Here is a 115,343-nt window from a genome sequence, read left to right on the forward strand (position 1 = left end):
CGCGAAGGCGGTGTATCAGTCAGCATTATTGCTGAAAGTTAAACCGCCTTCGCGAGCAAGCCCGCTCCCACATTGGATCTGTGTTGTGAGTTGGAACCGGGTTACTGCTCCAGCTTCTGCGGCGTCTCCTGCCCCATGCAACGCACGGCTTTTTTCTTGCTGTCGACCAGCACACCGGTCAGGCCTTTCTGTTCCATGTCAAACAGCACCAGCACGCCATCGATGCACTGCGCCACTTGCGCCGCCGGTTCCAGGGAGACTTTGTAGTCTTCGCCCGGAATCGTCTTGAGCATGGTGAATTCGTTGAGCAGCAACGCATCCTCGGGTTTGGCGAAGTGCAGGTAGCCGTACCACCACAGGGCACCGACGGTGCCGAGGATGCTGCAGATACCGGTGATGATCAGCGGGATGGCGTTACGTTCTTCACTCATTGCGGACTCTCTGGTGGTTCATCTTCAGTATTCGGGGGTGCCGGGTAATTGGGGATTTCACCCAGGCGGCGCAGGCCGTTGAAATGCTGCGGGTCATCGAGATAGCGCAGCATGACGTTACGCCAGACCGGGTCGGCGAACGTCTGCACGTGACCGCCACGGGTCAGTTGCAACACCCGCGGGGGCGGCGCAGCTTGATACAGTCGGATGCCGTTGGAAAGAGGCACAATCGGATCGTCGATGCTGTGGTAGATCAGTTTCGGCACATCTTTAAGCTGCGCCATGGAGTTGATCGCGCTGTCGCCGTCCGGCACCAGCCACGACAACGGCACCTGGAACGTCCAGAACACCCATGAATTACTCAGCGCATACCGACCGACACTGCGATAACTGGCGGGCACGCCGTCGAGGACAAATGCCTTCAGTTGTTTCTGCCGTTGCGGGTGCTGGACCAGGTAATGCACGGCCATCGAGCCACCGAGACTCTGGCCGAGCAGGATCAGCGGCTTGCCTTGAACCTCCGGCGCCTTGTCCAGCCAGGCGAACGCCGCATCGATGTCCTGGTAGATCGCCGGCAGGCTGGGTTCGCCTTCGGACAGGCCGTAACCGCGATAGTCCACAAGCAACACCTGGTAACCATTTTTCGGCAACCAGAAACTGCCGCCAAGGTGCATGGGCAGGTTTCCGCCATTGCCATGCAGGTGCAGCACCGTGCCCTTGACCTCAACCCCCTGCTTCACCGGCAGCCACCAGGCATTGAGCTTGAGGCCATCGGCGGTGTTCAGGGTGACGGTGCGGTATTCAAGCCCGGCCTTTTCCGGGGTGAACAACTGGCCGGGTTCCGGATAGAACAGCAGCGAGCTGCAACCGCTCAAGGTCAGGAGAAGGCAGAGGATGCCGAGGATTCTCATCCGTTGAAACCTCGCAAGTATTGAGCTGGAACACATCACCTGTGGGAGCGAGCTTGCTCGCGATGGCGGTGTATCAGACAGCAGAAGTGTTGAATGTGAGACCGCTATCGCGAGCAAGCTCGCTCCCACAGGGGAATTCATTGTTCACAGGATATTCGAATAATCCGCCTCGATCCGGTCCAGGCTCAGGTGGTTGAGGAAGTTGGAGAAGCACATCCACGCCGACAACGCGTTCATGTCGCGGAACTGTTCCGGCAGGTACTTGGGCGGCACCACCAGGCCTTCGTCCACCAGCTGACGCAAGGTACGCATGTCTTCCAGGGTGGTCTTGCCGCAGAACAACAGCGGTATCTGCTCCAGCTTGCCTTTACGCACGGCCAGTTGAATGTAGTTGTAAATCATGATGAAGCCCTTGAGGTAGGACAAGTCTTTGGTAAATGGCAGACCTGTCGGCACCGAGCCGCGGAACACGCGACTGGCGTTGCTGTAGCTCTCGGGCATCTCGAAGCCTTGCTCACGGAAGAACTCGAACACCTGCAGGAAATCCGCGCCCTCCTCCACCATGTGTATCGCGCGGGTGCGGTTGGTCAGTTTGCGCAGACGGCTCGGGTAGGAGGCGAAGGTGATGATTTCCATCAGGATTGCCAGGCCTTCCTGGGTCACCGTCGACGAGGGCGGGCCTTTGGCGAGGAAGGTGCAAATCGGCTGGTTCAGGCCGTTGAGCGTGGTGCCGACGTGCACCAGCCCCTCGTGGACCTCCAGGGCGCGCACATCGCGCTGGTTGAACATCGCGTCGGAGCGGATCTTGATGTAGTCGGCGCCGGCCGCCGCATCGGCGACGATGCCGTCGGACTCGAACACCCGGATGGTTTCCTCGGCTTCGCCAAACACCTTGTTCAACCGGTGCTGCAACAAGTCGACCGCATCCTTGGCCGTCAGCGTCTTCGGCTCGTCCTTGAGGTCGCCACGGCCGTCGATGTTGTTCAGGTATTCGGACAGCATCATGCCCAGGTCGGACAGGGTCGGGTCGCCGGCATGGAATGCGTCGGACGCGGCGCCGTACAACTCCTGGGAAATCAGACCGAAATCCTCGGTGCCGCGCGCTTCGAGCATGCGCACCACCATGCGGTACTCCTTGCACATGCGCCGCATGATCTGGCCGACGGGGTTGAACTGGCCGAGCTGGCGGGTGATGTCGCGCTCGATGTTCTGGAACTCCAGCTTCACTTTGCTGGAGTCGAACGCCAGCGGCCGGTTGAGGTAGTAGTCGCGGTCCACCGCCGGCATTTCCTTGCCCTTGGCCTTGAGGAAGCCCTTGCGAATGTTGTCATCCCATTTGACCGCATCGAGTACGCGGATCGGCGTCTGTGCCAGCACGATGCGATCGGACAAAATGCGTATCGACTGTTGGTAATCGTCCACGCGAAACTCCTGTAGAAACCTGTGGGTGCTGCTTACTTGGCTTTGGCCTGGCGCTGATAGCGCACCGCTTCGACGAACACATCGGAATTGGCCGGGTCGTCGAGGTAGGCGGCGACTTGATCCATGTGGCTGTCGATCAATACGCCATCGCCATCGCGGGTCTGGAAGCTTTCACCGCTCAGGACTTTTTGCTTGATGGCCTGGTTGATCTGGTCGAGGTCGAGGTTGTAGACCACCAACTCATGTTTGTCGGTCAGTTCAAAACCGCCGAGGGTGAAATGCCCGCCGAACTGCGCCGGCACCTTCGCCGACAGGTACCAGCGGCTGCCATGACGCGACACCGTGAAAGGATAGGCCTCCCGCTCCCCGGGCCTGGCCCGGTAATAGCTGACGGCCTGATAGCGGTTGTCGCCGAGGCGGGTCAGTTCGAGGTTGAGCGCCTCGCCCCAGGCATTGGTGCTGGTCCATTTGCCGAGTAATCCTTTGGGCGCGGGGTCGCTTGCAGGCAGCGGTTCCTTGAAGGACACCAGACAGCCACTGAGCAGCAAGAACGACAAGGCGATCACAACGACACGCCAGGCTTTCATTCAATACTCCCTATGAATACACACCGCCCCAAGGTGGACACATTCCCCTGTGGGAGCGAGCTTGCTCGCGATGACGGTGTGTCAGACAACATTAATGTTGAATGGTAAACCGCTATCGCGAGCAAGCTCGCTCCCACAGGGGAAAGCACCAGCCGGGACTACTCCGACGCCAGCACCAGGTGCATGTAGCGCGTCAGGATGCCGAGCATTTCCTCTTCGGCGGCAGGCTCGTCTACGTTGAGCAGGCCCTGATATTCCATCCGGCCGATAATTGCCGTCAACACCTTGGCATCCTGATGCGGCTCCCGCGAGCCCAGCACCTGGAACAGTTGGCAAGAGCCCTGCAACAGGATTTGCTGATGCGAACGCACCAGTTCGGCCAGGCGCGGGTTGAGCAACGCTTCCTGGCGGAACGCCTGCTCGGCCATCAGGTGTTCGCGGCGATTGATCAGTTGCCGGTGAACGTAATCGGTCATCAGCCGTGCGATATCGTCCGCCAGTTTCGAGCGCGCCTGCGGGCTGCCATCGCCACTGGCGATCATGTCGCGCAGCAGGCCCTCGTTGTTCACCCACAGCTTGCCCATGTACGCGGCACTGCGTTCCACGTATTGGGCGAAGGTATCGGTGAGCAGGTCATCGATATCCTTGAAATAGTAAGTGGTCGCCGACAACGGCACTTGCGCCTCGGCGGCCACCGCACGGTGCCGTACGGCGCGCACGCCATCGCGCACGACAATGCGCATCGCGGCGTCGAGAATGTCCTGTCGACGCTGCTCACTGCCCTGTCGGCTGGCCTTGCGGCCCTGGTACTGAACACTTTCAGCGACCGCAGTGGCGATACCCGCTGCACCTTCTTGAGCCATTGCACGAATCACGACAGGTATTTCCTCTCAGATGAAACTAACAAGTTGATACGTTTGTACCAGACAGGCAATAAAAAACCGCCTGAAAAGGCGGTTTTTTAATTGAAACACTTACGCTTGCGGCCGCATGTGCGGGAACAGGATCACGTCGCGGATCGACGGGGAGTTGGTCAGCAGCATCACCAGACGGTCGATACCGATGCCTTCACCCGCCGTTGGCGGCATGCCGTACTCCAGCGCACGCACGAAGTCGGCGTCGTAGTGCATGGCTTCGTCGTCGCCGGCGTCCTTGTCGGCCACCTGGGCCATGAAACGCTCGGCCTGGTCTTCCGCGTCGTTCAGCTCGGAGTAGGCGTTGGCGATTTCACGACCACCGATGAACAGCTCGAATCGGTCGGTGACGTTCGGGTTGTCGTCGTTACGACGGGCCAGCGGCGACACTTCGAACGGGTACTGGGTAATGAAGTGCGGCTGTTCCAGCTTGTGCTCGACCAGCTCTTCGAAAATCATCACCTGCAGCTTGCCCAGGCCTTCGAAGCCCAGCACCTTGGCGCCGGCTTTCTTGGCGATGGCGCGAGCCTTGTCGATGTCGTTCAGGTCGTCAGCGGTCAGCTCGGGGTTGTACTTGAGGATCGAGTCGAACACCGACAGGCGCACGAACGGCTCGCCGAAGTGGAACACCTTGTCGCCGTACGGCACGTCGGTGCTGCCCAGAACCAGCTGCGCCAGTTCACGGAACAGTTCTTCGGTCAGGTCCATGTTGTCTTCGTAGTCGGCGTAGGCCTGGTAGAACTCCAACATGGTGAATTCAGGGTTGTGACGAGTCGAAACGCCTTCGTTACGGAAGTTGCGGTTGATCTCGAACACCTTCTCAAAGCCGCCGACAACCAGGCGCTTGAGGTACAACTCCGGCGCGATACGCAAGAACATTTCCATGTCCAGCGCGTTGTGGTGGGTTTCGAACGGCTTGGCTGCCGCGCCGCCCGGAATGGTCTGCAACATCGGCGTTTCCACTTCCAGGAAGTCACGCTTCATCAGGAAGCTGCGGATGTGGGCGATGACTTGCGAACGCACGCGGAAGGTCTGGCGCACGTCCTCGTTGACGATCAGGTCAACGTAGCGCTGGCGGTAGCGCTGTTCGGTGTCGGTCAGGCCGTGGTGCTTGTCCGGCAGCGGGCGCAGGGATTTGGTCAGCAGGCGCACGTTGGTCATTTCAACGTACAGGTCACCCTTGCCGGAGCGGGCCAGGGTGCCTTCGGCAGCAATGATGTCGCCCATGTCCCAGGTTTTCACCGCGGCCAGGGTTTCTTCGGACAGGGTCTTGCGGTTGACGTAGACCTGGATACGACCGGTCATGTCCTGGATCACCATGAACGAGCCACGGTTGAGCATGATACGACCGGCAACCTTGACCGGGATCGCAGCCTCTGCCAGCTCTTCCTTGGTCTTGTCCGCGTACTGTTTCTGCAGTGCATCGCAGTAGTTTTCGCGGCGGAAGTCGTTGGGGAAGGCATTGCCCTTGGCGCGCTCGGCAGCAAGCTTTTCCTTGCGCAGGGCGATCAGGGAGTTTTCTTCCTGTTGCAGGGCTTGCGGGTCGAGTTCTAGGTCGCTCATGTCTTTAAATATTCCATCTGGTTCGTTTTCCCCGGCCTGCGGCCGGGGATCGCCGGCAAGCCGGCTCCTACAGGGGATCGCGGTGTGTCAGAAACTTACAGCCCGGACTTCAGGCTCGCTTCCAGGTATTCGTCGATGTCGCCATCGAGCACCTTGTCACAGTCGCTGCGTTCGATGTTGGTGCGCAGATCCTTGATCCGCGAGGCATCGAGCACGTACGAACGGATCTGATGACCCCAGCCGATATCGGACTTGGTGTCTTCCAGCGCCTGGGACGCCGCGTTGCGCTTCTGCATTTCCTGCTCGTACAACTTGGCCCGCAGCATTTTCATGGCGGTGTCCTTGTTGGCGTGCTGGGAACGTTCGTTCTGGCAGCTGACCACGGTGTTGGTCGGTACGTGGGTGATACGTACGGCCGAGTCGGTGGTGTTTACGTGCTGACCACCGGCACCCGAGGAACGATAGGTGTCGATCCGCAAGTCTGCCGGGTTGATTTCGATTTCCACCTTGTCATCGATCTCGGGCGAGACGAACACCGCGGAGAACGAGGTGTGGCGACGGTTGCCGGAGTCGAACGGGCTCTTGCGCACCAGGCGGTGCACGCCGATCTCGGTGCGCAACCAGCCAAACGCGTATTCGCCCTTGATGTGCACGGTCGCGCCCTTGATCCCGGCGACTTCACCGGCGGACAATTCCATGATGGTCGCGTCGAAACCGCGTTTGTCGGCCCAGCGCAGGTACATGCGCAGCAGAATGTTGGCCCAGTCCTGGGCTTCGGTGCCGCCGGAACCGGCCTGGATGTCCAGATAGGCGTTGTTCGGGTCCATTTCGTGGCTGAACATGCGACGGAATTCCAGCTTGGCCAGACTTTCCTCGAGTCGGGCCAGCTCGGCGACGACATCGTCCACTGCGCCTTCGTCGTTTTCTTCGACGGCCATGTCCAGCAGGTCGCGGCAATCGGCCAGACCGGTGTTCAGTTCGTCCAGGGTATCGACGATCTGCGCCAGCGCAGCGCGCTCGCGGCCCAACTCCTGGGCGTATTCAGGTTTGTTCCAGACACTCGGATCTTCAAGCTCGCGATTGACTTCGGTCAGACGCTCATGCTTTTGATCGTAGTCAAAGATACCCCCGAATAGTTTCGGAGCGCTCGGACAGGTCCTTGATGGTGTTCAGGATCGGGTTGATTTCCATGACGGGCAGCACTCGTTGGCGAACTTTTGAAAGCCGGCGAGTATACCGGGAAACAGCCGAAAACGGCAGTCCGCTTGGCCGAAATGCCAAGTCCCTGTAGGAGCGAGCTTGCTCGCGAGAAACGCTCAGGCACCGCGTTTATTCAGATAGCCATCGTCATCGTTAACGACCATCGCGAGCAGGCTCGCTCCTACAGGGGCGTGGCGTTCACCCAATCCCCACCTGATTGCGCCCGTTGTTCTTCGCCGAATACAGCCCCTTGTCCGCCGCCAGGATCAGGTCGCGGCAGTTGCTGCCCGCTTTCGGGGTGATGGTCGACAGGCCGATGCTGATGGTCAGGCTCGACCCTTCGGCTGGCGAGTTATGCGGGATCTTCAGGGCTGCCACGGTCTGGCGCAGCTTCTCGGCGACAAGCCGCGCGCCGCCCTGGGAGGTGTTGGGCAGCACCAAGGCAAACTCTTCGCCACCGTAGCGGGCCGGCAGGTCCGAAGGCCGGGCACTGGCTTCTTTGATCGCCGTGGCGACCTTGCGCAGGGCTTCATCGCCTTCCAGGTGGCCGAAGCTGTCGTTGTAGGCCTTGAAGTAGTCGACATCGATCATCAGCAACGACAACTGGCTCTGCTCACGCAGCGAACGGCGCCACTCCAGCTCCATGTATTCATCGAAGTGCCGACGGTTCGACAACCCGGTCAGGCCATCGGAGTTCATCAGGCGTTGCAGGACCAGGTTGGTGTCGAGCAGTTGCTGCTGGCTGACCCGCAACGCGCGGTAGGCCGCGTCCCGTTGCAGCAGGGTCATGTAGGACCGCGAGTGATAGCGGATGCGCGCGACCAGTTCGATGGTGTCCGGCAGCTTGACCAGGTAATCGTTGGCCCCGGCCGCGAACGCCGCGCTCTTGATCAGCGGATCTTCCTTGGTCGACAGGACGATGATCGGAATGTCCCTGGTCGCCGGGTGATTGCGGTATTCGCGCACCAGGCTCAGGCCGTCAAGGCCGGGCATGACCAGATCCTGCAGGATGACCGTCGGCTTGATGCGCACCGCGTGGGCGATGGCCTGGTGTGGATCGGCGCAAAAGTGGAAATCGATGTTCTCTTCGTTCGCCAGGCCCCGGCGCACGGCTTCGCCGATCATGGCCTGATCGTCCACCAGCAACACCATGGCGGCGTTTTCATCGGTCTTGAAGTCGTCGAGCTGTAATTCATTCATGTGCGGTCACCTGAGTACTACTTGAGCCAGGAATGAGGAAAAAGGTGCTCATTTGGCGAAAATCTCCAGCAATCGTGGCGCTATCTTGTCCAGCGGGCGAATCTCCACGGCAGCGTCGATAGCTGCGGCCGCCTTCGGCATGCCGTACACCGCACTGCTGCCCTGGTCTTGTGCGATGGTCAGGTAGCCCTGTTGGCGCATGAGTTTAAGCCCCTGGGCGCCATCACGCCCCATGCCGGTGAGTAAAACCCCCACGGCGTCACCGTTCCAGTAACTGGCCACGCTCTCGAAGAACACATCGATGGAGGGCCGGTAGATTTCGTTGACCGGTTCGGCGGTGTAGGCCAGCGTGCCGTTTTTCAGCAAGCGAATATGGTGATTGGTGCCGGCCAGCAGTACCGTGCCGCTTTGCGGCGGCTCGCCTTCCTCGGCCAGGCGCACGTTGAGGCCGCTGGCGCTGCCGAGCCATTCAGCCATGCCGGCGGCAAACACCTGGTCAACGTGCTGCACCAGCACGATGGCCGGAGAGAAATCACGCGGCAGGCCCTTGAGCAAGACTTCCAGCGCCGCCGGCCCACCGGCGGATGAGCCAATGGCGATCAGGCTCTGGCGTGAGCCCGAGCTGCGCAACGGTGCCGGCGCCGGGCGCGGGCGGTTGCCCTTGTCGCCGATCAGCCAGCCGATGTTCATGATCTTGCGCAACAACGGCGCAGCCGCTTCCTGGGGATTGCCAGCGCCGACGGTCGGGGTGTCGACCACGTCCAGCGCACCGTGGCCCATGGCCTCGAACACCCGGTGCACGTTCTGCTGGCGATCCACGGTGACGATGACAATGGCGCACGGGGTCTCGGCCATGATCCGCCGCGTGGCCTCGACGCCATCCATCACCGGCATGATCAGGTCCATCAGGATCAGGTCCGGCGTGTCCTGCGCGCACAGGCGCACTGCTTCGGCGCCATTGCCGGCGACCCAGACCACCTCGTGTGTCGGCTCGAATGCCAGGGCGCGGCGCAGGGCCTCCACCGCCATGGGCATATCGTTGACGATTGCAATCCTCATGCACGCGCTCCTCCAATGAGCTCGACCACTGCATCGAGCAAGGCATCGTCATGAAAACTGGCCTTGGCTAGATAATAGTCGGCCCCGGCATCCAGTCCACGGCGCCGGTCCTCCTCACGATCCTTGTAGGACACCACCATCACCGGCAGCGATTGCAGGCGATTGTCCCGACGCAGCAACGTAACCAGTTCGATACCGTCCATGCGCGGCATATCAATGTCGGTGATCAGCAGATCGAAATCCTCCGAACGCAACGCGTTCCAGCCGTCCATGCCGTCTACCGCAACCGCCACGTCGTATCCGCGATTGAGCAACAGCTTGCGCTGCAACTCTCGCACGGTCAGGGAATCGTCCACCACCAGAATTCGCTTGCGGGCCGCCTCGACCACCTGATTGCTGTGGCGGGCGATGCGTTCCAGGCGTCCGGTGTTGAGCAGTTTTTCCACAGACCGCAGCATGTCTTCGACATCGACGATCAGCACCACCGAGCCGTCGTCGAGCAGGGCCCCGGCGGAAATGTCCTGCACCTTGCCCAGACGCTCATCCAGCGGCAGCACCACCAATGTCCGCTCCCCGATAAACCGCTCCACGGCCACGCCGTAGATCGCATCGCGCTCGCGAATCACCACGACTTTCAGGGTTTGCCCGCTGTTCTGGCTGGCCGGGCGATGCAGCAACTGGCTGGCCGCCACCAGCCCGACATGCCGGCCTTCGTACCAGAAATGCTGGCGACCTTCGACCTGCACAATATCCGCCGGCTCCAGATCACACATGCGCTCAATGTGCGCCAACGGAAAGGCATAGGCCTCGTCGCCGACTTCCACCACCAGGCTGCGCACCACCGACAGGGTCAACGGTACTTCAAGATGGAAACGACTGCCCTCGCCCGCCGTCTGCTCCAGCACCACCGCACCGCGCAACTGCCGGACCATGTGCTGCACCGCATCCAGGCCGACGCCACGACCGGACACCTCGGTGACCCTGTCGCGCAGGCTGAAACCAGGCAGGAACAGGAACGTCAGCAGCTCTTCTTCGCTCAACTGCGCGGCGGTTTGCGCAGGGGACAAATTTCGTTCAACGATACTGCGACGGACTTTTTCCAGATCCACGCCGTTACCGTCATCGCTCAATTCAAGCACCAGCAAACCGGCCTGATGCGAAGCGCGCAGGCGAATCAGACCCTCCGCCGGCTTGCCGGCCAGCAGGCGTTGTTCCGGGAGTTCGATGCCGTGGTCGACCGCGTTGCGCAACAGGTGGGTCAGCGGCGCTTCGAGCCTTTCCAGCACGTCGCGATCGACCTGGGTCTTCTCGCCTTCAATTTCCAGTCGCACCTGTTTGCCCAGGTCGCGCCCCAGATCACGGACCATGCGCACCTGCCCGGTCAACACATCGGCAAAGGGCCGCATGCGACAGGCCAGCGCCGTGTCGTACAACACCTGTGCCCGCTGGCTGGCATGCCAGGCGAACTCATCGAGTTCGGCGTTCTTTTCCATGAGCAATTGCTGGGATTGCGCCAGTAAGCGCCGCGCATCCTCAAGGGCTTCCTGGGCTTCCAGGCTCAAGGCGTGATCCTTGAGGTGAACGTTGAGATTCTCCAGCGCTCGCAGGCTGTTGCTCTGCATGCGCTTGAGTCGCTGCATGGTCGCCAGGTGCGGTTTGAGGCGCTGGGTTTCCACCAGGGATTTGCTCGACAGATCGAGCAGGCTGTTCAGGCGCTCGGCGGTGACGCGCAACACTCGTTCGCCGTTTTCGGTGGTGCGTTTGGTCTTGCGCAGGGCTGGTGTCGGAGGGGGTTCGACGACAGGCGCCGACGGCTCGACTTCGGGGGCAGGTGCTTCGAGCATGAGCTCGGAGATAATCCGTTCGGCCATGACCGGTTCGGCGGGCGCAACCAGCGGCGCCGCCGGATCCAGCAAGCGTGCCATCAAGGTTACGTAAGCCTCAATGTCCGCGGCCTGCGGGTTGTTGTCCGGCGTGGCGATGCGCATCAGCAGATCGGTGCCTTGCAGCAACGCATCGATGTGTTCGGGGCGCAGCAACAGGCGCCCTTCCTGGGCACTGACCAGGCAATCTTCCATGACGTGGGCAACGCTGACCCCGGCATCGACGCCCACGATCCGCGCCGCCCCCTTGAGCGAGTGCGCCGCACGCATGCACGATTCAAGCTGATCGGCCAGGGTCGGATCGCGCTCAAGCGCCAGCAGGCCGGCACTCAAGACCTGGGTCTGGGCTTCGGCCTCCAGGCTGAACAGCTCCAGCAAAGAGGCGTCGCGCATTTGCTCGGGGGTCATGTGAGGCTCCGGGTCACGGCGGACAACAGCTGTTCTTCATCCAGCCAACGCAGGCTGCGACCTTTGAATTGCAACACACCACGGGTGTATTTGGCGCTGGCCTGGGCCCCCGAGCGCGATGCGCTATCGAGGATATGCTCATCGATGGAGTGAATCCCGTCGACTTCGTCCACCGGCACCACCACCGGCCCGCCGTGGGCCGCGATGATCAGCATGCGCGGCATGACCCTCGCACCCGGTGCCACATTGCCGGTGCCGTCGAGCCCGAGCAGTTCCACCAGCGACAGGCAGGCGACCAGCGCGCCGCGCACATTCGCCACGCCGAGCAAGGCCCGGGAGCGCTGGTGCGGCAAAGAGTGAATCGCCTGCAACGGTGACACTTCCACCAGGCTGCGCGTGGCCAGGCCCAGCCACTCTTCTCCCAGACGGAACATCAACAACGAGCGGGTTTTCACCTCGCTCTCGAGCGCGACGGACACTGGCCCGCGCTCTTGCTGCTGCAAGGCATAACGATCGAGCAGACGCGTCGCGGCTGCCGAATACACCGCACAATTGCGGCAATGAATATGTTCGGCCAGCAACGGGCAGGACTTGTCGCCGTGGATACCGATGCGGTTCCAGCAATCGTCGATGGCCTGGGCATCCCGGGTGACGCTGAAGGTGTCGGAGGCGATCATCGTTTACGCTCACTGTCGGCGGCGCGTGCGCTGCGGGCGGCACGTTCCTGCAATCGTCTGGCCCCCGCCGCGTCACCCTGGGCCTGCAGCAAGGCGGCCAGGTGCATCAACGCTTCGGGATGTTGCGGTTCGAGGTACAACGCCTTGCGATAAAAGCCCTGGGCTTCCAGGACGTTTCCCGCGACATCACTGAGCAGTCCCAGCCAATAGAACACTTGGGCTACCGGTTCATGACTGCGCAAATAGCTTTCACACGCAGCCTTTGCCTCGGCGCTTTTGCCTTCGTTGGCCAGCCCGGCGATGTTCGCCAGCAGCACGGCCGTATCGGTGCCAGCGATTTTCGGCACGGGCGCCAGTGGCACGACACTGGCGAACGGACGACTGCGCACCGGCGCAACAGGTCGATTGCGCAGCGGTTGCGGCACAGGCAAGGGGGTTGGAACGAATGCCGGCAAGGATTCAGGCTCCGCAGTCCCTTGTCGACTGAAAGCGAAGGACTGCGCGATACCGATCGAGCGCATCCCCAAACGCCCCAGCAGACTGCCTTCGGCCGGGCCGATAAACAGCACGCCGTCGTCATGGGTCAGGCGCTTGAGCACTTCAAAGACTTGCTTCTGGGTCGGCTGGTCGAAATAGATCAGCAGGTTGCGACAAAATACGAAATCGAATGGCGGTTCACCGACCAGCAAGGCCGGGTCCAGCAGATTGCCGACCTGCAAGCGCACCTGTTCCTGCACGCGCGGCTCCAGGCGATAGCCGTCGCCTTCGGCTATGAAATGGCGGTCGCGAAACGCAATGTCGTCGCCCCGAAAGGAATTCTTGCCGTACAAGGCTCGCCTGGCTTTATCCACCGACAACGGGCTGACGTCCATGCCGTCGACCTTGAACTGGTGCGGCTTGAGTCCGGCATCGAGCAACGCCATGGCGATTGAATACGGTTCTTCACCGGTGGAACACGGCAGGCTGAGAATCCGCAGGGCGCGCAGGTTGTTGATTTCAGCCAGACGCTTGCTCGCCAGTTTCGCCAGGGTGGCGAAGGATTCCGGATACCGGAAGAACCAGGTTTCCGGAACGATCACCGCTTCGATCAATGCCTGTTGCTCGTCCCGTGAGCCCTGCAAGGTGCGCCAATACTCATCGGCCGAGGCTGCTTGCGCAGCCACGCTGCGCTGGCGCACCGCCCGCTCGATGATGGCCGGCCCCACCGAGGTCACGTCGAGTCCGATACGCTCCTTGAGGAAGTCGAAAAAACGCTGGTCGCTGCTCATGGCCGCACCTCCAGCAGCGCCGGATCCATTGGCGGCGAAGGAAACAACAAGGCGCGCACCTGATCGTTCAGCAGATCACTGACCCGTACCCACTGCAGCAAGCCTTGCTCGTCCTTGCGCACCGGCCCCAGGTAAGGCGCCTGGGGATTGTCCAGGCCGTAGGGCTGAAAATCCGCCGGATCACAGCGCAAGGTGTCGGTCGCCTGTTCCAGAATCAGCCCGAGCAGTTGTGTCTCGCCGGTTTCATCCGGGCGGTAGTTGACCAACACCAGCCGGGTGCTGGTACGGGCCTGCGCCGGCGCGCCAAACGTCAGTGCACTCAAGTCGATCACCGGCACCACGGCACCCCGATAGGCGAACACCCCGGCGACCCAGGCGGGGGCCTGGGCAATGGGCTTCAAGGGCAGGCGCGGCAGCACTTCAGCCACTTCGACAGCCTTCAAGGCATAGCGCTCGCTGCCGATGCGAAACACCAGAAACAATGCATGCAGCGCCTGCTTCACGGCAGAGCGCTTGGCCGTGATTTCGCTCATCAGACTTTGAATCGCGAAACGCCGCTGCGCAGCCCGACGGCCACCTGGCTCAGTTCATCGATGGCGAAACTGGCCTGGCGCAGAGACTCGACTGTCTGGCTGCTGGCATCACCCAACTGCACCAGCGCATGGTTGATCTGCTCGGCACCGGTAGCCTGGGCCTGCATCCCTTCGTTGACCATCAGCACCCGCGGCGCCAGCGCCTGGACCTGATGGATGATCTGCGACAATTGCTCGCCGACCTGCTGCACCTCGGACATGCCGCGACGCACTTCCTCGGAGAACTTGTCCATGCCCATGACCCCGGCCGATACCGCCGACTGGATCTCGCGCACCATTTGCTCGATGTCGTAGGTGGCCACCGCCGTCTGGTCCGCCAGGCGCCGTACTTCGGTGGCGACCACGGCAAAACCGCGCCCGTACTCACCGGCCTTCTCGGCCTCGATGGCGGCGTTGAGCGACAACAGGTTGGTCTGGTCGGCCACCTTGACGATGGTCACCACCACCTGATTGATGTTGCCGGCCTTCTCGTTGAGGATCGCCAGCTTGGCATTGACCAGATCGGCCGCGCCCATCACCGAGTGCATGGTTTCCTCCATGCGCGCCAGCCCCTGTTGCCCCGAGCCGGCGGCCACGGAAGCCTGATCGGCGGCGGTGGAGACCTCGGTCATGGTGCGCACCAGATCCCGGGAGGTGGCGGCGATTTCACGGGAGGTCGCGCCGATTTCCGTGGTGGTGGCGGCGGTTTCCGTGGCGGTCGCCTGTTGCTGCTTGGAGGTGGCGGCGATCTCGGTGACCGACGTGGTCACCTGCACCGATGAACGCTGTGCCTGGGACACCAGCGAGGTGAGCTCGGTCATCATGTCGTTGAAACCGGTCTCTACCGCGCCGAATTCGTCCTTGCGCTCCAGATTCAGGCGGCTGCTGAGGTCACCGGTGCGCATGATTTCGAGGATGCTCACGATGCGGTTCATCGGCGCCATGATGGCGCGCATCAATAGCAAACCGCACAGGCCGGCAGCCAGGACGGCCACCAGAAGGGAAATGCCCATGATGATTTTTGCCGTCAGCACCGCATCGTCGATGGCCGCGATGTCAGCGTCGGCTACCGCTTTGTTTTCGCGGATGATGTCGTTGAGCTTCATGCGCCCCGCGGTCCACGCCGGAGTCAATTGCTCGTTGAACAGGCGAATGGCTTCGGCGCTCTGATTGCGCTTGTGCAAGTCGAGCACGGTCGCCAGGACCTGATTGTAGTCGCCATGAAGTTTTTCGAAGGCAGCGTACTCGACCTTGTCCTCATCGGTGGCGATGGTGCCGCGATAGCTCTGCATATGCTCTTGCAGACGCGCCTCAAAGGTCTTGAAGTTCTCCGCCTGCTCGGCGCTGAACCCCTCCCCCTCCTTGAAGCCAAGAGTTTCCTGGGTCCGCAGGTAGCTGTCGACCCAGGCGCTGCGCACCATCGAACTGTAATACAGGCCCGGTAGCGCATCCTCACGAACGCTGGCTTCGCTGCTTTCGATCTTCAGAAGCCGCGAATACGAGACGACCACCATCAGCAGCATGATGGCGATAATTACCGCAAAGCTCGCCAAAATGCGTTGGCGTAACGTCCAGTTCTTCACAGTCAATCCTCGGGCCTGATTCGAAATGCGGGGAGTATAGCCGAGGGTGGTGTTTCATTTATAAGACGGATGCAACCCACTTCTCATCCCGTTGAAAAAAGGCGGGATGGGCTCTGGGTGGGACTGTCCGCCATTTGAGGGAATGGGTGTTAGGGGTGATTGGGTAGAATCGGGCGATGGATCGGCCATAGGGGATGCGGCGTGGCTGAAAACGCCTTCGCGAGCAGGCGCGCTCCCACAGTGGATCTGTATTCGCCAAACATTGTGGGAGCGAGCCTGCTCGCGAAGGCGGGCGGAAGGTTTACAGGGAAGCCTGGCGAACCTGCTTCTCCAGTTCAGCCTTCAACCCCGGCTCCAGCTTGAGTTGCCGCGCCAACTCATCCAGGTAGGACTTCTCCATGAAGTTCTCCTCGTCGACCATCATCACACTCGCGATGTACATCTCGGCGGCGGTTTCCGGCGTGCGCGCGGCACGGGCGACGTCGGCGGGGTCCAGCGGCTTGTTGAGTTCGGCGTGCAGCCAGTGTTGCAGCTCCTGGTCATTGTCGAGCTTGATGAACTCGCCCTCGATCAATGCGCGCTCACGCTCGTCGACATGCCCGTCAGCCTTGGCCGCGGCCACCAGCGCCTTGAGAATCGCCTGGCTGTGCTGCTCGACTTGCGCGGCAGGCAAGCGGTCGAGGGTTTGCGGTTCCGTTTCTGGCGCAGTGCCCTGCTGGGCCTGCCAGTTGCCGTAGGCCTTGTAGGCCAGCACGCCCAACGCGGCGAGGCCGCCATAGACCGCAACCTTGCCGCCGACCTTGCGGGCCTTCTTGCTGCCGAGCAGCAAGCCCATCGCACCTGCCGCCAATGCCCCGCCGCTTGCGCCGGAGAGCAAACTGCCAAGGCTGCCCGAGCCGCCGTTACCACCGAGCAATCCACCCGGCGCGCCTGCGGACGACTTGCTCTGCGCCCCGCCCGCCTTGTTCTGCAACATGTCCTGGCCGGACTTGAGGAGTTGATCGAGCAATCCACGGGTGTTCATTTTTTGCCTCCACTAAAAGGTTTATCCGAACCTTGAGGCCACCAGCCTAGTTCGAAAGTGCCCGATGATTCCTGGGGAGGAGTAATTCCAGATGTTGCTGCTAGTTGGCTTAAATACACCACAAACAAGCCAGCGCTTGAGCAACATAACAAATCGATATAACAAACTGTCATTTATAACAGTATCGAGACCGGGAATTTCTGTTTACTTTCCTGTTGCCGCAACTACTAAACTCAAGAGAACAAAACCATGTCCAAGTCAGCTGAAGAAATTGTAAGTGAGCATTTTAAGAATGATGAAAAAACGCCATTAAATGGGCATATAACGGTAAAAATTGGCACCCAGAAATTTACATTCAACAACATTAAATATATAACAGGATCCGGGTTCAATGGATTAATCGGCTCACTGGACACAGAAGCTGCAGTGATAACTTTCACAACTATTGTCCAAAACGGAACCTATCTACTGAACTATCCCTTTGAAATTAGGCATGCTAACTTCTGGCAAGTCGCCATAAAATCTGAAAGGTATGAAGCAGATACCGGCACACTACACATCGAAAAAACCGGTTATGCCCATTATAACGGAACGGCTGTTTTTAAAGCAAAAGACGGCAAAACCGTAACTATTGATTTCAACGTTAATCCTTAATTCCATCCTTTCTGCCATCGACCCTCCTACTTGCATTTGAGGGTCGCCTCTCCAGAGCGCGCCAGCCAACAGACTCCTGACAAGCTCGACCGTAGCAGATCTGGGGCAGATCAAGGTCACCAGGTAATTCTCCGAGCTGACTGGTTTATTCACCGCATCCGGCAAGGCGTACTTGCGAGTGAACATCCCATACACGGTGTCTCGACGATGGCCCCGTGGAAATGGATGGTGCCCCGTGCTATCGATTGGGACGCGAAACAGCTTCCACCCAAGCCTACCCATCAGAAAAAAAGATATACACTCGAGCAAATCTATAAAAACCACCCACCGGGTACGCTCATCCATGATGACCTTGCGTCAAATCCGCCATTTCATCGCTGTGGCCGAGACCGGTTCGATCTCCGCCGCCGCGCAAACCGCGTTCATTTCCCAGTCGACCCTGACCCTGGCCATCCAGCAACTGGAGGAGGAAATCGGCGTCAGCCTGTTCAGCCGCCACGCCAAGGGCATGACCCTGACCCACCAGGGTCATCAATTCCTGCGCCAGGCACACTTGATCCTGGCCACCGTGGATAACGCCAAGCGCAGCCTGCAACAGAGCACCGACCAGGTCGCCGGGCAATTGATCGTCGGCGTGACCAGCCTGGTGGCCGGTTATTACCTGGCGGATTTGCTCACCCGTTTCCAGCGCGCCTACCCCAACGTGGAAATCCGCGTGATGGAAGACGAGCGCCCGTACATCGAGCATTTGCTGGTCAGCGGCGAGATCGATGTCGGCGTGCTGATCCTCTCCAACCTCGAAGACCGTCACGCTCTGCAGACCGAAGTGCTGACCCACTCGCCGCACCGGCTATGGCTGCCGGCTCAGCACCCGCTGCTGGAACACGACAGCATCAACCTCGCCGATGTGGCCCGCGAGCCATTGATTCAACTGAACGTCGACGAAATGGACCGTAACGCCCAACGCATGTGGTCGGCAGCCTCGCTGCAACCGCGCATCACCCTGCGCACGGCCTCGACCGAAGCAGTGCGAAGCCTGGTGGCTGCCGGCTTGGGCGTGTCGATCCAGCCCGACATGACCTATCGCCCGTGGTCACTGGAGGGCGACATCATCGAAGCACGACCGATTGCCGACCTCAGCCAGACCCTGGATGTCGGCCTCGCCTGGCGTCGCGGCACGGCCCGGCCGGCGCTGGTGGACCCATTCCTGACGGTCGCCCGCGAACAACCCCATGGCGGGCGCAAGCCATCTATTTAATCGAACGCCACCTTCAGTATTTAGTATTTGTTGTCCTCGGGCCCGCGAACTAGTCTTGTTACATCTATATAAGACGGCCGGGTCCCAACCACTGGGAACACCATGGCCACACAAGAAAAGAGAACCCGAAAAATGGCCGGCGCGCAGACCCCGTTGTTCACCGCATTGTTGATCGATGGTGAATTAGTCGCCGGTCAAGGCTGTGTCGAGCCGATTCTCAACCCGGCCACTGGCGAAATCATCACGCAAATCGCCGAAGCCAGCACCGAGCAAGTCGAAGCCGCGATCCTCGCCGCCCACCGCGCCTTTGCCGGTTGGTCACGGACCACGCCACAGCAACGTTCGAACCTGTTGCTGGACATCGCCAACGCCATCGAAAAAAACGCCGACCTGCTGGCCCGCCTCGAGTCCATGAACTGCGGCAAGCCGTTGCACCTGGCCCGCCAGGATGACCTGAGCGCCACGGTCGACGTGTTCCGCTTCTTCGCCGGTGCCGTGCGTTGCCAGACCGGCCAGCTCAGCGGCGAATACCTGCCGGGCTACACCAGCATGGTGCGCCGCGATCCTATCGGGGTCGTGGCGTCGATCGCGCCGTGGAACTACCCGATCATGATGGCCGCGTGGAAAATCGCCCCGGCCCTCGCCGCCGGCAACACCCTGGTGTTCAAACCGTCGGAACACACGCCGCTGTCGATCCTGGCCCTGGCACCCGCGCTGGCCGAGATCCTGCCACGGGGTGTGATCAACATCGTTTGCGGGGGTGGCGAAGGCGTCGGCAGCCACCTGGTGAGCCACCCTAAAGTGCGCATGGTGTCGCTGACCGGCGATATCGTCACCGGGCAAAAAATCCTCCAGGCCGCATCGAAAACCCTCAAACGTACCCACCTGGAACTCGGCGGCAAGGCTCCGGTGATCGTCTGCAACGATGCCGACATTCAGGCCGTGGTCGAAGGTGTGCGCACCTATGGCTACTACAACGCCGGCCAGGATTGCACCGCCGCTTGCCGCATTTATGCCCAGGCCGGGATTCACGACCGTCTGGTGGCCGAGCTCGGCGCGGCCGTCAGCAGCCTGCGCTTCGCCGGCAAACGCGACGCCGACAACGAAATCGGCCCGCTGATCAGCACCCGCCAGCGCGACCGCGTGGCCAGTTTTGTCGAACGCGCCCTCGGCCAGCCGCACATCGAGCGGGTGACCGGCGCGGCCGTGCATTCCGGCGCTGGCTTCTATTACCAGCCGACCCTGCTGGCCGGCTGCAAGCAAAGCGATGAGATCGTCCAGCGCGAAGTGTTCGGACCGGTGGTCACCGTGACCCGTTTCGATGAATTGGAACAAGCGGTGGACTGGGCCAACGATTCGGAATACGGCCTGGCGTCGTCGGTCTGGACCCAGAACCTCGACAAGGCCATGCAGGTCGCGGCGCGCCTGCAGTACGGCTGCACCTGGATCAACAGCCATTTCATGCTGGTCAGCGAAATGCCCCATGGCGGCCTGAAGCGTTCGGGCTACGGCAAGGACCTGTCCAGCGATTCGCTTCAGGACTACAGCGTGGTGCGGCACATCATGGCCCGCCATGGCGAGCATCTCTGACTACGCTAATAACAAGCCACCAACGGCATGCTTCACCACGTTCAAAACACTGCCCCGACCATAATTAAAGAAGAGGGAATTCCCATGTTCGTGCACAAGACCGCACTGCTCAGTGCAATCACCACCGCGCTGCTGGCCAGTGCCAGCATCCAGGCCGCCGAGCCGCTCAAAGCTGTCGGGGCTGGCGAGGGCCAACTGGATATTGTGGCCTGGCCTGGCTACATCGAACGTGGCGAGAGCGACAAGGCCTACGACTGGGTGACCGGCTTCGAGAAGGAAACCGGCTGCAAGGTCAACGTCAAGACCGCGGCCACTTCCGATGAAATGGTCAGCCTGATGGCCAAGGGTGGCTACGATCTGGTGACGGCGTCGGGCGACGCCTCCCTGCGCCTGATCGTCGGCAAGCGTGTGCAGCCGATCAACACCGCGTTGATCCCGAACTGGAAAAACCTCGACCCGCGCCTCAAGGATGCACCCTGGTACGTGGTCAACAAGCAGACCTACGGCACCCCGTATCAGTGGGGCCCGAACGTGCTGATGTACAACACCAACGTGTTCAAGACCGCGCCGACCACCTGGGGCGTGCTGTTCAATGCCGAAAACCTGCCGGACGGCAAGCCGAACAAGGGCCGCGTGCAAGCCTATGACGGCCCGATCTACATCGCCGACGCGGCGCTGTACCTGAAGACTGCCAAACCGGAACTGGGCATCCAGAGCCCGTACGAACTGACCGAAGCCCAATACAAGGCCGTGCTCGACCTGCTGCGCGCCCAGCAGCCGTTGATCCACCGCTACTGGCACGACACCACCGTACAAATGAGTGACTTCAAGAACGAAGGCGTGGTCGCCTCCGGCGCGTGGCCGTATCAGGTCAACGGCCTGATGAACGAGAAACAGCCCATCGCCTCGACCATCCCGAAAGAAGGCGCCACCGGTTGGGCCGACACCACCATGATGCACACCGAGGCCAAGCACCCGAACTGCGCCTACAAGTGGATGGACTGGTCGCTGCAACCGAAAGTCCAGGGCGACGTAGCGGCGTGGTTCGGCTCGTTGCCAGCAGTCCCTGCGGCGTGCAAGGAGAGCGAACTGCTCGGCGCCGAAGGCTGCAAGACCAACGGTTTCGACCAGTTCGACAAGATCGCCTTCTGGAAAACCCCGCAGGCTGAAGGCGGCAAGTTCGTGCCGTACAGCCGCTGGACCCAGGACTACATCGCGATCATGGGCGGTAGATAACCCACCCTCCCCTGTGGGAGCGAGCTTGCTCGCGATGAGGGCATTCCAGTCAATATTGTTACTGACTGACACTCCGCCATCGCGAGCAAGCTCGCTCCCACAGTTGATCACCGTCGTTGCCGCTACCGCGCTCGGCCGACAGATAAAAGTTTTTGTTTTTTCAGAAGTCCAGGCAGGGCCGCTGCGACGGCCTTCGCCTTTTTGGAGCACCGCACCATGACGCTTGCAGTCCAGTTCACCAACGTTTCCCGTCAATTCGGCGAAGTGAAAGCCGTAGACCGGGTTTCCATCGACATCCAGGACGGCGAGTTCTTCTCCATGCTGGGGCCTTCCGGCTCGGGCAAGACCACCTGTTTGCGCCTGATCGCCGGTTTTGAACAACCGAGCGCAGGTTCCATCCGTATCCATGGCGAAGAGGCCGCCGGCCTGCCGCCGTACCAGCGCGACGTGAACACCGTGTTCCAGGATTACGCGCTGTTCCCGCACATGAACGTTCGCGACAACGTCGCCTACGGTTTGAAAGTCAAAGGCGTGGGCAAGGCCGAACGCCTGAAACGCGCCGAAGAAGCGCTCGATATGGTGGCCCTCGGCGGCTACGGCGACCGCAAGCCGGTGCAGCTCTCCGGCGGTCAGCGCCAGCGTGTGGCCCTGGCCCGCGCCCTGGTCAACCGTCCTCGCGTACTGTTGCTCGACGAGCCACTCGGCGCACTCGACCTGAAACTGCGCGAGCAAATGCAGAGCGAGCTGAAAAAACTGCAACGCCAGCTCGGCATCACTTTCATCTTCGTCACTCACGACCAGACCGAAGCACTGTCGATGTCCGACCGCGTGGCGGTATTCAACAAGGGCCGCATCGAACAAGTCGACAGCCCGCGCAACCTGTACATGAAACCGGCCACCACCTTCGTCGCCGAATTCGTCGGCACCTCCAACGTGATTCGCGGTGATCTGGCCAGGCAAATCAGTGGCAATCCGCAGCCGTTCTCGATTCGTCCGGAACACGTGCGTTTCGCCGAAGGCCCGCTGGCCAGCCACGAAATCGAAGTCACCGGCTTGCTCCACGATATCCAGTACCAGGGCAGCGCCACCCGCTATGAACTGAAACTGGAAAACGGCCAGACCCTGAACATCAGCCAGGCCAACAATCAGTGGCTGGACACCAGCGCACAACACCAGACCGGTCAGCGCATCAGCGCACGCTGGGCGCGTGAAGCCATGATCCCGTTGCACGACACCGTTGCAGGCGGGGTGTGAGATGAACACCGTAGCTATCCCCCAATCGCCGGCCAGCGGCTCGCTGCTGCGCAGGTTTTCCAATCTGCTGTATCGCCGGCCGAATTTTTACCTGTCGCTGCTGCTGGTACCGCCGCTGCTGTGGTTCGGCGCGATCTACCTGGGCTCGTTGCTGGTTCTGCTGTGGCAAGGTTTCTACACCTTCGATGACTTCACCATGGCGGTCACCCCCGACCTGACCCTGGCGAACTTCACCGCGCTGTTCCAGCCGTCGAACTTCGACATCATCCTGCGCACCCTGGGCATGGCGATTGCCGTGTCGATTGCCAGCGCCATCGTCGCGTTCCCGATTGCCTACTACATGGCGCGCTACACCACGGGCAAGACCAAGGCGTTTTTCTACATCGCGGTGATGATGCCGATGTGGGCCAGTTACATCGTCAAGGCCTACGCCTGGACCTTGCTGCTGGCCAAGGGCGGCGTGGCGCAGTGGTTCGTGCAGCACCTGGGGCTGGAACCGGTCCTGCAATTCGTACTGGGCATTCCCGGTGTCGGCGGCAGCACCTTGTCGACCTCGCACCTGGGGCGCTTCATGGTGTTCGTCTACATCTGGCTGCCGTTCATGATCCTGCCGATCCAGGCTTCGCTGGAACGCCTGCCGCCCTCGCTGCTGCAAGCCTCCGCCGACCTCGGGGCCAAGCCGCGCCAGACCTTCATGCAAGTGATCCTGCCGCTGTCGATCCCGGGCATTGCCGCTGGTTCGATCTTCACCTTCTCGCTGACCCTGGGCGACTTCATCGTGCCGCAACTGGTCGGCCCGCCCGGCTACTTCGTCGGCAGCATGGTCTACGCCCAGCAGGGCGCGATCGGCAACATGCCAATGGCTGCCGCGTTCACCCTGGTGCCGATCGTGCTGATCGCCATCTACCTGTCCATTGTCAAACGTCTGGGGGCCTTCGATGCACTCTGAAAAAGCCTCATTAGGCCTGCGCATTGCCGCCTGGGGCGGGTTGGTATTCCTGCACTTCCCGATCCTGATCATCTTCCTGTACGCCTTCAACACCGAAGACGCGGCGTTCAGCTTTCCGCCCAAGGGCTTCACCCTGAAGTGGATCGGCGTGGCGTTCTCACGGCCGGACGTGCTTGAAGCCATCAAGCTGTCGTTGCAGATCGCCTCGATTGCCACGTTGATCGCCATGGTCCTTGGCACGCTGGCGTCCGCTGCGTTGTACCGTCGGGACTTCTTCGGCAAGCAAGGCATCTCGCTGATGCTGATCCTGCCGATCGCCTTGCCGGGGATCATCACCGGGATCGCATTGCTGGCGACCTTCAAGACACTGGGCATCGAGCCGGGGATGTTCACCATCATCGTCGGCCACGCGACCTTCTGTGTGGTGATCGTCTACAACAACGTCATCGCCCGCTTGCGCCGTACCTCCCACAGCTTGATCGAGGCCTCCATGGACCTCGGCGCCGACGGCTGGCAGACCTTCCGCTACATCATCCTGCCGAACCTCGGCTCGGCGTTGCTGGCCGGCGGCATGCTGGCGTTTGCCCTGTCGTTCGACGAAATCATCGTCACCACCTTCACCGCCGGCCATGAACGCACCCTGCCGCTGTGGCTGCTCAACCAGCTCAGCCGCCCACGGGACGTACCGGTGACCAACGTCGTGGCGATGCTGGTGATGATCGTGACCATGCTGCCGATCCTCGGCGCCTATTACCTGACCCGTGGCGGCGAAAGCGTTGCGGGCAGTGGCGGGAAATAAATCAATAACCGACAACAACAATCCCCTGTAGGAGCTGCCGCAGGCTGCGATCTTTTGACTTTTCTTTTCAAAAACAAGATCAAAAGATCGCAGCCTGCGGCAGCTCCTACAGGGGCCGGTTTCCACAGAAAAACAAGAACAGCTTGTAAGAGGACAACGCCATGCAAACCAAACTCTTGATCAACGGCCAACTGCAAGACGGCGAAGGCCCCGCCCAACCGGTGTTCAACCCCGCGCTGGGTCGTGTGCTGGTGGAAATCAACGAAGCCAGCGAAGCCCAGGTCGATGCCGCCGTGCGCGCCGCCGACGCCGCCTTCGACAGCTGGTCGCAGACCCCGCCGAAAGAACGTTCGCTGCTGCTGCTCAAACTCGCCGATGCCATCGAGGCTCACGGCGAAGAGCTGGCCAAACTGGAATCGGATAACTGCGGCAAGCCTTACAGCGCCGCGCTGAACGATGAGATCCCGGCGATTGCCGACGTGTTCCGCTTCTTCGCCGGCGCCAGCCGCTGCATGAGCGGTTCGGCCGGTGGCGAATACCTGCCGGGCCACACCTCGATGATCCGCCGCGACCCGGTGGGCGTGATCGCCTCCATCGCGCCGTGGAACTACCCGCTGATGATGGTCGCCTGGAAAATCGCCCCGGCCCTGGCCGCCGGCAATACCGTGGTGCTCAAGCCGTCGGAACAGACCCCGCTGACCGCCCTGCGCCTGGCCGAACTGGCGTCGGACATCTTCCCCGCCGGCGTGCTCAACCTGGTGTTCGGCCGTGGTCCTAGCGTCGGCAGCCCGCTGGTCACCCACCCGAAAGTGCGCATGGTGTCGCTGACCGGTTCGATCGCCACCGGTTCGAACATCATTTCCAGCACCGCCGACAGCGTCAAACGCATGCACATGGAACTGGGCGGCAAGGCCCCGGTGATCATCTTCGACGACGCCGACATCGACGCTGCCGTGGAAGGCATCCGCACCTTCGGTTTCTACAATGCCGGCCAGGACTGCACCGCCGCCTGCCGCATCTACGCCCAGGAAGGTATCTACGAGAAATTCGTCGAGAAACTCGGGGCGGCGGTCAGCAGCATCAAGTACGGCTTGCAGGACGATCCGTCGACCGAACTCGGCCCGCTGATCACCGCCCAACACCGCGACCGCGTGGCCGGTTTCGTCGAACGCGCCATCGCCCAACCGCACATTCGCCTGATCACTGGCGGTAAAGCGGTGGACGGCAATGGCTTCTTCTTCGAACCAACGGTGCTCGCCGATGCCCAGCAGGATGACGAAATCGTGCGGCGCGAAGTGTTCGGGCCGGTGGTGTCGGTGACCAAATTCAGCGATGAAGCGCAGGTGCTGGGTTGGGCCAACGATTCGGACTACGGCCTGGCCTCCTCCGTGTGGACCGCCGATGTCGGCCGCGCCCATCGGATGTCGGCGCGCTTGCAGTACGGCTGCACCTGGGTGAATACGCACTTCATGCTGGTCAGCGAAATGCCCCATGGCGGGCAGAAGTTGTCCGGGTATGGCAAGGACATGTCCATGTATGGGTTAGAGGATTACACCGTTGTGCGGCATGTGATGTTCAAGCATTAACCGCGAAAAGATCGCAGCCTTCGGCAGCTCCTACAGGGGGTGTGCAGGGCGCGGAAGATGCGGTGCATGCGATCCCTGTAGGAGCTGCCGCAGGCTGCGATCTTTTCCGCAGACACAAGGATGATGTCGGCGATTTACATCAAGGATTCACCGCAACACCAAAAAACAATAACCACCGATCCTGGCGGTGCCCTCAAGGCCCCGTCACGGTTTCGGACATCCGAAATCTGCCGATTTTCCGGAGCAATCACACATGAGTGCATCACCCGATCTCTCTGCAGCCGTTGTCGACAGCGATGCCGAGCAACTGCGCAAACTGGGTTACACCTCCAACTTCAATCGCAGCATGAGCCTGTGGGAAAACTTCGCCCTGGGCTTCACCTACCTGTCCCCGGTCGTCGGGGTTTATACCCTGTTCGGCCTGTGCCTCGCCGCGGGCGGGCCACCGATGTTCTGGGCCTATTTGCTGGTCGGTTGCGGCCAGCTGCTGGTGTGCCTGATCTTCGGCGAAGTGGTTTCGCAGTTCCCGATTTCCGGAGGCGTGTACCCATGGGCCCGCCGTCTGGTAGGCAAGCGCTGGGCGTGGATGGTCGGCTGGATCTACTCCATCGCCCTGTGCGTGACCATCGCGGCAGTTGCGGTGGGTGCCGGTCCGTACCTGGCCGCCATGATGGGCTTTGAACCGAGCAACAACACCAACATCATCATCGCCCTGTTCCTGACGCTGTTCGCCACCCTGGTCAACCTCAGCGGCACCAAAGTGCTGGCGCGCATCGCCATGTTCGGCTTCCTCTGCGAACTGGTCGGCGCAGTCATCGTGGGCGTTTACCTGCTGATTTTCGAGCGTCATCAATCGATCAGCGTGCTGTTCAACACCTTCGATATCAGCGTCGACGGCTCGTACCTGCCGGCGTTCCTCACCGCATCGCTGGCGGGGATGTTCCTGTACTACGGCTTCGAGGCCTGCGGCGATGTGGCCGAAGAAACCCCGAACCCGAGCAAGCAGATCCCGGTGGCGATGCGCATGACCATCTACATCGGCGGCATCGCGGCGATGTTCGCTTGCCTGGCGCTGATCCTCGCGGTGCCAGACATGCAAGCGGTGATCAATGGCACCGACAAGGACCCGGTCACCACCATCCTCAACAACGCATTCGGGCCGGTGGGGTCGAAAGTGGTGATGGGCGTGGTGATGATTTCCTTCATCTCCTGCGTCATCAGCCTGCAAGCGGCGGCCAGTCGTCTGCTGTATTCCTACGCCCGTGACGAAATGGTCATCGGCAGCCGACTGCTGAAGAAGATTTCCCCTACGACGCAGGTTCCGGTTGCCGCATTGTTCGTGTCCGGTGTCCTGCCGGCGCTTATCATCATCCTCGGCTTCTTCCTGCAGGATGCGGTCGCCACCATCGTCAGCTTCGCGGCCATCGGCATCTACCTGGCGTTCCAGATGATCGTGCTCGCGGCCCTGTACGCCCGCATGAAGGGCTGGAAACCGAGCGGCAAATTCACCCTCGGCGCCTGGGGCTGGGCGGTGAACATCGGCGCACTGGTCTATGGTGTCGGGGCCATTATCAACATGGCCTGGCCACGGACACCGGATGCCGCGTGGTACATCAACTACGCCATGGTACTGAGCACGGCCATCGTGATTGGCCTGGGCCTGCTCTACATGTGGATCGCCAAACCCTATGACCACGGCACCGCCCCGGCGGGCGATGCCTGGAAAGTCAGCCGGTAACGGCATTCGCCCCGGTGCCATTGTGGCGCCGGGGCGATCTGAAAAACCAACAAGGATTGAATATGGATATCACCCGCCGCGACTTTCTCAACGGCGTCGCTGTCACCATCGCTGCCGGCATGACCCCTCTGCAACTTCTCCAGGCTGCCCCTGACGGGCGCTACTACCCTCCAGCACTGACCGGCCTGCGGGGTAACCACGTCGGTTCGTTCGAAATGGCCCACCAGATGGGTTGGGAGAAAAAGGTCTTCGACACCGACAAACTGCCGATCACCGAGGAATATGACCTGGTGGTGGTAGGAGGCGGCCTCAGCGGACTGTCCGCTGCGTGGTTCTACCGTGAGAAACATCCGAAAGCGCGCATCCTGATTCTGGAAAACCACGACGACTTCGGCGGCCACGCCAAGCGCAACGAATTCTCCGCCGGTGGTCGCATGATCATCGGCTACGGCGGCAGTGAAGCCTTCCAGTCGCCAAATCATCTGTACAGCCAGGAAGTGAACGGCCTGCTGAAGAAGCTCGGAGTGAACATCAAACGCTTCGAGACCGCATTCGATCGCCAGTTCTACCCGGGCCTGGGCCTGTCGCGCGGGGTGTTCTTCGACAAGGAAAACTTCGGCGAAGACAAACTGGTGACCGGCGACCCGACGCCGATGGTGGCCGACGACATCGCCCCGGACCAGTTGCACGCCCGCTCCATCCCGGACTTCATCAACGACTTCCCGCTGCCGCAAGCCGACCGCCAGGCGTTGATCGCCTTGCACATGACGCCCAAGGATTACCTGCCCGGCAAAACCACCGAGGAAAAAACCGCGCACCTGGAAGCCATCAGCTACCAGGATTTCCTGCTCAAGGACGTAGGCTTGTCAGCTCAAGCGGTGAAGTATTTCCAAAGCCGCACCAACGACTTCATGGCCCTGAGCATCGATGCGGTCGCCGCGTCCGACGCCTACTCAGTCGGTTTCCCAGGCTTCAGCGCGATGAATCTGCAGCCGATCAGCGAAGAAGCCCGGGCGGAAATGGAAGAGCCCTACATCTACCACTTCCCCGACGGCAACGCCTCGCTGGCGCGCTTGCTGGTACGCAGCCTGATCCCGGCCGTGGCACCGGGGAACACCATGGACGATATCGTCCTCGCCCCGTTCGACTACGCCAAACTCGATCAGGCCAAAACCCCGGTGCGCATCCGCCTCAACAGCACAGCGGTGAGCGTGCGCAACGTCGGCAGCGGCGTGAACGTCGGCTACAGCCGCGGCGGCCAGCTCAGCCAGGTGCGCGGCAAGCACTGCATCATGGCCTGCTACAACATGATCATCCCGTACCTGCTGCGCGACCTGTCGCCGGAGCAATCCCACGCCCTGAGCCAGAACGTGAAGTTCCCGCTGGTGTACACCAAGGTCGTGATCCGCAACTGGCAATCGTTCCAGAAACTCGGCGTGCACGAAATCTATGCGGCGACCCAACCCTACAGCCGGATCAAACTCGACTATCCGGTAAGCATGGGCGGCTACGACCACCCGAAAGACCCGACGCAGCCGATCGGCCTGCACATGGTCTACGTGCCCACCAGCCCCAACAGCGGCATGAACGCCCGCGACCAGGCCCGCGCCGGCCGTGGCCGCCTGTACGGCCAATCGTTCGAGCAACTGGAAGCGCAACTGCGTGACCAACTGCAACGCATGCTCGGCCCTGGCGGCTTCAACCACGAAACCGACATCCGCGCCATCACCGTCAACCGTTGGTCACACGGCTACGCGTACTTCTCCAACAGCCTGTACGACGATGCCGACGAAAGCGAAAAACTGATGAACCTGGCCCGTCAGCCTGTTGGACGGGTGAGCATCGCCAACTCAGACGCGGCGTGGAGTGCTTATGCTCATGCGGCGATTGATGAGGCGTATCGGGCGGTGGGGGAAGTGGGCTGATTGAGCACCCTGCCCGCAGCGATGCGGGCAGGGTTTGATGTTAAATCGGTTGCGGCTTGGAGAGGCTTTCGAATTCATCCATTAGCAAGTGGATTTCGGTGCTGGGGTTTGGCTCGCCGCTGATGGCAACGTCCTCGAGGATCTTCGGTGCCAAGGTTCTTGCCGTTTGGAACGGCGCTCCCAACAGCTGGGCAAAGTAGTTGATGTCTTTGCCCTTCTCATATTTTTCCATGGTTGGCTTTTCTCGCAAACTCTTGCTCACCAACTCGCCAGGGGAATGTTTCCCGACAGCTCTGAAGGGTTTTCGGTTGAAACCAAAGTGCAGCAGTAGCCAAAACTCAAAACAGGGATACGATGCAATGACTTTGATCTTTGGATGAGGCTGCGCAACATTCAATGCACGCTGAAAGCAAAGGTGTGTATCGCGATCCAATACACAAAACACTTTGTCGAAGTACTTCTGCCGGCTGATTGCTCGCTCAACAATGCCACTCGGATGTGTGACGCCGCAGTGAGCAATTTCCACCTGGGCCTTGGCCCGAAAATAAAAGGCAGCCTCCTCCAGATAGCGTTTTCCTGACTTGCTGTCTTCACAGAGCACCAACACCTTAGGTTGAGGCTTGTACCCTGAACTCCTGCGATCAAATGACTTGCCTGAACTCACCATTGCTCAGCCCTGCCTTATCAACGGTAATCCGCGATAACGACCCTCAAAGTAGCGTTTCTCGACATCCTCACTTTCGCGCCCCTCAAAATCGTGAATGGAAAACAAACAGGTCGCGCCGTTGGCATCACGTTCGGTAATCCAGAACTGATCCCGCCGCAAAATCTTTTCGTTCATCAGATGAGTGTCGTGCGTTGTAAAAATCAGCTGGGTATCGAGGCCACTGTCCAGATGCTTGTCGATCAAGTCAGCGACGATGTCGGGATGAAGGCTGCTGTTGAGTTCATCGACACAAAGCACTCCACTGCCCCCCGCTTGATTCATCATGAACCAGGGCAACCAAAAGCCAATCAGGTTCTTTGTACCGCACGACTCCTCCGAAAAATCAAACTCCGCAGTACCTAAATGACTGGAATGTGTGAGGGTCACCTTGTTCTTTTGAACTGCCGCGAAGATCTCCTTCAGGGTAGGTTCTTTATTGTTCTGAATGGCATCGACCTCGTCTGAATTGAGCTCAATGATAGAGACCGGAATGTCCAATGCCTTGAGAAAGTCCCGAAGATCGTTCGTATGGCTCGATACCATCTGAAGAAATCGGATCGACGCCGTCGACAGCTCCATCATGCTGCTCTGCTCGACCACGAGAAGTCCGGTTTGGAACCAACTGAACGGCATTCGCAACTGAGTCATTTCTTCATTGCTGTTCTTCACGGCCTGCGCGAGAAAGAGCATTTTCGAGCTCGTCAGACGCCGCCAGGCACCATGCACTTCTTCCCCGCCCTCCAGCGCCTTCCCGAAAACATAACGCTCCCCTTCGGCGTCGAATTGGCGGTCATACAGAAGCGTTTCGTTCCCTCCTGGATAAGAGAGCAACTGCTCTTTGACGATCCGCTGCCCAGTTAACCCCAGCACAAACCGATAGCGCTGCCCTCCTTGAATGAAGTTGTATTCAAATACGCTGGGCGCATCCTTCAACGCGCGATCAAAACGAAAAGGCGAAACCGATAGCAACGCGTCACTTGGATTGGTTTCCATGGCAAGCAAGCGCCCGACGACCCCCATCGCGCGGACCAATGAAGACTTGCCGGAAGCATTTGGGCCGTAAATCGCAGCCACCTTCAACAGATCGGGGAGCTTTTCTGCGCAGGGCGGCTTGAATGTATTACGCGTTTTGCTCAGGAGAGGAGTCGCCGCCATGGACAAGGTTTGCTTGTCACGGAACGAGCGGTAATTGGAAACCGAGAATTCGATCAGCATGGAAAAAACCTGCAGTTCGTTTGCTGGACTCGAATACATAAAGGAAAAAATGCGCTTCAGGTGCCGCTGCTCTGCAGCCAATGCAAAAACAGGAAAATCCTACAGATCGAACCTTCGAATACCGGCGCCGATTCCTACAACAAGCGTCGCCAGAGTAGACTTGGCGCCGCGAGCGCCTGACCGATAGGCTTCAATCCGTCGCTGCCAAATCAGCGGCCCGGAGTCGAAGCCGGAACCAGTCAAAACGGTGCTCGCGTGCCCCCATAGAACTGTGGCTGTTTTATGCCTCATTTCTGTTTTATGGCGGGCCGTGTGGCGCGGGCCTTCCGGCTTCCGTTTTGATTGGAGGTGTCCCGACTTCGAACGCCACTCGGTCCGCCACCCAACCTGTCGAAGGGTTGGTGGCGACTTTCCAAGTCAAAACGGAAATCGCGCCATGCCAATGCATCCTCAAAGCTCGCCTCTGCCCTATTTCGATCCCACCGTCTTCACCCGCCACAACCGCTTCCTCCATGTCTTCATGCAAAACAACCAAGCCTGGTTCTGCGCCCAGGATCTGGGTCGCTTGATGGGCAAACCACTCAATGAACGCCTGACCCTGAAACTCGATCCCGACCAACGTCGCAGCGTCTGTCTGCTCAAGAACGGCAAAACGGTCGAAACACTGATGGTCAGCGAATCAGGCATGTACGCCTTGTTGGTTCACCACTTCGTCCCGGAAAACCGCAATCTGCGTCAGTGGTTGAGCAACGAAGTCATACCCATGATGCGGGAAACCAGCGCCACACCTGTGGAAAACCGCCCGAGCCTGAGTTCGGTGCATTGGGCCGGCGTCACTGTGCCGCTGCTGCACTGGCAACAACAGGCCTGGGTGAAGTGGCGTGATGTGCCTGAGCTGATGCATGGACAGCGACCTTCTCCGGCTCCCAGGGATTGAATACATGACCTGTGGCGAGGGAGCTTGCTCCCGCTGGACTGCGAAGCAGTCCTCGCTTTGAAGGTAAAGCGAGGGCCGCTGCGCGCCCCAGCGGGAGCAAGCTCCCTCGCCACAGCAAGTTGATGGATCTGGCTACCGTAAAAGCCAGATGGCTCTCACGGTAACCCGCCCTGTTTCAAAACCGCGAAACACTCCTCATCGCATCCACCAGATACCTCATCGCGATCCTGTCGCTCTCCGACAGCTCCCTATACCGCTCCACCAGTTTCATTTCCTCGTTATTAAGCCGGCGCCTGCGTCGCCCGATGGCCAGGCACGGAAAGATTCCCAACATTTCGGTGATGCCTTGTACTTTCGACATGGACGATGTCCTTCTCTATACGTCAAAGAAAACTGCAAAAAACCGCATCGCCCTATCCCTTTTTCAGCAGCCGCTGGGTGCCCGCTGAACCGCACCGGTCCGAAGGGCATAAACCGGTCATGTGCACAGAATAGAAATATTCCGGGCGCTGAAAAGCGGTTTTTAGAGTAATTAGTCGAAAAAAGCAGAAATGCCCTGTAAATCAGAAACCCCTGTCGGAATTGTTTCCCGACATGTCTTGTTTCATTGCCGAGCCGGCGCTGTGCCATCAATCAATTTTGCTCTGCAATCGAACGGTTTAAGCTGTCGGGCATCTGTTCTACAGTCCGTTGCGTTTGGCCGAAGGCATGTCCGAACCGTTTTTTCTGATCCAGCACGTGCCAGGAACGGCGCGGGATTGCTCACGACAGGTTGTATTTATGCACCGCAGGAACTTGCTCAAAGCCTCCATGGCCATCGCGGCCTACACCGGTTTGTCCGCTACAGGCCTGTTGGCCGCCCAAGCCTGGGCCGCCAGTGGCGGCACCGCTGATGGCGAGGCCAGCGCATTCGATTTCGAGGCGCTGAAGCTCCAGGCCAAACAGCTCGCCAGCAATCGTTACCAGGACACCAAGCAACAGTTGCCGCCGACCCTGGCGACCATGACGCCGCAGAACTTCAATGCAATCCGCTACGACGGCAATCATTCGTTATGGAAAGAACTCAAGGGCCAACTGGACGTGCAGTTCTTCCACGTCGGCATGGGGTTCAAGCAGCCGGTGCGCATGTACAGCGTCGACCCGAAAACCCGGATGGCCCGCGAGGTGCATTTCCGCCCGTCGCTGTTCAACTATGAAAACACCACGGTCGACACTGCACAGCTCAAGGGCGACCTGGGTTTCTCCGGCTTCAAGTTGTTCAAGGCCCCGGAACTGGACAAGCACGACGTCGTGTCCTTCCTTGGCGCCAGTTATTTCCGTGCGGTGGACGCCACCGGCCAGTACGGTTTGTCGGCCCGCGGCCTGGCCATCGACACCTACGCCAAGAAGCGCGAAGAATTCCCCGACTTCACCAAGTTCTGGTTCGAGACGCCGGACAAGGACAGCACCCGCTTCGTGGTCTACGCCCTGCTCGACTCGCCGAGCGCCACCGGTGCCTACCGCTTCGATATCGACTGCCAGGCCGAGCGCGTGGTGATGGAGGTCGATGCCCACGTCAACGCGCGCACCGCCATTGACCAGTTGGGCATCGCGCCGATGACCAGCATGTTCAGCTGCGGCACCCACGAACGCCGCATGTGCGACACCATTCACCCGCAAATCCACGACTCCGACCGCCTGGCCATGTGGCGCGGCAACGGCGAGTGGATCTGCCGCCCGCTGAACAACCCGGCGACCCTGCAATTCAATGCCTTCGCCGACAAGGACCCGAAAGGTTTCGGCCTGGTGCAGACCGACCACGAGTTCGCCAGCTATCAGGACACCGTCGACTGGTACAGCCGCCGCCCGAGCCTGTGGGTCGAACCGACCACCGCATGGGGCGAAGGCTCGGTCGATCTGCTGGAAATCCCTACCACCGGCGAAACCATGGACAACATCGTCGCCTTCTGGACCCCGAAGAAACCGGTGGCTGCCGGCGACTCGCTGAACTACGGCTACAAGCTCTACTGGAGCGCGCTGCCACCGGTCGGCACGCCGCTGGCGCGGGTCAATGCCACCCGTTCCGGGATGGGCGGTTTCACCGAAGGCTGGGCGCCGGGCGAGCATTACCCGCCCGTCTGGGCCCGTCGTTTTGCCGTGGACTTCACCGGCGGCGGCCTTGACCGCCTGCCCGAGGGCGCGGGCATCGAGCCGGTGGTCACTTGTTCGAACGGCGAGGTCAAGGATTTCAGCGTGCTCAAGCTCGATGACATCAAGGGTTACCGTGTCCTGTTTGACTGGTACCCGACCAATGACAGCGTGGAGCCCGTCGAGCTGCGCCTGTTCATCCGCACCAACGACCGCACGCTGAGTGAGACCTGGTTGTACCAGTACTTCCCGCCAGCGCCGGACAAGCGCAAGTACACCTGATGATCGGGTAGCACCCTGCCACCATTCGGTTTTCCGAACGCGACCTGCGGGTCGGTTCGGTTAACCGGATCGCTCCACTGAAATTTCAGCGCAAGAAAAACTTAATTTCCTTATAAATCAATACTTTGACTAATAGCGACTGGTCTGGCACGAGTCATGCTCTACACTTCTTCGACGAATGTCCTTTGCGCTCACTCATCGTAGCGCTCAGGTGTTTTGCAGCACAAAAGGGCCGATGAACTGGCTCCATAAAAAAAACAAAGTCGAGGAAAATTTGATGCGCATCGTTCCCCATATCCTGGGCGCAGCCATTGCTGCCGCTCTGATCAGCACTCCGGTTTTCGCCGCCGAACTCACCGGCACCCTGAAGAAGATCAAAGAGTCCGGCACCATCACCCTGGGCCATCGCGACGCTTCCATTCCGTTTTCCTATATCGCGGATGCTTCCGGCAAACCGGTCGGCTACTCCCACGACATCCAGTTGAAAGTCGTCGAAGCCCTGAAAAAAGACCTCGACATGCCGAACCTCCAGGTCAAATACAACCTGGTGACTTCGCAAACCCGTATCCCGCTGGTGCAGAACGGCACCGTGGACCTCGAGTGCGGTTCCACTACCAACAACGTCGAGCGCCAGCAGCAGGTTGACTTCTCCGTCGGCATCTTCGAAATCGGTACTCGCCTGCTGTCCAAGGCAGACTCCAAGTACAAGGATTTCCCTGACCTGGCCGGCAAGAACGTCGTGACCACCGCCGGCACCACGTCCGAGCGCATCCTCAAGGCGATGAACGCCGACAAGCAGATGGGCATGAACGTCATTTCCGCCAAAGACCACGGCGAGTCGTTCCAGATGCTGGAAACCGGCCGTGCCGTTGCGTTCATGATGGACGACGCCCTGCTGGCCGGTGAAGCGGCCAAGGCCAAGAAAGCAAGCGACTGGGCCGTGACCGGCACTCCACAGTCCTACGAAATCTACGGCTGCATGGTGCGCAAAGGCGACGAGCCGTTCAAAAAGGCTGTAGATGACGCCATCAAGGCCACCTACGCATCGGGCGAGATCAACAAGATCTACGAAAAATGGTTCATGCAGCCAATCCCGCCAAAAGGCCTGAACCTGAACTTCCCGATGAGCGACGAACTCAAGGCCCTGATCGCCAAACCGACTGATAAAGCGGCTGACGACAAGAAGTCCTGATTTCTGACTAACCTTATCCCCTGAAAGGGCCGTAGCCCTTTCAGGGGAATGCACTCCCTGCTGGCATTTCTGGAAACACTCGAACCGGTGGCTGTCGAGCCGAGCGCGTGTGCCTGTCCCCCAAGGACAGGCGGGAACGGAGCTTCCCCCAAGCGGGCATTTGTACATCGATCGAATCCGAGGGGAGACCCTAATGAATTACAACTGGGACTGGGGCGTGTTCTTCAAGTCCACCGGCGTGGGCAGCGAGACCTATTTCGACTGGTACGTGTCCGGACTGGGCTGGACCATCGCCATCGCCATCGCGGCCTGGATCATCGCCCTGACACTGGGCTCGATCCTGGGCGTCATGCGTACCGTGCCGAACCGCATCGTATCGGGCATCGCCACCTGCTACGTCGAACTCTTCCGTAACGTGCCGCTGCTGGTTCAGCTGTTCATCTGGTACTTCCTGGTACCCGACCTGCTGCCGGCGGACCTGCAAGAGTGGTACAAGCAGGATCTGAACCCGACCACCTCGGCCTTCCTCAGCGTCGTCGTGTGCCTGGGCCTGTTCACCACCGCCCGGGTGTGCGAACAGGTGCGCACCGGTATCCAGGCCCTGCCCAAAGGCCAGGAATCCGCGGCCCGCGCCATGGGTTTCAAGCTGCCGCAGATCTACTGGAACGTGCTGCTGCCCCAGGCTTACCGGATCATCATTCCGCCGCTTACCTCGGAATTCCTGAACGTCTTCAAGAACACCTCCGTGGCCTCGCTGATCGGCTTGATGGAATTGCTCGCGCAGACCAAACAGACCGCCGAGTTCTCCGCCAACCTGTTCGAAGCCTTTACCCTGGCCACGCTGATCTACTTCACCCTGAACATGAGCCTGATGTTGCTGATGCGCCTGGTCGAGAAGAAAGTCGCCGTACCGGGCCTGATCTCCGTAGGGGGTAAATGATGGAATTCGATTTCTCGGGCATCATCCCGTCCCTGCCGGGCCTGTGGAACGGCATGGTCATGACCCTCAAGCTGATGGCCATGGGTGTGGTCGGCGGCATCATCCTCGGCACCATCCTGGCGTTGATGCGCCTGTCCCACAACAAGCTGCTGTCGAACATCGCCGGCGCCTACGTCAACTACTTCCGCTCGATTCCGTTGCTGCTGGTGATCACCTGGTTCTACCTGGCGGTGCCGTTCGTGCTGCGCTGGATTACCGGCGAAGACACACCGATCGGCGCGTTCGCCTCGTGCATCGTGGCGTTCATGATGTTCGAAGCGGCGTACTTCTGCGAAATCGTCCGGGCCGGTGTGCAGTCGATTCCAAAGGGTCAGATGGGCGCTGCCCAGGCCCTGGGCATGTCCTACGGCCAGATGATGCGCCTGATCATCCTGCCGCAGGCGTTCCGCAAGATGACGCCGCTGTTGCTGCAACAGAGCATCATCCTGTTTCAGGACACCTCGCTGGTCTACGCCGTCGGCCTGGTGGACTTCCTCAATGCTTCGCGCGCCAGTGGCGACATCATTGGCCGCTCCAATGAGTTCCTGATTTTCGCGGGTCTCGTGTACTTCATCATCAGCTTTGCCGCCTCGCAGCTGGTCAAGCGTCTGCAAAAAAGGTTCGCCGTATGATCTCTATCAAAAGCATCAACAAGTGGTATGGGGACTTCCAGGTTCTGACTGATTGCAGCACCGAGGTCAAAAAAGGCGAAGTGATCGTGGTGTGCGGGCCATCCGGTTCCGGCAAGTCGACCCTGATCAAGTGCGTCAACGCCCTGGAGCCGTTCCAGAAGGGTGACATCGTGGTCGACGGCACCTCCATCGCCGACCCGAAGACCAACCTGCCGAAACTGCGTTCGCGCGTGGGCATGGTGTTCCAGCACTTCGAGCTGTTCCCGCACCTGACCATCACCGAGAACCTGACCATCGCGCAGATCAAGGTATTGGGCCGCAGCAAGGAAGAAGCCACCAAGAAAGGCCTGCAACTGCTCGAGCGCGTCGGTCTCTCGGCCCATGCCCACAAGCATCCTGGCCAACTGTCCGGCGGTCAGCAGCAGCGCGTGGCGATTGCCCGTGCGCTGGCGATGGACCCGATCGTCATGCTGTTCGACGAACCGACCTCGGCGCTGGACCCGGAAATGGTCAACGAAGTGCTCGACGTGATGGTACAACTGGCCCACGAAGGCATGACCATGATGTGCGTGACCCACGAAATGGGCTTCGCCCGTAAAGTGGCCGACCGGGTGATCTTCATGGACCAGGGCAAGATCATCGAAGACTGCAAGAAAGAAGAGTTCTTCGGCGACATCAGCCACCGTGCCGAGCGTACGCAGCACTTCCTCAACAAGATTCTGCAGCACTAAAGCCACACCGCCGCCGCCCCTGTAGGAGCTGCCGCAAGCTGCGATCTTTTGATCTTGCTTTTGATTCTGGCGAACGTCCGGTCACAAAAGATCAAGATCAAAAGATCGCAGCTTGCGGCAGCTCCTACAAGGACGCGTCAAGGCGGTAGTGGTGGTTGACCCAAGGCATCTGTGATGAAATGCGACCCCAATCTTTATCGCGCAACGTCGCCATCACTCGCCGTGAAACCCCGTCTGGTTCGTCATTTGTTCCTGCCGCCACTGATCATCGCCATGATGATCGGCCTGGGCTATATCGGCTTCTGGATCAGTGAGCACTATGGCATCCGCAACCTCGGCGAGAACGGCCAGCGTCAGCTGGAATTGCACGCCCGTGCCGTCGAAAGCGAAATCAGCAAATACACCTACCTGCCCAGCCTGCTGGAGCTCGAAACCAGTGTTTCGCAGTTGCTGGCCGACCCGACCCCGGAACACCGGCAAACGGTCAACGATTACCTCGAAGGCCTGAACCGGCGCAGCCGCAGTCGGGCCATCTACGTGATGGACACCACCGGCCGCGTCATGGCCACCAGTAACTGGCGCGATGTCGACAGTTACCTGGGTGAAGACCTGTCCTTTCGCGCCTACTTCCAGAACGCCGTGCGCGGTCAGCCGGGGCGTTTCTACGGCATCGGCAGCACCAACGGCGAACCCGGTTACTACCTGGCCCATGGCCTGGAAGAACACGGCAAGATCATCGGCGTCGCGGTGGTCAAGGTGCGCCTGGAAGCCATGGAAGAACGCTGGCAACGGGCGCGGCTGGAAGCCTTCGTCAGCGACGAGAACGGCATCATCATTCTCTCCAGCGATCCGGCTCGACGCTTGAAATCGGTGGTGCCGCTGAGCGAAGAAACCAAGGAAAAACTTGCCCGCAGCCTGCAGTACTACTGGTTCCCGCTCAACGAACTGCAGCCGCTGGCCCGGGAAACCCTGTCCGAAGGCGTGGAAAAACTCACGTTCCCGGCCAACAGTGAACTGCTGCTCCAACAAGATCGCGACGATGAAAACATCAGCTACCTGTCGCAAACCCGGCCCTTGAGCGATACCCCGTGGAATTTCACCCTGCTCACGCCGCTCCAGGACTTGCGCCGCGAAGCGATCAACCAGGGAATTCTGGTGGCCGTGGCGTTTGCCCTCTGCGCCTTTCTGTTGATCGCCTGGAACGAGCGGCGCAAGGTGATCGCCACCCGCCTCGCAGCCCGGGAAGCCTTGCAGGAAGCCAACAACCAGCTGGAACGTCGGATTACCGAACGCACCACCGACCTGCGCGCCAGCAACGAACGGCTCAAGGGGCAGATCCGCGAACGCCGGCACGCCGAAGAGACCTTGCGCCGCGCCCAGGACGAACTGGTACAGGCCGGAAAACTCGCGGCCATCGGCCAGATGTCCACCAGCATCGCCCACGAACTGAACCAGCCGCTGGCGGCGCTGCGCACCTTGTCCGGCAATACCGTGCGCTTCCTCGAACGCGGCCAGCTCGACGTCGCCAGCACCAACCTCAAGACCATCAACGAACTGATCGACCGCATGGGCCGCATCACCGCCAGCCTGCGCTCGTTCGCCCGGCGAGGTGACGACAAGGGTCAGGCCTGCCTTGGCAAAGCGGTGGACGCGGCCCTGCAATTGCACGGCGCACGGGTGGAAAACACGCCTTTGCAATTGCACCGCCATTTTGACGCTGTGCAGGTGCAAATCGACCAGACCCGCCTGGAGCAGATTCTGGTCAACCTGATCGGCAACGCCCTCGACGCCATGCAAGCGCAGCCGCAACCCGAGCTGTGGCTCGAAGGCGAGACCTTCGATGGCAAATACCGGCTGCGCGTGCGTGACAACGGCCACGGCATCGACGCCGAAGCGCGCAAGCACCTGTTCGAACCCTTCTTCACCACCAAACCCGGCGAACAGGGTCTGGGCCTTGGCCTGACCCTTTCCGCCAGCCTGGCCGCCGCCACCGGCGGTCACCTGGGTGTCGAGCACCCGGCCAGCGGTGGTACCGCATTCGTCCTCAGTTTACCGTTGGTAAGCCCCACTCCCGCCGAGCCAATATGAACAACGACCTTAGTGTATTGATCGTCGAAGACGACCCCCATGTGCTGCTCGGCTGCCAACAGGCGCTGACCCTGGAAGACATTCCCTGCATTGGCGTGGGCAGCGCCGAAGAAGCCCTGGAGCGGGTCGGCGACAACTTCGCCGGCATCGTCGTCAGCGACATTCGCCTGCCGGGCATCGATGGCCTGGAGTTGCTGACCCGGCTCAAGGAGCGCGACCGCAGCCTGCCGGTGGTGCTGATCACCGGCCACGGCGACATCTCCATGGCCGTCGGGGCGATGCAGAAAGGCGCCTACGATTTCATGGAAAAGCCGTTCTCCCCGGAGCGCCTGGTGGACGTGGCCCGCCGCGCCCTCGAGCAACGCAGCCTGGCGCGGGAGGTGTCGTCGCTGCGCCGGCAATTGGCCGAGCGCGACTCCCTCGAAGGGCGGATCATCGGTCGCTCGCCGGCCATGCAGAACCTGCGGGAACTGATCGCCAACGTCGCCGATACGTCGGCCAACGTGTTGATCGAAGGCGAGACCGGCACCGGCAAGGAACTGGTCGCGCGCTGCCTGCATGATTTCAGTCGACGGCACACCAAGCAGTTCGTCGCGTTGAACTGCGGCGGCCTGCCGGAAAACCTCTTCGAAAGCGAAATTTTCGGCCACGAAGCCAACGCCTTTACCGGTGCGGGCAAGCGGCGGATCGGCAAGATCGAACACGCCGACGGCGGCACGCTATTCCTCGACGAAGTGGAAAGCATGCCCCTGCCCTTGCAGATCAAACTGCTGCGGGTATTGCAGGAACGCACCCTCGAACGCCTCGGTTCGAACCAGAGCGTGGCGGTGGATTGCCGCGTCATCGCGGCGACCAAGTCCGACCTCGTCGAGTCGAGCAAGGCCGGCGAATTCCGCAGCGACCTGTATTACCGTCTCAACGTGGTGACCCTGGAACTGCCGCCGCTGCGCGAGCGCCGCGAGGACATCCTGCAACTGTTCGAACACTTTCTGCAGCAGTCGTCCCTGCGTTTCGACCGTGCAGTGCCGGAGCTGGACAACCAGACCGTTTCAAACCTGATGAGCCACGACTGGCCGGGCAACGTGCGCGAGCTGCGCAACGTTGCCGAGCGCTTTGCCCTGGGCCTGCCGGCGTTCAAGAAAACCGGTGCCGGCGGCAGCAATCAAGGCCTGGCGTTTGCCGAAGCGGTGGAAGCCTTCGAGCGCAACCTGCTCAGCGATGCCTTGCTACGCAGCGGCGGCAACCTGACCCAGGCCAGCCAGGAACTGGGCATGGCCAAGACCACGCTGTTCGACAAAGTGAAAAAGTACGGCCTGAGCCATTGAGCAAAACCTGATCCCCTGTAGGAGCTGCCGAAGGCTGCGATCTTTTGATCTTGAAATCAAAAGATCGCAGCCTTCGGCAGCTCCTACAGGGGATCGGGGGTTAGAGCAGATTGTGGTCGGCCACAGGCTCGATCTGCGCCCAGTGCGAAGTGTCTTCACGGTGCTCGCGCAAGTACGGCAACACCGCCCCCAGCAACGGCGCCTTGAACGCCTCCTGGAAACGATGGGCCAGGCCCGGAATCAAGACCAACTGGCTGCCACGCAGATGCGCCGCCAGATGCACCCCATGCATCACCGGCAGCAAGGGGTCGGCCGTGCCATGCACCACCAGCGCCGGCACCCGCAACTGGTTGAGCAGCGCGACCCGGCTCGGCTCGGCGAGAATGGCCATGATCTGGCGTTTCACACCCTCGGGATTGAACGCCCGGTCATAGGACTGCGCCGCCTGATGCAACAGCACCTGACGATCATCGCTCACCATCGGGCTGCCCAGCGCCGCCAGCAAGTCGGCCTGTTGTTCCAGGGCCACCTCGCGGTTCGCTGCGCCACGTCGCGCCAGTAATTGCACCAGCGCCGCACTAGGCGCGGGCAAGCCTTCGGCCCCGGAGCTGGTCATGATCAGGGTCAGGCTCTCGACCCGCTGCGGTGCCATGGCTGCCATGTGCTGGGCGATCATCCCGCCCATGCTGGCGCCCAACACGTGGAATTGATCGATGTGCAAGGCATCCATCAAGCCCAGACCATCGTCGGCCATGTCGGTCAGCGAGTACGGCGACGACACCGGCAAGCCGAGTTTGTAGCGCAGCACTTCGAACGTCAGGTTGGCTTCGGCCGGTGCTTGCCGCCAGGTCGACAGGCCGACATCGCGATTGTCATAGCGGATCACCCGGAACCCCTGCTGACACAGGGCGACCACCACCTCGTCCGGCCAGTGGATCAACTGCCCGCCCAGGCCCATCACCAGCAGCAAGGCCGGATCCGACGCACGACCGATGCTCTGGTACGCCAGGCTTACCTGGGCCAGATCCACCCGTTCGGTCGCAACATTGACGTCACAACGCGAGGCCGCCAAAGACGGCAGGCCGAACAACAATGCGGCCAGAAATATGATTCGTGAAAAGAATGCAGCACCCATGGAAAAACACCAAAACGCAGAACCCCAGTAGAGCGCGAGTCTGATGAAGTTTGTTCAAGCGCGCTGCCACAGTTCCATGACAGTTTGATGAACAGCGCCGGACGGTCATCCGGCGTCACACCCGGTTTCGCGATAACTATGTACCACCCGACCTCCTGCCGACTGCCGCCTAATGCCCGTACCGCCGGCACGGTTCGGCTTTCTGGAGACTCATCGTCATGGTTGACGAAACCACACCCCTTACGGCCGATTTCGGCCTCATCTACCCATTGCCCGCCAACCCGGACCAGGGCCTGAGCCTGAGCGCCTCGTCACGCTGGGAAGAATGCCGCGAGCAGTGGCTCAGCCTCATGGCGCAAAGCTCGCAAGCCCAGCTCGACACCGCTTGGTGGAGCGCACGTGCACTCGGCACCGATCGCTCGCGTCGGGAACAAGCCATCCGCTTGTATCGCCAGCATTTCGAGGTGTCGAGCCAATGGGCGTTTGCCCAAGGCATCCTCGATGCCGGGCAGATCAAAACCTTACTGGCGCTCATCGACCCGCCAGCGCCAACACCAACGCCTGACCAGCACCCCGTGTACGTCGAACAGCTGAGCCTCATAGATGACAATGGCCTGTCTACCCCGCTGTCGGGCGCGCTGGTCATCACCCGGGATACCGATCAACCGGTCGCTCAGCTGTTGTATCTGCCTTCGCATTCATCCGCCTGGATGACCTTTCAAAGCCGGATTGAGCTGGAGCGCTGGTTGACCGAGCATCAACCACAGCGGTTCGACCAGCCCCGGCTGTCGATGGACAAGGGCAGCGTCGATTACACCGTCCTCGACAAGGCTGTGCTGCACACCGGCGCCGAAGCCCTGTTGTCGCGCTTGTCCGTCGGCCCCGCGGACCGGCCCGGCAATGCTGCCGTGCTGGCCGCGCCCCCCGACCTGCCACGGGTGGAGACTGACGACAACGCGGCCCTGTTCGGCCAGCTCAGCCCCGATATTCCCTTGGGCGTGCGTCACAGCGCGCTGGCACAACAACGGACGGCCCTGGAGAGTCTGCTCGGCGATGACTTTGCGGGGGATGCCAAGGATCCGCGCCTGCAACGCCTGCAACAGCAACTCGAGGGCCTCAGCGCTGCCGAGCAGGCCAGCAACGCCGCCGCGACGGCACTACTGAACGCCGCCGATGACCTCAAATGGCTTGAGCTGCGCCACCAGCCGGGCCCGCATTACGCGGCCCTGCTCCAGGCACGCCAAGACGGTTTGCGCGCAGAAGCCGAACTGCAATTGAGCCTGAATCAGATCAACAGTGAAGAGCATCAATGGCTCATCAGTGTGCTGGATGCCCCCGATCAGCCCCGCGCGGACGACCTGGTGGTCGCGCGGCTGGAACTGTCGGCAACCGACACCGAAGGCGACACCCGCCGCACGCAAACCGAGGAACTGGACGGCGTTCTGCTGTTTGCAAAACCCTCTGCGCTGCTGGCCCATTCGACCGACAGCCTGTTGCTCTACTGGCCCGGACGCTTTGGTGGACTGCAACGGTTTGCCTCTCGACAGCAGCTGGAACAGTCGCTGTTCAAACGCCCGGTCAACGACCCTGCCCTGGCAGTGCACGTTGTGCCGCTGAGCGGCTCGCCGTTTGAATACGCCCTGCAAATCCAGCTCCACAGCTGTGAACAACAAGCTGCCCGAATCATTGCGGCCAATCCTGTTCCGCTTCGTACCAGCCAGCGTGCGGCCGAACTGGAAAATCTGCGCGAACAGACCCTCGCCTGCCTGACCGTCCCCCAATCCGCCGCCCGGGACTGGGTTTACGCACGCCTCGTCGAGCAAAACCAGAGCAGTGCACTGGCCGCTCAATTGCCGTCGTGGCATCGCGAACTGCCCAGCGTGCAGCGTGACCGGCTCAAGACGCTGCTCAAATCCTGGATCGCCGCGATGCAGCGCTCCCACGCGTGGTTCGAACGCGAACTGCCGCCACGGGAAGCCTTCGCCATCAAGGCTATTGACGCCCGGTTGCGCCAGGACTTCGACCTCACTCAAGCGGTGCAGGTGCTACTCGATGTTCCCGATTCCACTCGATGGCAGAAAGTGGTGATTGAAGGCGCCGCTCCGGGCACCCCTCAGAAAAATGTGCTGTTCGCCAGCGAGCAGCGCAGCAAGCTGTCCCTGGGTGAGCTGGCGCTGGGCAACATCGATCAGGAAATGGGGTGGCGACTGTCGTTCATGCAGGTCGAGGTCAGCGGTGCCGACGTCACACAACAGCAGAAACTGAAAAGTGCCATCACAACGTCCTGGCTGAGCACGCTGGTCACCGAGCTGGATCTGGCCGGGCAATATGAAAGGCTGATCCGCGAGACGTTCCTCGGCACCTCGACGGCATCGACCTTCAGTAATGAACATCGGCGCGAATGCCTGAGTGAGCCGTGGCGCCTGATGCTTCGCCTGCAAGGCGAATTCGCCGAGTTGGCAAAGGACATCGATGCCAACGGCCGGCAAGTGCTGGAAATCGCCATCGACGCCAACAGCCGTGAAGCCTTTGCCAGCGACGGCAAGCGCATCGAGTTGCTGCCCGCGCACCTGACCGTGGGCGGCAAGGACACCCACGCCCAGGGACCGAGCACCTTGTCCGGCGTCACCTTTATCGTGGAGCAGGTCAGCGGCCTGACCCTGCTGTATCTGCCCGAAAGCCCCGACGGCGTTTATCTGCGCCAGTTCGACAGCCTTGAACAGGCACGGATGCGCCTGTTCAACGATTGCCTGCGCAGCTCGATGGTCAACTACCTGGCCGACCGGGCCTTGACGGGCGATGTCGCCCACCACGTCAGCCGGATCAACCAGGCCCTATTGAAAAACTTCGACGGGCTGATCGGCGTCGGTATGCCCTGGCCAGCCAGCACTTCCCTGGCAGCGCACCTGCTGAATGTGCACATGGGCCGTTTGCTGGAAGCCCATCGGGCGACATCGCGCTCCAATGATGCGTTGTACCTGGAGCAGGTCGCCTTGAAGTCCGGCGCAATGTTCAACTACCTGAAAATGGCCGTGGGCATGCTGCCCTTCATCGGTACGAGCATCGCCCTGTACGACGCCTGGAACAGTGCCAACCTGGCGGTCGCGGCCTTCCTGCGTGGCGATGTCGGCCATGGCCTGGCCGAGGTGGAGGCGGTGCTGTTGTCGCTGATCGACGCGGCCATGGACATTCTCCCCGGCACCACTGCCACCCCCCGAGTCGCCCGTGTCGCCACGCGCAGTCGTCAGTGGCGGGCGCTGGGCAAAAGTCCGCGGGCCTTGCAGGTATCGACGCAACGCCAGGCACGGCGGTCGCTGGAACGCTTCAAGGGGTATGAATATGAAAAACCGATTTCCCTCGCGGGCCTGCAACCGGGCAGCGAAGGCATTTATCGCAACGTGTATCGCCACGCTGACGGCCATTTCATGGTCAGCCAGGGACGAATCTATCGCATCGAGCTGGAAGGCGAACCACCCCGCTGGCGCTTGAGCGGCACCAGCAGCCGGACCTACAAACAGCCAGTGGCCCTGGATGAGTCAGGCCACTGGAACACCCACTACGCGGTGTACGGCACCGTGATCGAAGGCGGCGGCGTGGGCGGTGGCGCGGTGCTCGGGCACATGGCCGACGGGCTTGATCCACTCTGGCCGGCCGCCATTCGCCGCTGGCTGCCGCGCTGGTGGACGGACCGCGCCTTACGCCGGCAATTGACCCTGACCCAGACCGCCGACGCCTACACGCGACGGCTCGATACCCAGACCCGCAGCACCAACGTCACGCTGGAGCACTACTTCACCCTCGAACCCGGACAGCGCCCAGCCCTTCGCACCCGTGCCGATGTCGCCTGCGCGAACGATATCGACCTTGCCCAGGCGCAATACCTGAATCTCGATGAGCTGATGCTGTACAGCCATGGCCGCAAACGCGTGCAGATCGAAGACATCCAAAGCCGCTGCGCCTGGATCATCGTCGACCGTTCGGTGCGGCGGATCGGCCTGGCCAAGGAACGGCTGGTGGAGCACCTCGACCGTATCGATCAGTTGATCGCCCGGTCAGATGCCACACCGCTCACCGATACCACCGCGCACTTGCAGCTCATGGCACAACGCAAGGAGGTCCGCAAAGACTTTCTCAAAGACTTCGATCAGCTCCATACGACAGTCGAGGAAGCCAATCGCTGGAACCGCCGGATCACTAACCGGGCGCAAAAAGCGGAGATGGCGCAGAGCATGACGACCGTGAATGAGAAATTCAGCGACGCCAATCACTTCTACCTGAAAACCGCGCACACCCTGGAAGTCGTCACCCGTTATGACGCGGTGACCGACCTGTCCTGGACGTACTTCCACGTGCAGTTGAAAGCAGCCCGCAACAAGGTCGGCCGCGCGCTGCTGACGCAACATCACCTGCCCCAGGTGAGCGCCAGCGTCAGCCAGCGCAGCAAAGTCCTCGAAGACTGCCTGACCACCTATACCGAGTTCCGCCGTCAGCTGGGCGCCTGGACACTCGGCTATCCGCAGCATCTGGACCTGGACCAAGTCACCGCGTTTCTGGACAACCTGGACAAGGTTGAAGATTTTGCACGCCAAGCCATCAAGACGCGACCTTCGGTGGTGCCCAAAGAAGGCCGACCCGGACAGCAACTGTTCGAGACCGAAGACAACCAGTTGCTGATCGGTATCGCCAGCACCGACGCCGTCACCCGGCAAAAACGCTTCACCATCGAAGGGGTCGATGGCCACACGGAAACCTGGCTGCCGCGCTCAAGCGGCAAATATCACCTCAGCGAGCCAACGAGTTCCGTGCAGCCGGAACTGCCGACTGATGTCGGGCAGCTGCTGACAGAAGCCAGGAACAGGCTGGAGGCGGCAGACGCCTACACCCGCAAAGTCGAAGGCTATGCGCGGCAGGACATGCGACCGGTCGACCTTGAGCACATGATGAGCAGCGAGGCCACGGAGTTGACCATGCGTGCCCGGGCCATCGAACGCTTGTCCCCCACCGATGCCGTAGCGCTGCAACTGCGCAATCGGGCGGATGAAATGTTGCGCACGGGGCGTACCTTGCGCATCAATCAAAGCATGAACAGCAAAACCCCGACCGAAGGTTATCTGGACTATCTGCGCGAACAACAAGTGGTGGACATCCGCAAGGAGGGTAGCTTGCGCGACCTGGGCAAACGCGCCGACGGACGACGGGATTTCCTGCAGGAGTACGAAGTGCGCGACCTGCGCAGCGAACCGGCGCAAACCCTGTGGTACGCGCACTTCCACTACACCTCGGCCAAGCCGGCATTCGGTGACTTCGTCAAAGGTCATCTGAAACTGCCGGAACAACGCAACCTCGGCCTGAAATGGCAGCAGGACGTGGCCGCCAGTGGTGGTACGGTCGAGGCGATCTGGCGCGGCGACATCGGCAAACCGCTGGGCAACAAACACTTTTCCACGCTGTAAAATGATAACGACGGGGCACGCCATGTGCCTCGTCGTGGACAGCGCCTTCAACATGAGACAAACTCAACCTTTTCGATTTCTCTACAAATTTTACTCATGGAGTCACCGGTGCTTGAAATCCGTCACCTCAAGACCCTGCACGCCTTGCGCGAAGCCGACAGCCTGGTGGATGCGGCCGATCGCCTGCACCTGACCCAGTCGGCCCTGTCTCATCAGTTCAAGGAGCTGGAAGAGCGCATGGGCATGCCGTTGTTCGTGCGCAAGACCAAGCCGGTGCGCTTCACCAGCGCCGGTTTGCGCCTGTTGCAATTGGCCGACGCCACCTTGCCATTGCTGCGCGCTGCCGAACGCGACATCAGTCGCCTGGCCGGGGGCACCGCCGGTCGTCTGCACATGGCCATCGAATGCCACAGTTGCTTCCAGTGGCTGATGCCGACCATCGACCAGTTCCGCGATGCCTGGCCGGAAGTCGAGCTGGACCTGGCCTCGGGCTTCTCCTTCGCCCCGCTGCCGGCCCTGGCCCGTGGCGACCTGGACCTGGTGGTGACCTCCGACCCGCTGGATCTGGCCGGGATCACCTATGTGCCGCTGTTCACTTATGAAGCGATGCTGGCGGTGGCCAACCAGCACCGCCTGGCCGGCAAGGCCTATATCGTCCCCGAAGACTTGCTCCCGGAAACCCTGATCACCTACCCGGTGGAACGGGACCGGCTGGACATCTTCACCCGCTTCCTCGAACCCGCCGACATCGAACCGGCCCAGGTCCGCACCTCGGAACTGACGGTGATGATGATGCAGCTGGTGGCCAGCGGTCGTGGCGTGTGCGGCATGCCCCATTGGGCGCTGCATGAATACAGTTCACGGGGTTATGTGAAAGGCAAGCGGCTGGGTGAGAAGGGGTTGTTCGCCACGCTGTATGCGGCGATCCGCGCCGACATGCTCGATGCACCGTACATGCGCGACTTCTTGCTGACGGCCAAGGACACGTCGTTTTCGACGCTGGACGGCGTTAGTGCGGTTCGCTGAAATGCGATCAAATGTGGGAGCGGGCTTGCTCGCGAAAGCGGCATAACATTCAAGATTGATGTTGCCTGACACACCGCTTTCGCGAGCAAGCCCGCTCCCACAAGGATCCCGGTGATCCTTATATTTCGCGCCACATGTGGATCTTGTCGAAATAGTCTTCCCCCACCCGCACGGCCATCGGTTCCAGGCCGAACTGGACGAAACCGCAGCGCCGGTAGAGGTTGAACGCGGCATTGTTGCCGGCGGTGACGGTCAACTGGATCAGACGCAAACCTGCATGGTGCTGCGCCTCGGTCAGTGCCGCCTGAACCAGTTGATAGCCGAGCCCGCACTGGCGAATCGTTGGCGAGACGTACATGCCAAACAGCGTCACCTTGTGCCGGGCCTTTTCCCGAAGCTCGAAGGCGAGGCCGACAATGCCGGCCAACTGGCCGTCCTCGAACGCCCCAAGCACCACGTCCAGCTTGCTGGTCAGGCGCGACTCCCACCAGCCCAGCGGCATCGCCGCCCGCTCGCGCACACTCGAGGTAAAAGCCTGCGGGTGCAGATCGTAGGCTTCGAGCATCAGAGCCCGATAGTCCAGGGCATGGCTGGCATCCAGTCGCTCGATCCACATGCTCAGGCCATCCGTTTTTGCTCAAGCATCAGCCGCAGCGCCAGTGCCGACAATACGAAACCCATGAAATAGCGCTGCATCGCCAGCCAGGTCGGATTGCTGACGAACCACGAGGCGATACCGGCGGCAAACATGGCGATCAGCAGGTTGACGCAGAAACTGACACTGATCTGGGTCAGGCCGAGGATGAGGCTCTGGCTGAACACCGAGCCATGCTCCGGCGTGATGAACTGCGGAAACACCGACAGATAGAACACCGCGATTTTCGGGTTCAAGGCACTGGTCAGAAAGCCCATGGTGATCAGCTTGCGCGACGAATCCGGGGGCAACTGCTGGGCCTCGAACGGCGAGCGTGCACCGGGTTTGACCGCCTGCCAGGCCAGCCACAACAGGTACAGCGCACCGGCCCACTTCAACACCTCATAGGCCATCGGCACCGCCAGGAACACGGCGGTCAAACCGGCGGCCGCAGCAAACAGGTGCACGAAAAAACCCGCGACCACGCCGAGCAAGGAGATCACCCCGGCCTTGCGCCCCTGGCAGATCGAACGGGAGATCAGGTAGATCATGTTCGGCCCCGGCGTCAGTACCATCAGCAACGCGGCAGCGGCAAAAATCAGCAGGTCTTGAAGCGGGATCATGGGCGAGGTCCTTTGCGTGATGATCAGGCGATCGCAGTCAGCGATGCTCGATAAAACGGCAGGATCAGGTCCCTTGTCAATGGCGCAAGAACGACACCACCCTCGGTGGCCGGGTCGATCCAGATCACTTCTTCGATCTCCGCCGCAGGCGTCACGTCGGCATCGATGTGCAACTGAAAAATCTCGGCGTGTACGACAAAACCCGGCTCGTTGGCCGCCGGTGCCGAAAAGTGACCGAGGTAAACGGCCTGCGCCGGGTCGATGTCCAGACCCAGCTCTTCTTCCAGCTCCCGGGCCAGCGCATGAACCGGCAATTCATGGGGCTCGATCTTGCCGCCCGGCTGCATGAATGCCGTGGTACCGTGCTTGCGCACCAGCAGCGTGCGGCCATCAGGGCCGATCAACAGGGCTGCGGCGATGCGGATGGTCCCGGAGGCTGGCATGGAAAACGTCGACATAAACAGAAGGCCTTTGACTCAAAAACGCCAAGGATCACATGTCCGCCAGCCGAGATCAAAAGCCACCTGTAGGAGCTGCCGCAGGCTGCGATCTTTTGATCTTGATCGCAAAAATCAAAAGATCGCAGCCTGCGGCAGCTCCTACACGGGGGTGTTACGTGGCTTCCTGAAAATCCATCTCCGGCGGCTGCCGACGGAAACCGCCGGTCAACACCGCGAGGTACACCACGCCAATCGCCAGCCAGCTCAACCCCAGATAAACCGCCAGGTGATCGAGGCTGACCATCAGCCACAAATCCGCTGCCAGGCCGATGAACGGGAACAGCAGGAACAGCACGAATTCGCGCAGGCCTTTTTTGTCGCCACCGATCCAGTAATGGAAGATCACCGACAGGTTGACCAGGCTGAACGCCAGGAATGCGCCGAAGTTGATGAACGAGGTCGAGGTGGTGACGTCCAGTTTCAGTGCCAGCAACGCCACTACCGCGCACAGCAGGATGCTGTTGATCGGCGTGCCGAAGCGTTCGTGCAGGGTGCCGAAAAACGACTTCGGCAGCACGCCGTCGCGGCCCATGGCGTAGAGCAACCGCGAACCGCTGGCCTGGGCCGACAGGCCCGAAGCAAACTGGCCGACGATCAGGCCGATCAGGAAAATCGAGACGAACAGGTCACCGCCGATGTTGCGGGCAATTTCATAGGCCGCCGAGTCGACACTCTCGAACTGGAACGACGGATGAGCGATCTGCACGAAGTACGACACGCCGACGAAAATCAGCCCGCCGATCAAGGTGATCAACATGATTGCCCGAGGGATGGTACGGCGTGGATCGCGGGTTTCTTCGGTGAGGGTGCTGACGGCGTCGAAGCCCAGGAACGAGTAGCAGGCGATGGCCGCGCCGCTCATGATCAGCGGCATCTGCATGTCACCATTGAAGAAGGGCTTGATCGACCACAACGGCGTGCTCGCATCACCACCGACGTAATGCACGCACAGCGCAACGAAGGCGATCAGCACCAGGAACTGCACCAGCATCAGCAGGGCGTTGATGCCGTTGGCCAGTTTCAGGCCAACGATATTGATCGCACTGGTGATGCCGATGAATGCCAGCACCCAGATCCACTGCGGCACCGCCGGGAACGCGGAGTTGAGGTAAGCCGCGCCGATCAGCCAGATCGCCATCGGCAAAAACAGATAATCGAGCAGCACGGCCCAACCGGCGATGAACCCGAGTTTCGGGCTGATGGCCTTGCGCACATAGCTGTAGGCCGAGCCGGCCACCGGGAAGGCCGAGGCCATGCGGCCGTAGCTCATGGCAGTGAAGAACATCGCCACCAGCGCCGCGAGGTACGCGGCCGGTACCATGCCGGCGGTGGATTGAGCGAGGATGCCAAAGGTGCCGAGCACAATGATCGGCGTCATGTAGGCGATGCCAAACAGCACCACCGACCCCAGTGACAGGGTGCGTTGCAAACGAGCCATGAGCGACTACTCCGAATTTTATTGGATTTATGGCAGAGCCGGGTTCGGCGGAAATTACGGGGGTGGCGTTGTTGTTTTTGGGTGAATGGTCAAACAGGTGTGTCGTCTGTCAGGGCCTCATCGCGAGCAAGCTCGCTCCCACAGGATTTGTGTCGTTCACAACACTGAAGTCCCCCTGTGGGAGCGAGCTTGCTCGCGATGGCGTCAGCCCGGTCGACAAGCAATCCGGATCAGCCCCTGGGAATCAGCAGCTCGCGCAATCCGCAAGCATGCTCAACCACCTCCCCCGGCAACTTCAGTCGCTGATCATCCAGATACCGATAATCCTGGCGCGCCGCCGTCAACTGCTTCAGGTCCAGCTCAACGGCAAACTGCCCTTCCTCGCGTCCGGCCTCGAACAGCAGCGTGCCCTGCGGATCAACCAGCGCACTGCCGCCGGCAAACAACAAACCGCCATCCCCCTCTTCCACCCGGTTAACCATCAGTGCAAACGCCTGGTTTTCCTGGGCGCGGGCCATGATGGCGGTGCGGTGGGTCGGGCCGTAGGGGTCCATGTTGCCGTTGGTGACGATCAACAGCTCGGCGCCCAGTTGCGCCAGGGCGCGGGCGCTTTCGGGGAATTCGATGTCGTAGCAAATCAGCAGGCCCACGCGCACGCCGTTCCACAGACAGGTGGCGTAGCGATCACCCGCCTCGTACACACCGCGATCCGAGGCCCACAGGTGGGTCTTGCGGTACTTCAGCGCGATGCCTTCAGGGGTGATCAACAGCGTTGTGTTATAGAAGCGACCGTCGTCGTTCTCGGCCATGCCGATGGCCACGGCGATATTGTGCTCGCGGGCAGCGACGATTAACGCGCTGACGGACGGACCGTCCAGCGGTTCGGCGACATCGGCCACGGACTCCGCCGAAGGGAAGCCCATCAAGTGACCTTCAGGGAACATGATCAGCTGCGTGTCGGCTGCGCACGCGGCGATGGCCGCCAGGGTGCGTTCGAGGTTGTAGGCCGTGTCGTTGTCACGGCCTGCCAATTGGGCGAGTTCGACCTTCATGGGTATTCCTTGTCAGGGGCCGGGCGGCAGAAAGATTGCCCGGTCGTTGTCTGTGCGCCAGTATGCGCAGCAAGCAACCGGGCGGGGAATTACGCCGCCGGGGTAACACGATAGGGGTAGATGCATGACACTCTCGTTGGACGACATCGCCTGGCACCGCTCGGTGGGGCAACTGATCGACGCCCTGGACAAGCCCAACTTCTGGACCCAGCTGGTGCGTTTGCTGGATCAGTACGTGCCCTTCGACAGTTGGGTGGCCCTGCTTTTCAGCGCCGATCAGCGCCCGCTGGTGTTCGCCGAATGCCCTGGCGAGGACGGCAGCCCCGACCAGTTGTTCCAGGATTACCTGCGCGGCCTGTACCTGCTCGACCCCTTCTATATCGCCTGCCGCGAGCAGTCGCGCACCGGGCTGTATCGACTGTCGGAAGTGGCCCCGGAGCACTTCGAGCTGACCGAGTATTACCAGCGCTACTTTCGTCTGAATGTGGTGGCCGACGAAATCCAGTTCAATTGTCAGCTCGAAGGCGACCGCACGCTGTGCCTGTCCCTGGGCAGCACACAGCGCTTCAGCGGCCAGCAGATCGCCTTGTTGTCGCTGATCCAGCCATGGGTGCTCGGCCTGTTGCGCCAGCGCCTACCCTATGAAATCAACGAAGCGGTGGCCCTCGCTCCCGCACCGCCGCAAGCCGACTGGCGGGTGCAACTGGAGGCTTCGGTGCAGCAGCTCAAGGGCGCACAGTTGACGGCACGGGAGCTGGATGTCGGGCGTTTGATGCTCAGCGGTTGCTCCAGTAAAGAAATCGCCCGTAAGCTGGAAATCTCTGTCGAAACCGTGAAAGTCCACAAGAAACACATGTACAGCAAGCTGGGGATCAAGTCCCAGTCCGAGCTGTTTTCGATTTTTCTCCAGGCACAAAATGCCTGAAAAGATCGCAGCCTTCGGCAGCTCCTACATGGATCGCATTCCCCTGTAGGAGCTGCCGAAGGCTGCGATCTTTAAAACTCAAGGAAACCGTATGAGCCTGTCACTCCTGAGCCGCTACGCCTTCTTTGCCGTCTGCGTGATCTTCACCCTCGCCAGCCTGCCCTTTCTTGACTATGACTGGCTCTGGCCGATCACCGTCGTCACCGCTGTCCTCAGCCTGATCGGCCTGTTCGATCTGCTGCAGAGCCCCCACGCGGTACGGCGCAACTACCCGATCCTGGGCAATATCCGCTACCTGGTCGAAGGCATTCGCCCGGAAATCCGCCAGTACCTGCTCGAATCCGACAGCGAAGCCCTGCCCTTCTCCCGGGCCCAGCGCTCGCTGGTTTATTCCCGGGCCAAGAACGAAACCGCCGACAAACCCTTCGGCACCCTGATCGACGTGTATCAGTCGGGTTTCGAGTTCATCGGCCACTCCATGCGCCCGGCGCCGTTGAGCGACCCGAGCAGTTTCCGCGTCACCGTCGGCGGCCCGCAGTGCACCCAGCCGTATTCGGCGTCGGTGTTCAACATTTCAGCCATGAGTTTTGGTTCCCTCAGCGCCAACGCCATCCGCGCGTTGAACCAGGGCGCCAAGTTGGGCAATTTCGCCCATGACACCGGCGAAGGCAGCATCAGCCCCTATCACCGGGAACACGGCGGTGACCTGACCTGGGAACTGGGCAGCGGTTACTTCGGCTGCCGCACCAGCGACGGTCGTTTCGACCCGGAACGCTTCGCCGCGCAAGCCCGCACGCCACAGGTGCGGATGATCGAAATCAAGATGAGCCAGGGTGCCAAGCCCGGCCACGGCGGCATCCTGCCCAAGCACAAGGTCACCAAAGAAATCGCCGAAACCCGCGGCATCCTCATGGGCGAGGACTGCGTGTCACCCTCGCGCCACACGGCGTTTTCGACGCCGATCGAAATGATGCATTTCATCGCACAACTGCGTGAGTTGTCCGGCGGTAAACCGGTGGGCTTCAAGTTCTGCCTCGGCCATCCGTGGGAGTTCATGGGGATTGCCAAGGCCATGCTGGAGACGGGCATCCTCCCGGACTTCATCGTGGTCGACGGCAAGGAAGGCGGCACCGGCGCCGCGCCCGTGGAGTTCACCGACCACATCGGCGTGCCGATGCGCGAGGGCCTGCTGTTCGTGCACAACACCCTGGTGGGCCTGAACCTGCGGGACAAGATCAAACTCGGCGCCAGCGGCAAGATCGTCAGCGCCTTCGACATCGCCAGCGTGCTGGCCATCGGTGCCGACTGGGCCAACTCGGCGCGCGGCTTCATGTTCGCCATCGGTTGCATCCAGTCGCAGAGCTGCCACACCAACAAATGCCCGACCGGCGTCGCCACCCAGGACACCCTGCGCCAGCGCGCGCTGGTGGTGCCGGACAAGGCCCAGCGCGTATTCAACTTCCACCGCAACACCCTCAAGGCCCTGGCGGAAATGCTCGCCGCCGCCGGCCTCGAACATCCGTCGCAGTTGTCGGCCAAGCATCTGGTGCGACGCATGTCGGCGACCGAGATCAAGCTGTTCTCGCAGCTGCACGTGTTCCTCAAGCCGGGGGAATTGCTGACTGGCGAAGTGAACGGCGAGTTCTACTCGCGGATGTGGCAGATGGCCCGGGCCGACAGTTTCGAACCCAACGAAATAGCCGCCGCTTGACTCTGTAGGAGCTGCCGCAGGCTGCGATCTTTTGATCCTCACCCGTCACCAACGCAGCGTTTTGCTCCGGGCCGGCTCCTTCATCACGATAAAACCGTAATCACCGATCAGGTAAATCCGGTAGAACTGGCTGTCCACCAGCGCCGGATAGCCCTGATAGCCAACCCGCGTCGCATTGCGCCGCTCGCGCTCCGCCACCACATTGGTGATGCCCGCTTTCGGCAGGTTCTCGGCCAGCATGTAAAAATCGGTATTGAGCAGGTAGTGCAGCACCGGCATCTGCTTGAACGAGCCTGCCGCCGCCACCAACCAATAGTCGGAGTAAGTCACCGAGAGGTAAATCCGCCTGGCCTCGCGCAGCGACTGATGGCTGGCGATGTCGTACGCAAGGCTGGCCAGTGCAGTGGAGGCGAAGGTTTTCTGCACCGTCAGCACCCGGCCATAGGCGAACGACAACGACAGCATGGCCAGCAGCGGAATGATCAACAACAATGGCAGTCGCTCATGAATCGACGCCAGCGCCAGATGGCTCAAATAGCACAGCAACACCAGCAGCACGGCGAAGCCCATCAAGGTGCGGGCGCCCTCGTTGAAGTCGCGGAAAAACAACGCGACACCGGACACCAGCAGCGTCACCACCGGCACTGTCAGCAAGCACATCAAACCGATCAACAGCTTCTTCGACCCGTCGTCCTGACGCGCCGCTACGTTCAATCCCAGCCGCACCGCCCCGGCTATCGCGAGCAACAGCAACCCGCCGAACACCCAGAGCCATCCGCCATGGAAAAGCAGCACGACTTTCTCCAGGACCCGGTCAATGTTGATCTGGATCTGCAATAAAGGATGCGCCGTCCAGTCAAGCAGCAACGTGCGATTGGAGTCCATGAACAGATAAGCGCTGACGCTGTAGATCAACCCGCCGAGGATGACCTGGGCGGCTTTCCAGCCCAGCAGGTCGCGCCATGGCACCGGGGCGGTTCTTTCGTTAGCCGCCCTGAGCAATTCCAGGCAACACAGGCCCAGGAACACATTCAGGCTGATCTGGTACAACCCCAGCGCCAGTGCAATCAGGAACGAGGGCACCAGCCATTGCACGCTGCGCCACGGGTGACGAAAGGTGATGGCGTAGATCACCGCCACCAGGCTGAGGGTCGTGGTGGGACCGTCGTATTGATAGGACAGGTTCTGCAGGAAGAACGGGTTGTACCAGAGCGGCAACAGCACCAGGCAACAAGCAATGGTCGGCTGGCGAAAGTAATGGAAGGTCAGGCTCGTCAGGGCGGCCGCCATGGCCAGCGTGGCGATCAACAGGGGCAAGGGAAAAATGTTCGGCGCGGCATGGCTGAAGGTCAGCGCGTTGTAAAACAGTTGGGCGAAGAGTCGGCCCTGTTCGGACCAGGCCATGCCCGCCGCCAGCGAGCGCCAGTTGTCATCGATGTAGGGATAATCCGCGAGGATCAACGGCAGGACATACACCAGGGTGGCGAGCAGAAAAAACCGCCAGACCTGATGCCGGCTGAGCTCGCGAACGAAAAAGTCGCTGAACCGGCCCATGCTAGTGCCTGCCCCGGTCTTTGCCGCCGACGATGTCCTTGATCACATAACGCGGCCGGTGCTTGGCCTCGATATAGATGCGACCGATGTACTCGCCGAGGATGCCGATGCCGATCAGTTGCACGCCGCCGAGAAACAGGATCGCGGTCATCAACGAAGGATACCCGGGGACGTTGTTGCCGAAGAAAATCTTGTCCAGCACCATGTACACCGCGTAAAGCACCGCGAAAATCGACACCGCGCCACCAACGTAAGTCCACAAGCGCAGCGGCACGGTGCTGAACGAGGTCACGCCTTCCAGGGCCAGGTTCCACAGCTTCCAGCCATTGAACTTGCTGCTCCCCGCTACCCGCCCGGCCCGCTCGTACTCCACCATCACGGTGTTGAACCCGGCCCACGACAACACGCCTTTCATGAACAACTGATGCTCGGGCAGGGAACGGATCACGTCGACCACCTTGCGATCCATCAGCCGGAAATCCCCGACGTTTTCCTCGATCCGGGTGTAGGCGATGCGATTGAGCACATGGTAGAAAATCGACGCGCTGTGGCGCCTGAGGTAGCCGTCGACGTCCCGATTGCGGCGCTTGGCGAGCACCACATCGGCGCCCTTCTGCCATTGCTCGACCAACAGCGGGATGACGCTGATCGGGTCCTGCAGGTCGACATCCATGGGAATCACGGCATCGCCGCTGGCGTGCTCCAGGCCGGCAAACAGGGCCGGTTCCTTGCCGAAGTTGCGCGAGAAATTGATCAGCAGCACCTGCTCATCCGCCTCGGCCAGTGCCGTAGCCTGTTCGGCCGTGCGGTCAGAGCTGCCATCGTTGATGAACACGATTTCAACCTCGGCATCGCCCAGTTTCAACTCGCGGCGCACGGCCTGGTAAAACAGGTTGATCGACTGCTCCTCGTTGAACACCGGGACGATGAGCGAGATTTTCATTGATCACGCTCGCGAAACACCACGTACTTGGAATACAGGAAGCCAAACACCAGGCTCAACGCGGAAAACAACACGACGGTGAGCAGGCCATGCAGGCGCCACACATCACCCAGGTGGCCGACGCCCAGGCTCAGTGTCCCCATGCCCAAAAGAAACAGCAGATAACCGCCGACCGTGGCACTGGCGGCGAAGGTAAATTGCGCGTTCATGTAGAAGGAAAACGACGCAGCCACACAGAAGGCTGCCAGGTTGCTGAGTGCCTGGCTGAGGCCGGTCGCCACGCTCAACAGGAAAAAGACCTGCCAGTGAATCAGGGTGTTGGCGACCCCGATCACCGTGTAGCTGGACAGCCCTTTCCACAACAGTCTCATTGGAGGCTCCCGTTTCAAGAACGTTGCACTTATGAGTATTTGAGCCTGTCTGCTGTCAGAAATCGCAGATTGACCGACCTTTCAGACCAGCGGTTGAGCCTTGGAGCAACGCCCGAGACATCCGGTAATATCCCGGTTTTGCAATTCACTGCGAATCACGCCACCCTGCGCGCCGCCGACTTGGCGCGCGGCCCTATGCGCCCGCAGCCAATCCCATTTTCACTCGCTGATACGAGCCTGCTGTCATGACGTTAGCGCGCGATCACCGGATCGACTTTTTTCGTGGCCTGGCACTGATCTTCATCTTTTGGGATCACGTGCCCCACAACCCATTGGGGCAAATCACCCTGCGTAACTTCGGTTTCAGCGATGCGGCCGAGGTTTTCGTGTTTCTGGCCGGTTACGCCGCGGTGCTGGCGTACGGCAAAGTCCTGGCGCGCGAAGGCTTTCTGATCGCCTGCGTGAAGATCCTGCGCCGGGCGTGGGTGCTCTATGTGGTGCATATCTTCCTGTTGGCGATGCTGATGGGCATCGTGTTTTTCGCCAACAGTCACGTGGAAACACGGGATCTGGTGGAGGAAATGGGCATGCATCATTTCATCAGCAACCCTCAGCAGGCCCTGATCGATGAACTGCTGTTGCGCTTCAAGCCCAACCTGATGGACCCGCTGCCGCTGTACATCGTGCTGCTGGCCGGGCTGCCCCTGGTGCTGCCGATACTGGTGCGCAAGGCCTGGGTGGTGGTCGCGATGTCAGTGGCGTTGTACCTGATGGTGCCACTGGCGGGCTGGAACCTGGCGGCCATCAAGGACGGCGTGTGGTACTTCAACCCGGTCGCCTGGCAGTTGCTGTTTGTGCTCGGTGGCGCCGCGGCGATTCACAGCCAGCGCCCGCGCTTGCCCGAGACCCGCCCATTGGTACGCCAGCCTTTGTTTGTGAGTGCGGCGCTGTACGTCGTGGTCGCGGGGGTGTTGACCGTCCTGTGGCGTTGGCCGGACCTGCACGATGCCGTGGTGCCGGCGAGCCTGCAAAACGTCCTCTACCCCATCAGCAAGACCAACCTGTCCCCCGTGCGCCTGCTGCACTTCCTCGCACTGGCCTACGTCACGGCGAAACTGATTCCCGACAGCGGATGGACGCAAAACTGGCTGGCACAGCAAAGCTGCCGCATGGGCCGTTTCTCGCTGGAGATTTTCTGCCTGGGCGTGCTGCTGGCGCCGTTGGCGGACATGGTCAATGCCCTGACCGACGATGCGTTTGCCATGCAGATCTTCACGGCGCTGGTGGGTGCCGGGCTGATGGCGTTGCTGGCGATGTGGCTTGAGTTCAACAAGCGTTTGAACCAGACAATCAAAAGATCGCAGCCAGGCATGTCCTTGTAGGAGCTGCCGCAGGCTGCGATCTTTTGATCTTCAAAAAAGCCCCGGTCAAATGGACCGGGGCACATTCAAGAAACCGAACGCACCGCCCCCTGCGACACATGGGTCGGTTGCAGCTTGAACACATAGAACAACACCGTCAGCAGCACCAAAAACGCTGGCCCCACATACAACGCCACGCGGGTGTCCGGGAAGTACGCCATCAGGCCGACCACCAGCACCAGGAACGCCAGCGCCAGGTACGAACTGACCGGGTACAGCCACATGCGATATTTCAGGCCGGCCGCTTCGCTGGCGCTCAGGCCTTTGCGGAACTTGAGCTGGGCCAGCAGGATCATCACCCAGGTCCAGATCGCGCCGAAGGTGGCAATGGCTGTCACCCAGACAAACACCTTTTCCGGCACCAGATAGTTCAGCAGTACGCCCAACAGCAACGCGCCAATCGACAGCAGCAATGCACGACGCGGCACGCCGTTGTTCGAGGTCTTGGCAAAGCCGGCCGGGGCCTGGCCGTTCTGCGCCAGGCTGTAGAGCATGCGCCCAGTGCTGAAGATGCCACCGTTGCAGGACGACAGCGCCGCCGTGATCACCACGAAGTTGATGATGCCGGCCGCGGTCTTGATGCCCAGGCGCTCGAAGGTCATCACGAACGGACTGCCCTGGGTACCGATTTCATTCCACGGGTAGATCGACAGGATCACGAACAACGCACCGACGTAGAACAGCAGAATCCGCCAGAACACCGAGCCGATCGCGTTCGGAATGGTCTTCTGCGGGTTCTTCGCCTCACCGGCGGTCAGGCCGATCATCTCCACGCCGAGGTAAGCGAACATCACCATTTGCAGGGACATCAACACGCCTTGCACGCCGTTGGGCATGAAGCCGCCGTGGGTCCACAGGTTGGAAATCCCCAGGGCCACGCCGTCATTGCCGAAACCGAAGGCAATGATGCCGATGCCGCCGAACACCATCGCAATGATGGTGACGATCTTGATCAAGGCAAACCAGAACTCGAACTCACCGAAAGCCTTGACCGCGATCAGGTTGATCGAACCCATGCTGATCAACGCAGCGAGCGCCCAGATCCAGCGCGGTACATCGGGAAACCAGATGCCCATGTACACCGCCACGGCCGTGATTTCCGCGACACAGGTCACCAGCCACAGGAACCAGTAGTTCCAGCCGGTCAGGAAGCCCGCCAACGGGCCCAGGTAGTCTTGAGCGTAACGGCTGAACGAGCCGGCAACCGGGTTGTGCACGGCCATCTCGCCGAGGGCGCGCATGATCACCAGGATCGCCAGACCGCCGATGATGTAGGACAGCATGATGGCCGGGCCGGCCATTTCGATGGCCTTGGCCGAGCCCAGGAACAGGCCGACGCCGATACAGGCACCGAGTGCCATCAGGCGAATATGCCGCTCGCCAAGTTCACGTTTGAGCGGACCGCCTTGAGCGGTCTCGCCTTGGGGCAGGTGATTGCCTACGGGCATGGGGGACAACCTCGTCTTGTTATTGGATATGACCACCGAGTGGCGAAGCGCAGGCCGATAAGCCATCGCCTCCCGAACCGGCCCTGCCTCGTGGGCAACGCCGTCCTGTAGGAAAAACCCGCAAGATCAGTGGGAAAAGCGGCGCCGAGTATTGCACAACAATGGTGCATCGTCATGCCCCTGCCAAAGCCTGGAAAGCTCTAAATCAGGTGTTTCAGACAGCCCCCTACTGTGGCGAGGGAGCTTGCTCCCGCTCGACTGCGCAGCAGGCGCAAAACCTGTAACTGTAGTTGCAGGGTTTGGGGCCGCTTCGCAGCCCAGCGGGAGCAAGCTCCCTCGCCACAACAGCGCTACCTGGATCCGAATCCTTCAATGAGTTGGGAAATTTCACTCAGCCAATACAGGTTCAAGCAGGAAAACGAGGAGCTAGCGTACTTAGACAACAGTTACAAGGACGCAACGGAATGCACCCACATCCAAACTCTCATCGACTGCGTTACGGACGGTACTCAGAACCAGGACGGGGCTATCTGTTAACCGCAGTCGTGCATCAGCGCCGCCGAATATTCGCAAACTGGCGGGTTGGACGCCTTTTGGTTGAAGAGCTCAGGCGAGCCCATGATCAAAAATGGGTCGATTCAATGGCTTGGGTCATCATGCCGGACCACTTCCACTGGTTGATCCAGCTTGAGCAGCAAACGCTGGCGCAACTCATGCAAGCCATCAAATCCCGGAGCACCCTCACCATCAACCGGGCATTGAACGAAAGTGGAGCCTTCTGGCAATCCGGCTACCACGACCGGGCCATTCGCGATGGAGAGGACCTTCTACCGTTCGCTCGCTACATTGTTGCCAATCCACTCAGGGCTGGGCTTGTGGATAAAATTGGCGACTACCCGCTCTGGGATGCGTGCTGGCTGTAAACGCAGCGCCCATGGATCAAGCTCTTTGTGGCGAGGGGGCTCGCCCCCGTTCGGCTGCGAAGCAGGCGCAAATTCGGTAACCACGGTGTGTCAGGCCTTTATCGGTTGCAGGTTTTAGCGCTGCTTCGCAGCGCAACGGGGGCAAGCCCCCTCGCCACAAGTGCTTCAATTGGCCTGATTGTCGGTGCGTCCGTGCATCATTTTGCCCTTCACATTTTTTTCACCCTCGCCAACCACCGTCTAAGCTTGAGTCAAGTCCGATCAATCTGCGTGAATGGATCAGTCGACTATGGGCGCTTTATGGCAAACCGATTCGAGTAAAACCGTGGTTCCGACTGATAGTGTGGATGAAGCGCCTATACCTGAAAAACCCCGTCGCTCCAGGCACGGATGGGGAGCGTTCTGGCTATTGCTGTTGATTATCGCGATTGTCGTGGGGCTGGCCGCCATGAGGGAGATGCGCACCTCGAGGTTCCAGGCCCGGGAAGTCAGCAAATATGCCGCGTCACTGAACTATGAGCTCAAACCCGGCCCCAGCGATGCGATTCGCTATCCGGGCGACGGCCCGTTCGATCGGCGCCTGGGCTACAGCTCGCTGGATGAGTTCCTGCCGCGCCTGATCAAGCGCAACTTCGTCGTTGAAGCGCAATCCCGCTTTTCTCCAGAGCTGTTGAAGTACACCGACAAAGGCCTGTTCGTGCCTTATGCCGAAAAAATCCAGGCCGGGCTGTCGATCACCGATTGCCGCGCAGCGCCGCTGTACCAGTACAACTACCCGCAGCAGCTTTACTCAACCTTTGCCGCGATCCCGCCGGTGGTGGTCAACAGCCTGCTGTTCATCGAGAACCGCTTCCTGCTCGACCCCAGGCAGCCGCTCGCCAACCCGGCGGTGGACTGGCCGCGGTTCGGTATGGCGGCGTGGTCCCAATTGGCCAAGATGTTGCACGTGCCTGGCCAGTCCGCCGGTGGCAGTACCCTGGCCACGCAACTGGAGAAGTACCGGCACTCCCCCGATGGCTTGACGGTCAATGGCGCGGAAAAAATCCGCCAGATGATTTCTGCCACCGTGCGCGCCTATCAGGCCGGGCCACAAACCCTCGAAGCGCGGCAGAACGTGGTTCGCGACTACCTCAACAGCGTGCCGTTGTCAGCCGTACCGGGCCACGGTGAAGTGCATGGCATGGCTGAGGGTTTGCGTGTGTGGTACGGCTCCGATTTCGATAGCGCCAACAAGGTACTGAACAGCACCGCGACGGATCCAAAAACCATGGCGGAAAAAGGCCTGGCCTTGCGTGAAATGCTTTCGTTGATGATTGCGCAGCGCCGCCCGTCGCATTACCTGACCAAGGGCCATGACGAACTGGCCGACCTCACCGACAGCCATATTCGCCTGCTGGCGCAAAACCATGTGATCGACGCCGATTTCGCCGCCGCCGCCCTGGCCAGCAAAGTGACCTACCGCGACTGGGCCACCCAGCCGACCATGCAACCGATCGAAACCAACAAGGGCATCAGCGTGGCGCGCAGCCGTCTGGCCGGCATGCTCAACCGCCCGCTGTATGACCTCGACCGCCTTGACCTCTCCGCCACCAGCACCCTGCAAGGCGAGTTGCAATCCGAGGCCACCACGTACCTGAAAAAACTCGCCGACCCTGAGTTTGCCACGCAAATCGGCCTGATAGGCGAACGCCTGCTGACCACCACCAGCACCACCCAGGTGCGCTACAGTTTCACCCTGTTCGAACTGACACCGGACGGCTCGCGGGTTCGGGTACAGACCGACAGCACCGACCAGCCCTTCGACATCAATGAAGGCAGCAAACTGGAACTGGGTTCCACCGCGAAAATGCGCGTGCTGACCACCTACCTGCAAATCATCGCCGAGTTGCACGACAAATACGCCGGCATGGCCGTTCCGGAACTGAAGAAAGTCGAGGTGCCGGATCAGGACCGCCTGAGCCGTTGGGCGGTTGATTACCTGATCGAAAACAAGGACCGCGACCTGAAAAAAATGCTCGGTGCAGCCCTGGACCGCAAATACTCCGCCAGCCCCGGCGAGGCGTTTTTCACCGGGGGCGGCCTGCATGTGTTCAACAACTTCCGCAAGGAAGACAACGGCCGGATACCGACCCTGCGCGACGCCCTGCGCGAGTCGATCAACCTGCCGTTCATTCGCCTGATGCGTGACCTGGTGCGCTACACCACCTACTCCGGCCCCAACAGCAGTGCCGAACTGCTCAAGGACGACCGCGACCCGCGGCGCCAGGAATACCTGGCCGAATTCGCCGACCGCGAAGGCACTTCGTTCCTGCTCAAGTTCTGGAAGAAGTACAGGAACAAGGACACCCAGGAACGGCTCGAAACCTTCCTGGACGGTATGCGCCCGACGCCGATCCGCATGGCCGCCGTCCATCGCTACCTGCTGCCACAGGCCAGCCAGGAAAGTTTCAACGCCTTCGTGCGCTCGCACCTGACGGGGGCCAAGCTCACGGAAAAACTCACTGACGAACGTCTCGTGCGGCTCTACGAAGCCTACGGTCCCGGCGCCTACGACTTGCCGGACCAGGGCTTCATCGCCAAGGTTCACCCATTGGACCTGTGGATGATGGGCTACTTGCTCAATCACCCCGACGCCAAGTGGGCCGACGTCGTCAAAGCCAGCCAGTTCGAGCGCCAGGAGGTCTACAGCTGGCTGTTCAAAAGCCGGCACAAGGGCGCCCGTGACAGTCGCATCCGCACCATGCTGGAGATCGAGGCATTCCTCGACATTCACCAGCGCTGGCAGAAAGTCGGTTATCCGTTCGACCACCTGGTGCCGTCGCTGGCCACCGCCATCGGCAGCTCCGGTGACCGTCCCGCAGCCTTGGCCGAATTGATCGGCACCATCCTCAACGATGGCGTGCGCATGCCGACCCTGCGTATCGACAGCCTGCATTTCGCCGCGCACACACCCTATGAAACCCAACTGATCAATGACCCCGACGTCGGCAAACGGGTGATGCCATCCGAAGTCGCCACGGCCATGCGCGAAGCCCTTTCGCAAGTGGTGGATGCCGGTACGGCCAAACGCGTGTCCGGCAGTTTCAAACTGGCCGACGGCAGCCCGCTGGCGATGGGCGGCAAGACCGGCACCGGTGACAACCGCATCGAGGCCATCGGTTCGGGCGGACGGATCCTGAGCTCCAAATCGCTCAACCGCACAGCCACGTTCGTGTTCTACATCGGCGATAACCATTTCGGCACACTGACGGCGTTCGTGCCGGGCCGCTCGGCGGAGAACTTCACCTTCACCTCGGCGTTGCCGGTGCAGGTGCTCAAGGGCATGGCGCCGATCCTGACGCCGTACCTGCAACCGGGCACCCACACGATGTGCCAGCCAAAGGCGGCAACCGAGGCAACCGCCCGCCGCTAGGCATGGATCGGCAGATACGCCCGCGTGGCAGTAACTATGTATTTTTCACTCCTGATTTTTACCGGGTTCGGGGCGCAATCGACGTCGTTCCGAACCGGTTTTTGCGCTTTTTTTGCGGTTGTCGCCTGCCTAGTCTGATCGCTCCATCCATGATCAACGGACGATCAGGCAATGCCCCACCCACATCGAATTTCAGACCCGGATCAAAGCATCCACTTCGACCTGGTCAGGAAGGCCATCCCCTCCTGGCTATCAGAGGCTTCACTCACCCGTATCAACGCACTGAAAACTGACCGGGTAAGCATTCCCGACTGGCAGGCTGACGCCGCAAAAGCGTTACAGGAGCGTTTGAAACAGGGGATCAAGCTCGGCTGGAGCGCGCAAAACGATGTCGATAGAGCGTTCAGCAAACTGCAGGATGTCTACGCCTTCGCCAAACCCTTGTTGCAACAGGCACTGAACGAACGTTTCGGCGTTGAAGATGACGTCGAAGAGACCTGGTTGCGGCTGTATGCACCAGCACAGTCATGGGGTCATAACTTTACCGGCGCAACCACCAGCCGTACCGTCTCGCTGCTGGATGCCGCCCTGCACAATTTTTCCAGTGACGAGGCGTTCACCCAGGACTCCGAATTCATCACCCGCCCCGACGTACGCGGGCATTTCAGCGTGGTACAGCTCAAGCACAAGCTGAGTATCGAGCAGTTCAAGTCGCTGTGCCGCGAACTGGATATCGGCAGCCGTTACCAACAACACCTGAGAGATTTCCTGCTGCCGCATAACCGGGTGGCCAGCAACGTCCTGCGCCACAAAGTCAGCCTCAGCCACAAGACCGCGCTCAACATCGCGGCGAACATGGCGCTGATGAAAAACGACATCGGGCAGGATGCCTTTGACCTGGTGCAGGGACTGCTCGACGACCGCAAGAACCTGCGCTGGAGCGGCCGCTCCGTCGACTGCTACAACCTGTCGATGATGGACATTCACCTCACCGGCATCGTGCTGATCGCCCCTGATGCCAACACCGCGACCGATCCCGTGCCCGTGATCGCCTATGTTCCCCATGACCCGCAGCACCCGCTCAAGCAGTACCCGTCGTCGCTCGAATTCATGGCCGAACTGACACGCCAGCTGCGCGATGCCAGCGCCCCCCGCAGCTACCAACAATTCTTCAGCCAGTTCGTGCCCCATCAGCAGCGCGGGCATTTCTTTGCCGGGTTGAACGACCGACTGAGCAAGGTCAAATGGCAACCGGCCCCGGCCGGCTCCAACTTGCCCAGCTGGCGGGAAACGCCGGTGGATAACCCCAACCTGCAATTTCAGCTGTCGAGCGTCAGGAACGATCGGGACACTGTTTTCAACGGCGACCTGTGGGGCTACTTCCACCGACAAAAAATCAACAAGGTACTCAACGACGCATGGGACATCGCGATTTCCACCGAGTACGCCGACCGCATGGCCCGCTGGGCCTGGTGGGACAACCTGGAAAAAATGCTCTCGGGCATTCTCAATGCCGCGTTGCTGGTGGTGACGCCACTGGTGCCCGGCATGGGTGAACTGATGCTGGCCTACACCGCGTATCAACTGACCGATGAGGTGGTCGAGGGCCTCGTCGATCTGGCCGAAGGCCGTGTCGCCGAGGCTGGCGAGCAAGCCATCGGCGTACTGCAAAGCGTTGTGCAACTGGGTGCGTTCGCCGCGGGAGGTGCGATCGGCAACGTCGCAAGAGCGAAACTCTCGCCGTTTTTCGAAAGCTTGAAACCGGTGCAGTTGGCCAATGGTGAGACCCGTCTGTGGAACCCAGACCTCAACCCCTATCAACGCACCGACGTGGATTTACCCGCGGACGCCCGGCCTGATGCACAGGGTCTTCACCAGCATCAGGGCCGGCGCATCCTGCGCCTGAACGATCAACACTTCGAAGTGCTGGACGATCCGGTCACCGGACAACAGCGCATCCGCCATCCGCAGCGTTTCGATGCCTACGCACCGACCCTGCGCCACAATGGTCACGGTGCCTGGGTCTGCGAAACGGAAAACCCGCGCGAGTGGCAAGGCTCGACATTGATGCGGCGACTTGGTCACAGCGTCGATGCTTTCAATGACGAACAACTGGAGCAGATTCGTCAGATCAGCGGCACCCATGAAGCCGCACTACGGCGGATGCACATGGACAACTCGGCACCGCCGCCATTGCTGACCGATACCCTGCAACGCCTGGGCTCACCCGTGCCTGCCAGCACCCCGCTACCTGCCGAAAGCGTTGCGCTGTTCAGCGAATTCCCTGACCTGCCCGACACGGTGGCGCAAGGCATTCTCGCCAACGCCAGCGCCGCGGAACGCCAACATATCGAGCAGAAAAAGCGCCTGCCGCTGCGCCTGAAAGGCCTGGCGCGGGAACTGCAATTCGAGACGCAATCGGTGCGTGCCGCCCACGGTCTGTACGATGACGCGTTGATCAACATCGACACAGAACGCCTGGTGCTGGGCACCTTGCGCATCAACAGCGACACCGTCGGTGAGCTGCGCGTCGAGATCAGGGAAGGCACATTCGACGGTGAACTGCGCTGCAGCGCCGGGCCTGAGAGCGCAGCGCGGGTCCGGGTATTGATTCATGATGACGCGGGAAATTATGAGGTGCGTGACGGGTCGAATCAGCCAATCCATGCAGCGGAGGGCTTTTTCGAAGCCTTGCTGCGGGCGACCCAGCACAATGGGCAAAACGCGCTGGGCTTCAAGGCGGGGGACGCCGAACGCCTCAGGCAGTGGGCCATGGTCAAGATCGAGCCTCTGGGCGAACGTCGAACGATACTCGCCGCACCGCCCATCCGCGCCGTGCCCGAGCATCAGACACTGCTGCTGGTGAGAGGTGCGTTTACCAGCCGGGCCGGTGAAACCCTGCACGAGCGTATCCTCGACCTGCACAAGGATTTCAGTGACCGCGAAGTCGATGCCTTCGCCAATGCCCTGATCGCCAAAGGCGAGCCGATGCAAGCCATCGAGCAGCGGGAAAACGAGCTCGATGAACTGCGCGTGATCCTCAATCGTTGGGAATACATGCAAGAAAACACCTGGGGGCCGTACAGCACGGCTTTTCGGGATGAAGGTGGCCAACATATCGCCGAATGCCTGCTCAAGAGCTTCAAGCGTAAATACTCGGAAATTGGCAACCGTAGCGACCCGGACAGCTACGCACTGGATCTCTCCACCGAGATGCTGCCCCTGAACCTGGAAACCTGGTGGTCAAAGCGCCCCCCGGAGCTGCAAAAGTTCCTCGACAAAATCACCGTCCTGAAACTCGGCAATACGCGGTTTTCCAGCGAGGCGAACGGCTTGCTCAAAGCCTTCCCGAACCTTCGCGAGCTCAGCGCCAGGCGTTGCGACCTGACCCGTCTTCCACACAGCATCGGTTCGCTGCACCGACTGGAACGCCTGCAATTGAGCGATAACGCGATCGTGCTGGATGCCGGCGCCGTCAAACAACTCAAGGACCTGACCTACCTGGAAATCCTCAGGCTCGACGGTAATCCGCTGGGGTTGTCGCCAGACATCAGCCGCATGCCGAGGCTGAGAGTCGTGGGCCTGAAAAAAACCGGGCTGACCACATGGCCCGAGGGCACGCTGGCGAAAACCAGACCGCGCGGCTTCTTGCTGGACCTGCGGGAAAATCCCATCGACCTGATTCCCGAAGTCGTCCCCGGCTCGGCACGCGCCTGGGTGATCGCGCGTACCCGACTGGATGTCGCCAGTCTGTCGGAGCTGAACCAGCTGCGATATCAGGAAATCCGCCGTTCACTGAATTTGCCGCCGGAGCCCCTCGAGGCATCCACCAGTCCGACAACCGTGACCGTCAACGCCATCGACCCGAACAACTGGACCGATGTGCCCGGCTGGGGAGTAGACCGGGAGACTCACTGGCTTGAACTGACCGACGACCCGCAGGCCCATCGGTTCCTGACCGTGGTGCACGAAACGAAAAACTCCGCTGACTATCGCCTCGGTGGCGAACCCCGCAGGCAACTGCTGCAGCGCGTGGTGCGCATGCTCGATGCCGTCTACATCGACAGCGCACTGCGGGAAAAGCTCTACACCATGGCAATCGCCCCGGTCGATTGCGCCGATGCCGGGGCGCAGTTGTTCAACAACATGGGCATTCAGGTGCTCGCCTCCGAGGCTTACTCCTACTCCACGGACCCCGCTGAGCTGGAACGCAAACTGGTCACCCTGGCCCGAGGCGCCGCGCGGCTGGAGCACGTCAACGAGATTGCCCGCGCCGATGTCGCCAGCCGTGGCGGCGACCCGGACGATGTCGAGGTCTATCTGGCTTATCAGACCGGTCTGGCTGATCGCTTGCAGCTGCCCTGGCAATCCGAAGGCATGCTGTTCAGGCCGGTGTCCGGTGTCACCGACGCCATGATCGATCAGGCGTACGACACGGTGCTGGCGCTGGGCGAAGGTGATGGACTGGTGAACAAAATGCTTGAGCAGGCATTCTGGGAAACCTGGCTGGGTGAAAATTACCCTGTTCAGATCGAGGCGAACAAACGAGAGTATCTGAACAAATACGAGTGGCTGGAGACCCTGCGATCCACCCAGCGCGAATGGGTCGAATCCACGCAATTGACGGATGTGGAACGAGCGGCATTGCGCAACAGGCTGAAAGACCTGGCCAACGACCTGCCGGTTCCCGAGACGGTTGTCTTTGCCGATGAACCGATAAGTGACGCGAACTTCGACCGGTTCCTCGTCGATCTGTGGGACGGCGAAAAAGAACTGTCCAGGCGTTTGACGCGCGCGGCGTTGAGCAGGGCCGGGTTGTAATAGCGGTTGCATCATGAGGCAAACCTGACGGCATTCGTTGCGATCAGGTTTGCCGCAACCACGTCAGATATCCGAATCCCAGATCACCGTGACATTGCCGGAATAGCGGCTGGCCACGCCCGGTTGCAGCATGAACTCCATCTGGTTTTGCGCAATTTCGAAATGCAGAGTCCCAGGCGCCCGATCGACATAGAAACCAGGTTGAAACTGTTGCGATTGGGCTTGCCCGGTTCGCAGGCGCTGACGCCTGACCGGTTGCCCGGACAGGTCCGTCAGGCCATTGGGCAGACTGACGCTGACCTGAAGCTCGACCGATCGCTTGGAGACGGGATCATTCAACATGCATTCGTATGGGAAGCCACTGAACTGACACTCCATCTGCATCTTGAAGCGCGATGATGCCGAGATATTGAAGGTCTGGTCCCGGAACAAACGCGTCGGCCTGCGCCCCGATTGTAACCAGCTCTGCCAGCCACCAGCGGGGGCCAACTGGACCTTGTTGCCGCCCGGTGGAATATCGACTTTCAAGGTGTGCTGCACGTCCAGTACAAAACTCAAGGTCAAATCACTGTCGGTTGGCAGCATCACATCGCCCATGTCGAAGTCCCCGCCGGGACCGATACGATAGCTCAGGTCACCGGTGTAAAGTCCCGACGACATGCCAAGAGGATTTGGCGTTCGCAACTCGTAGGCGAAATCCAGGTATTCATAGGACATTGCCGGTACCAGGAATTTAGCTGTTTTGACACAAGCCGCTTCAACCGGAGTTTTCCAGAAAAAACGAAACGCATGATCCGTATAGAACCCGACACCGCTGTACAGGCAGGGAGGTGACGCGTTGACCCAGGCACCTGCCACGCCCCCCGACCACAAGCGTTGGTGTCCTTGCGCCGCACTCGGTGCGCCTGTCAGATTCGCGGCCGTATCGCTCAGGGCGTATCGGGAACCGATGCCGGCAATACGCACCTCGACTTTTTCAGATTCCTGCGTAGCCACGTTGGTCACCGTCAACGTCCGCCACTGCGCAGGTACTTTGAACATGGCGCTATTACGCGACACATCATCAGGTTGCATCGCTCTGTTCGATTCGAAGCGCATGGGCAACCGGATGCTGAACATCTCGTTGTCCCGGCATTCACTGGGCGCATCCGCGCAGTAGCCACTGGACGGTGTTTTATTGATGAACTTGTTGCTTTGCGGATTGGCTGAGTCGGGCATGAACAATGCCCTGATTTCCTGATTCACCGCCTCGGCCGAAGTCGGCACAAACAACACCAGCAAGCACAGCCATCCCGGCAGACAAGTATTGAGATTCATGAAAGCTCTCTCCGATATTACAACGAATGGCCGGGTTCAAGGCGCCGCCGCACTGAAGACCAGGTTCACGTTGCCGTAGTAGCGACCCGGCTTGTACCCGCCCGCGGGCACCTTCGGCTGGATCTGCAGGGCAAAGCGCCCGCCCGCGACAGCCTGCTCGCGCGAGAGCACTTCAAGGGGTTGCGGGTCGTGGCTCAACGTCTTGCCGTTGAAGCTGACGAGCAAGTAGATGTTCTGCTCGTCGCGGCCGTTGGACAGGTAGGGCTCGCTCTCCAGCCGCGCGTGGATGGCGCTGGTGTCGTGCTTGACGTCGAAGTTCTTGCGCAGTCCTTCCAGCGTCGAGGTGTGGATGTTCCACGGCAGGGTCTGCTCGAGATGAATCCAGTTCGACTCGGCCGGTATCACATAAAAACCCAAGGTCGGGATATCCACCGACACTTCGAATCGGTGCTCTTCGCGGGCGGCGAATACCAGGGAACTCATCAGTGCCGCGACGCCTGTCCCCAGGGCGATGGCCGATAGCTTGATCATTTCAGGTACCTGTTACGTCAAAAAAAGCGGCGGGCAATGGCGGCCACGCATGTGTGCCGGTGGTTACTGGCTGGCAATGCGCAAGGCCTTTTTCGATGCGCCCTCGACCAGGTTGAAGCGGTACTCACGTCCCGGTTTCTTGTCGAATGCGAACTCTTTTCCCGCACGGATGTGGTGCTTGGTGGTGGGCTCGCACTCGTTTTCCTGCTTGATCGAGCAGTTACGGAATTCGTCGACCACCACCGACGTGTTGCCGTTGTTGCGAATGCGATAAGTGCTGGCGCCGTTCTCGATCTGGCTGTCGTACCGGCTGTTATTCGGCCTGACGAAGAACACCGTGCCGAATCCGGTCATGACATTGACGCCGGCCGAGAGGTTTTTTTTGTAGTCCTCGCGCTCTTCGCTGGACACCGCGAATTCGTCTTCCTTTTCCGGCACCACCGGGATGAAGCGCACGCGGAAATAGCGCTCGGTCTCGCGCTCGCCCATGAACAACAGGCGCGTGCCCTGCATGCCGTTGGCCGGAATGATCAGGCGCGCGGGGCTGGCCATCAGCCCGTCGCGCGATGTCGCGCCCGGGTCGCTTTTGACCGGCACTTCGCTAGGCGTGCCCTCGGCGTCGTAGACGATTTCCAGAATGTTGACCTTGACGAAGGCCGTGCTGTCACCGCTGTTGAACACCCGCTTGAGGTAGGTGCTTTTGTCGCCATCCAGATAGTCGTACACCGTTCCGACATTGATTTGCGGCCCGGCCTGAAGCCCCAGGGAAAAACCGCTCAAACCCACCATTAACAACAGACGTTTCATAACCTTAAAACCCCACGACATTGAACACAGTGCTGGCTCTATTTTTCGAGGCGCAGCCCGTCAGATCTCTGAATCCCAGATCACATAAACACCGCTGGAATAGCGGCTGGCCACGCCAGGCCGCACCATCTGTTCCACCCAAAGGGGCGGGATTTCGAAATGCAAGGTGCCAGGTGCCCGGTCCACATAAAAACCGGGTTTAAACTGCAGGGCATTCTCCGGACCCGGCCGCAATCGCTGGCGACGGACCGGTTGCCCGGAGAGGTCGGTCAAACCGGGAGGCAGGCTGACGCTGACGAACACCGGGACTCGACGATTCTCATCAGAATTATTAATCGCGCATTCGGTCCTCTCATCCATGCTGACTCCACATCTCAGCTGCATCTTGAAATACGATGAGGCGGAGATATTGAATGTCTGGTCGCGAGACAACGTCACTGGGCGGCGCCCTGCCGCCAGCCAGCTTTGCCAGCCACCGGCGGGCAGCAAGTGGATTTTTTCGCCACCGGGGGGGATGTCGATTTTGAGCTCATGCTCGACGTCGAGGTTGAAATCCAGAACGATGACGTCGTCATTCGGGACCATCACGTCACCCAGGTCAAAGTCCTGATTCGGCCCCACTCGAAACACATGCTGCCCGGTGTATTGACCCGAGACCATGGCGAGGGGGTCGGGGGTAATGAGCTCATAGGTAAAGTCGAATGTTTCGTACTTGAAGGGCTGGGGAATATCGAACATCGCTCGCTTGGCGCAAACGCCCGCGTCGATCGGATGCCTCCAGAAACTGTTGAACCCGATGTCGTTGCCCGCACCAGCCAAGCCTGTGCATGGGGGGCCGGCATAGCTCCAGATCCCCCCTGCAAAAAGATAATCGTGCCCTGCCCCGTTCGTCAGCTCTGGCGCTGGCAGCGGTAGCTTGTAAGACACACCCATTCCGGCAACGCGAAATTTCACGACCTGCGGCGGGGCAGTCGGATGAGTCACGGTAATCGTCTCCCACTGCGATGGAATATTGAACATCGCGCCCTGCCGCTCATTGGTGTGCTCCCCCTGAATGGTCGCGTTCGAATAGGATTGAATGGGCAAGCGCAGACTGAACAAATTTGTAGCCTGACATTGGCTCGGGTTATCAAGACAAAAACCACTCACCGGGGTCGTGTTCTTGAACGCGTTGAATTGAGGATTCGCGGGGTCCGGTTTGAACACCGCCCTGATCTCCTGAGTTACGGCCTCGGCGGATGAGGGCAACAACACCATCAACACGCCCAGGAGGGTGAAGCGGCTCATTAGCGAGCCCGTTGCTCCTGACATATGCATCATTGATCCAACCCTCGAAATTTTGTACATCGGCTGTCGCTCAACCTGACTTCTGCGTGCTGAAACCGGCATCCGCCAAAGTGTCCGGCGAGCAGCGCAGATCGCCGATCATCAACACGTTGTTTTCACTGCGGTGCTTGTCGGTATCGAGCCGGAACTGGCACAGCAACTGGTCGGCGTAACGCACTTCGAGGGTCGGCGAACCGGCGTGCATTTCCATCGAGAAGAAGCCATCGACTTCACTCACCCCACGACTGGCGTGGTTGATCACGTGGTGGCCCTTGAGCGGCCGGCCTTGTGGGTCGACCAGACGTCCGAGCACGGTCAGGGTTTTCATCACGTAGACCTTGCGGTACTCCACGCCGCCCTTGTTCAGGTGGTAGCGGGTGCGTGCCGGCTCGATGCTGGCCGCTGGTGCGTGATTGCCTTCGAAATCAAAGCTCACCGAGCTGTTCCTGTAAGCCGTCAGCGGTATGAAATTGCGCCCCGGACGCAATGCCGCGCTGCCGCCGCTGAGGTCGTCGGCGCGTAACGCGATGCCGTCGATATCGGACTCGACATCGACAATCATCCCGGCCCCTCGTCCTTGATGCTGACTGGTCAGGGCCATGCGCTGGCCACCGACGACCACGGTGCTGTCCAGGTTCAAGCCGCCGGTGAAGTTGTCGTTGAACGACGAACGCTGGATAAAGCCGTCGCCGTTGATCGCGTCGGTGCGAAAGTTCGCCAGGCTCGACAGGCCGACGCCGTAGGTGTCGGTCAGCGCAGTCACCGAGACGCTCTGCAGGATGTGGTCTTGCAGGTCTTTGCGATAACCGAGCGAGGCGTTGGTGTCGCGGCTGCCATCACGGGCAGTGCGGCTGCCGATGCTGCCGGAAACCTGCTGCCCCGGCCCGCCGAGCGCCACGCTGATGCTCAGGTCGACCCCGCGATTGCGCGCATCGCCGCTGCTGTAGCTGCCGGGCCGATCGAACAGTGACAACCGCCAGTTGGCGTCGCTGCCCAGCAGCATGGTGCGCTGCGTCCAGCCCAGGTCGACGCCGACGCCTTCAACGTTGCCGTCACTGTGGGAGACCCGCGCGTTGAGCGAACTCTTGCGGCTGATGCGGTGGTTCAGCGCCAGCGATGAATTGCTGGTCTCGCCGGTGAACACATTGCGTTGGCGCACACGGGTGCCGTCGGGCAGCGTGTCGTAGGTGTTGGTGGTGTCGAGCCAGCTACGGTTGTGGCTCACCACCAGACTGCCGGAACCATAGTTGTAGAGCGCTTGCAGATCGGCGCCGGTGCCGTGGTCTTCGGTCTGGTACAGATTGGCATAGAGGCTGACGCTGTTGGCCAGGCTCCAGTCAATGGAACCGCCGTACTGCAGCGTGTTGCGCACCTGACGTGCCGAGAGCCCGAGGATGACCCGTGGGTGCAGCAGGTAATTGATCGCGGCACCCGCCGTCGCATCGCCACTGTCCTGTTGATCCCAGTTGCTCAGCAGTTTGCTTTCCTGGCCGGCGAACAGGTTGTAGCGCCAGCGCTCCTCAACGTTGCGCCAGTTGGTCGGTTTGTAGATCAGCTCCTGAGTAGTCGAAGTGACCTGGCCGTCTTCTATCAAGCGCACTTCCACATCATAGATGCCGCCGGGCAACGGGCGGGTATCGAGGGTTTGCAAACCGGCGGGCACCGATTGGGTGTTGAGCAGCAGACCATCGCGATAAATCTCCACCGACGCCTGGCGATTGGCGGTGACATAGATCGGATAAACGCTGGGTTTGGGGCTGTCGATCGCCAGGCTGTCGGAGCTGCCGTACATCACGCCCACGGCGGTGTCGGGGCTGGTGCCGAACGAACGGGGCTGGCGGGTAAGGCCTTCGGAATTGGGGGTGAAGTAGCCCAGGCGGAAAAAACTGCCTTGCAGTTCACGCTGGGTGTAGAGCTCATGCACCGCGTGATAAGTCTTGTCATCCGGCCCGCCGAGACGCGCCAGTTGCATGTTGAAGGTCTGGCTCCAGTTGCCCAGGCTGCCGCTGGCCTCCAGGCCATAACGTCCGCCCAGGTCCTGACCCTGGCCGCCGTTGAGGTTGAGCTGGTTGCGCACCATCAGGCCGTTGCTGCCGCCTTCGGGCTGATCGTAGAAACGCTTGGCCTCAGTGTCGCGCTCGGCATTTTCGGTGACGATCGACAGCAATGAGTTTTCCAGGTTGTAGTGCACCGCCAACATCTGCTCGGGGCATTGGCCGCTGCAGGTGCCCAATGCCACGCCGGGTTTAAGAATGCCGGCCCAGGTGTCGCGTTCGCCAGCGCTGAAACGGCTGTCGCTGGTGTCGGTGAAATCGAGCAAGGTGACCCGGTCATCCCGGGACAACACGATCATCGCCTCGCCGAGGGGTTGTTGATCAAGCTCGACCCGCACGGCCAATGGCACATCGAAGAAATGTTCCTCGAAATCGGCCGGCAGACCCTTGGCCTGGGCCAGTAAACTTCGAGGCGTATTATCAACGGAAGTCGGCGCCGCAAATGCGCTGCTACATAACAGCAACGCAAGCGTTGCCGCGATGGGCGTCATCGGGAACATGAACAAATACTCTGATTACAAGGAAGTCAAAGCCCGGTCGGCAAACTTGATAGTTTGCCGACCGGTTACGTTACTTTGAGCAAGTAAACGTTTTACCGTCGCAGCTGTTACTTATACGGAAGGTTCAACGACCAGCATGACGACACCGGTGTAATCACCTGCATCAGGTTTACCGCCCAGTGCACTGATCTTGAACGGTGCGCGATAGCGGACGTTGGACTCAGCTTCGCCAACAACTTCCTGCGAAGTGGTGGTCAGGGTTTTACCGTTGAGCTCGACTTTCAAGTCAATGGTCTTGTTTCCGGCGATCAGTTTCGGCACGCCTTCCAGGCGGGCGTTCACTTTGCCGGCGGTGTGCAGCACATCAAAGTGCCCGTCGACGGTCTTCATGGAGTCAGTGCCCGGGTTGTAGCTCATGTCCTGGTCCTTGTTGACCAGGTCCGAATCAACCGGCACCGCGTAGAAATCGTCGGATGGAACATGGGCCACAATGCTGATGGAGTGCTTGGCTTCGGTGGCGGCAAACGCCATCGAGGAACTCAGTGCCAGAACAGCCAGAGGAGCAGCGAACGCGATTTTCTTGAACATCTTTCAGTACCTGTCGTTTAAAAAAAGGATCTAAGTATTGAAAGTTTCGCTGAAGCAAAACAGTCACGAGCAGTGATGTTCCAGCGCAACTCTCAACGCCGAAAGATGATCGTTCAAACAATCTGGAAAGTAAGCAGGCAAGTTCCTCAAAGCGCGTAGCCAAAGGGCCACGACCATGGCATGAAAAATACTTTAATATTGATAAAGTCACTGTTCGACTGTCAGATCAAGACTACATAAAGCCAAATTACAGGCATTTAAGGTCGACAACGACACAGTAACTTCTGTAGGAGGGATATTACAAATCCAATGTATTAAGGCGTGAATCGGCAATTTAGAGAGTTAACACTAATTCCAACTTGTTCGCCTGTTCTAAAAGCCATTTTCGGAACCGCGAAAGCGCCATTTTCAGTGGCGGTTTCGCCTGGCGTGGTGATCCGCCGTTGGTCGGGGGGTCTTGCGAACCACTAAAGATATATCTTAAGTTGTATCTAAACACGACGAGAGAGAACGCAAAAAATGAGAGACCATCATTCCCCCCACCGCGAACACGGCGACGGCCGCGACGGCTTCGAGAAACGCCCTGGCCGCGAACGCGGTGGGCGTGGCCCGCGGGTATTTGCCCCCGGCGACCTGAAATTGCTGTTGCTGGCGTTGATCGCCGAACAGCCGTGCCACGGCTATGACCTGATCCGCCAGATCGAAGGCATGTTTGATGGCGCCTACAGTCCCAGCCCCGGCGTGATCTACCCGACCCTGACGTTTCTTGAAGAAAGCGAATTGATTACCGGCGACGCCGAAGGGGGCAAAAAACGCTACAGCGTGACCGACGCCGGATGCCAGTCCCTGACCGAGCAAGCCATCGCCCTTGAAGGTGTGCGGGTGCGTATCGATGTCAGCAAACGTTCGTTGCGCGGCCATGATCGCCCGGCCGAAATCCACGAGGCGGTGCACAACCTGCGCCATGCCCTGCAACTGCATCACGGCCGCTGGAGCGCGGAAGAAATCCAGCGCGTTGCAGCCCTGCTCAACGACACCGCCAAAGCCATCGTCGACGGCCCTGCCGTTCAACCCGTTCAGGAGAAAGCCGAATGACTGAAGTGATCGCGCAATCCATTCACCGCGTCATGCATGAGATCAAACGCCGTCGCCTGGAGGTGTTGCGTGTGGTCGACCTGACCCCGCGCATGCGCCGGATTACCCTGGGCGGGCCGGAGCTGGCAGGCTTCGTCAGCCTGGGTACGGACGATCACGTCAAACTGTTGTTCCCGCAGAACGCCGAGCAGGCTGCGGCACTGGAAACCCTGGTGCTGGGCGCCGGCAAGGACAACGGTCCGCTGCCCGAGATGCGCGACTACACGCCGCGCCGCTATGACCTGAACACGCTGGAACTGGACATCGACTTCGTGCTGCACGGCGACGGCCCGGCCTCGACCTGGGCCGAACAGGCCAAACCGGGGCAGTTCCTGCACATCGGCGGGCCGCGGGGTTCGATGATCGTGCCGGACATGTTCGACAGCTACTTGCTGATCGGCGACGAAACCGCCCTGCCCGCCATCGCCCGGCGCCTCGAAAGCCTGGCGGCCAACCGCCGTGCGCTGGTGATCGTGGAAGTGGAAAACGGCAAGGAGCAGCAAGTGCTGGAAAGCGCTGCCGAGGTCAACGTGATCTGGGTGCTGCGCGAAGGTGGCAAGGACAATCTGCTGACCACCGTGCGCCAGATCCAGGTGCCGGCCGGCAGCCTGTACGCGTGGGTGGCGACCGAGAGCAAGGTGTCGCGGCGGATTCGTCGGGTGTTGCTCGATGAGCATGGGCTGGATGATCAATTCGTCAAGGCGGTGGGTTACTGGCGGCTGGACGACAGCGACGAGGAGTGACCCCCGTACCTGTGGCGAGGGAGCTTGCTCCCGCTCGGCTGCGAAGCAGTCGCAAAATCAGCAACCGAAGTTATCCAGACACAACCCGGTTGCAGGTTTCAGCACTGCTGCGCAGTGCAGCGGGAGCAAGCTCCCTCGCCACAAAAGTGCCTACATTCGAGCGCGCCACCGATCCAGCGCCACCACCCACAACGCAATCACCACAAACCCCAGCAACAATCCCCCGGCGTTGATGAACACCTGTGGATAACCCAGTTTGTCCACATCAATGAACGGGTACGGATAAGTCGCCAGCAAATGCCCGCGCAGCAACGAGTAAGCGAAGTACACCAACGGATAAATCACCCACAACGCGATATGCCCCCAGCGCACCGAGCCTTTCGGTACACAGAACCACCAATACCCCAGGAACAGCAGCGGCATGACGTCATGCATCAGCTCATCGGCCAGCCATTGCCAGCCTTCGGGATGCCATAGATGACGAAGCAATACGCTGTACGCCAGGCCGACGACAGTGATGCTCACAGCAACGCCACTCATGACCCAGGGCTGTAAAAACCAGCGTCGCGCGGCGGACTCGCGGGACGTCAGTTCACAGGTCAGCACCGTCGCCACCAGGGTGTTGCTCAGCACGGTGAAATAGCTGAAAAAACTCACCAGCCCACCGATCAGGCTGGCCCCCAGCGTCCAGCGCGAATAGAAAATCAGGTACATCTGGATGCTCAATCCCGCCCAGCCGAGCATGGCAGCCACGACCACAAAACGGCGGCGCAACACGCAAGGATTGACCATGTTCAGAGCGGTCGTTTGGTGCGCATCAACTTCACATACAGACGTTCGACCTTCTCCCGCGCCCAGGGGGTTTTACGCAGGAACGTCAGGCTCGACTTGATGCTCGGGTCGCTCTTGAAGCAGCGGATGTCGATGCGTTCGGCCAGCCCCGACCATTCGTAGTGTTCAACCAGGGCGTTGAGGATTTGCTCCAGCGTCACGCCGTGCAGCGGGTCGATGTTGTGTTCGGTCATGCCGGGCCTTTAAGCAGAGTGGGAATTGGAAGTCGCGCACCTTACGTTAAATGTAGGTGAAACGGAAAAGATCGCAGCCTTCGGCAGCTCCTACAAAGGCATGCGATCTTTTGTCACTGTTACCAAATCCGAAAGGCTGCATGTCAGTAAAAGCCCTTTCTCTATTTGTAACAGATCATTATCCTTGCACCCGCTTTAGCTGAAACGCTTCTGCTAGCCATTTCTTCCGTTCAATCCCCAGAAAAAGATCAAGAATTTCTTCTCTATGCCTGATTTCCAGCTTTCGAAAGACAGCGCTGTCTTCAAACCTGTTGCCTGCCGAAAAACCTTCAGCCTGATAGGCGGACTCACCGCTTTGGGCCTTGCCACTTGCGCTCACTCGGCTCCTGCCTTCGATAGCGATTCACCGTGGATGCTCGGCGACTGGAACGGCACTCGCAGCGAACTTGCGGAAAAAGGCTACGACTTCAAAGTCGATTACACCGGTGAAATGGGCAGTAACCTGCATGGCGGCTACGACCACGACCGCACCGCCCGCTACAGCGACCAGTTCGGCCTGGGCACCCATCTGGACTTGCAGAAAATCCTCGGCTGGGACGACGCCGAGTTCCAGTTGACCATCACCGAACGCAGCGGCAACAACATCAGCAACGACCGCATCAACGACCCGCGTGTCGGCGGCTTCACCTCGGCCCAGGAAGTCTGGGGCCGCGGCCAGACCTGGCGCCTGACGCAGATGTGGTATCAGCAGAAGTTCTTCGACGAAAAACTCGACATCAAGGTCGGCCGTTTCGGCGAAGGCGAAGATTTCAACAGCTTCCCTTGTGACTTCCAGAACCTGGCGTTCTGCGGCTCCCAGGTTGGCAACTGGGCGGGCGACATCTGGTACAACTGGCCGGTCAGCCAGTGGGCGATGCGGGTCAAATATCACCTGACGCCAGAGCTTTATGCACAGGTCGGCGCGTACGAACAGAACCCGTCGAACCTCGATCGCAATAACGGCTTCAAGCTCAGCGGCAGCGGCACCCAGGGCGCGGTCCTGCCGGTGGAACTGGTGTGGACGCCGAAACTCAACGGCCTGCCGGGTGAATACCGCGCCGGTTACTACTACAGCAGCGCCAACGCCACCGACGTCTACAAGGACAGCAACGGCCAGCCTGCCGCCCTGAGTGGCGAAGCCTACCGCAGCGCCTCGAGCAAGCACGGCATGTGGCTGGGCCTCCAGCAGCAAGTCACCAGCCTGGCCAGCGATCATTCCCGCGGCCTGAGCCTGTTCGCCAACGGCACGATGCACGACAAGAAGACCAATGCCATCGACAACTACGTCCAGGCCGGCCTCGTCTACAAAGGTCTGCTCGATGCCCGGTCCAGGGACGACATCGGTTTTGCCATGGCCCGCGTCCACGTCAACCCGGCCTATCGCAAGAACGCCGAGGCGACCAACCAGGCCAATGTCGTTTTCGACTACGACAATCCGTCCTACCTGCCGCCCCAGGACACCGAATACAGCGCCGAACTCTATTACGGCGTGCACGTGACCAACTGGCTGACCGTGCGCCCGAACCTGCAATACATCCGCCATCCCGGCGGCGTGAACGAAGTCGATGACGCGCTGATTGGCGGGATCAAGGTCCAGTCGTCGTTCTGAGCGACCACACAAAACCTTTGTAGGAGCGAGCTTGCTCGCGATGGACGTCAACGATAACGCTTCGAGCCTGACACCCCGCGGCGTTCTCAGGTTTCTCGCGAGCAGGCTCGCTCCTACAGGGACTGCGTCAACCACACCGGTTTTATGAACCCTGCCCGCGCCGGATCGTCATCTACAGTGAACTGGCGCAGGACTACTTGAAACATCACGGAGAATCACACTATGAGCACTGATGGTGCCTTGGGTCGAAGCCGTCTGTTGCCGACCCTGCTCGGCATACTGCTTCTGCTAATGGGCCTGGCCATGCTGGCCGGGGGGATCAAGCTGAGCATGCTCGGCGGCTCGCTGTACTACCTGCTGGCCGGCATCGGCATTGCGCTGAGCGGCGTGTTGCTGATCGCCGCCCGCCGCGCGGCGCTGGGCCTGTACGCACTGGTGCTGTTCGCCAGTACTGTCTGGGCGCTGTGGGAAGTCGGCCTCGACTGGTGGCAACTGGTGCCGCGCCTGGCGCTGTGGTTCGCACTCGGCGTGGTGATGCTGCTGCCGTGGTTCCGTCGTCCATTGCTGATCAACGGCCCTGCCCCTCTGGGTACGGGCGCCTTGAGCGTGGCCGTGGTGCTGGCCGGTGTTACCGCCGTGGCCAGCCAGTTCACCCACCCGGGCGAGACCTTGGGCGAACTGGGCCGCGACACCGCGGACATGACCAGCACCGCGCCGCAGATGCCCGAAGGCGACTGGCAGGCCTATGGCCGCAGCGAATTCGGTGACCGCTACTCGCCGCTCAAGCAGATCACCCCGGCCAACGTCGGCAAGCTGCAAGAAACCTGGCGTATCCAGACCGGCGATCTGCCCACCGCCGATGACCCGGTGGAGCTGACCAACGAAAACACCCCGCTCAAGGCCAACGGCATGCTCTATGCCTGCACCGCCCATAGCAAGGTGCTGGCGCTGGACCCGGACACCGGCAAGGAGTTGTGGCGTTTCGACCCGCAGATCAAGAGCCCGGTGGGCTTCAAGGGCTTCGCCCACATGACCTGCCGTGGCGTGTCGTACTACGACGAAGCGGCCTACGCCCAGTCTGAAAACGCGGCCTCCGCCGTCATCTCTGAAGCCGGCAAAGCCGTCGCCCAGGCCTGCCCGCGTCGCCTGTACCTGCCAACCGCCGATGCACGCCTGATCGCACTCAACGCCGACACCGGCAAGGTCTGCGAAGGTTTCGGTAAAAACGGTGTGGTTGACCTGACCCAGGGCATCGGCCCGTTCACCCCCGGTGGCTACTACGCCACCTCGCCGGCAGCGATCACCCGTGACCTGGTGATCATGGGCGGCCACGTCACCGACAACGAGTCGACCAACGAGCCCTCCGGCGTGATCCGTGCCTTTGACGTACACGACGGTCATCTGGTGTGGAACTGGGACAGCAACAATCCAGACGCGACCGAACCACTGCCAGAAGGCGAACACTACAGCCGCAACTCGGCCAACATGTGGTCGCTGGCCAGCGTCGACGAAAAACTCGGCATGGTCTACCTGCCACTGGGCAACCAGACCCCTGACCAGTGGGGCGCAGACCGCACCCCGGGCGCCGAGAAGTTCAGTGCCGGCCTGGTCGCGCTGGACCTGGCCACCGGCAAGGTGCGCTGGAACTACCAGTTCACTCACCATGACCTGTGGGACATGGACGTCGGCAGCCAGCCAACCCTGCTGGACATGAAAACCGCCGACGGCATCAAGCCTGCGGTGATCCAACCGACCAAGCAAGGCAGCCTGTACGTCCTCGACCGTCGTGACGGCACGCCGATCATCCCGATCAAGGAAATCCCGGTTCCGCAAGGCGCCGTGAAAGGTGACCACACCGCGCCGACCCAGGCCCGTTCGGACCTGAACCTGCTGGCCCCGGAACTGACCGAAAAAGCCATGTGGGGTGCCAGCCCGTTCGACCAGATGCTGTGCCGCATCCAGTTCAAGGAATTGCGCTACGAAGGCCAGTACACCCCGCCGTCGGAACAGGGCAGCCTGATCTATCCGGGTAACGTCGGCGTCTTCAACTGGGGCGGCGTTTCGGTCGACCCGGTTCGCCAGATGCTGTTCACCAGCCCGAACTACATGGCCTTCGTCTCGAAAATGGTGCCTCGCGCCGAAGTCGCGGCCGACAGCAAGCGCGAAAGCGAAACAGCGGGCGTGCAACCGAACACCGGCGCACCTTACGCGGTGATCATGCATCCGTTCATGTCGCCGTTCGGCGTACCGTGCCAGGCGCCAGCCTGGGGCTACGTGGCCGGCATCGACCTGACCACAAGCAAAGTCGTGTGGAAACGCAAGAACGGCACCAGCCGCGACAGCTCGCCATTGCCTATCGGCCTGCCACTCGGCGTGCCAAGCATGGGCGGTTCGATGGTCACCGCCGGCGGCGTCGGCTTCCTCAGCGGCACGCTGGATCAATACCTGCGCGCCTATGACGTCAACACCGGCAAGGAGCTTTGGAAATCGCGCCTGCCGGCTGGCGGTCAGGCTACGCCTATGACCTACACCGGCAAGGACGGCAAGCAATACGTGCTGTTGGTCGTCGGTGGCCACGGCTCACTGGGCACCAAAATGGGTGACTATGTGATTGCGTACAAACTGTCCGAGTAAGTTTCAGCGGCAGTAAAACGAAAGGCGACGCCCGTGAGGACGTCGCCTTTTTTGTGGCCGCAGATTTCCAGGCCCCCCCGGACTACTGTGGGAGCGAGCTTGCTCGCGATAGCGGTCTGACAATCACTTCAAGGGTATCTGTCATGCCCCCATCGCGAGCAAGCTCGCTCCCACAGGGGATAGTGTCGCCGCAAAATCCAGCTAACCTGTCTCTGCGCTGAACACGCCTTCGAAACACGGCGTTGCAGAAAATGACCGTTGAAACCACCGCCAACCTGCCCCATCTAAGACCCATACCCATTGTGCAGGTGCCCCCATGAGCGACCAGCAAGAATTCCCCGAAGACCCGAGCGAATACGCCGATCCGCAAAGCGCTCCACAGCACAAACCCGGCAAAGGCCTGGCCCTGCCCGGCCAGAACCTGCCGGACAAGGTCTACATCATCCCGATCCACAACCGGCCATTCTTCCCGGCCCAGGTCCTGCCGGTCATCGTCAACGAAGAGCCGTGGGCCGAGACCCTCGACCTGGTGGCCAAGTCCGAACACCACTCCCTGGCCCTGTTCTACATGGACACGCCCCAGGAGGACCCGCGCCACTTCGACACCTCGGCCCTGCCGCTCTACGGCACCCTGGTCAAGGTCCACCACGCCAGCCGCGAAAACGGCAAACTGCAATTCGTCGCCCAGGGCCTGACCCGAGTGCGTCTGAAAACCTGGCTCAAGCATCATCGGCCGCCGTACCTGGTGGAAGTCGAATACCCGCACCAGCCCACCGAGCCGACCGACGAGGTCAAGGCCTACGGCATGGCGCTGATCAATGCGATCAAGGAACTGCTGCCGCTCAACCCGCTGTACAGCGAAGAGTTGAAGAACTACCTCAACCGCTTCAGCCCCAACGACCCGTCGCCGCTGACCGACTTCGCCGCCGCGCTCACCTCGGCCACCGGCAGTGAGCTGCAGGAAGTGCTCGACTGCGTGCCGATGCTCAAGCGCATGGAAAAAGTCCTGCCGATGCTGCGCAAGGAAGTCGAGGTCGCGCGCCTGCAAAAAGAGATTTCCGCCGAAGTTAACCGCAAGATCGGTGAACATCAGCGCGAGTTCTTCCTCAAGGAGCAACTCAAGGTCATCCAGCAGGAGCTGGGCCTGACCAAGGACGACCGCAGCGCCGACCTCGAACAGTTCGAACAACGGCTGCTGGGCAAAGTCCTGCCGGCGCAGGTGCAGAAACGCCTCGAAGAGGAAATGAACAAGCTGTCGATCCTCGAGACCGGCTCGCCAGAGTATGCGGTCACCCGCAATTACATCGACTGGGCGACCTCGGTGCCGTGGGGCGTGTACGGCGAGGACAAACTCGACCTCAAGCACGCGCGCAAGGTGCTGGACAAACACCACGCCGGCCTCGACGACATCAAGGACCGCATCCTCGAATTCCTCGCAGTCGGCGCCTACAAAGGCGAAATCAGCGGCTCCATCGTGTTGCTGGTCGGCCCGCCGGGCGTGGGCAAGACCAGCGTCGGCAAGTCCATCGCCGAATCCCTGGGCCGGCCGTTCTACCGCTTCAGTCTTGGCGGCATGCGCGACGAAGCCGAGATCAAGGGCCACCGCCGCACCTACATCGGCGCGCAGCCGGGCAAACTGGTGCAGGCGTTGAAAGACGTCGAAGTGATGAACCCGGTGATCATGCTCGACGAGATCGACAAGATGGGCCAGAGCTACCAGGGCGACCCGGCTTCGGCCTTGCTGGAAACCCTCGACCCGGAACAGAACGTCGAATTCCTCGACCACTATCTGGACCTGCGGATGGACCTGTCGAAGGTGTTGTTCGTGTGCACCGCCAACACCCTCGACTCGATCCCCGGCCCGTTGCTCGACCGCATGGAAGTGATTCGCCTGTCGGGCTACATCACCGAAGAAAAAGTCGCCATCGCCAAGCGTCACCTGTGGCCCAAGCAGCTTGAGAAAGCCGGTGTGTCCAAGGGCAGCCTGAGCATCAGCGACAGCGCGCTCAAGGCGCTGGTCGACGGCTATGCCCGTGAAGCCGGCGTGCGCCAGCTGGAAAAAAACCTCGGCAAACTGGTGCGCAAAGCGGTGATGAAACTGCTCGACGATCCGAAAGCGGTGATCAAGCTTGGTCCGAAAGATCTCGAAGCGTCGCTCGGCAAACCGGTGTTCCGCAACGAGCAGGTGCTGGCGGGGGTCGGCGTGATCACCGGCCTGGCCTGGACCAGCATGGGCGGCGCCACCCTGCCGATCGAAGCCACGCGTATCCACACCCTCAACCGTGGATTCAAGCTCACCGGGCAACTGGGTGACGTGATGAAAGAGTCGGCGGAGATCGCCTACAGCTACGTTAGCTCGCACCTGAAGTCCTATGGCGGCGATCCGAAGTTCTTCGACGAAGCCTTCGTCCACCTGCACGTGCCGGAAGGCGCCACGCCGAAAGACGGCCCGAGCGCCGGCGTGACCATGGCCAGCGCCCTGCTGTCGCTGGCACGCAACCAGCCACCGAAAAAAGGCGTGGCCATGACCGGTGAGCTGACGTTGACCGGGCATGTACTGCCGATTGGCGGGGTGCGCGAGAAGGTGATTGCGGCGCGGCGGCAGAAGATTTTCGAGCTGATCCTGCCGGAGGCCAACCGGGGTAATTTCGAAGAACTGCCGGAGTATCTGAAGGAGGGTATTACCGTGCACTTTGCCAAGCGCTTTGCGGATGTGGCGAAGGTGTTGTTCTGATAGTTATCTAGCGTCTGTTCCGCCGCTTTCGCTGGCAAGCCAGCTCCCACAGTGATTGAGGGTGCACACAAATTTTGTGACCGACTCAATTCCCTGTGGGAGCGGGCTTGCCCGCGAAGGCGTCAGTCCTGGCACCACCGTCCAGGCTGACTGTCACACTTTGTCTCATCTTAAGTTATGCTCGCCGTTCGTCGCCAACGCCGGAGCCCCCGACCCCATGTCCTCCATTCGCCTGCTTGTCCCCCTCGCCCTCGCCTTGCTGGCCGCGTGCACCACGCAACCTGCACACAACGTGACTGTGGAAAAACAGAGCGAATGCCCGGTGAAACTCAGCAACGGACAAAACCTGATCCTGACCCTGCCGAGCAATCCGACCACGGGTTATCGCTGGGCGATCCAGGATTCCGCCGGCGGCGTACTGCACGCCTTGGGGCCTGAGGTGTATCGAAATCCGGAAGATGCCGGCATCGTCGGCTCGGCCGGGGTTTCGACCTGGCGCTTCCAGGCTTTTGCGAGCGGCACGGGACGTCTGCGCCTGACCTCGCAACAGCCATGGGCGCCGGAAGTGCTGCCGGTGGACTCGTTCGACTGCGCGATTTCGGTCAACTGACCGTGGGCTGGCTGATTCTGGCGCTGATGGGCGCGGTGACTTTCCTTTATGGCTTGAGCGTGCATGCCTCGATGCTGTGCCTGCTGGTCAAGCCGCTGCCGGTGCTGGCCTTGCTCGGCTGGCTGCACGACGCACCACCCGGCGAGTACCGGCGCTGGCTCAGCCTGGGCCTGATTTTCTCCTTGGTCGGCGACGTGTTGCTGGCCTTGCCGGGGGACTTGTTCGTGTTCGGCCTGGGCGCATTCCTGGTCGCCCACCTGGCGTATCTGAAAGCCTACTTGAGCGATTGCCGGCGCCTGGCCCTTTTACCCCTGATCATCGCCCTCGGGGTGGGTGCGGTGCTGTTGGGGATTCTGATTTCTCATGGATTGGGGCCACTACTGGTTCCGGTGATCGTCTACGGCCTGGCGATCAGCGCCATGCTCTGGCGCGCGCTGGCGCGGCTTGGCAGTGATGTGCCCAAGCGTTCGGCCTTGCTGGCTGCCGGTGGTGCGGTGGCGTTTGTGTTTTCGGACAGTGTGATTGGCATCAGCCGATTCGTGGTGCCGTTCGATGCGGCGCCCTACGTGATCATCCTCAGCTACTGGCTAGGGCAGTGGGGCATCACGGCATCGGCGTTCTCCCAAAGCAAACGCTGACCCCTGTGGCGAGGGGGCTTGCCCCCGTTCGGCGGCGCAACCGTCGTAAACCCTGTTAGTCGGGTGTATCTGTGATTACCCGGTTGCATGGTTTTGGGACTGCTTCGCAGTCCAACGGGGGCAAGCCCCCTCGCCACAAGAGCACTCTCGGCTTTCAAACTGCATCAACCCACCCGCTTTATCAGACAACCCGCGCATCCCCACGCCAACTTGGCTAAAATGCCGGCCTTTTCACCGATACCGCTGGAACCGCCGTGAGCAAAGAACCCGATCGCCTTTTCGCCCAGCCTTTGGCCCAGGTGCCTGACTTCGCCTTTAACGAGGACGTGGTGCGGGTGTTCCCGGACATGATCAAGCGCTCGGTGCCGGGCTATCCGACCATCGTCGAAAACCTCGGCGTGCTCGCCGCGCAGTTCGCCCAACCGGGCAGCGTGCTCTACGACCTGGGCTCGTCCCTGGGTGCCGTGACCCAGGCCCTGCGCCGGCATGTGCGCACCGACGGTTGCCGCGTCATCGCTGTGGATAACTCCGCCGCCATGGTCGAGCGCTGCCGCGAATACCTCAATGGCCAGGACTCGATGTTCCAGGAGTTGCTGCCGGTCGAGGTGATCGAGGGCGACATCCTGGCGCTGGAGTTCCAGCCGGCCTCGGTGGTGGCGTTGAACTTCACCCTGCAATTCATCGCCCCGGACCAACGCACCGCGTTGCTGTCGCGCATTCGTCAGTCGCTGTTGCCCGGCGGTGCCCTGATCCTCTCGGAAAAACTGCGCTTCGAAGACGAGCAGGAACACGCGTTGCTCACCGACCTGCACATCGCCTTCAAACGCGCCAACGGCTACAGCGAGCTGGAAATCGCCCAGAAGCGCAGCGCCATCGAAAATGTCATGAAGCCCGACAGCCTCGAAGAACACCGCGAACGCCTGTTGGCCGCCGGGTTCTCGAAAGTCGTGCCGTGGTTCCAGTGTCTTAACTTTGCCTCGTTGATTGCCCTGCCATGATTGATCTGTCTCCCCTCGCCCGCCGTCTGGCCGGCACGCCGCTGGCCGAATGGGCCAACACCCTGCAGGCGCAACTCGACAAGAAAATGGAAAAGGGCCATGGCGACCTGGAGCGCTGGCAAAGCGCGCTGGACGCCCTGCCAAGGATCCAGCCAAGCGAAGTCGATTTGCTCAACGGCCTGAAGCTGGACACCGATTGCGACGATGAAACCCGCGCGCAAATGCGTTCCGCGTTGATGGGCCTGTCACCGTGGCGCAAGGGGCCGTTCGACCTGTTCGGTGTGCATGTCGACACCGAATGGCGCTCGGACTGGAAGTGGTCGCGGGTCGCCCCGCATCTGGACCTTGCGGGCAAGCGCATCCTCGATGTCGGCTGCGGCAACGGCTATTACATGTGGCGCATGCTCGGCGCCGGTGCCGATAGCGTGATCGGTGTCGACCCGAACTGGCTGTTCTTCTGCCAGTTCCAGGCGGTGCAGCGCTACCTGTCCGAACCGAACGCCTGGCACCTGCCCTTCCCCTTCGAAGACCTGCCGCCGAACCTCGAAGGCTTCGACACGGTGTTTTCCATGGGCGTGTTCTACCATCGCCGCTCGCCCATCGAGCATTTGCTGGCGCTGAAGGATTGCCTGGTCAAGGGCGGTGAGCTGGTGCTGGAGACGCTGGTGGTCGAAGGCGACAAGCACCAGGTGCTGGTACCGGAAGACCGCTACGCGCAGATGCGCAACGTGTGGTTCCTGCCGTCGGTGCCGGCGCTGGAGTTGTGGTTGCGACGTGCCGGGTTCAGCGATGTGAAGTGCGTGGATGTGAGCACCACCACAGTCGAAGAACAGCGTGGGACGGAGTGGATGAAGTATCAGTCGCTGAGCGACTTCCTGGATCCCGACGATCACAGCAAGACAATTGAAGGGCTGCCAGCGCCGATGCGGGCGGTGATTGTGGCCCGTAAATAACAGCAAGATCAAAAGATCGCAGCCTTCGGCAGCTCCTACATGATGTCCTGTAGGAGCGAGCCTGCTCGCGATGGACTCAAGAACACCGCGGGGAACCAGATTGCCCGCGTAATCGTTCACGACCATCGCGAGCAGGCTCGCTCCTACAGGGGGGTCTGTGTTTAGTCGGAAGGTTTTGCTCTCCGGGCCTTGAAGAACTCACTTAAAACAGCCCCGCACTCCTCCGCCAACACCCCACCCTCATGCAACACCCGGTGATTCAAAAAGCCCTGGGTAAAGAACTGCCCCTGGCTCTGCACAATCCCCGCCTTCGGCTCCAGCGCGCCATACACCACCCGCGTGATCCGCGAATGCACGATCAGCCCGGCGCACATGCTGCACGGCTCCAGCGTCACATACAGCGTACTGCCGGGCAGGCGATAGTTGCTGACGGCCTCGGCGGCGGCGCGGATCGCGACCATCTCGGCGTGGGCACTGGGATCGCTGGTGCTGATCGGGCAATTGAAGCCTCGCCCGATGATTTCACCATCCTGCACCAGCACCGCGCCCACCGGCACTTCGCCCAGGGCCGCGCCTTGGGCGGCCAGGGCCAGGGCTTCACGCATGAATTCGCGATCACGGCTGCGGTCGATGATGGCGGCGGGACGAATCTGACGCATCACGCCACCTCGATGGCGGCCATCAGGCCGGTTTCCATGTGATCGATCACATGGCAGTGAAACATCCAGACCCCGGGGTTATCCGCCACCAGCGCCACTTGCGCGCGCTCGTTCTTGCCCAGCAGATAAGTGTCGGTGAAGTACGGAATCACCTTGTGCCGGTTCGAGGCGATGACCTTGAAGCTCATGCCGTGCAGGTGAATCGGGTGCTGATACTGGGTCATGTTCTTCAATTCGAAAATGTAGCTCTTGCCCTTTTCCAGCTTGGCAATCGGACGGTCGGCGCAGGTCTTGTCGGTGATGTCCCAGGCCTTGCCGTTGATCTGCCACAGGCTCGGCGGCTTGCCGTTGTCGACGTTGACCGACACCGAGCCGACCCATTCGAAATTGAAGTTGAGTTTCACGGCATTGGCCAGGTCCGGCTCGGCAATCGGGTTGGCCGGCAGTGCGGGCGGCCATTGGCTTGGTGCGTCGGCATTGGCCACTGAACGCAAGGTACCCAGGCGCACCGGGCCGTTGCGCAAGGACAACTCTTCACCGGCCGCAGGCGCCTTGATCGCCAGGCAAATGCGCATGCCGGGGCCGAGCCAGTATTCCTTGCCCAGCGGGCGCGGTTCGATGGGGTTGCCGTCCAGCGCATAGATCTGCGCTTCGACGCCGGGGATGTTCAGGCGATAGGTCAGGGTGTTATCGAGATTGAGAATGCGCACCCGGGTGATCTGCCCGGCCGGCAAGTCGATCACCGCCTGCGGCACACCGTTGATGGTCGCCAGGCGCCCCGCCGTGCCGCCACGGGCTGCTTCCCGGGGAATGCTGAACTCGACGAAATTGCCGACCTCGTCGACATGCCAGCTCTTCAGGCTCAAAGTCTTTTCGTACTTGAAACCGGTGGGCTCGCGTTCTTCGATGATCAGCGGTCCCACCAGGCCACGGCCGAGTTCTTCGCTGCTGTTCACATGCGGGTGATACCAATAGCTGCCGGCATCCGGTACGCGGAATTTGTAGTCGAAGTACTCGCCCGGCAGCACCGGCAATTGCGAGACATAGGGTACGCCGTCCATTTCCAGCGGCAGGCGGATGCCGTGCCAGTGAATGGTGGTCGCCACCGGCAAGTGGTTAATGAAGCGCACCCGCAGCCATTCACCCTGGCGCACCCGCAACTCGGTGCCCGGCGCCGACGGGCCAAAGGCCCAGGCCTGGGTCTTGTGCCCGGCCACCAACTCCACGTCCAACGGCGCCGCAATCAGCTCATAGTCGTGACCGGCATCCGCATCGGCCATCTTGCCCAGCCAGTAGCGCGACGCCCCTCCGGCTCCCACGCCAACGACAACAAGACCGGCCAGGCCACCGAGTATTTGGCGACGGGTAAAGGACATGAACTCAACTACCTCACAAATCAACGACAGGCCAGCGACCCGGAAAAAGCGAATACGATACACCTGCAACTGCGAAACCGTAAGGGTGATGCAATGACGCACGCCGGATCGCCCATGCATATAACTATGTAGTACACCCCCTCTGAACGAACGGGTCATGCTCAATACTCGTTTCTCAAGGAGTGAGACTGCATGAATCCGAATCAAAACCGGCCCCTGCCCAATGCAGCCGACAAGGCCGCCCTCAAGGCCATCGCCACCCGCATCATCAAGACCTGCCCCAGCCTGCAAGACACCGCTCATGACGTCGCCGGTAACTTGCTGAAAAAGTACGGCATCACCGACCTCGATCCGGACCGGGTGTATTTCCACCGCTTCGACGCGTCGCAAAGCAGCTCGAAGGCCTTCTCCGGATGGGAGCATGTCAACGCCACGCCGACGTCGTCCATGACCCTGACCCAACTGGTGATCCACCGCTTCCGCGTCGTCGATCAGGACAATGCCGACCTGCTGGATGTGTATGCGGGTTTCTATACCGCTGGACCGCGCACCGGGACTTTCAATGAAACCAACGAAGTGCGCCTGCACGGTAACGACGTGCTGACGGACTTCTGGAGCATCGACTTCAGCGCGGTCTACAACGAACGGCTGACGAGCTTCTGGAACGAATCCGCCGCTGACTTCCGTACCCTGGCCAAGTGCAATTTTCTCATCAACGCCTTGCGGGCCCGCGACCGCAAGAAGCTCAGTGACGCGGACTTCAATGTCGCTGTCACGGCCGTCATGGGGCCCGTCACCTGGCCGGTCAGCCTGCAGATGTTGCAAACGCAATACACCGATACGCATGCCCAGGTACGAATGCTGGATGTGGCCGGCTACCTGTCGAACAACATTGTGCGCATCAAGGCGCCCAAAGGCCGGCAGATTCTCTACCTTCCCGGAGAGGCCGAAGCCTTCAAGGTGCTGGAAACCGAAACGGACATGCACTTCTGGGTGTTGCTGCAAATGAATGACGAGGCGCGACGCCAGGTATTCATGGCGCACTTTTCCATGGCCGATCGCCAGGACATCGCTGACAACCTCCCGGACCTGATGAACCGCCTGGTGGGCAGCTGGAGTGTGTACGACCATCAGCTGATCAATCAGGAAAACCGGGGCGTAGACGGTGACGTTTTCAGTTGGCTGCGAGACTCGACCAAGGCCGCGATGTCCGCCGAGGCCGCGCTGTCACTGACATCCAATGGCGATCTGCGTGAAAAACTGTGGATCGGTTACCTCAGCGCCGGCGTGAAAGTGTTCGGTCCGATGGCGGTCGTCGGCTGGCCGGTCGCCCTGCCGGTGATCGGCGCCAGCATCGCCAACATGGGGTTGAACATCGATCAGGCGGTCAACGGCAAAACCGCCGAGGAACGCAAGGCCGGTGTGCTTGGCGCGGTGCTCAGCGGTATCGACATCTTGTTCAACCTGCTCGTCCTCAAAGGTCCCGGTTCGCTGGAAGAAGCCGGCCCCGAAATCGACGCCGCCGAGGCGAAGGAAATGGCTGAGCTGAAGGAGACAACACCAGCGACCAAAGCCCCCAAACCTGCACCGACCGAGATCAGAATGACACCCGGTGGCAGGATCAACCTGGATACTCCGCTTGGACCGGCCTATGACTCCATGACGGTGGATAACCTGGGGGAACTGAAACAGGCACTGATAGAAAATGGCATGCAACCGATGGGTTGGCCGCCCGTGGCTGGAGAGGCCGAGGGCGCGGCATCGGTGCTCGAGGATCTTGCCCAGGTACGACCTGAAGTCCAGCAGCCGAGCCTACCCCAGCACTGGCAAGCCAACGAATTGCTGGAAGGGATGACACCCGAAACAATGCCCGGGAAATTCCATGGCATCTATCGACTCGACGGCAATCCATCGACAGCCATCATGCTCAACGATGTGGCCTGGTACGTGCGTTATGAGGCCGACGCCAACGGTGTCGGCACGTGGGCCATTATCGATCCTGAAAACCCGAACGCGTTTTCAGGCTCATTGCCGGTACGCCTGAACGCTCAAGGTGAGTGGGAGCTGGCGCCACGGGCCGGCCTGAAGGGTGGCGGCAACAATCCGAAAGGAATGTCACCAGGGGTCGCTCAACCCCAGCCGCAAACCACGCTGCGCAAACCAACCACAAGCTACGACGCACCGCAAAGATACAGCCTCAGGAAGCTGGCGATGGGCAAACCGGAGACCCATGTCAAAGTCAGCCGTTTGCCCGACGGCACAATGAAAGGGATTACCACCTACGACGAATACGTCGCCGGCCCTCGTGCCGAGTTGTCACGGGACGCTCGAAGCTTCTTTGCCCGCAGCGGATTCTCCACGTCCCTGCCTACCCGCCCGACCATCCCCGCCGTCACGCCCTCGACCACCGCCACAGAACTCATCGGGCAGGCGTTGGATGCAGCAAATGGCCTGGTCATCGGTGAGAGTCAGGACCGCATTGCCAGTATGCGTTTTCTCATCGAGAACATGCCGACACTCGCCAGACAGGGGGTAAAAACACTGTATTTCCATCGCCTGCTCAACGATTTCAGTCAACTGGACTTGAACACATTCTTCAGCACCGGGGAAATGTCCGATGACCTGGAGGAAACGCTGCAACAACTGCAAAGCGACCCGTCAGGGCGGTATACGCCGCTTGAAGTGGTCAGGGCTGCGCGACTCAACGGCATTCGGGTTCAGGCGACGGACTGTCTGGCGAGCTATCGCTATCCCACCTCGCCACTGCCCGACATGCATGAACAAGCCATAAAGAGCTACCTCACCCACACGATCATGCAGGCCAACGAATCCCTCAATGGCGCAGGTAAATGGGTGGTACTGACCGACCAGGAAAACATCAACACCTTTCGCGGCATGGCCGGCATCAGTGAAATACAGGGCGGTATCGGCTTGCGCATCGAAGAAGTGTTGCCCGAACAACGCCTGCTGATCGAGACAGACAGGGGCATCGAAGTGGGACGGGGCTTCACCACGCAACCGGACCATGTCAGTGGCGAATACGATACGTTGTACGCCGACCTGAGCCTGCAGATGCCGCTACCGCTGCTCCAGCGAACACCGGCGGAACTCAATCGGCTGCTGTTCCGGCAAGGCATGTTCACCTTCGAGAAGGTCGATGGAACCTGGACGTTGATTCATCGCGGCAGAGACCGCCATATTGCGCGAACGCTGGTCGAGCTTACGGTTGACGGCAAATACCTGATCAATCGTCCCACCTGGACTGATGTGCATCAGGTGCCATACGCCAGTATCAATGAACTGTCCTGGGCCCTGAGCCGCATGGGCATGGACCTCGAAGGGCGTCTGCCTCTGTAATTCGTGCCTGTTTCTGCCACGCCTGCATGTAAAAAGCCCCCGGTCTCGCGACCGGGGGCTTCCTTTACCGCTATCGTTTTGAGCCTGGGTTCACAGGCTCAAATACGATCATTCCCACTCAATGGTCGCCGGCGGCTTGCTCGACACGTCGTAGGTGACGCGGGAGATGCCTTCGATTTCATTGATGATGCGGCCGGATACGGTTTCCAGCAGTTCGTAAGGCAGGTGTGCCCAACGCGCGGTCATGAAGTCGATGGTTTCCACGGCACGCAGGGCCACGACCCAGGCGTAACGACGGCCATCGCCGACCACACCAACCGATTTCACCGGCTGGAATACCACGAAGGCCTGGCTGACCTTGTGGTACCAGTCGGCCTTGCGCAGTTCTTCGATGAAGATGTGGTCGGCACGACGCAGCAGGTCGGCGTATTCCTTCTTCACTTCACCGAGAATGCGCACGCCCAAGCCCGGGCCCGGGAACGGGTGACGGTAGACCATGTCGTACGGCAGGCCCAGCTCGAGGCCCAGACGACGGACTTCGTCCTTGAACAGTTCGCGCAGTGGCTCGACCAGTTTCAGGTTCATTTCTTCCGGCAGGCCGCCCACGTTGTGGTGCGACTTGATCACGTGGGCCTTGCCGCTTTTCGCGCCAGCCGACTCGATCACGTCCGGGTAGATGGTGCCCTGGGCCAGGTACTTGATGTTGTCCAGCTTGCAGGATTCGGCATCGAACACGTCGATGAAGGTACGGCCGATGATCTTGCGCTTCTTCTCCGGGTCGGCTTCGCCGGCAAGGTTGCCCAGGAACTGCTCCTCGGCGTTGGCGCGGATCACCTTGACGCCCATGTTCTCGGCGAACATGGCCATCACTTGCTCGCCTTCGTGCAGGCGCAGCAGGCCGTTGTCGACGAACACGCAGGTCAGCTGGTCGCCGATGGCCTTGTGCAGCAGTGCGGCAACCACGGACGAATCGACACCGCCGGACAGACCCAGCAGAACGTTGTCGGTGCCAACCTGGGCGCGAACCTGGGCGATGGCGTCTTCAGCGATCTTCGACGGGGTCCACAGGGCTTCACACTCGCAGATGTCGAGGATGAAGCGCGACAGGATGCGACCGCCCTGCTTGGTGTGGGTCACTTCCGGGTGGAACTGCACGCCGTAGTAACGGCGCTCGTCGCTGAACATGCCGGCGATCGGGCAGCTCGGGGTGCTGGCCAGGATGTGGAAGTCTTCCGGCATCCGGGTGACCTTGTCACCGTGGCTCATCCATACGTCGAGGCCGAACAGGCCGTCGGCGTCGATGTGGTCTTCAATACCGTCGAGCAGACGGCTCTTGCCGACCACGTCTACGCGGGCGTAACCGAACTCACGCAGCTCGGAACCTTCAACCTTGCCGCCCAGTTGCTCGGCCATGGTCTGCATGCCGTAGCAGATACCGAAGACCGGCACGCCCAGGTCGAAAACGGCTTGCGGGCAGCGAGGGCTGTTGGCTTCGTGAACCGATTCCGGGCCACCGGCGAGGATGACGCCTTTAGGAGCGAATTCGCGGATCGCATCTTCGTCCATGTCGAACGGATGCAGTTCGCAATACACACCGATTTCGCGCACGCGGCGGGCGATCAGCTGGGTGTACTGGGAACCGAAGTCGAGGATCAGGATGCGGTGAGCGTGAATGTCGAGGGCCATGATTCAGTCTCGTCTAAAAAATTCGGAAACAGTCGTGATTCAGAAACAACTCGGGGCTGAATAAAACAGCCCCGGTCGTTAACTTTTTGCTGGAAGGCTCAACCTACGCGGTAGTTTGGCGCTTCCTTGGTGATCTGCACGTCGTGAACGTGGGACTCGGCCATGCCGGCGCCGGTGATCCGCACGAACTCGGGCTTGGTGCGCATCTCTTCGATGTTGGCGCTACCGGTGTAGCCCATCGAGGAGCGCAGGCCGCCCATCAACTGGTGGATGATCGCGCTCAGGGTGCCCTTGTACGGAACACGCCCTTCGATGCCTTCCGGAACCAGCTTCTCGGCGCCTGCCGAGGAGTCCTGGAAGTAACGGTCGGAGGAACCCTGGGCCTGGGACATGGCGCCCAGCGAACCCATGCCGCGATAAGCCTTGTACGAACGGCCCTGGAACAGTTCGATCTCGCCCGGCGCTTCTTCGGTACCGGCGAACATCGAGCCCATCATCACGCAGGAAGCACCGGCCACGATGGCCTTGGACAGGTCACCGGAGAAACGGATGCCGCCGTCGGCGATCAACGGCACGCCAGTGCCTTCGAGGGCAGCGGCGACGTTGGCGATGGCACTGATTTGCGGTACGCCGACACCGGCGACGATACGGGTGGTGCAGATCGAGCCTGGGCCGATACCGACCTTGACTGCGTCAGCGCCAGCTTCGGCCAGGGCCTTGGCGGCAGCGCCGGTGGCGATGTTGCCGCCGATGACCTGCACTTCAGGGAAGTTCTGCTTGACCCAGCGAACGCGGTCGATCACGCCTTTGGAGTGACCGTGAGCGGTGTCGACCACCACCACGTCAACGCCGGCGGCGACCAGGGCGGCAACGCGGTCACCGGTGTCTTTACCGGTACCGACTGCAGCACCGACGCGCAGACGACCTTGATCGTCCTTGCTGGCCAGCGGGTAAGCCTTGGCTTTTTCGATGTCGTTGACGGTCATCATGCCCTTGAGGGCGAATTTTTCGTCGACGATCAGCACGCGTTCGATGCGGTGCTTGTGCAGCAGTTCACGCACATCGTTCTTGTCGGCGCCTTCCTTGACCGTGACCAGACGCTCTTTAGGCGTCATCACTTCACGGACAGTGGCTTCCAGACGGTTCTCGAAACGCACGTCACGGGAGGTGACAATGCCGACCAGGTCGCCATTGTGCAGCACCGGAACGCCGGAGATGTTGTGCATGCGGGTCAGTTCGAACAGCTCGCGCACGGTAGCGTCGGCGACGATGGTGATCGGGTCCTTGACCACACCGGCTTCGTAACGCTTGACCTTGCGCACTTCGGCAGCTTGCTGCTCGATGGTCATGTTCTTGTGGATGATGCCGATACCACCTTCCTGAGCCATGGCAATTGCCAGACGGGCTTCAGTGACGGTGTCCATGGCAGCGGAGACCAGTGGAATATTCAGCTCGATGCCACGGGTAAGGCGGGTCTTGAGACTGACTTCGTTAGGAAGCACCTCGGAATAACCGGGCACTAGGAGAATGTCGTCGAATGTCAGAGCTTCTTGGCTGATACGCAGCATCGCGGGGGCTCCCGAGCGGGAAAATGGAAGCGCGCCATTATAGTCAGACACCCCCTCGGGTTCAATGTAAAACTCTGACTATTATTGGCATTACTGACATACGGGGATTAATGCCCGAATCCAAGGGATTCACCACGTTCCTGTAGGAGCTGCCGAAGGCTGCGATCTTTTGATCTTGATCTTGAAAAATCAAAGTCAAAAGATCGCAGCCTTCAGCAGCTCCTACCGTCAGAGTTCGACTTTGACCCAACTGACTGGCTGATCGAGCCAATCGGCGAATTCGTCGAGAAAGCTCTGTTTGAACCCGGCTTCGGCCCAGTTGTTGAAGATGAACCCGAGGTTGGAGAAGCCGCATTCCTGCAGGAACAGGAAGCCGTTGATGTCGTCTTCATGCCCGCATTCCGGGCAGGTGAAGTTATCGGTGCGCCCCGGCATCCAGTCTTCCAGGCTTTCGAACAGGGCTTCACCGACTTCCTTGCGACATTCGGCGCAGCCGGCTTCTTCAAGGAAACCCTTGGCTGGCGTATAGATGCAGCGCTTGGTAATGATCTCCAGGCCATTGACCGGCTCGCCGAACGGCAGGGCTTCGGGGTGCAGGACCACTGCACGGGCACCGTCGGCGATGGCATGGGCCATGCGATTGCCGGTGCGGCCGCAGGTGGTCAGCTCTTCCTGGATGATGTTCTTGCGCACCAGCCAGCGCACAACGGCCCGGGCCCGGGGCTCGTGCACCGGCAGGGTGGAGATTTTCGGGACGATGATGCTTTGGGAATTCATGGGGTACAGGCCTGGAGCATTGATAAATGACCTGTAGGAGCGAGCCTGCTCGCGATGGTCGTTAACGATAACGCGGGGAGTCTGGTTCCCCGCGGTGTTCTTGAGTCCATCGCGAGCAGGCTCGCTCCTACAGGTAATGCAATGGTGCGATGCCTATAGAAGGTATAGGCCCGCCATAGCTGTTTTTACAGCTCTACGACAACCGCTTGCGAAGCACGGGTCGCCTTGGCGCGGGCGGCTTCGATCGACTCGTCACGCGCCAGGGCCACGCCCATGCGGCGCTGGCCGTTGACTTCAGGCTTGCCGAACAGGCGCAACGCGGTATCCGGCTCGCTCAAGGCAGCGCCCAGGTTGGCGAAAGCGGTCTGGGTCGACTGCCCTTCCACCAGGATCACCGCCGAGGCCGATGGCCCGAACTGACGGATCAACGGGATCGGCAGGCCGAGAATGGCCCGTGCATGCAGGGCGAACTGCGACAGGTCCTGGGAAATCAGGGTCACCAGACCGGTGTCGTGCGGGCGCGGCGAGACTTCGCTGAACCACACCTGGTCACCCTTGATAAACAACTCGACGCCGAACAGACCACGGCCACCCAGGGCTTCGGTCACAGCTTTGGCGACGCGTTCGGATTCAGCCAGGGCAACCGGGCTCATGGCCTGCGGCTGCCAGGATTCCTGGTAGTCGCCCTTCTCCTGACGGTGACCGACCGGCGCGCAGAAGGTGGTGCCGCCCACGTGGCGCACGGTCAACAGGGTGATTTCGTAGTCGAAATCGATGAAGCCTTCGATGATCACCCGACCTTTACCGGCACGGCCACCTTCCTGGGCGTAGTCCCAGGCTTTCTGCACGTCATCGACGCTGCGCAGCAGGCTCTGGCCCTTGCCCGAGGAACTCATGACCGGCTTGACCACGCATGGGAAACCGAGGTCTTCAACGGCTTTGCTGTAGTCCTCGAAGGTGTCGGCGAAGTGGTACGGCGAGGTCGGCAGGTCCAGCTCTTCAGCGGCCAGGCGACGGATGCCTTCGCGGTTCATGGTCAGTTGCGCGGCGCGGGCGGTCGGGATCACGGTGAAACCTTCAGACTCCAGCTCCACCAGGGTCGCGGTGGCGATCGCTTCGATTTCCGGGACGATGAAATGCGGCTTCTCGGCTTCGATCACGGCACGCAGGGCAGCGCCATCGAGCATGTTGATCACGTGGCTGCGGTGCGCCACCTGCATGGCCGGCGCATTGGCGTAGCGATCCACGGCAATCACTTCAACGCCCAGGCGTTGCAGCTCGATCACCACTTCCTTGCCCAACTCGCCACAGCCACACATCAATACGCGGGTCGCGGTGGGCGACAATGGAGTTCCGATACGGGTCATCTGAAGGTCCTCAAGAAGCGGATCATCGAGGGAAGCACGCTTCCCATGGGGAGAAAGCGCGGCATTTTACATGAACTTCAGCTGACGACAGCCTGTTTGCGCAGGCGCCAGGCCATGATCAGCCACACGGCGGTGACCCCGGCGAATTTCGAACCCAGGGCGGTGAGGATCACCCCCGGCGTCAGGGCGTCGATCATGCCGAAAAAGATAAAGGTGTCGAGGGGAATGCTCAGGGCCGAACTTATCCACAGGCGATCATGCAGCGGGCGCTTGGTGATGCTGAACACCAGCCAGTCGATGCACTCGGAAACCGCAAACGCCGTGGCGCTGGCCAGGGCGATGGACGGATCGGAGGTGACGTAGGACAACACCAGCGCCACCAGCATCGCCACGAGGGCGCCATGCCCGAAACGGGTTTGCACCATGTCGCGCAGGATAAACACCAGCCCGCCCCAGGCCGACCAGATGATGTCCAGGTGGGGGGCAGTGGAGAAGGCGAAGTTGATCAGCACGACGCTGCTGATGTAGGTGATCAGGAAGAGCATGGGAGTACCTGTCAATTTGGCGCACAGGTTACTTCGCCAAACGCAAAATCAAAAGATCGCAGCCTGCGGCAGCTCCTACATGGAATGCGATCCTCTGTAGGAGCTGCCGCAGGCTGCGATCTCTTGATCTTCAATTATCGGCCAGGCGTTTTGCCGATCATCCAGACTAGCCCACTGGCCTTGGCCCGTTCATGACACAACCCCAGCACCTTGCGCCGTTCGTCGTTGGTCATGCGGCTCCAGCGGGTGATTTCCTCAACCGTACGCTGGCAACCGGTGCAGATATCATCGTCATCCAGCGCACAAATACTCACGCAGGGCGATGCCACCGGGCGTTCGGGCGTGCTCATTCTTCCTGCTCGACCAGATCGCGGGCATAACGCTGCGAGTTGTGCACATAGTGGGCTGCGCTGGCTTCCAGCATCTTGATTTGCGGTTCGGTCAATTCGCGCACCACTTTGCCGGGCGAACCCATGACCAGCGACCCGTCCGGAATCTCCTTGCCTTCGCCGATCAGCGAATTGGCGCCAATGATGCAGTTCTTGCCGATCTTCGCGCCATTGAGAATCACCGCGTTGATGCCGATCAGGCTGTTGTCGCCGACGGTGCAGCCGTGGAGCATGGCGTTATGGCCGATGGTCACGCCGGTGCCGATGGTCAGCGGATAGCCCATGTCGGTGTGCATCACGGTGCCGTCCTGGACGTTGCTGTTCTTGCCGATCAGGATCAACTCGTTGTCGCCGCGCAGCACGGCGTTGAACCAGACGTTGGCGCCCTCTTCCAGCTTGACCTTGCCCACCAGCACGGCATTGGGGGCGACCCAGCTCTGTGGATGGGTTTCGACACGGGCGTCGCCCAGGCGGTATTTCATTGTTGTTTTCCTCTGGGCTCGGGCAGTGCCATTCGAACGATGGCTTCAGGTATTGATAAAGCTTTTGGGAGGTTGATGCAGGCTGATTTTGGCGTCATACAGCAGGTTGATCAACTCGACGATCATGATCGCCGTCAGCCCCCAGATCTTGTATTCGCCAAAGCGATAGCTCGGCACGTACCAGCTGCGGCCCTGATAGTCGATGCGATGGGTATGTTCGCGGGGGTCTTTGCGGAAGAACTCCAGGGGCACGCTGAACACCGCGGCGATCTCGGCATCGTTGGCCCGGTATTCGACAAAATCCGGGATCACCCCGACATAGGGCGTGACCATGATGCCATGCAGGCTGATCAGCGGGCTGAGCGGGCCGATCACCTCGACCAGCCCCGGCGGCAGGCCGATTTCTTCCTCGGCTTCACGCAGGGCAGTGAAAATCAGGTCGGGGTCTTCGGGGTCGCGGCGACCGCCGGGGAAGGCGACTTCGCCGCCATGGGTCGACAGGCCGCTGGCACGCAGGGTCAACACCAGCTCGGGCTCGTCACTGCGGGTGATGGGCACCAGCACTGCGGCCTCGGGAAAACGACGATCGGTCTCCAGCGTGCGTGGAGTGTGGTGACTAACCCGATGCAGTAGCTCGTCCAGCATGAGTGTTCTCGATTTGTGCCTTACCCGGCATCATGCACCAATCGCTGCGGTCGCCCAACCCCCGCAACCGCCCCATGTCGCGAAACGACAACTTGCCGACCGGCACCGCCGCACGCCAAGATAGGCGCAGCATTCAGGAACCCCAGCATGAAATTTTGCAGCCAGTGCGGTAACCCGGTGACCCAGCGCATTCCCGAGGGCGATTCACGCCTGCGTTTTGTCTGCGACAGCTGTCAGGCCATCCACTACCAGAACCCCAACATCGTCGCCGGCTGCGTGGCGACCTGGGGCAGCAAGGTGTTGCTGTGCCGGCGGGCCATCGAGCCGCGCCGCGGCTACTGGACCCTGCCCGCCGGTTTCATGGAGAACGGCGAGACCATCGAGCAGGCCGCCATTCGCGAAACCGCCGAGGAAGCCTGCGCCCGGGTGCGCAACCTGAGCATCTATACCCTGATCGATGTGCCACACATCAGCCAGGTGCATGTGTTCTTCCGTGCCGAGCTTGCGGACCTGGATTTTTCTGCCGGCCCCGAGAGCCTGGAAGTGCAATTATTCGACGAAGCGGACATTCCTTGGGATGAGCTGGCTTTCCGCACGGTGGGCCGTACCTTAGAATGCTTCTTCGCTGACCGGCGGACCGAGGTCTATCCCGTACGGTCTGAATCGATCCCGCCGTTGGTGCAGCCTGCCATTACCTGAATTCAGATTCGGCATCTTTACAGGCGCCAAAAGATCGCAGCCTTCGGCAGCTCCTACAAAAACATCTATAAATAAATAGTCGCGACACCTCCTGGGGAATCGTTTCAATGCGCTGGTTGCTTGCCCTGTTCTGTTTGTCGTTCGTCGCGGTGTCCCAGGCTTCTGCCCTGGAACCCCTGGACGGCAAGGTCATCGAGAAAATCCTGGTTCTCAAGTCGTCCCATCAATTGCAATTGATCAATGACGGCAAGCCGCTCAAGACCTATCGCATTTCCCTGGGCAAGCGTCCCAAGGGGCCGAAACTGATGGAAGGCGACAAACGCACCCCGGAAGGCCTCTACTGGGTCGACTGGCGCAAGGTCAGTGATAAATTCAACCTGGCGATGCACATTTCCTACCCGAACATCAGTGACTCGGCCCGCGCCCGTCGTGAAGGCGTCGAGCCCGGCGGCATGATCATGATCCACGGCACCCCGGACACCGAGGACACTCCGGAAGACCTGTTCCACACCCTGGACTGGACCGACGGCTGCATCGCCATGCGCAACATGGACATGCGCGAAGTCTGGAACCTGGTGCCGGACGGCACGATGATCGAAATTCGTCCGTAATTCCCCACGACCATTGGTCGGCATCAAAAAATAAAATCGAAAGATCGCAGCCTGCGGCAGCTCCTACAGGGTGAATACCATTTCGCTCTGTAGGAGCTGCCGCAGGCTGCGATCTTTGTCGTTTTAAAGCCCACCGCTAATACCACTTCAAACCACCCTACCTCCAGCCGGCCACAATCAGCCAATTCTTGTAAAACACCCGCGTTGACATGGTATGCAAGTGGTATTAGTTTCGCCTCACAACCGGGCGACAACAATCCTATATCCGCATCGGACAATGCCTACATGAACGACCTACAGGCCCTGCGCCCCGACGACACCCAACCCACGCCGTTGTACCTGCAACTGGCACGCAATCTGGAAGCGGCGATCCATGCCGGCCAGTGGAAAGCCGAACAGGCCATGCCGTCGGAGCGCCATCTGAGCGAGACCCTGGGGATCTCCCGCGTCACCGCCCGCAAGGCGCTGGAAGTATTGTTCGAACAAGGCCTGATCCGCCGTAACCAGGGCTCCGGCACCTTCATCACGCCGCGCCTGGAACAACCGCTATCGCGACTGTCCGGTTTCAGTGAAATGCTCCGCCTCAAGGGTTTCGTGCCCGGTTCGCAATGGCTGGAGCGGGAAATCACCCTGCCGACCCACGAAGAACTGATCCGCCTCGGCCTGTCGCCCAACGACAAGGTCGCGCGGCTCAAACGCCTGCGCAAGGCCGACGACACCGTGATGGCCATCGAGATGAGCACCCTGCCCGCCTCGATCATTCCCAAGCCGCAATCGGTGGGTGATTCCCTCTACGAATTCCTCGACGGCATCGGCAAGCCGGTGGTGCGCGCCTTGCAGCACATCCAGGCGATCAACGCCTCGGACGAGTTCGCCGCGCTGGTCGGCATCGCCCCCGGCACCGCGATGCTGCTGATGACCCGGGTCGGCTACCTGGAAGACAACACGCCCATCGAAGTCACCGACACCTATTGCCGCAACGACTACTACGACTTTGTGGCAGAGCTGCGTCGCTGACAAACAGCCGGTCGCTAAAAACCGAGATCCCGACATGTCCGAAGACAACATCCTCACCGCCCACGGCTGGGTTCGCGGCCGACTGGTCCACGCCCACGGCAAGGTCGTGTCCATCGAAGGCGTCCCCTGCGATCCGGCGGACAACGACCTGCCTTATCTGCTGCCGGGTTTCATCGACCTGCACGTTCACGGCGGTGGCGGCAAAGACATCATGGAAGGCACGCCCGCCTTCGAAACCATCACCCGCACCCACTTGCGCTTCGGCACCACGTCGTTGCTGGCGACCACCATGACGGCGCCGAGCGAAGAGATCACCAGCGTGCTCAAAGCCGTCGGCGAATTCTGTGAGCAGCGGCCACAAGGCTGCGCCCGGGTGCTCGGCGTACACCTCGAAGGCCCCTACATCAACCCCGGCAAGCTCGGCGCACAACCCAACTTCGCCCACACCGCGTTGCTGGCCGAGGTCGAAGCGTACCTGGCACTGGCGCCGATCCGGGTGATCACCATTGCCCCGGAAATCGCCGGTCACGATGCCTTGATCCGCGACCTCAGCCGCCGCGGCATCCGCATGCAGATCGGCCACACCCTGGGCAGTTACGAGGAAGGCGTCGCGGCGCTGGAGGCCGGTGCCAGCAGCTTCACCCACCTCTACAACGCCATGAGCCCGCTGCATCACCGCGAGCCGGGGATCGTCGGCGCTGCACTGGCCCACGCCAAATACGCCGAACTGATCCCGGACTTGCTGCACGTGCACCCTGGCGCCATCCGCGTCGCCCTGCGCTCGATCCCGTGCCTGTACTGCGTCACCGACTCGACCGCCGCCGCCGGCATGCCCGACGGCGAGTACAAACTCGGCAGCCACACCGTGACCAAGTGCCTGGGCGGCGTGCGCCTGCCCGACGGCACCCTGGCCGGCAGCACCCTGACCATGGATCAGGCCCTGCGCAACCTGGTGAAAATCGGCCTGCCCATCGCCGAAGCCTCGCAGCGCCTGTCGCAATTCCCCGCCGACTACCTCGGCCTCACCGAGCGCGGACGCCTGCAACCGGGGGCCTGGGCCGACTGCGTGCGGCTGGATCGCTCACTGAAACTGACCGCCGTCATGGTCGAAGGAGAAGACATTGACTTCAAAAATGCTTGAAGAGGCGCTGTCCTCGTTCGAGGCCGTGCAAGCCCAATTGCAAAAACTCGACCCGCAGATGATCGAGATCGCCGGACGCCTGCGTCGTCAGCCGCCGCAAGTGGCCATGACCGTGGCGCGCGGCAGCTCCGACCACGCCGCCAGTTACTTCGCCTACCTGACCATGCAGCTGTTGGGCATCCCGGTGGCGTCGTTGCCGATGTCGGTGGTGACCATGCAGCAGGCGCCGCTGAAGGTCAGCGGTCAGGTGGCATTCGCCTTCTCGCAATCGGGGCAAAGCCCGGACCTGGTCAACAGCCTGCGCCTGTTGCGCAAGCGCGGCGCCTTGAGCATTTCGCTGGTCAATGCCGAGGACTCGCCGCTGGAAGCCGCCTGTGAATTCAGCCTGCCGCTGTGTGCCGGCACGGAAAGCAGCGTCGCCGCGACCAAGAGTTTCATCGCCACCCTGAGCGCCAGCGCGCGGTTGATCGGGCACTGGAAGGACGACGCCGAACTGCTCGAGGCTGGTTTGGCCTTGCCCGACGGCCTGCGCAACGCCGCGCAGCAGGACTGGAGCCCGGCCATCGAGGCCTTGCGCGATTGCCAGCGGCTGATGGTGATCGGTCGGGGCGCCGGTTTCGCCATCGCCCAGGAAGCGGCACTCAAATTCAAAGAGACCTCGGCGATCCAGGCCGAAGCCTTCAGCAGTGCCGAAGTCCGTCACGGTCCGATGGCCCTGATCGGTGACAACTACCCGCTGCTGGTGTTTGCCCCACGGGGTGCCGAGCAGGCCGGTCTGTTGAGCCTGGCCGCCGACATGCGCCAGCGCGGCGCCCGTGTCCTGCTGGCCGCGCCGGATGACGTGCTCGAACGCGACCTGACGCTGACCCGCGCCGAACACCCGGCCCTCGACCCGATTCTGGCGATCCAGAGTTTCTACGTGATGGCCGCCGGCCTGGCCGTGGCTCGTGGCATGGACCCGGACCAGCCGCGGCACTTGAGCAAAGTCACCCGCACCCATTGAATCATTGTCCCCTGTAGGAGCGAGCTTGCTCGCGATGGACGTCAACGATGACGCGTGTTTCCTGAATGAACGCGCTGTTCTCAGGTTCTTCGCGAGCAAGCTCGCTCCTACAGGTGGCGAGCTGATCTGAACTTTTTATGAGACCGAGCCATGCATAACAACAATAAAGAGCTGACTTTAAGCGCCCCGCTCAGCGGCCCGGTGCTCACGCTCGCCAAAGTCCCGGACCCGGTGTTTGCCAGCGGCGCCATGGGCGACGGCATCGCCATCGATCCGCTCAACGACACGCTCCATGCCCCCTGCGCGGGGGTGGTGGTACATGTCGCGCGCACCGGTCACGCGGTGACCTTGCGTGCCGACAATGGCGCGGAATTGCTCCTGCACCTGGGCCTCGACACGGTCGAGCTGCAGGGCCAGGGCTTCTCGATGCTGGTCAAGGAAGGCGCCCGCGTCGCCAATGGCCAACCCCTGCTGCGCTACGACCTGGACAAAGTCGCGCAGCAGTGCAAAAGCCTGGTCAGCCTGCTGATCCTCACCAACAGCCAGGACTTTCAGGCGCGGCCCATCACCCTCAAATCGGTGAAAGTCGGTGAGCCGCTGCTGCACATCATTCGTCGACAGTCATCGACCGCAGAGGTCGATGTCGAATTTGCCGGCGCAGAGATTGTCGGTCACGTGCGCATTGCTCACCGTGGCGGGCTGCACGCGCGGCCGGCGGCGTTGATCCGTCAGACCGCACAAGGTTTCAAAAGCAAATCGCAGCTGCACTTCGCCGGCAAGTCGGCCACCTGCGACAGCCTGATCGGCCTGATGGGGCTGGCCATCGGCGAGCAGGCAGAAGTCCAGGTCAGTTGCCAGGGCCCGGATGCCGAAGCCGCATTGCAAGCCTTGCTCACCGCGTTATCCACAGCCCTGGCCGAAGACAGTCACGCCGCCGCGCCACCGACGATCGCCCAACGCAATCGCCCCGTCGAAGCCGGTGTCTTGCACGGCGTGTGCGCGGCACCAGGCCTGGTCGGCGGGCCGCTGTTTCGCCTGAATGCGATCAGCCTGCCAGTGGACGCCGGCCAGCATGATCCGCAACAGCAACGCCAGGTTCTGGACGCGGCACTGGGCCAGGTGCGCAGCGAAATCGACCACACCCTGGCCCAGGCAAAAAAACACAAGGACAGCGCTGAAGAGGCTATTTTCGCCGCGCACCTGGCGCTGCTCGAAGATCCGGCCTTGCTCGACGCTGCCCGTCAATCCGTCGACCAGGGCACGGCCGCGACCCACGCCTGGAGCCAGGCCATCGACACGCAATGCGAAGTGCTCCAGCAAACCGGCAGCACATTACTCGCCGAACGTGCCAACGACCTGCGCGACATCAAGCAACGGGTGCTGCGCGTATTGCTCGGCGATACCTGGCATTACGACGTGCCGGCCGGCGCCATCGTTGCGGCCCATGAACTGACGCCCTCCGACTTGTTGCAACTGAGCCAGCAAGGCGTCGCCGGGCTGTGCATGGCCGAGGGCGGTGCGACCTCCCACGTGGCGATTCTGGCCCGGGGCAAAGGCCTGCCGTGCATGGTCGCACTGGGCTCGACGCTGCTCGATCAGCAACAGGGGCAACCGGTGGTGCTGGACGCCGACGGCGGCCGCCTCGAACTGACACCCGGCACACAGCGCCTGGCCGACGTGCGCAAGCTGCAACAGCAACAGCAACAACGCCGCGCCGAACAACAGGCCCAGGCGCACACACCGGCGCTGACCACCGATGGCCTGCGCATCGAAGTCGCCGCCAACGTGGCGTCCAGCACGGAAGCGGCAGACGCATTGGCCAATGGCGCCGACGGCGTCGGCTTGCTGCGCACCGAATTTCTCTTCGTCGACCGCCAGACGGCCCCGGACGAACAGGAACAACACCAGGCCTATCAAGCGGTGCTCGATGCCATGGGCGACAAGTCGGTGATCATCCGCACCATCGACGTCGGTGGCGACAAGCAACTCGATTACCTGCCACTGCCCGCCGAGGCCAACCCGGTGCTCGGCCTGCGCGGCATTCGCCTGGCCCAGGTCCGCCCGGAACTGCTCGACCAGCAACTGCGCGCGCTGCTGCACCTGCGCCCGCTATCACGCTGCCGGATCCTGCTGCCGATGATCACTGAGGTCGATGAACTGCTGCACATCCGCCAGCGCCTCGACGCCTTGTGCACCGAACTGGGTCTGGCGCAGCGCCCGGAGCTGGGGGTGATGATTGAAGTGCCGGCCGCCGCGCTGCTGGCCGAGCAACTGGCGGAGCACGCGGATTTCCTGTCCATCGGCACCAATGACCTGTCGCAATACACCCTGGCCATGGACCGCGACCACGCCGGCCTTGCCGCGCGCGTCGATGCGTTGCACCCGGCCCTGCTGCGGTTGATCGCCCAAACCTGCGCCGGTGCGGCGCAGCACAAGCGTTGGGTCGGTGTCTGCGGTGCACTGGCGTCCGATCCGCTGGCCACGCCGGTGTTGATCGGCCTGGGGGTCAGTGAGTTGTCGGTGAGCCCGGTACAGATCGGTGAAATCAAGGACCGCGTACGTCATCTCGACGCCAGCGAATGCCGGCGCATCAGCCTGGGCCTGCTCAAGCTGAGCAGCGCCAGCGCCGTGCGTCATGCCTGTCACCAGCACTGGCCTCTGAGCTAGCTCTTTACAAAAGAAGAACAAAAATCCAGGGAGATCCGCCATGTACCAACTTTTCATTGAAGGCCTGCAACGCCTCGGCCGCGCGCTGATGCTGCCGATCGCGATCCTGCCGATTGCCGGCCTGCTGCTGCGCCTGGGTGACACCGACCTGCTGAACATCGCGATCATCCATGACGCCGGCCAGGTGATCTTTGCCAACCTGGCGATGATCTTCGCCATCGGCATCGCGGTCGGTTTCGCCAAGGACAACAACGGTACGGCGGGACTTGCAGGGGTGATCGGTTACCTGGTGATGATCGCCACCCTCAAGGTGCTCGACCCGAGCATCAACATGGGCATGCTCGCCGGGATCGTCAGCGGCCTGATGGCCGGCGCGCTGTACAACCGCTTCAAGGACATCAAGCTGCCGGAATACCTGGCCTTCTTCGGTGGCCGACGGTTCGTGCCGATTGTCACCGGGTTCGCCGCCGTGGGCCTGGGCGTGGTGTTCGGCTATATCTGGCCGCCGATCCAGCACGGCATCAACAGCTTCGGCACGCTGATGATGGAGAGTGGCAGCATTGGTGCGCTCGTCTTCGGCGTGTTCAACCGCTTGCTGATCGTCACCGGCCTGCACCATATCCTCAATAACATGGCGTGGTTCGTGTTCGGCAATTTCACCGACCCCAGCACCGGTGCGCTGGTCACCGGCGACCTGTCGCGCTACTTCGCCGGCGACCCGAAAGGCGGCCAGTTCATGACCGGCATGTTCCCGGTGATGATCTTCGGCCTGCCCGCCGCGTGCCTGGCGATGTACCGCAACGCCCTGCCGGAACGGCGCAAGGTGATGGGCGGGATTTTCCTGTCGATGGCCCTGACCGCGTTCCTGACCGGTGTGACCGAGCCGATCGAATTCGCCTTCATGTTCCTCGCGCCGCTGCTGTTTCTGCTGCATGCGTTGCTGACCGGTCTGTCGATGGCCATCACCAATGCGCTGAACATTCACCTGGGCTTCACGTTCTCCGGTGGCTTCATCGACATGGTGCTGGGCTGGGGCAAGTCCACCAACGGTTGGCTGGTGATCCCGGTGGGCCTGGCGTATGCCGTGATCTATTACGTGGTGTTCGATTACTGCATCCGGCGTTTCGACCTGAAGACCCCGGGCCGCGAAACCAGCGTTGCCGCCCCGCAAGTGGCGGTGGCCGACAATGAACGCGCCGGGGCTTACATCAAGGCCTTGGGTGGCGCGGAAAACCTGATCACCGTCGGTGCCTGCACCACGCGGTTGCGCCTGGACATGGTGGATCGCAACAAGGCCTCGGATACCGATCTGAAGGCGCTCGGCGCCATGGCCGTGGTGCGTCCGGGCAAGGGCGGGAGTTTGCAGGTAGTGGTCGGGCCGATGGCCGATGCGATTGCCGATGAAATTCGCCTGGCGATGCCGGCGCTGGGGCGTGCCATGGTGTCGTCGCCGGCAGCAGAAATCGACGCGCCTCCACCTGCCGCCGTGGCAACACCCGAGGCGCAGCAATGGCTCAATGCGCTGGGGGGTGGCGACAATGTGCTGCAACTCGACTGCATCGCCATGACGCGCATCCGCCTGCAACTGGCCAATGGCAAGGCGTTGTCGGAGTGTGATTTGAAAGCGCTGGGGTGCCAGGGTGTGAGTCAGCTGGAAGGCGGAGTCTGGCATCTGTTGGTTGGCGACAAGGCACCGAGTTTGAGTGATGCGCTGGAAGCGCTGGTCAATCGCAGTGAGGTCAGTGCCAAGGTTTAGATCCTCGGTGCCTTATAGGCCTCATCGCGAGCAAGCTCGCTCCCACATTGGATCGGCAAACACTGGACCATTGTGGGAGCGAGCTTGCTCGCGATGAGGCCATCACTAACACCACAAAAACCCGGTCAACAAAAAACCCGCTGAAATCACTTTCAGCGGGTTTTTCATTTCAGCGGCACGAGAATCAGAAATCCTCCAGCCGCCACACTTCATAAGCCGGCGTCTCGTAGGGGTGGCTCTGCTTCAGAGCCGCCACCACCGGGCGAATCAACTCATCCGCCACCACCAGCTCAACCTTCCATTCCTCGACCTGCTCGACCTGCCCTGCCTCACCAATGAACGGCTGACTGCCGTCCAGTGGACGAAACTGGCCGAGGCCCAACACTTGCCATGCACAGTGGTCGTAAGCACCGATCCGTCCGCCACCGGCAGCGAATACAGCGTCCTTGACCACCTCGACATGACTGTCAGGAACAAAAAAAGCGAGCTTGTACACGGCGCTTAGTTCACCCACACACGAGCATTACGGAACATACGCATCAACGGTGCATCTTCGTTCCAGTCATCCGAACGCCACGAGTTCTGCACGGCGCGGAACACACGCTCCGGGTGCGGCATCATAATGGTCACGCGACCGTCGCGGCTGGTCAAACCGGTGATCCCGCGCGGCGAGCCGTTCGGGTTGGCCGGGTAGCTTTCGGTGACCTTGCCGTGGTTGTCGACGAAACGCATCGCCACGCAACCGGACAGATCGGCTTCCAGCAACGCTTCTTCGCTGGCGAACTCGGCATGACCTTCGCCGTGGGCGATGGCGATCGGCATGCGCGAACCGGCCATGCCCTGCAGGAAGATCGAATTCGACTCCTGGATCTGCACCATGGCAACACGGGCTTCGAACTGCTCGGAACGGTTGCGCACGAAGTGCGGCCAGAACTCGCTGCCCGGGATCAGCTCGTGCAGGTTGGACATCATCTGGCAACCGTTGCACACGCCGAGGGTGAAGCTGTCGTTGCGCTCAAAGAAGCCCTGGAACGCATCGCGGGCGCGGCTGTTGAACAGCGCGGATTTCGCCCAGCCTTCACCGGCACCCAATACGTCGCCGTAGGAGAAGCCGCCGCAAGCGACCATGCCCTTGAACTCGTTCAGGTCGACACGGCCGGCCAGGATGTCGCTCATGTGCACGTCGATCGCGTTGAAACCGGCGCGGTCGAACGCCGCCGCCATTTCCACCTGACCGTTGACGCCCTGCTCACGCAGCACGGCAACCTGTGGGCGAATGCCTTTCTTGATGTAAGGCGCGGCGATGTCCTGGTTGATGTCGTAGCTCAGCTTGACGCTCAGGCCAGGGTTGTCTTCTTCCAGCAGCACGTCGAACTCTTGCTCGGCGCAGTCGGCGTTGTCACGCAGGCGCTGGATCTGGTAGCTGGTCTCGGCCCACTGGCGTTGCAGCAGACGACGCTGGCCTTCGAACACGGTGTCGCCGTTGAAGGTGATGCTGATCTCGCCGTTGTTCATCGGCTGACCGATCACCGACACGCAGTCACCCAGGCCAGCTGCGCTGAACTGCGCGAGGATGTCCGGGGTGGCGTCCTGGCGAACCTGGATCACGGCACCCAGTTCTTCGTTGAACAGGATCGCGGCGATGTCGGCGGAGGTTTCCGCCAGACCGTCGAGGTTCAGGCTCAGGCCGCAGTGACCGGCGAAGGCCATTTCAACCACGGAGGTCAACAGACCACCGTCGGAACGGTCGTGGTAAGCCAGCAGGTGACCGTCGGCGTTGAGGCCCTGGATCACGGCGAAGAAGGCCTTCAGGTCTTCGGCGTCGTCGACGTCCGGCGCCTGTTTGCCGAGCTTGCCGTGGACCTGCGCGAGGATCGACGCGCCCATGCGGTTCTGGCCGCGGCCCAGGTCGATCAGGATCAGGTCGGTGGTGCCCTTGTCCATGCGCAGTTGCGGGGTCAGGGTCTGACGGATGTCAGTCACTGGCGCGAAACCGGTCACGATCAGGGACATCGGCGACGTGACGGACTTGTCCACGCCTTCATCGTTCCAGCGCGTGGCCA

92 protein-coding genes and 1 pseudogene (1 of these 93 running past the window's edge) are annotated in these 115,343 nt (G+C 60.9%); 44 read left to right on the forward strand and 49 right to left on the reverse strand.

Annotated features, from left to right (window positions below; all coding sequences use genetic code 11):
• Positions 1 to 101 precede the first annotated feature (101 nt).
• From AC07YV_RS06885 to AC07YV_RS06955, 15 genes are all read right to left on the reverse strand, one after another.
• On the reverse strand, positions 102 to 431 hold the full coding sequence (locus tag AC07YV_RS06885; RefSeq protein ID WP_008051386.1) for a PA3694 family proteiin: 330 nt from the start codon (positions 429 to 431) through the stop codon (positions 102 to 104).
• Positions 428 to 1,342, reverse strand: coding sequence for an alpha/beta hydrolase (locus AC07YV_RS06890; protein WP_102699038.1), 915 nt, complete (start codon positions 1,340 to 1,342; stop codon positions 428 to 430). Before AC07YV_RS06890 ends, AC07YV_RS06885 begins: the two co-directional genes overlap by 4 nt.
• A 144-nt stretch (positions 1,343 to 1,486) precedes the next feature.
• Positions 1,487 to 2,764 (reverse strand): flavohemoglobin expression-modulating QEGLA motif protein, encoded by a 1,278-nt coding sequence (locus AC07YV_RS06895; RefSeq protein ID WP_007975033.1) that lies wholly within the window; start codon positions 2,762 to 2,764, stop codon positions 1,487 to 1,489.
• Positions 2,765 to 2,796: 32 nt separating this feature from the next.
• Complete coding sequence (locus AC07YV_RS06900) at positions 2,797 to 3,351, reverse strand: hypothetical protein (RefSeq protein WP_102699039.1); 555 nt, start codon at positions 3,349 to 3,351, stop codon at positions 2,797 to 2,799.
• Between the two features lie 158 nt (positions 3,352 to 3,509).
• Entirely contained in the window at positions 3,510 to 4,214 is a 705-nt protein-coding gene (locus tag AC07YV_RS06905) for a TetR/AcrR family transcriptional regulator (RefSeq protein ID WP_081500975.1), read from the reverse strand.
• 111 nt (positions 4,215 to 4,325) lie between these two features.
• Positions 4,326 to 5,828, reverse strand: coding sequence for a lysine--tRNA ligase (gene lysS / locus AC07YV_RS06910; protein ID WP_033047908.1), 1,503 nt, complete (start codon positions 5,826 to 5,828; stop codon positions 4,326 to 4,328).
• A 95-nt stretch (positions 5,829 to 5,923) separates the two neighbouring features.
• A protein-coding gene (gene prfB, locus AC07YV_RS06915) for a peptide chain release factor 2 (RefSeq protein WP_095965010.1) occupies positions 5,924 to 7,019 on the reverse strand; the annotation gives its coding sequence in 2 pieces (ribosomal slippage) (positions 5,924 to 6,946 and positions 6,948 to 7,019; 1,095 coding nt in all).
• A gap of 207 nt (positions 7,020 to 7,226) precedes the next feature.
• On the reverse strand, positions 7,227 to 8,228 hold the full coding sequence (locus AC07YV_RS06920; RefSeq protein WP_102699040.1) for a response regulator: 1,002 nt from the start codon (positions 8,226 to 8,228) through the stop codon (positions 7,227 to 7,229).
• Positions 8,229 to 8,276: 48 nt separating this feature from the next.
• Positions 8,277 to 9,287 (reverse strand): chemotaxis response regulator protein-glutamate methylesterase, encoded by a 1,011-nt coding sequence (locus tag AC07YV_RS06925; RefSeq protein ID WP_102699041.1) that lies wholly within the window; start codon positions 9,285 to 9,287, stop codon positions 8,277 to 8,279.
• A complete protein-coding gene (locus AC07YV_RS06930; RefSeq protein WP_102699042.1) occupies positions 9,284 to 11,578 on the reverse strand; it encodes a hybrid sensor histidine kinase/response regulator in 2,295 nt (764 codons plus the stop codon). The genes AC07YV_RS06925 and AC07YV_RS06930 overlap by 4 nt, the downstream gene beginning before the upstream one ends.
• Entirely contained in the window at positions 11,575 to 12,255 is a 681-nt protein-coding gene (locus AC07YV_RS06935) for a chemotaxis protein CheW (RefSeq protein WP_102699043.1), read from the reverse strand. The genes AC07YV_RS06930 and AC07YV_RS06935 overlap by 4 nt, the downstream gene beginning before the upstream one ends.
• Positions 12,252 to 13,523 (reverse strand): CheR family methyltransferase, encoded by a 1,272-nt coding sequence (locus tag AC07YV_RS06940; protein WP_102699044.1) that lies wholly within the window; start codon positions 13,521 to 13,523, stop codon positions 12,252 to 12,254. Before AC07YV_RS06940 ends, AC07YV_RS06935 begins: the two co-directional genes overlap by 4 nt.
• On the reverse strand, positions 13,520 to 14,056 hold the full coding sequence (locus tag AC07YV_RS06945; RefSeq protein WP_102699045.1) for a chemotaxis protein CheW: 537 nt from the start codon (positions 14,054 to 14,056) through the stop codon (positions 13,520 to 13,522). The genes AC07YV_RS06940 and AC07YV_RS06945 overlap by 4 nt, the downstream gene beginning before the upstream one ends.
• Positions 14,056 to 15,678, reverse strand: a complete 1,623-nt coding sequence (locus AC07YV_RS06950) for a methyl-accepting chemotaxis protein (RefSeq protein ID WP_102699046.1) — start codon at positions 15,676 to 15,678, stop codon at positions 14,056 to 14,058. The genes AC07YV_RS06945 and AC07YV_RS06950 overlap by 1 nt, the downstream gene beginning before the upstream one ends.
• 301 nt (positions 15,679 to 15,979) lie before the next feature.
• Complete coding sequence (locus AC07YV_RS06955) at positions 15,980 to 16,702, reverse strand: tellurite resistance TerB family protein (protein WP_102699047.1); 723 nt, start codon at positions 16,700 to 16,702, stop codon at positions 15,980 to 15,982.
• A gap of 249 nt (positions 16,703 to 16,951) precedes the next feature.
• Between AC07YV_RS06955 and AC07YV_RS06960 the strand changes: the two genes are divergently transcribed.
• The 10 genes from AC07YV_RS06960 (at position 16,952) to AC07YV_RS07005 (ending at position 29,691) form a co-directional block, all read left to right on the forward strand.
• On the forward strand, positions 16,952 to 17,356 hold the full coding sequence (locus AC07YV_RS06960; RefSeq protein ID WP_146025343.1) for a hypothetical protein: 405 nt from the start codon (positions 16,952 to 16,954) through the stop codon (positions 17,354 to 17,356).
• A 343-nt stretch (positions 17,357 to 17,699) separates the two neighbouring features.
• On the forward strand, positions 17,700 to 18,614 hold the full coding sequence (locus AC07YV_RS06965) for a LysR family transcriptional regulator (RefSeq protein ID WP_007975056.1): 915 nt from the start codon (positions 17,700 to 17,702) through the stop codon (positions 18,612 to 18,614).
• A gap of 102 nt (positions 18,615 to 18,716) precedes the next feature.
• A complete protein-coding gene (locus tag AC07YV_RS06970) occupies positions 18,717 to 20,204 on the forward strand; it encodes a gamma-aminobutyraldehyde dehydrogenase (protein WP_081500976.1) in 1,488 nt (495 codons plus the stop codon).
• A gap of 84 nt (positions 20,205 to 20,288) precedes the next feature.
• Positions 20,289 to 21,440, forward strand: a complete 1,152-nt coding sequence (ydcS, locus tag AC07YV_RS06975; protein ID WP_102699049.1) for a putative ABC transporter substrate-binding protein YdcS — start codon at positions 20,289 to 20,291, stop codon at positions 21,438 to 21,440.
• Between the two features lie 216 nt (positions 21,441 to 21,656).
• A complete protein-coding gene (locus tag AC07YV_RS06980) occupies positions 21,657 to 22,694 on the forward strand; it encodes an ABC transporter ATP-binding protein (RefSeq protein WP_102699050.1) in 1,038 nt (345 codons plus the stop codon).
• A gap of 1 nt (position 22,695) precedes the next feature.
• Positions 22,696 to 23,643: an ABC transporter permease gene (locus tag AC07YV_RS06985; RefSeq protein ID WP_015093713.1), complete on the forward strand. Its 948-nt coding sequence runs from the start codon at positions 22,696 to 22,698 to the stop codon at positions 23,641 to 23,643.
• Positions 23,633 to 24,442 (forward strand): ABC transporter permease, encoded by an 810-nt coding sequence (locus AC07YV_RS06990; RefSeq protein WP_102699051.1) that lies wholly within the window; start codon positions 23,633 to 23,635, stop codon positions 24,440 to 24,442. The genes AC07YV_RS06985 and AC07YV_RS06990 overlap by 11 nt, the downstream gene beginning before the upstream one ends.
• Positions 24,443 to 24,603: 161 nt before the next feature.
• On the forward strand, positions 24,604 to 26,028 hold the full coding sequence (locus tag AC07YV_RS06995) for a gamma-aminobutyraldehyde dehydrogenase (protein WP_102699052.1): 1,425 nt from the start codon (positions 24,604 to 24,606) through the stop codon (positions 26,026 to 26,028).
• Positions 26,029 to 26,281: 253 nt separating this feature from the next.
• Positions 26,282 to 27,766: an APC family permease gene (locus AC07YV_RS07000; protein ID WP_102699053.1), complete on the forward strand. Its 1,485-nt coding sequence runs from the start codon at positions 26,282 to 26,284 to the stop codon at positions 27,764 to 27,766.
• A 62-nt stretch (positions 27,767 to 27,828) separates the two neighbouring features.
• Positions 27,829 to 29,691 carry an NAD(P)-binding protein gene (locus AC07YV_RS07005; RefSeq protein ID WP_102699054.1) on the forward strand — a complete coding sequence of 621 codons (1,863 nt, stop codon included), beginning with the start codon at positions 27,829 to 27,831 and terminating at the stop codon, positions 29,689 to 29,691.
• 40 nt (positions 29,692 to 29,731) lie between these two features.
• Here the strand turns inward: AC07YV_RS07005 and AC07YV_RS07010 are convergent, their stop codons facing one another.
• Both AC07YV_RS07010 and AC07YV_RS07015 read right to left on the reverse strand, forming a co-directional pair.
• Entirely contained in the window at positions 29,732 to 30,358 is a 627-nt protein-coding gene (locus AC07YV_RS07010; RefSeq protein ID WP_102699055.1) for an RloB family protein, read from the reverse strand.
• 3 nt (positions 30,359 to 30,361) lie between these two features.
• Positions 30,362 to 31,612, reverse strand: coding sequence for an AAA family ATPase (locus tag AC07YV_RS07015; RefSeq protein ID WP_102699056.1), 1,251 nt, complete (start codon positions 31,610 to 31,612; stop codon positions 30,362 to 30,364).
• 436 nt (positions 31,613 to 32,048) lie between these two features.
• Between AC07YV_RS07015 and AC07YV_RS07020 the strand changes: the two genes are divergently transcribed.
• Positions 32,049 to 32,549, forward strand: coding sequence for a BRO-N domain-containing protein (locus AC07YV_RS07020; RefSeq protein WP_102699057.1), 501 nt, complete (start codon positions 32,049 to 32,051; stop codon positions 32,547 to 32,549).
• Between the two features lie 175 nt (positions 32,550 to 32,724).
• Here the strand turns inward: AC07YV_RS07020 and AC07YV_RS07025 are convergent, their stop codons facing one another.
• Positions 32,725 to 32,910, reverse strand: coding sequence for a hypothetical protein (locus AC07YV_RS07025; protein ID WP_007975077.1), 186 nt, complete (start codon positions 32,908 to 32,910; stop codon positions 32,725 to 32,727).
• Positions 32,911 to 33,329: 419 nt separating this feature from the next.
• Here AC07YV_RS07025 and AC07YV_RS07030 point away from each other — a divergent pair, with 419 nt between their 5' ends.
• The 7 genes from AC07YV_RS07030 (at position 33,330) to aauR (ending at position 41,905) form a co-directional block, all read left to right on the forward strand.
• Complete coding sequence (locus tag AC07YV_RS07030) at positions 33,330 to 34,958, forward strand: glucan biosynthesis protein D (RefSeq protein WP_007975078.1); 1,629 nt, start codon at positions 33,330 to 33,332, stop codon at positions 34,956 to 34,958.
• A 277-nt stretch (positions 34,959 to 35,235) separates the two neighbouring features.
• Entirely contained in the window at positions 35,236 to 36,150 is a 915-nt protein-coding gene (locus AC07YV_RS07035) for a glutamate/aspartate ABC transporter substrate-binding protein (protein WP_046041277.1), read from the forward strand.
• Between the two features lie 193 nt (positions 36,151 to 36,343).
• The gene (locus AC07YV_RS07040; protein WP_102699058.1) at positions 36,344 to 37,090 is read left to right on the forward strand and encodes an amino acid ABC transporter permease; all 747 of its coding nucleotides are present in this window, start codon (positions 36,344 to 36,346) and stop codon (positions 37,088 to 37,090) included.
• Positions 37,090 to 37,761, forward strand: coding sequence for an amino acid ABC transporter permease (locus AC07YV_RS07045; RefSeq protein ID WP_102699059.1), 672 nt, complete (start codon positions 37,090 to 37,092; stop codon positions 37,759 to 37,761). The genes AC07YV_RS07040 and AC07YV_RS07045 overlap by 1 nt, the downstream gene beginning before the upstream one ends.
• The gene (locus AC07YV_RS07050) at positions 37,758 to 38,492 is read left to right on the forward strand and encodes an amino acid ABC transporter ATP-binding protein (protein WP_015093699.1); all 735 of its coding nucleotides are present in this window, start codon (positions 37,758 to 37,760) and stop codon (positions 38,490 to 38,492) included. Before AC07YV_RS07045 ends, AC07YV_RS07050 begins: the two co-directional genes overlap by 4 nt.
• 174 nt (positions 38,493 to 38,666) lie before the next feature.
• Complete coding sequence (aauS, locus tag AC07YV_RS07055) at positions 38,667 to 40,580, forward strand: two-component sensor histidine kinase AauS (protein WP_102699060.1); 1,914 nt, start codon at positions 38,667 to 38,669, stop codon at positions 40,578 to 40,580.
• Positions 40,577 to 41,905, forward strand: coding sequence for a two-component response regulator AauR (gene aauR / locus AC07YV_RS07060; RefSeq protein WP_007975084.1), 1,329 nt, complete (start codon positions 40,577 to 40,579; stop codon positions 41,903 to 41,905). Before aauS ends, aauR begins: the two co-directional genes overlap by 4 nt.
• Before the next feature lie 100 nt (positions 41,906 to 42,005).
• Here the strand turns inward: aauR and AC07YV_RS07065 are convergent, their stop codons facing one another.
• Positions 42,006 to 43,040: an alpha/beta fold hydrolase gene (locus AC07YV_RS07065; protein ID WP_102699061.1), complete on the reverse strand. Its 1,035-nt coding sequence runs from the start codon at positions 43,038 to 43,040 to the stop codon at positions 42,006 to 42,008.
• Between the two features lie 218 nt (positions 43,041 to 43,258).
• Between AC07YV_RS07065 and AC07YV_RS07070 the strand changes: the two genes are divergently transcribed.
• Positions 43,259 to 48,493 carry a dermonecrotic toxin domain-containing protein gene (locus tag AC07YV_RS07070; RefSeq protein WP_102699062.1) on the forward strand — a complete coding sequence of 1,745 codons (5,235 nt, stop codon included), beginning with the start codon at positions 43,259 to 43,261 and terminating at the stop codon, positions 48,491 to 48,493.
• A gap of 108 nt (positions 48,494 to 48,601) precedes the next feature.
• Positions 48,602 to 49,519 carry a transcriptional regulator MetR gene (metR, locus tag AC07YV_RS07075; protein WP_008000240.1) on the forward strand — a complete coding sequence of 306 codons (918 nt, stop codon included), beginning with the start codon at positions 48,602 to 48,604 and terminating at the stop codon, positions 49,517 to 49,519.
• 118 nt (positions 49,520 to 49,637) lie between these two features.
• Here metR and AC07YV_RS07080 read toward each other — a convergent pair whose 3' ends face one another.
• The 5 genes from AC07YV_RS07080 to AC07YV_RS07100 form a co-directional block, all read right to left on the reverse strand.
• Positions 49,638 to 50,135 (reverse strand): GNAT family N-acetyltransferase, encoded by a 498-nt coding sequence (locus AC07YV_RS07080; protein ID WP_102699063.1) that lies wholly within the window; start codon positions 50,133 to 50,135, stop codon positions 49,638 to 49,640.
• Between the two features lie 2 nt (positions 50,136 to 50,137).
• Positions 50,138 to 50,776 carry a LysE family translocator gene (locus AC07YV_RS07085; RefSeq protein WP_102699064.1) on the reverse strand — a complete coding sequence of 213 codons (639 nt, stop codon included), beginning with the start codon at positions 50,774 to 50,776 and terminating at the stop codon, positions 50,138 to 50,140.
• A 23-nt stretch (positions 50,777 to 50,799) separates the two neighbouring features.
• The gene (locus tag AC07YV_RS07090; RefSeq protein ID WP_102699065.1) at positions 50,800 to 51,234 is read right to left on the reverse strand and encodes an NUDIX hydrolase; all 435 of its coding nucleotides are present in this window, start codon (positions 51,232 to 51,234) and stop codon (positions 50,800 to 50,802) included.
• Between the two features lie 154 nt (positions 51,235 to 51,388).
• A complete protein-coding gene (locus tag AC07YV_RS07095; RefSeq protein ID WP_102699066.1) occupies positions 51,389 to 52,714 on the reverse strand; it encodes an APC family permease in 1,326 nt (441 codons plus the stop codon).
• A 230-nt stretch (positions 52,715 to 52,944) separates the two neighbouring features.
• Positions 52,945 to 53,766, reverse strand: a complete 822-nt coding sequence (locus AC07YV_RS07100) for a carbon-nitrogen hydrolase family protein (RefSeq protein ID WP_102699067.1) — start codon at positions 53,764 to 53,766, stop codon at positions 52,945 to 52,947.
• A 124-nt stretch (positions 53,767 to 53,890) separates the two neighbouring features.
• On the opposite strand from AC07YV_RS07100, the gene AC07YV_RS07105 reads away from it, so the two are divergent.
• Together AC07YV_RS07105 and AC07YV_RS07110 are read left to right on the forward strand one after the other, a co-directional pair.
• Positions 53,891 to 54,691, forward strand: coding sequence for a helix-turn-helix transcriptional regulator (locus tag AC07YV_RS07105; protein WP_102699068.1), 801 nt, complete (start codon positions 53,891 to 53,893; stop codon positions 54,689 to 54,691).
• A 91-nt stretch (positions 54,692 to 54,782) separates the two neighbouring features.
• A complete protein-coding gene (locus AC07YV_RS07110) occupies positions 54,783 to 56,402 on the forward strand; it encodes an FMN-binding glutamate synthase family protein (protein ID WP_102699069.1) in 1,620 nt (539 codons plus the stop codon).
• A gap of 45 nt (positions 56,403 to 56,447) precedes the next feature.
• Here the strand turns inward: AC07YV_RS07110 and AC07YV_RS07115 are convergent, their stop codons facing one another.
• Genes AC07YV_RS07115 through AC07YV_RS07125 form a run of 3 tightly spaced genes read right to left on the reverse strand, consistent with a single transcriptional unit; the run spans position 56,448 to position 59,270 of the window.
• A complete protein-coding gene (locus tag AC07YV_RS07115; protein ID WP_102699070.1) occupies positions 56,448 to 57,956 on the reverse strand; it encodes a glucosyltransferase domain-containing protein in 1,509 nt (502 codons plus the stop codon).
• Between the two features lies 1 nt (position 57,957).
• Positions 57,958 to 58,899 (reverse strand): glycosyltransferase family 2 protein, encoded by a 942-nt coding sequence (locus AC07YV_RS07120; protein WP_102699071.1) that lies wholly within the window; start codon positions 58,897 to 58,899, stop codon positions 57,958 to 57,960.
• Positions 58,896 to 59,270, reverse strand: a complete 375-nt coding sequence (locus AC07YV_RS07125; protein WP_494990273.1) for a GtrA family protein — start codon at positions 59,268 to 59,270, stop codon at positions 58,896 to 58,898. The genes AC07YV_RS07120 and AC07YV_RS07125 overlap by 4 nt, the downstream gene beginning before the upstream one ends.
• Positions 59,271 to 59,515: 245 nt before the next feature.
• On the opposite strand from AC07YV_RS07125, the gene AC07YV_RS07130 reads away from it, so the two are divergent.
• Positions 59,516 to 60,652, forward strand: coding sequence for an OpgC family protein (locus AC07YV_RS07130; protein ID WP_102699073.1), 1,137 nt, complete (start codon positions 59,516 to 59,518; stop codon positions 60,650 to 60,652).
• 65 nt (positions 60,653 to 60,717) lie between these two features.
• On the opposite strand, the gene AC07YV_RS07135 is transcribed toward AC07YV_RS07130, so the two are convergent.
• Positions 60,718 to 62,139: an amino acid permease gene (locus tag AC07YV_RS07135; protein WP_102699074.1), complete on the reverse strand. Its 1,422-nt coding sequence runs from the start codon at positions 62,137 to 62,139 to the stop codon at positions 60,718 to 60,720.
• Between the two features lie 464 nt (positions 62,140 to 62,603).
• Between AC07YV_RS07135 and AC07YV_RS07140 the strand changes: the two genes are divergently transcribed.
• From AC07YV_RS07140 to AC07YV_RS07155, 4 genes and pseudogenes are all read left to right on the forward strand, one after another.
• Positions 62,604 to 63,062 (forward strand): REP-associated tyrosine transposase, encoded by a 459-nt coding sequence (locus AC07YV_RS07140; protein WP_102699076.1) that lies wholly within the window; start codon positions 62,604 to 62,606, stop codon positions 63,060 to 63,062.
• A gap of 289 nt (positions 63,063 to 63,351) precedes the next feature.
• Positions 63,352 to 66,474, forward strand: coding sequence for a transglycosylase domain-containing protein (locus tag AC07YV_RS07145; RefSeq protein ID WP_102699077.1), 3,123 nt, complete (start codon positions 63,352 to 63,354; stop codon positions 66,472 to 66,474).
• A 171-nt stretch (positions 66,475 to 66,645) separates the two neighbouring features.
• Positions 66,646 to 67,650 (forward strand): annotated as a pseudogene (locus tag AC07YV_RS07150) (dermonecrotic toxin domain-containing protein); the annotation flags it as partial.
• 2,382 nt (positions 67,651 to 70,032) lie between these two features.
• Positions 70,033 to 71,295, forward strand: coding sequence for an NEL-type E3 ubiquitin ligase domain-containing protein (locus tag AC07YV_RS07155; protein ID WP_494990276.1), 1,263 nt, complete (start codon positions 70,033 to 70,035; stop codon positions 71,293 to 71,295).
• 63 nt (positions 71,296 to 71,358) lie between these two features.
• Here AC07YV_RS07155 and AC07YV_RS07160 read toward each other — a convergent pair whose 3' ends face one another.
• The 6 genes from AC07YV_RS07160 to AC07YV_RS07185 all read right to left on the reverse strand — a co-directional run bounded on the left by AC07YV_RS07160 (position 71,359) and on the right by AC07YV_RS07185 (position 78,418).
• Positions 71,359 to 72,612, reverse strand: a complete 1,254-nt coding sequence (locus tag AC07YV_RS07160) for a hypothetical protein (RefSeq protein WP_102699079.1) — start codon at positions 72,610 to 72,612, stop codon at positions 71,359 to 71,361.
• A 36-nt stretch (positions 72,613 to 72,648) separates the two neighbouring features.
• A complete protein-coding gene (locus tag AC07YV_RS07165; protein ID WP_102699080.1) occupies positions 72,649 to 73,143 on the reverse strand; it encodes a CS1 type fimbrial major subunit in 495 nt (164 codons plus the stop codon).
• A 63-nt stretch (positions 73,144 to 73,206) separates the two neighbouring features.
• A complete protein-coding gene (locus AC07YV_RS07170; protein ID WP_102699081.1) occupies positions 73,207 to 73,950 on the reverse strand; it encodes a pilus assembly protein in 744 nt (247 codons plus the stop codon).
• A 60-nt stretch (positions 73,951 to 74,010) separates the two neighbouring features.
• On the reverse strand, positions 74,011 to 75,237 hold the full coding sequence (locus AC07YV_RS07175; protein ID WP_494990274.1) for a hypothetical protein: 1,227 nt from the start codon (positions 75,235 to 75,237) through the stop codon (positions 74,011 to 74,013).
• 70 nt (positions 75,238 to 75,307) lie between these two features.
• Positions 75,308 to 77,830 carry a CS1-pili formation C-terminal domain-containing protein gene (locus AC07YV_RS07180; RefSeq protein ID WP_102699082.1) on the reverse strand — a complete coding sequence of 841 codons (2,523 nt, stop codon included), beginning with the start codon at positions 77,828 to 77,830 and terminating at the stop codon, positions 75,308 to 75,310.
• Between the two features lie 111 nt (positions 77,831 to 77,941).
• Positions 77,942 to 78,418, reverse strand: coding sequence for a CS1 type fimbrial major subunit (locus AC07YV_RS07185; protein WP_102699083.1), 477 nt, complete (start codon positions 78,416 to 78,418; stop codon positions 77,942 to 77,944).
• A gap of 519 nt (positions 78,419 to 78,937) precedes the next feature.
• Between AC07YV_RS07185 and AC07YV_RS07190 the strand changes: the two genes are divergently transcribed.
• The gene (locus AC07YV_RS07190; RefSeq protein WP_102699084.1) at positions 78,938 to 79,513 is read left to right on the forward strand and encodes a PadR family transcriptional regulator; all 576 of its coding nucleotides are present in this window, start codon (positions 78,938 to 78,940) and stop codon (positions 79,511 to 79,513) included.
• Positions 79,510 to 80,295 carry a siderophore-interacting protein gene (locus AC07YV_RS07195; protein WP_102699085.1) on the forward strand — a complete coding sequence of 262 codons (786 nt, stop codon included), beginning with the start codon at positions 79,510 to 79,512 and terminating at the stop codon, positions 80,293 to 80,295. Before AC07YV_RS07190 ends, AC07YV_RS07195 begins: the two co-directional genes overlap by 4 nt.
• A gap of 150 nt (positions 80,296 to 80,445) precedes the next feature.
• Here the strand turns inward: AC07YV_RS07195 and AC07YV_RS07200 are convergent, their stop codons facing one another.
• From AC07YV_RS07200 to AC07YV_RS07210, 3 genes are all read right to left on the reverse strand, one after another.
• Positions 80,446 to 81,087: a Pr6Pr family membrane protein gene (locus AC07YV_RS07200; RefSeq protein ID WP_102699086.1), complete on the reverse strand. Its 642-nt coding sequence runs from the start codon at positions 81,085 to 81,087 to the stop codon at positions 80,446 to 80,448.
• A gap of 2 nt (positions 81,088 to 81,089) precedes the next feature.
• A complete protein-coding gene (locus AC07YV_RS07205) occupies positions 81,090 to 81,320 on the reverse strand; it encodes a VF530 family protein (RefSeq protein ID WP_007975135.1) in 231 nt (76 codons plus the stop codon).
• Positions 81,321 to 81,498: 178 nt separating this feature from the next.
• On the reverse strand, positions 81,499 to 81,699 hold the full coding sequence (locus AC07YV_RS07210) for a hypothetical protein (RefSeq protein WP_371317830.1): 201 nt from the start codon (positions 81,697 to 81,699) through the stop codon (positions 81,499 to 81,501).
• Between AC07YV_RS07210 and AC07YV_RS07215 the strand changes: the two genes are divergently transcribed.
• The 7 genes from AC07YV_RS07215 (at position 81,676) to cmoB (ending at position 91,535) form a co-directional block, all read left to right on the forward strand.
• On the forward strand, positions 81,676 to 82,968 hold the full coding sequence (locus AC07YV_RS07215; protein ID WP_494990275.1) for a carbohydrate porin: 1,293 nt from the start codon (positions 81,676 to 81,678) through the stop codon (positions 82,966 to 82,968). The genes AC07YV_RS07210 and AC07YV_RS07215 overlap by 24 nt on opposite strands.
• A 222-nt stretch (positions 82,969 to 83,190) precedes the next feature.
• On the forward strand, positions 83,191 to 85,602 hold the full coding sequence (locus tag AC07YV_RS07220) for a glucose/quinate/shikimate family membrane-bound PQQ-dependent dehydrogenase (RefSeq protein WP_102699088.1): 2,412 nt from the start codon (positions 83,191 to 83,193) through the stop codon (positions 85,600 to 85,602).
• 316 nt (positions 85,603 to 85,918) lie between these two features.
• Complete coding sequence (gene lon, locus AC07YV_RS07225) at positions 85,919 to 88,336, forward strand: endopeptidase La (protein WP_102699089.1); 2,418 nt, start codon at positions 85,919 to 85,921, stop codon at positions 88,334 to 88,336.
• 217 nt (positions 88,337 to 88,553) lie between these two features.
• Positions 88,554 to 88,946 carry a protease inhibitor I42 family protein gene (locus AC07YV_RS07230; protein ID WP_102699090.1) on the forward strand — a complete coding sequence of 131 codons (393 nt, stop codon included), beginning with the start codon at positions 88,554 to 88,556 and terminating at the stop codon, positions 88,944 to 88,946.
• A gap of 2 nt (positions 88,947 to 88,948) precedes the next feature.
• Complete coding sequence (locus tag AC07YV_RS07235; protein ID WP_102699091.1) at positions 88,949 to 89,584, forward strand: lysoplasmalogenase; 636 nt, start codon at positions 88,949 to 88,951, stop codon at positions 89,582 to 89,584.
• A 254-nt stretch (positions 89,585 to 89,838) separates the two neighbouring features.
• Positions 89,839 to 90,582 (forward strand): carboxy-S-adenosyl-L-methionine synthase CmoA, encoded by a 744-nt coding sequence (gene cmoA / locus AC07YV_RS07240; protein WP_008053199.1) that lies wholly within the window; start codon positions 89,839 to 89,841, stop codon positions 90,580 to 90,582.
• Positions 90,579 to 91,535 carry a tRNA 5-methoxyuridine(34)/uridine 5-oxyacetic acid(34) synthase CmoB gene (gene cmoB / locus AC07YV_RS07245; protein ID WP_102699092.1) on the forward strand — a complete coding sequence of 319 codons (957 nt, stop codon included), beginning with the start codon at positions 90,579 to 90,581 and terminating at the stop codon, positions 91,533 to 91,535. Before cmoA ends, cmoB begins: the two co-directional genes overlap by 4 nt.
• Positions 91,536 to 91,696: 161 nt before the next feature.
• Here cmoB and tadA read toward each other — a convergent pair whose 3' ends face one another.
• Entirely contained in the window at positions 91,697 to 92,194 is a 498-nt protein-coding gene (tadA, locus tag AC07YV_RS07250; protein WP_007973921.1) for a tRNA adenosine(34) deaminase TadA, read from the reverse strand.
• Positions 92,194 to 93,570 carry a multicopper oxidase family protein gene (locus AC07YV_RS07255; RefSeq protein ID WP_102699093.1) on the reverse strand — a complete coding sequence of 459 codons (1,377 nt, stop codon included), beginning with the start codon at positions 93,568 to 93,570 and terminating at the stop codon, positions 92,194 to 92,196. Before AC07YV_RS07255 ends, tadA begins: the two co-directional genes overlap by 1 nt.
• Before the next feature lie 192 nt (positions 93,571 to 93,762).
• Here AC07YV_RS07255 and AC07YV_RS07260 point away from each other — a divergent pair, with 192 nt between their 5' ends.
• Positions 93,763 to 96,927, forward strand: a complete 3,165-nt coding sequence (locus AC07YV_RS07260; protein WP_102699094.1) for a membrane-targeted effector domain-containing toxin — start codon at positions 93,763 to 93,765, stop codon at positions 96,925 to 96,927.
• Between the two features lie 108 nt (positions 96,928 to 97,035).
• On the opposite strand, the gene guaA is transcribed toward AC07YV_RS07260, so the two are convergent.
• The 8 genes from guaA to AC07YV_RS07300 form a co-directional block, all read right to left on the reverse strand.
• Positions 97,036 to 98,613: a glutamine-hydrolyzing GMP synthase gene (guaA, locus tag AC07YV_RS07265; protein WP_008053207.1), complete on the reverse strand. Its 1,578-nt coding sequence runs from the start codon at positions 98,611 to 98,613 to the stop codon at positions 97,036 to 97,038.
• 98 nt (positions 98,614 to 98,711) lie between these two features.
• Complete coding sequence (guaB, locus tag AC07YV_RS07270) at positions 98,712 to 100,181, reverse strand: IMP dehydrogenase (protein ID WP_095964851.1); 1,470 nt, start codon at positions 100,179 to 100,181, stop codon at positions 98,712 to 98,714.
• Positions 100,182 to 100,409: 228 nt separating this feature from the next.
• Positions 100,410 to 100,958: a hypothetical protein gene (locus AC07YV_RS07275; RefSeq protein WP_007973932.1), complete on the reverse strand. Its 549-nt coding sequence runs from the start codon at positions 100,956 to 100,958 to the stop codon at positions 100,410 to 100,412.
• A gap of 185 nt (positions 100,959 to 101,143) precedes the next feature.
• Positions 101,144 to 102,325, reverse strand: coding sequence for a formate-dependent phosphoribosylglycinamide formyltransferase (gene purT, locus AC07YV_RS07280; RefSeq protein WP_102699095.1), 1,182 nt, complete (start codon positions 102,323 to 102,325; stop codon positions 101,144 to 101,146).
• 77 nt (positions 102,326 to 102,402) lie between these two features.
• On the reverse strand, positions 102,403 to 102,870 hold the full coding sequence (locus AC07YV_RS07285; protein WP_102699096.1) for a VUT family protein: 468 nt from the start codon (positions 102,868 to 102,870) through the stop codon (positions 102,403 to 102,405).
• Between the two features lie 134 nt (positions 102,871 to 103,004).
• Positions 103,005 to 103,220, reverse strand: a complete 216-nt coding sequence (locus AC07YV_RS07290; RefSeq protein WP_102699097.1) for a DUF1289 domain-containing protein — start codon at positions 103,218 to 103,220, stop codon at positions 103,005 to 103,007.
• A complete protein-coding gene (locus AC07YV_RS07295) occupies positions 103,217 to 103,741 on the reverse strand; it encodes a gamma carbonic anhydrase family protein (RefSeq protein WP_102699098.1) in 525 nt (174 codons plus the stop codon). Before AC07YV_RS07295 ends, AC07YV_RS07290 begins: the two co-directional genes overlap by 4 nt.
• A 45-nt stretch (positions 103,742 to 103,786) precedes the next feature.
• Positions 103,787 to 104,386 carry a CoA pyrophosphatase gene (locus AC07YV_RS07300; RefSeq protein ID WP_102699099.1) on the reverse strand — a complete coding sequence of 200 codons (600 nt, stop codon included), beginning with the start codon at positions 104,384 to 104,386 and terminating at the stop codon, positions 103,787 to 103,789.
• Positions 104,387 to 104,533: 147 nt separating this feature from the next.
• Here AC07YV_RS07300 and AC07YV_RS07305 point away from each other — a divergent pair, with 147 nt between their 5' ends.
• The 7 genes from AC07YV_RS07305 (at position 104,534) to nagE (ending at position 113,280) form a co-directional block, all read left to right on the forward strand.
• Entirely contained in the window at positions 104,534 to 105,085 is a 552-nt protein-coding gene (locus tag AC07YV_RS07305; RefSeq protein WP_102699100.1) for an NUDIX hydrolase, read from the forward strand.
• A 107-nt stretch (positions 105,086 to 105,192) separates the two neighbouring features.
• The gene (locus AC07YV_RS07310; RefSeq protein WP_007973946.1) at positions 105,193 to 105,696 is read left to right on the forward strand and encodes a L,D-transpeptidase family protein; all 504 of its coding nucleotides are present in this window, start codon (positions 105,193 to 105,195) and stop codon (positions 105,694 to 105,696) included.
• 285 nt (positions 105,697 to 105,981) lie between these two features.
• Positions 105,982 to 106,713, forward strand: coding sequence for a GntR family transcriptional regulator (locus AC07YV_RS07315; protein WP_007973947.1), 732 nt, complete (start codon positions 105,982 to 105,984; stop codon positions 106,711 to 106,713).
• 34 nt (positions 106,714 to 106,747) lie between these two features.
• Complete coding sequence (nagA, locus tag AC07YV_RS07320; protein WP_102699101.1) at positions 106,748 to 107,854, forward strand: N-acetylglucosamine-6-phosphate deacetylase; 1,107 nt, start codon at positions 106,748 to 106,750, stop codon at positions 107,852 to 107,854.
• Positions 107,835 to 108,857 (forward strand): SIS domain-containing protein, encoded by a 1,023-nt coding sequence (locus AC07YV_RS07325; RefSeq protein ID WP_007973949.1) that lies wholly within the window; start codon positions 107,835 to 107,837, stop codon positions 108,855 to 108,857. The genes nagA and AC07YV_RS07325 overlap by 20 nt, the downstream gene beginning before the upstream one ends.
• 150 nt (positions 108,858 to 109,007) lie before the next feature.
• Positions 109,008 to 111,524: a phosphoenolpyruvate--protein phosphotransferase gene (gene ptsP, locus AC07YV_RS07330; RefSeq protein ID WP_102699102.1), complete on the forward strand. Its 2,517-nt coding sequence runs from the start codon at positions 109,008 to 109,010 to the stop codon at positions 111,522 to 111,524.
• Positions 111,525 to 111,564: 40 nt separating this feature from the next.
• A complete protein-coding gene (gene nagE / locus AC07YV_RS07335; RefSeq protein ID WP_102699103.1) occupies positions 111,565 to 113,280 on the forward strand; it encodes an N-acetylglucosamine-specific PTS transporter subunit IIBC in 1,716 nt (571 codons plus the stop codon).
• Positions 113,281 to 113,464: 184 nt separating this feature from the next.
• Here nagE and AC07YV_RS07340 read toward each other — a convergent pair whose 3' ends face one another.
• Positions 113,465 to 113,776 (reverse strand): YqfO family protein, encoded by a 312-nt coding sequence (locus tag AC07YV_RS07340; protein ID WP_102699104.1) that lies wholly within the window; start codon positions 113,774 to 113,776, stop codon positions 113,465 to 113,467.
• 5 nt (positions 113,777 to 113,781) lie between these two features.
• Positions 113,782 to 115,343: the 3' portion of a phosphoribosylformylglycinamidine synthase gene (gene purL, locus AC07YV_RS07345; RefSeq protein ID WP_102699105.1), read on the reverse strand. Its footprint extends 2,335 nt past the window's final position; only the last 1,562 of its 3,897 coding nucleotides appear in the window; its start codon lies off the right edge, out of view; the stop codon is at positions 113,782 to 113,784.

The organism is Pseudomonas sp. GW456-E7, from assembly GCF_059424105.1.

Bases quoted from the DNA above. Each gene is read 5' to 3' on its own strand.
- AC07YV_RS06885 (WP_008051386.1), bottom strand. From the start codon at position 431: ATGAGTGAAGAACGTAACGCCATCCCGCTGATCATCACCGGTATCTGC.
- AC07YV_RS06890 (WP_102699038.1), bottom strand. From the start codon at position 1,342: ATGAGAATCCTCGGCATCCTCTGCCTTCTCCTGACCTTGAGCGGTTGC.
- AC07YV_RS06900 (WP_102699039.1), bottom strand. From the start codon at position 3,351: ATGAAAGCCTGGCGTGTCGTTGTGATCGCCTTGTCGTTCTTGCTGCTC.
- AC07YV_RS06905 (WP_081500975.1), bottom strand. From the start codon at position 4,214: ATGGCTCAAGAAGGTGCAGCGGGTATCGCCACTGCGGTCGCTGAAAGT.
- lysS (WP_033047908.1), bottom strand. From the start codon at position 5,828: ATGAGCGACCTAGAACTCGACCCGCAAGCCCTGCAACAGGAAGAAAAC.
- AC07YV_RS06920 (WP_102699040.1), bottom strand. From the start codon at position 8,228: ATGAATGAATTACAGCTCGACGACTTCAAGACCGATGAAAACGCCGCC.
- AC07YV_RS06925 (WP_102699041.1), bottom strand. From the start codon at position 9,287: ATGAGGATTGCAATCGTCAACGATATGCCCATGGCGGTGGAGGCCCTG.
- AC07YV_RS06930 (WP_102699042.1), bottom strand. From the start codon at position 11,578: ATGACCCCCGAGCAAATGCGCGACGCCTCTTTGCTGGAGCTGTTCAGC.
- AC07YV_RS06935 (WP_102699043.1), bottom strand. From the start codon at position 12,255: ATGATCGCCTCCGACACCTTCAGCGTCACCCGGGATGCCCAGGCCATC.
- AC07YV_RS06940 (WP_102699044.1), bottom strand. From the start codon at position 13,523: ATGAGCAGCGACCAGCGTTTTTTCGACTTCCTCAAGGAGCGTATCGGA.
- AC07YV_RS06945 (WP_102699045.1), bottom strand. From the start codon at position 14,056: ATGAGCGAAATCACGGCCAAGCGCTCTGCCGTGAAGCAGGCGCTGCAT.
- AC07YV_RS06955 (WP_102699047.1), bottom strand. From the start codon at position 16,702: ATGAACACCCGTGGATTGCTCGATCAACTCCTCAAGTCCGGCCAGGAC.
- AC07YV_RS06960 (WP_146025343.1), top strand. From the start codon at position 16,952: ATGTCCAAGTCAGCTGAAGAAATTGTAAGTGAGCATTTTAAGAATGAT.
- AC07YV_RS06965 (WP_007975056.1), top strand. From the start codon at position 17,700: ATGATGACCTTGCGTCAAATCCGCCATTTCATCGCTGTGGCCGAGACC.
- AC07YV_RS06970 (WP_081500976.1), top strand. From the start codon at position 18,717: ATGGCCACACAAGAAAAGAGAACCCGAAAAATGGCCGGCGCGCAGACC.
- ydcS (WP_102699049.1), top strand. From the start codon at position 20,289: ATGTTCGTGCACAAGACCGCACTGCTCAGTGCAATCACCACCGCGCTG.
- AC07YV_RS06980 (WP_102699050.1), top strand. From the start codon at position 21,657: ATGACGCTTGCAGTCCAGTTCACCAACGTTTCCCGTCAATTCGGCGAA.
- AC07YV_RS06985 (WP_015093713.1), top strand. From the start codon at position 22,696: ATGAACACCGTAGCTATCCCCCAATCGCCGGCCAGCGGCTCGCTGCTG.
- AC07YV_RS06990 (WP_102699051.1), top strand. From the start codon at position 23,633: ATGCACTCTGAAAAAGCCTCATTAGGCCTGCGCATTGCCGCCTGGGGC.
- AC07YV_RS06995 (WP_102699052.1), top strand. From the start codon at position 24,604: ATGCAAACCAAACTCTTGATCAACGGCCAACTGCAAGACGGCGAAGGC.
- AC07YV_RS07000 (WP_102699053.1), top strand. From the start codon at position 26,282: ATGAGTGCATCACCCGATCTCTCTGCAGCCGTTGTCGACAGCGATGCC.
- AC07YV_RS07005 (WP_102699054.1), top strand. From the start codon at position 27,829: ATGGATATCACCCGCCGCGACTTTCTCAACGGCGTCGCTGTCACCATC.
- AC07YV_RS07010 (WP_102699055.1), bottom strand. From the start codon at position 30,358: ATGGTGAGTTCAGGCAAGTCATTTGATCGCAGGAGTTCAGGGTACAAG.
- AC07YV_RS07015 (WP_102699056.1), bottom strand. From the start codon at position 31,612: ATGCTGATCGAATTCTCGGTTTCCAATTACCGCTCGTTCCGTGACAAG.
- AC07YV_RS07020 (WP_102699057.1), top strand. From the start codon at position 32,049: ATGCCAATGCATCCTCAAAGCTCGCCTCTGCCCTATTTCGATCCCACC.
- AC07YV_RS07025 (WP_007975077.1), bottom strand. From the start codon at position 32,910: ATGTCGAAAGTACAAGGCATCACCGAAATGTTGGGAATCTTTCCGTGC.
- AC07YV_RS07030 (WP_007975078.1), top strand. From the start codon at position 33,330: ATGCACCGCAGGAACTTGCTCAAAGCCTCCATGGCCATCGCGGCCTAC.
- AC07YV_RS07035 (WP_046041277.1), top strand. From the start codon at position 35,236: ATGCGCATCGTTCCCCATATCCTGGGCGCAGCCATTGCTGCCGCTCTG.
- AC07YV_RS07040 (WP_102699058.1), top strand. From the start codon at position 36,344: ATGAATTACAACTGGGACTGGGGCGTGTTCTTCAAGTCCACCGGCGTG.
- AC07YV_RS07045 (WP_102699059.1), top strand. From the start codon at position 37,090: ATGGAATTCGATTTCTCGGGCATCATCCCGTCCCTGCCGGGCCTGTGG.
- AC07YV_RS07050 (WP_015093699.1), top strand. From the start codon at position 37,758: ATGATCTCTATCAAAAGCATCAACAAGTGGTATGGGGACTTCCAGGTT.
- aauS (WP_102699060.1), top strand. From the start codon at position 38,667: ATGAAATGCGACCCCAATCTTTATCGCGCAACGTCGCCATCACTCGCC.
- aauR (WP_007975084.1), top strand. From the start codon at position 40,577: ATGAACAACGACCTTAGTGTATTGATCGTCGAAGACGACCCCCATGTG.
- AC07YV_RS07065 (WP_102699061.1), bottom strand. From the start codon at position 43,040: ATGGGTGCTGCATTCTTTTCACGAATCATATTTCTGGCCGCATTGTTG.
- AC07YV_RS07070 (WP_102699062.1), top strand. From the start codon at position 43,259: ATGGTTGACGAAACCACACCCCTTACGGCCGATTTCGGCCTCATCTAC.
- AC07YV_RS07080 (WP_102699063.1), bottom strand. From the start codon at position 50,135: ATGTGGATCGAGCGACTGGATGCCAGCCATGCCCTGGACTATCGGGCT.
- AC07YV_RS07085 (WP_102699064.1), bottom strand. From the start codon at position 50,776: ATGATCCCGCTTCAAGACCTGCTGATTTTTGCCGCTGCCGCGTTGCTG.
- AC07YV_RS07090 (WP_102699065.1), bottom strand. From the start codon at position 51,234: ATGTCGACGTTTTCCATGCCAGCCTCCGGGACCATCCGCATCGCCGCA.
- AC07YV_RS07095 (WP_102699066.1), bottom strand. From the start codon at position 52,714: ATGGCTCGTTTGCAACGCACCCTGTCACTGGGGTCGGTGGTGCTGTTT.
- AC07YV_RS07100 (WP_102699067.1), bottom strand. From the start codon at position 53,766: ATGAAGGTCGAACTCGCCCAATTGGCAGGCCGTGACAACGACACGGCC.
- AC07YV_RS07105 (WP_102699068.1), top strand. From the start codon at position 53,891: ATGACACTCTCGTTGGACGACATCGCCTGGCACCGCTCGGTGGGGCAA.
- AC07YV_RS07110 (WP_102699069.1), top strand. From the start codon at position 54,783: ATGAGCCTGTCACTCCTGAGCCGCTACGCCTTCTTTGCCGTCTGCGTG.
- AC07YV_RS07115 (WP_102699070.1), bottom strand. From the start codon at position 57,956: ATGGGCCGGTTCAGCGACTTTTTCGTTCGCGAGCTCAGCCGGCATCAG.
- AC07YV_RS07120 (WP_102699071.1), bottom strand. From the start codon at position 58,899: ATGAAAATCTCGCTCATCGTCCCGGTGTTCAACGAGGAGCAGTCGATC.
- AC07YV_RS07125 (WP_494990273.1), bottom strand. From the start codon at position 59,270: ATGAGACTGTTGTGGAAAGGGCTGTCCAGCTACACGGTGATCGGGGTC.
- AC07YV_RS07130 (WP_102699073.1), top strand. From the start codon at position 59,516: ATGACGTTAGCGCGCGATCACCGGATCGACTTTTTTCGTGGCCTGGCA.
- AC07YV_RS07135 (WP_102699074.1), bottom strand. From the start codon at position 62,139: ATGCCCGTAGGCAATCACCTGCCCCAAGGCGAGACCGCTCAAGGCGGT.
- AC07YV_RS07140 (WP_102699076.1), top strand. From the start codon at position 62,604: ATGCACCCACATCCAAACTCTCATCGACTGCGTTACGGACGGTACTCA.
- AC07YV_RS07145 (WP_102699077.1), top strand. From the start codon at position 63,352: ATGGGCGCTTTATGGCAAACCGATTCGAGTAAAACCGTGGTTCCGACT.
- AC07YV_RS07155 (WP_494990276.1), top strand. From the start codon at position 70,033: ATGCCGAGGCTGAGAGTCGTGGGCCTGAAAAAAACCGGGCTGACCACA.
- AC07YV_RS07160 (WP_102699079.1), bottom strand. From the start codon at position 72,612: ATGAATCTCAATACTTGTCTGCCGGGATGGCTGTGCTTGCTGGTGTTG.
- AC07YV_RS07165 (WP_102699080.1), bottom strand. From the start codon at position 73,143: ATGATCAAGCTATCGGCCATCGCCCTGGGGACAGGCGTCGCGGCACTG.
- AC07YV_RS07170 (WP_102699081.1), bottom strand. From the start codon at position 73,950: ATGAAACGTCTGTTGTTAATGGTGGGTTTGAGCGGTTTTTCCCTGGGG.
- AC07YV_RS07175 (WP_494990274.1), bottom strand. From the start codon at position 75,237: ATGAGCCGCTTCACCCTCCTGGGCGTGTTGATGGTGTTGTTGCCCTCA.
- AC07YV_RS07180 (WP_102699082.1), bottom strand. From the start codon at position 77,830: ATGTTCCCGATGACGCCCATCGCGGCAACGCTTGCGTTGCTGTTATGT.
- AC07YV_RS07185 (WP_102699083.1), bottom strand. From the start codon at position 78,418: ATGTTCAAGAAAATCGCGTTCGCTGCTCCTCTGGCTGTTCTGGCACTG.
- AC07YV_RS07190 (WP_102699084.1), top strand. From the start codon at position 78,938: ATGAGAGACCATCATTCCCCCCACCGCGAACACGGCGACGGCCGCGAC.
- AC07YV_RS07195 (WP_102699085.1), top strand. From the start codon at position 79,510: ATGACTGAAGTGATCGCGCAATCCATTCACCGCGTCATGCATGAGATC.
- AC07YV_RS07200 (WP_102699086.1), bottom strand. From the start codon at position 81,087: ATGGTCAATCCTTGCGTGTTGCGCCGCCGTTTTGTGGTCGTGGCTGCC.
- AC07YV_RS07205 (WP_007975135.1), bottom strand. From the start codon at position 81,320: ATGACCGAACACAACATCGACCCGCTGCACGGCGTGACGCTGGAGCAA.
- AC07YV_RS07220 (WP_102699088.1), top strand. From the start codon at position 83,191: ATGAGCACTGATGGTGCCTTGGGTCGAAGCCGTCTGTTGCCGACCCTG.
- lon (WP_102699089.1), top strand. From the start codon at position 85,919: ATGAGCGACCAGCAAGAATTCCCCGAAGACCCGAGCGAATACGCCGAT.
- AC07YV_RS07230 (WP_102699090.1), top strand. From the start codon at position 88,554: ATGTCCTCCATTCGCCTGCTTGTCCCCCTCGCCCTCGCCTTGCTGGCC.
- cmoB (WP_102699092.1), top strand. From the start codon at position 90,579: ATGATTGATCTGTCTCCCCTCGCCCGCCGTCTGGCCGGCACGCCGCTG.
- tadA (WP_007973921.1), bottom strand. From the start codon at position 92,194: ATGCGTCAGATTCGTCCCGCCGCCATCATCGACCGCAGCCGTGATCGC.
- AC07YV_RS07255 (WP_102699093.1), bottom strand. From the start codon at position 93,570: ATGTCCTTTACCCGTCGCCAAATACTCGGTGGCCTGGCCGGTCTTGTT.
- AC07YV_RS07260 (WP_102699094.1), top strand. From the start codon at position 93,763: ATGAATCCGAATCAAAACCGGCCCCTGCCCAATGCAGCCGACAAGGCC.
- guaA (WP_008053207.1), bottom strand. From the start codon at position 98,613: ATGGCCCTCGACATTCACGCTCACCGCATCCTGATCCTCGACTTCGGT.
- guaB (WP_095964851.1), bottom strand. From the start codon at position 100,181: ATGCTGCGTATCAGCCAAGAAGCTCTGACATTCGACGACATTCTCCTA.
- AC07YV_RS07275 (WP_007973932.1), bottom strand. From the start codon at position 100,958: ATGAATTCCCAAAGCATCATCGTCCCGAAAATCTCCACCCTGCCGGTG.
- purT (WP_102699095.1), bottom strand. From the start codon at position 102,325: ATGACCCGTATCGGAACTCCATTGTCGCCCACCGCGACCCGCGTATTG.
- AC07YV_RS07285 (WP_102699096.1), bottom strand. From the start codon at position 102,870: ATGCTCTTCCTGATCACCTACATCAGCAGCGTCGTGCTGATCAACTTC.
- AC07YV_RS07290 (WP_102699097.1), bottom strand. From the start codon at position 103,220: ATGAGCACGCCCGAACGCCCGGTGGCATCGCCCTGCGTGAGTATTTGT.
- AC07YV_RS07295 (WP_102699098.1), bottom strand. From the start codon at position 103,741: ATGAAATACCGCCTGGGCGACGCCCGTGTCGAAACCCATCCACAGAGC.
- AC07YV_RS07300 (WP_102699099.1), bottom strand. From the start codon at position 104,386: ATGCTGGACGAGCTACTGCATCGGGTTAGTCACCACACTCCACGCACG.
- AC07YV_RS07305 (WP_102699100.1), top strand. From the start codon at position 104,534: ATGAAATTTTGCAGCCAGTGCGGTAACCCGGTGACCCAGCGCATTCCC.
- AC07YV_RS07310 (WP_007973946.1), top strand. From the start codon at position 105,193: ATGCGCTGGTTGCTTGCCCTGTTCTGTTTGTCGTTCGTCGCGGTGTCC.
- AC07YV_RS07315 (WP_007973947.1), top strand. From the start codon at position 105,982: ATGAACGACCTACAGGCCCTGCGCCCCGACGACACCCAACCCACGCCG.
- nagA (WP_102699101.1), top strand. From the start codon at position 106,748: ATGTCCGAAGACAACATCCTCACCGCCCACGGCTGGGTTCGCGGCCGA.
- ptsP (WP_102699102.1), top strand. From the start codon at position 109,008: ATGCATAACAACAATAAAGAGCTGACTTTAAGCGCCCCGCTCAGCGGC.
- nagE (WP_102699103.1), top strand. From the start codon at position 111,565: ATGTACCAACTTTTCATTGAAGGCCTGCAACGCCTCGGCCGCGCGCTG.